This window comes from Rheinheimera sp. (assembly GCF_030690345.1).
GTDB lineage: Bacteria > Pseudomonadota > Gammaproteobacteria > Enterobacterales > Alteromonadaceae > Alishewanella.
Genome location: NZ_JAUYGV010000007.1, coordinates 115,343 through 228,725, shown reverse-complemented (window position 1 = coordinate 228,725; position 113,383 = coordinate 115,343). Strand labels below are relative to the sequence as shown.

The following is a 113,383-nucleotide window of genomic DNA, read 5'->3' as shown; positions in this document are numbered from 1 at the left end:
GCGCAGGGAAGAATTTTAGCTTCCTTGCGGTTTTATTCTTTTTTAAGCACACCTATACGATAAGCCTCTGTCATAGCCCAGGCCGCCGGGCTATGGTCGTTACCATAACCTTTGGTTTTCATACCTTGGGTTGCCTCTTTACCGCACCAGACGGCCAAAATGGCCGGTGGTGCCGGATGCTTAGGCATAAACCGGCTGAAATCATAAACCTGCCCGGCAATAGCCATCCAGCAATCATCTGTCCTGTTGTGCCGGGCGATATCCTGCAGTGTATAAGTCTTTTCACCAGCAGACACCGGACCACTGCCGGGCACCAGTAAGGACAGCGCAAACAATGTGCCTGCCACTGACCAAAACACAATAAAAGCGATAAAACTAAGTGATTTCATACCGCAAACTCCTGCAAGACATTACAACAGAGTGAACTCTTCAGTGACAATATCGCCGGAGGTTACGCCAGCCCCCAGAACTATGCCACGGCTAAGAAGAATAAGCGGCGGTGGACCACAGATCCAAACCTGTCTGGCGCGCAGATCTGAACAATGCTGCGTAATAAAATCCAGATCCAGCGCACCGTGTCGGGAAAAAAAGTGCGGCGTAAAATGATACCCCTCAATCACTGCCGTCAGTTGCTGTAGCTCAGGTGCAAACAACAGATGTTGTTCATCCTGCACGCAATAAATCAACTGCACATCTGCCGCCTGATGTTGGCTGGCGCAATGCCTGAGATAACTGAGAAAAGGCACTATCCCAATACCTCCTGCAATCCACAAGCCTTTAGTTTTCAATTCGGTTTGCCGGAAAAAACAACCGTACGGCCCCTCTACTGTAACATCTGAACCAGGCGTAATACTTTGTAGCGCCTTAGTCGCATCACCGAGTGTTTTAATAGCTAGCCGCAGTACCGGTTCAGACGGTGCAGAAGACAGTGTAAAAGGGTGCTCTTCGCCAGCGCCAGCTAAAAGCTCAGACGCAAAAGGCGTAAGGTAAATAAATTGCCCCGGCCGGTAACGCAAAGGCACCTGCAGCGGCTGTAAACTCAACTCAACAACATTATCTGACACCGCAGCCACATTACAAATGCGATAACGATAACGACCATAGTAACGGGAAAACAACCAGCGATAAGCCATCGCACTAAGCGCCAGCAATCCTAAACCGCCCCATAACAGTTTATTCCAGCTTGCCGGTAGCGTACGACCCAGCATCAGACTGTGGAGCAAGCCAAACATCAGCACCACTGCCGCAAGGCGGTGCAACCGCTTCCAACGCTGATAATCAGGCTCACCGAAAACATGGAAAGTTGGCGCTATAAACGCCATTAACGCTAATAGTGCCAGCCAGCCATACAGCACTGTGGGCTGCATGGAGAATAAGCTGTCTGCGGCAGCCGCCAGAGATACTTCTGCCGCAGCAAAAGCCAGCAACAGCGGATGAGCCAGCAGTAATATAAATGCGCTCAAGCCCAACTTATGATGTAGCTGCCATAACTTAGTCAGCCCACCAAAAGATTGATCAAAGCCCGGAATTCGGCAACTCAGCACAGCGGCAACCAGCAAACCTGCCAATCCCAATCCCCCGGACAGACGTCCCATTAAATTTAATACTGCGCCCGCAGATGAAAAGTCTGCGGGTGTCACAAACACAAACGCTGTTAAAGCCGGCAAAGAAACCAGCAACCAGATAGCCAGCCGAGTTAGATAGGGCTTTGCTGTCAACCGACTGTCCTTATAAAATATACCCTGCTGTACCGTGCTAACTATCGCCTGAATATGTTATATAGCTAATACAATGTAGTCGATTGGCAGACCGACAGCACTATCTCAGCAAGCTTTACTTCGTCCCCCTCTATATGGACTAAATAAACAACAGTGGCTTAAACCGCGCCAGGTAAAAAATACCCGCCAAATTTGTCAGCGCTATTAAGGCACAAGCCATGCGCGCCGACATGCTTAAGCGCTGCTTTAATGCGCCGATACCAAAGGCAATATAACCCAACAGCAGTAAAATTTTAAACCCGAGCCACTGGTGCACAAAGGGCTGCCAGGGCCCTATTGCCAGCAAAGTGAATGCCAGCGTCAATAACAGGCTGTCATTAATATGAGGTAAGTAACGCGCAGGGCTTTGCCGCCAGCCGGGTTTTCCGGCCATATCCAGCAGCAACCGGGCAACAAACAAGCCGGCGCTTAAATAAGCACAAAACATATGTAACTGTTTTACTTGTAAATAGTACTCCATAGCGCCCTGCCTCTAAGCTTTTTCTGCGCATTACCTTAAAGCAACTTTGCCGCTAAGCCTATATCGCCAAAGAGGTAGAAAACACCGCGCTGCAAGCGGCATGGGTGTTTAGTACCCAATGGGTAAATTTAACCCCGCCCTACTCAGGTCTAAAACACCCAACACCAAGCCAAAGAAAAAATATTTCAATACATAACAACAACTTAACCTTTGGCTTATTTCTTGTAATGGTTAAACCGGCGGGTAAAGCCCGTTTAATAAAAAACAGGAGTGAAGTATGACACTTAGGCGCAATAACAATGATGCAAGGGGGCTGTATGGCCGGATATCGTAAACTCTGGTGGCTGTTAATCGGTATTTTAGCCATTACCTTCTCAGTACTGGGCTATTTTGGCGCCGAAGTGTATCGCTCGGCGCCGCCCATTCCGGCACAGGTGGTTGATCAGCAAGGCCAGGTGCTAATGACTAACGAGACCATTTTAAACGGCCAGACCGCCTGGCAGTCCGTTGGCGGTATGCAACTGGGGTCCATCTGGGGCCACGGTGCTTATCAGGCGCCGGACTGGACGGCTGACTGGCTACACCGGGAGTTGATGGCCTGGCTGGAGCTGGCAGCACAGGATGAACATGGCCAAAGTTATGCGCAGCTAAACGCCAGCCAGCAACATGCGCTTAAGTTTGCCCTAAAGCAGGCCTATCGTACTAACAGCTACGACAAAGCCACTGATACCCTGCAGCTGAGTGATCGCCGGGTACAGGCCATTGCACAAACGGCTGAGCATTATATTTCCTTGTTTGGTGATGATATCGAACTTAGCCAGACCCGCTCTAACTATGCGATGAAAAACAATACCCTACCGTCCTTAAGCCGTCGCCAGGAAATGACACAGTTTTTCTTCTGGACCGCTTGGGCCGCCGGTACTGAACGGACTCCGGATAGCGCGACCTACACCAATAACTGGCCGCATGAGCCGTTAATTGACAACAGGCCTACCGCCGAGAACCTGATTTGGTCTTTAGTGAGTATTATTTTACTGATCGCCGGTGTCGGCGGCCTGATTTGGGGCTGGGCGTTTTTACGTAACCACGACGAAGAGGAGCCCGAAGTACCTAAGCAAGACCCTATTGCCCGGCTTAAACTTACGCCGTCACAAAAGTCACTGGGTAAGTATATTCTGGTGGTGGTGGCTTTGTTTACGCTGCAGGTTATGCTGGGCGGTTTTACTGCGCACTACACGGTAGAAGGCGATGGTTTTTATGGCCTGAACACCACCGAATGGCTGCCATACAGCCTGGCGCGTACCTGGCATATTCAGGCGGCGATGTTCTGGATCGCTACCGGCTTTTTAGCCGCCGGCTTGTTTTTAGCACCGATTATTAACGGCGGTAAAGACCCCAAATACCAGAAGCTTGGTGTCGATATCTTATTCTGGGCTTTAGTGGTGCTGGTGGCAGGCTCTTTTGCCGGTAACTACTTTGCCATTATGCAAATTATGCCCCAGCAATACAGCTTCTGGTTTGGCCATCAGGGCTATGAGTACATTGATATTGGCCGGTTCTGGCAAATTATTAAATACGTTGGTGTGCTGTTTTGGCTGTTGCTGATGCTGCGGGCTATAGTGCCGGCGTTTAAAGCGCCGGGCGATAAAAACCTGCTGGCACTGTTTGCCGCCTCGGTGATTTGTGTGGGGTTATTCTACGGTGCAGGGCTGTTTTACGGTGAGCGTACGCATTTATCGGTAATGGAATACTGGCGCTGGTGGGTAGTTCACCTGTGGGTAGAGGGCTTCTTTGAAGTGTTCGCTACCGTATCGCTGGCATTTATTTTCCACAGTATGGGGCTGGTATCACGTAGTGTGGCCACTAGTGCCAGCTTAGCGTCAGCCTCGCTATTTATGCTGGGCGGTATCCCCGGCACCTTCCACCATTTGTATTTCGCCGGTACCACCACGCCGGTAATGGCGGTTGGCGCCACCTTTAGTGCACTGGAAGTGGTGCCGCTGGTGGTGCTGGGTTATGAAGCCTGGGAAAATTGGCGTTTAAAAAGCAAAGCGCCGTGGATGGGCGATATTAAATGGCCACTGATGTTTTTTGTTGCGGTGGCATTTTGGAATATGCTCGGCGCCGGCGTGTTTGGTTTTATGATTAACCCACCTATTGCGCTGTATTACCTGCAAGGACTAAACACTACGCCAACCCATGCTCATGCTGCGCTGTTTGGCGTCTATGGTTTCCTGGCGCTGGGCTTTTGCTTATTGATCCTGCGCTATATCCGGCCACAGCTGGTGTTTGATGAGAAGCTGATGAAAACGGCGTTTTGGTGGATGAATGGCGGCCTGCTGCTGATGCTGTTTACCAGCCTGCTGCCGATTGGCTTTATTCAATTCTACGCCAGCGCCACCGAGGGCTTATGGTATGCCCGCAGTGAAGCCTTTATGCAAAGCAATATCCTGCAAACATTGCGTTGGGTGCGCACTGTCGGTGATGTGATCTTTATTATCGGCGCGCTGGCGGTAAGCTGGCAAGTGGTAAAAGGCGTGTTTGATAGCAAAGCGGCCCGGCAGCCGTTGCAACAGCTTAGTTAATATTTTTGTAGACTAAAGACACCGCAGCTTTGCTGCAGTGTCTTCTTCCTGAACGACTACTTAGCAGATTTTAGTGTAACCAGCGATCTTCAGCAGTCAGAAAGAGGCTCCCCCAATGATTTTCGGCAAAGACAAGCTAAAACTGCAACACCTTGAGCAGACTTGCCAGCAGCTTACAAATGAGAACCAACAGCTAAAAGCTCAGCTAGCCCAATACGCTGAGCATGAGTTAACCCGCCAACAACAAACTGCAAAAATGCATGCAGAGCTAACCACGATGCGCGGTGTTTCTGCAAACTTTGCTTTTTTCAGTAATTCACTCAATGATGTACAAGCATCATTCAACGAGCTGGCCGGTAACCTAACGCAACAAATTGCGACCGTAGCCGATGTGTCAGAGCGCTCGGCCCACAGTGGCACAGCCCTGCAGCAAATGGCGGCAAACTTACAGCAAATGTTTGAAACCATCACAACCTCTGCCAATAGTATTGAGAATCTGCATCATAGGGCTACAGAAATTAGCAGTATTGTTCAGCTTATTCGTGAAGTCGCTGAGCAAACCAATTTACTGGCATTAAATGCCGCCATTGAAGCTGCCCGCGCCGGGGATGCCGGCCGCGGATTTGCCGTAGTGGCCGACGAAGTGCGTAATTTAGCCCGGCGCACTGGGCAGGCAACCACTGATATAACCCATCTGGTGCAGACTATTCAAATCGAAACGGAAACAGCCCGCATGACCATGCGTGATGGCGCAAAAAAATCCGCCCTGTTTTCTCAGCAAAGCCAGGCCACTGTCAGCGATATGAAACACCTGCAGCAATCGGCGCAGCAAATGCAACAAAGAGTTACCGGGGCAGCACAGCTGGCTAACATTGAAATGGCCAATTTACAGGAGCTTGGCGTAAAAATGGCAGTGTATAAGGTATTTCTTGGTATCTCTGATATTACAGCCGATCAATTACCTGACGAAACCGAATGTTTGTTAGGGCAGTGGTATTACGATGGTGACGGCAAAGCGCGTTTTGCTAAACTGCCAGGCTACGATGAGCTGGAACAACCACACCAGGCAGTACACGTCTTTGCGAAAAAAGCCGTCAGCCTTTATCACAGTGGCGAAGTGGAGTCTGCATTGTCTGCGCTAACTGCGATGGAAGACGCTAACCGCAAGGTAATGCGCGGTATTTCGTCAATGCTTAGCAAAGCCAGTTAACTTCTTTACGCAGACCGCACCAAAACGTGACATAAACTTAAGGTACCGGTTTAAGTGAAACAGGATGAATAACGGATGATTACCTCAGTAAAAATTATCTCGATTAAAACCGGCGGTTTGCAACCACTCGGCACTGAGGGGGTTATGAGCGGCATTCATAAAGCGCCGGTAAAGCAAGCTTGGCTGGGTATTAACGGCTTAGAAGGCGATTTACAGGCTGACCGGCTACATCATGGCGGTGCAGAAAAAGCCTTGCATCATTACCCCGCCAGCCATTATGCCTACTGGCAGCAAATACTTGGTAAGCTGCCCGATTTTGGCGACAGCGCCGCCTTTGGCGAAAACCTGACTACAGATGCGCTAACCGAACAGGATGTCTGTGTTGGCGATATCTGGCAATTGGATCAGGCTATTGTAGAGGTATCGCAAGCAAGACAACCGTGCTGGAAATTAAACCTACGTTTTACCAAACAAAATATGGCCAGGTTAGTTCAGGACAGCCGCCGTACCGGCTGGTATTACCGGGTGTTGACACCCGGCATGGTGGCAACAGGTTACTGCATGACATTGCTTGAACGCCCTTATCCTAACTGGCCGCTATCACGTTTGTTAGACACCCTTTATGGCTCAGCCTGGAGCACAGAGGTGTTACAAGAAATCGCCATGCTTAGCCCACTAAGCGAGTCTTGGCGAAGCTTAGCAAAACAGCGTTTAAAAACAGGCATGGTAGAAGACTGGCACAAACGACTAGGTGAGCCATAAAATTAACTTACCCGTGTCTAACAAAACCCGCTTGTTTAATGTGTAATAGGCAAAAACGCGTCATCATTAAAATACTCGGGATAGCGCTGTAAGGTTCTTAACAATCTTACAGCGCCCTGGCGTTGGGTTGTCAACTCACTTGCCGCCATCGCTTGCTGGCTTTGCATCATTGCCGCCAGTACCAGATGAAATTGCGCATCCGCCTCTGGTGTTAACTTGCAATTGGCAACGATATGATTGGTTTCCTGCTGCAACACCTGAGAAAACTGTTGATATTGTGACGCGGTAAAACGCTTATGGTGAATATCATCCAGATGCGTTAGCAGCTGTGCCCTCAGCCGAAGCATCACTTCACTTAACACGGTATCTACCGGCCATTTTGCGCCATCATTAAGCACCAGCATCGAAAGTACGTCATCGTCAGCAGCATGGTGATGATGAGCCTGATCAGCCTGAAAGGGCGCGCCATGCAGTAAGCCGGTTAACAGCAATATCGATAGCGTTTTCATTCATTATTCTCCGTTTGATATGGAATTATTCCGTTAACGCACAGCCCTGTCCACCCTGTTACTGCAGCGAGCGACAAATCATATTAGGCACTAAGATGTACCCACTTTGTATAATAGCCAGACAATACGTCATACAGTAGAGTTGGCGCTCTTGCAGTAACCGGAGGCTGGTATTATGTCGACTAAACCTGATCTGAATACCGCAATGCAGCAATTGCTGGTTGAGGTTAAAACCACCCTCCCTTTATATGAACCCGCCACCTTTGTCTGTGGCATTACCAACACCGACTGCCAAGGTTGTCCGAAAAAACTGCTTGAGATGGTGGACGCCGAAGTATCTTTTTGGGAACATGCGTTAAAAAATGGCCGTACCCCCAAATTTGATGAAATTAGGCGCTTTGGCAAATTATGCCTAAGTGTGAAACGCAGCCTTATACGCAATAAGATCATAGCTGCCGACACGGCAACTTAATGCAGTGAAATGACCAGCGTTCACTTCTGACAACCTTTATAAGTAATCCAGCACCAGCGCGGCTGGGTGTCTTTTTTAAGGCTAACTGCTTATACTCGCCCTCCTTTGGTGCAAAAAACCGGATATTATCTTGCAACACCAAGCGAAAAACTTGCTTAGTACCGTACTGGCACAACTCGGCCTCATTAAACGCGACAGCCAGCAGTTATCGGCCATTCCACTAACTCAACGGTTAAAGGTAGCACTGTCGGCCTTTATCGCCTTATTTATTGTCACTTATATCAGCCTGCAATTGGCTGATACGGCCGGTAGTATTGTATTACTGGCCTCAATGGGCGCCTCGGCCGTGTTGTTGTTCGGCTTACCCAACAGCCCGCTGGCGAAGCCCTGGTCATTTGCTGCGGGCCATCTTATCTCCGCCACCGTTGGTCTTATCTGCTCGCATCTGTTTACCGATTTAGCCCTGATGGCCGCGGTTACTATCGGCATAGTGCTGTTTGTTATGTATATCTTTGAATGTATGCACCCGCCTGGCGGCGCCACTGCTCTGGTACCGGTTATTGCGTCTACCGATCAGGTACTGGGCTATGAGTTTTTACTGTACCCGGTGGCACTGAATGTGTTTGTGTTGCTGGCGGTGGCGCTGTTATTGCAAAAACTCTGGCTTAAACACGGCATGCAAAAACCGACACAGAAATATGATCCGGTACATTTACACCAGGATGCATCGCCACTAAAACGGCTGGGCTTGCAACCGGAAGACTTACTCAGTGCGTTAAACAGTTTTGATACCGTAGTGGATATCAGCGAGCAGGATTTAGAGCGGCTGTATCATCGTGCACAGCTTAATGCTTATCAACGTAAAAGCGGTGAGATACGCTGCAGTGCTATTATGTCCAGCGATCTTATTACCGTGGGGCCCAACAGCGCCGTAGCCTCTGCATGGCAGCTGCTGCGCAAGCATAAAATTAGCATCCTGCCGGTAATCGACACAGAGCAGCAACTGCTGGGTGTCGTGTCGACTGTGGATTTTCTGAAAAACTTGCAGGTGCCACATTACTGGGGGCTGCTACGTCATGTTAATCAGTTGCTGTTGAAAAACCGCCACAATAAGCAGTACAAGCGCAAGGTAGCGGAGATTATGGTCAGCAACCTTAGCGTGGCATATGAAGATGACCATATCGTCGCCTTGGTACCTATGCTATCAGATCAGGGCCTGCACCATATTCCGGTGCTAAATGCGCAGCAACAGCTGGTTGGTATAATTACCCAGTCCGACCTTATCGCGGCTTTATTTAGCGCTAAACTCAGCTAAGCCCTACCTCCCAGGGGGTAAGCCATTACCCCCTAATACCACAGCTGAACCCTGGCCAGGTTTGTTAAACTGCCACAAACCCTTACTGAGTTTTTAGCATGAATATTGAAACCTACCCTGACCTAATCCGGGCTGCAGCAATGCAAGATGAGCCACAGCGTTTATTGTTTGTATTCGCCAAAGCTGAGCTGCCAAACGGCTATACAGATACACAGAAAAACAACTTTGACCAGGGCCAGGGCGGCGCCTTAGAACCGGTGCTGTGTGTAGATAAACTACCAGACGAGGTTGCCGATTTCAGCGCTTTGGTAGCTGAATCAAAAAGTACCGGTGTCGACTGGGATATCGCTTTTGTATCAGCTATTGGCGGCAGGGGTGGCTTCGCCCCTAATAACGATGAAGCGGCGCAGCCACTAAAAATGATGACCGAGAAAATTCAGGGCGGCATGATTGCCGATTTTCTCACCTTTAATAAAGCCGGTGAGTTAGTGGCCTTGTATTAACGAATATTGGGGCGCCCATTTTCATTGGTGAACGGGCGCCCCTACAGCATTACACCACTTTCGAATACCGCTGCTGACCTTGGGCTAAATAGGCATCAAAGCAGGCGCAGATACTGCGCACCCATAGCCTGCCACTGTCAGTCACTTTTATCCGCCCGGCGTATACCTCAACCAGACCATCTTCCATAAAAGGCTGCAAACGCGCCAAAGCGTCAGCAAAATATAGCCAAAAGCTTTGGATATGCCATTGGCGGCTAAAAGTCTCTGTATCCAACGTAAAATGGCAAATTAACTGGCTTATCAACGCTGCCCGTAGTTTGTCATCGGCATTTAAGCTGAAGCCTCGCTCAGTGGGCCGCTGTGTTTTATTAATAGCTGCATAATACGCCGGTAAATCTTTGCTGTTTTGCCACAGTACTCCGTTTACCTGGCTGATACTGGAAACACCCAAGCCAATCAATGCATCCTGGCCTGCGGTGGTATAGCCCTGAAAATTGCGCTGCAACTTACCGGCCAGCTGTGCCTTGGCCAACGTATCATCTGGCCGGGCAAAGTGGTCCATGCCGATAAACTGATAACCTGCCGCGACAAAACGGTTGATGGCCAGTTGCATCAGCTCCAGCTTTAGCGGAGCATCCGGCAAGCTGCTGTTGTCAATTTTATGCTGAGCAGCAAAGCGATCGGGTAAATGCGCATAGCTGAACAGAGAAATACGGTGCGGATTAAGCCGGATAATTTCATCCACCGTTTCAGTAAAGCTTGCAGGCTGCTGAAATGGCAGGCCGTAGATAAGGTCGAGATTAATTGAGCTGAAACCCAGCTCACGGCTAAGCGCCACCTGATGCCGGATAAGCTCAGTATCCTGCACGCGGTTGATGGCAATTTGCACTTTTTCATCTAAATCCTGCACACCAAAGCTCACACGGTTAAAGCCAAGGCTGCGCAGATGGTGCAGCTTGTCGTCGCTGCAGCTGCGCGGGTCTATTTCAATACTGATTTCGGCATCACTGTTAATGGTAAAGTATTTGTGTAACAACGCCATTAAGCGGCTAAGTTGCACTTCAGTCAGAAAAGTGGGGGTACCACCGCCCAAATGCAGCTGATTAATACGTCTACTGTCCAGCAGTGGCGCATACAACGCCATCTCTTCTGCCAGCGCATCAAGATACGTATCGGCTTTATGCTGGTGTCGGGTAATCACCTTATTACAGCCACAGTAGTAACACAGCTTATGGCAGAACGGGATATGCAGATAAAGGCTCAGCTCATCGGGGCTTTTGCTTATTGCGCTCTGGATCAGCCCATGATCAAAGTCTGTACTCAGCGAAAGTGCCGTGGGATAAGAGGTATAGCGTGGGCCATTAATGTTGTACTTACTGATTAATGCCGGGTCCCATTTAATTGTTTGCATCTTTACCTCTGTTATTGCGCCACGCCACCGGCAGACTGGCTAAGTGCCGACCTAACGTTATTCCACCCAGGGCTTAGTATCTGCCAACGCGACTGTCTTTTGTTGCTGTGCCAGCCATTGCAGGCCGCGCGTTAAAGGTAGCGGTAAACGCTCCGGCCCTATGCTATCGAGCAGGTTTTTGCAGTACAGGCCAAGCTCTGTATCGCCAAGCATTTGCAGCCGGCGGCGGAAAAACAGGGTGTCCGGGTCGACCTGGTTACTGATCATGGCAGTAAAATCGGCCAGCTCAGCTTTTAACAACAAGTCCTGCTGTGCCGGTTGCAACTGCACTTGCAACTGCTTACCATTAAGGCTAATACCAAACTCCAGAGCAATATCTGTCACACTAACCACCACGCTCTTATCCTGTAAAAAACTCAGCTCGCCCGTGCTTAACTCAGTATGGAAAAACCGATTTAACGCCAACTGTAACACGCCGGCCTGCGCGGCTTTTGGCGCACAGCGGGTAAGTCGGCTTAGCATTGTAGGTAGCGCAGCTACCAATTTAGAGTTAACTCTTTTAATATCAAACATATATAAGCATTCCAATCGTCTCCGACCCTATAATAAAACCACAGCGTAACCGCATTGGCTATTCCCTGTCGTAGGTAGCTAACGTAACGAACTTAAGCAAGGAAAGTAAAAATGGAGCTGCTCTGCCCCGCCGGCAGCATGCCGGCGTTAAAGGCGGCCATAGAGCATGGCGCCGATGCCGTGTATATCGGCTTAAAAGATGATACCAATGCCCGCCATTTTGCCGGACTGAATTTTGACGAGGCCAAACTAAAAGAAGCCGCGCGCTATGTGCACCAGCACGGCAAAAAACTGCATGTGGCAATTAATACTTTTGCGCATCCGGATAACTATCAGCGCTGGCAACAGGCAGTCGATATCGCAGCCAATGCCGGTGCCGATGTGTTGATCCTGGCTGATATCGCTGTGTTGGCTTATGCCGCTGAGTGCTACCCTAAAGTAGAGCGGCATTTGTCGGTGCAGGCCTCTGCGACCAATGCTGCAGCGATTAATTTTTACCGCCAATTTGGCATCAGCCGCGTGGTACTACCGCGGGTGTTATCAATGCAACAAGTGCGGGCATTGGCAAAAAGCTGTGATATTGACCTGGAAGTATTTGCTTTTGGCAGCCTGTGCATTATGGCCGAAGGCCGCTGTTATCTAAGTTCCTACATGACCGGGCAATCCCCCAACACTGCAGGCGCCTGCTCACCGGCAGCTTTTGTGCAGTGGCAGGATAATAACGGCACCCTGGAGTCGCGCTTAAATGGTGTATTAATTGATCGCTTCGCGCCAAACGAAACTGCTGGTTATCCCACGCTGTGCAAAGGTCGCTTTAATGTCGGCGCAGACACTTACCATGCGCTGGAGGAGCCCACCAGTTTAAATACGCTGGATTTGCTGCCACAACTTTATGCCGAAGGCATTAAATCGTTAAAAATTGAAGGGCGCCAGCGCAGCCCTGCTTATGTCACGCAAATTACGCAGGTATGGCGCGCTGCCATTGATGCAGTAATGGCTGATCCACAGCGCTTTTGCGTGCAACAGCAGTGGCAACAGGTGTTGGCAGGTTTGGCAGAAGGCAGCCAAACCACGCTCGGTGCTTATCATCGTAAATGGAAATAATCTGATGAAATTTTCTCTGGGCCCTGTGCTGTACTTTTGGCCAAAAGCACAGATGCTACAGTTTTACCACGACGCCGCTGATTCAGCGGTAGATATTGTGTATCTGGGAGAAACGGTATGCAGCAAAAGACGTGAGCTGAAATTTGATGATTATATGGCGCTGGCACACATGCTACGCGAAGCCGGCAAACAAGTGTGCTTATCGTCGATGACCTTATATGAAGCACCCGGCGAACTGCGGGAGTTACGTAAGTATGTTGATAACGGTGAGTTTTTAGTAGAAGCCAATGATGTTGGCGCAATCAACATGCTACAGGAACATGGCTTAGCGTTTGTCGCCGGCGCTGCAATAAACTGCTACAACCAGCACAGTTTACGGCGCTTAGTTAGTATGGGACTAACACGTTGGGTAATGCCGGTAGAGTTATCACAGCACTGGCTGGATACACTGTTAAGTCAGAGTATTATCAGCGATATCCGCGATTGCTTTGAAACCGAGGTATTCGGCTTTGGCCATTTGCCGCTGGCATGGAGTGGCCGCTGTTTTACTGCCCGGTCAGAAGACCGCAGTAAAGATCAGTGTGAACTGTGCTGTATTAACTACCCACAGGGACGCGAGGTAACCAGCCAGGATGGCACTGCCGTTTTTGTACTAAACGGCATTCAAACGCAGTCTGGTAGCCGTTATAACCTGATTAATCAGTTACCGGCTATGCAAGGCATGGTGGATATAGTACGGTTAAGCCCACAACCACAAGGCACCTTTGACTGGCTGACAAAGTTTAAAGCCAATATCAACGGTGCAGCACCACAACCACTGACCACAACCGACAGCAACGGCTACTGGCTGAATCTGGCCGGTATGGCAACAGGATAAAACAATGACCCAGCAAACTGCCAAAATTGGCGTCGTCACGGTAAGCGATCGCGCCAGTGCCGGCGTCTACGAAGATTTATCCGGTAAAGCTATTATCGATACCTTAAACGACTATTTAACCAGCGATTGGCACAGCGAATATCGGCTTATTCCGGATGAGCAGCCGCTGATAGAACAGACGCTACGCGAGCTCTGTGATGCGCAAGGCTGCTGTTTAATTGTCACCACCGGCGGTACCGGTCCGGCCAAACGCGACGTTACGCCGGAGGCGACCGAAGCAGTATGTGACAGAATGATGCCCGGCTTTGGCGAGTTGATGCGCACTGAATCATTAAAATATGTACCAACGGCCATATTGTCACGTCAAACCGCCGGCCTGCGTGGCAGCAGTTTAATTATCAACCTGCCGGGTAAACCCAAAGCCATTCGCCAGTGTTTAGATGCGGTATTTCCGGCTGTGCCTTACTGTATCGATTTAATGGACGGGCCTTATTTGCAATGCAATGAGGCAGTGATTAAAGCGTTCAGGCCGAAAAGCTGACAGATGACTGGTCCGGACGATGGAGCCTGAACCGGTTTGCTCTAAGTCAACCGTTGAAGCCCCGGACGGGCTGAGACGAGCCCCCACGGATGGGTTCACGGCGTGTTGACGTGGGCAAACCGGTTCATGCCTACACTACACTTAACGCCGCAGCAAAAACAACCACACTACCAGCAATAAGGTAATAAACCAGAAGCCGGAAAGCAGTTGCCAGAATAACAGCGGATTGGTTCTATGCTCCTGCTTCACCTCCTCGTGCAAAAACTCAGGATTCGGTTGCTGTAAGTCTGTCAGTAATTGATTAATGCTTTGATAACGCTGCGATAAATCCAGGCTGACGCCCTTTTGCAAGGCACGATCAAACCAAGCTGGGATCACGCTGTTAAACTGATGGCTACTGCGATAGCGCAGTTTGTCGTAATCGGCTGCGGTACGGCACTCTTCTACTGCATTGCCATAGGGTAAATGGCCACCGCTGAACAGCTCGTAGGCTATGGTAGCCAGAGCGTAAATGTCGCCCTGCACGCCAGAGTTATGCCCAAGTAAATAATGTGGATCTGAATACGCTGCCGTACCCAGCGCCGCCTCATGCTGTAGCGGGCTGTATATTTCAGCCAGCCCTGCCACATACACCGAGCCAAAGTCGACAATTTTTAAGCAGCCGTCATCAAGGTAGATAATATTGCCGGGCTTTAAATCCTGGTGGATCGCGCCCATGCGATGAAACGCGGTTAAACCTTCGGCAATTTGCTTTACCAGCTTAATGGCCAGTGCCGGCTTTAACGGCTTAGGTTGGCGCTCAAACCACTGCTCTAAACTTTGGCCCGGCAGATATTCCATTAAGTAATACAAAAAGCTGCGTGGCCGGGTTTGCCTCACTACTTTGACCACGTAATCAGATTCAATGCGCAGGCCAATCCACTCTTCACGGATAAAGCGGTCGATATATAAGGCATCATCATCGTAATTCAGCGACGGGCATTTTAATACCAACTGCCGGCCGCTCGCCTCATCTTCTACCAGATACAAGTGGCTGCGGCTGCTGGCAAATAGCTCGCTTAGCACTTTATAGCCGTCCAGCTTCATGCCCACGCTTAACGCCGGCGGAAACGGCAACCGGGTAAGATGTTGATTTAAATCGTCCAGGCTTTGCTGCGGTAATGTTGCTACCTCTACCAGGATCAGGCTGAGGTTATCATCACTGCCCTGCGCCAAAGCCTGCTGCTTTAATTGTACGGCCGTCAGGCTTAAATCAGTCGCGGTTGATACCGCACGTTGCAGCTCATCGTCACTGATAAAATCGGATATGCCGTCAGAGCACAGCAGAAACCTGTCACCGGGGCGTAAACTCTGGCTACCCTGTTGCAGCGCAACCCGTGCATCCATGCCCAGCGCACGGCCAAGAAACTGGCGCTGCCCGGATAATACAGTGGTGTGATCCTGGCTAAGTTGCACCAACACACCGTCGCGCCAGTGGTACAAACGGCTATCGCCGATATGAAAAAAATGTGCTGTTTGCGATTTGATAATCAACGCGGTAAAAGTGGTGAGATAGCCTTTCTGGTTGTGGACAAACTGATGGCTCAGCTCATACAGCTCATTATTAATGGTGGCCAGCAACTGCGTTGCGCTGTAGGCCACCGACCAGCTGTCAGGTGTTTGGCTATACTCGCGGCAAAAGCGGCTGACCGCCCGCTCACTGGCCTGCTGGCCGGCCCCAGCAGTACTGACGCCATCGGCCAGCGCAAAGCAGGCGCCTTTGTAAGTTAACAAGTGCGGATCTTCTGGCACATTGACTGCAACCGCATCCTCGTTGGCTGGCTTAATGCCTGCCTCACAGAGATGGCTGTAGCGAAGTTGCAATTCAGATCCGCTCACTTGTGAGTCCTTTTTCTGGCAGTAGTCACATTAACCGACATTAATCCGGTGCACAGTACCGTCTTCTCCTACTTCGGTAATATGGCCTTTCGGGTCGTCCAAAAACATTACCGCAACCAGGCCCACCAAAGCAGAGGCCGCAATAACATAGAAGAACATACTGTAGCTGACATAGCTAAGAACAGTTAAATACACCACAGCACCCACATTACCATAGGCCCCCGCCATACCGGCAATCTGGCCGGTCATGCTGCGCTTTATCAGCGGCACTATGGCAAACACCGCACCTTCACCGGCCTGTACAAAGAAGCTACAGGCCATAGTGGCCAATACTGCCAACGGGATCCACCAGTGGCTGTCCATCAGCCCCATCAGGAAATAGCCGGCCGCTAAACCACCAATTAACATCAGCATGCTTTTACGCCGGCCAAATTTATCCGAGAACCAGCCGCCCATAGGCCGTGAAACCAGGTTCATAAAGGCAAAACCCGACGCCAGTACACCAGCTTTCACCGCACTTAAACCCTCGAAGGTTTCCAGAAAGTACAATGGCAGCATCGACACTACCGCCAGTTCAGAGCCAAAAGTAGCAAAGTAGGCAATATTTAAAATACCCACCTGCTTAAAACTGTATTTATCCGCCTCCGGCACACCGGCACGTAAATGCTCAACATTAATGCGTAAGGTTTGTTGCGTTTGCACCACAAACAACACCAGCAGTATGCCCCAGAATGCATACATCATATCAATAGAAAACAGGTTAACTCCGGCCGGTGACAAGCGCCAGGCCAGCATGCCCAGTGCCAGGTGCATAGGGATATTCATTAAGATTAAGCCCCACAAAGCGCCCCAACTAGATACCACCATAGCACCGGTTTTTTTCGGCTTAAAATACACCGAGCCTTTAGGGGTATTACGGGCATATTTGTAAAATACCAGCGCATATACAGCGCTGATTACACCCACAGTACCAATTGCATAACGCCAGCCATCAGCGCCGCCATAAGCCAGCGCCAATGCCGGTAGCGTCATTGCAGCTGCCGCTGAGCCAAAGTTACCCCAGCCGCCATAGATTCCTTCTGCAGTACCTACCTGATGATGCGGAAACCACTCGCCTACCAGGCGGATACCCACTACAAAACCGGCCCCAACAAAACCCAGTAAAAAACGAAACAACGCCAGTGCATCGTAAGTTTGCGCAAAGGCAAAACCAATACAAAGCAGCGCTGAGATAAACAACAGCAGGGAATACATAATACGCGGGCCATAACGATCAACCAGCATACCCACGACAATACGTGCCGGTATGGTTATAGCCACGTTTAGGATTAGCAGAGCTTTAACCTGCGCGTCGGTTAGTGTCAGTGCCTCTTTAATATGAATAAGTAACGGTGCATGGGCGAACCAGATAACGAAAGTTAAAAAGAAAGCAAACCAGGTAAGGTGCAGCATTTTTACTTTTTGCTCAGCGAAATTCAGCAGGTTTAACCTACTGCCGCTTGCAGTTGCTAAAGCAGGTCCAGCCATAACATTCTCCACAGGATTAACAGATAAACTGCGCCAAGTGTAGAGAGCTGAAGCGGTAAAATCATTGATATAGAACAAAGCGTAAACGGCGGTTTTTTATTAAAAAACAATTAGATATCACTTTATGAGTAGATCAGCCGTCGCTGCCACGGCGCAACATTTCAGTGCCTGCTACCCACTTTGGTGTAACTACCCACTTCCCTCCAACTTGACCAGCGCGTCAGAGGTACACCCTCTGCGCTGCAGCAGCGTTCAACTTTGACGTTACACTAAGCTGTAATACTGATTGGCGGATATTTTGCTATGGAGCATGCTACTCCCACCACACTGGCACAGGCCACGCTGCCGGGGGCTAACAGGGCGCTACTGCTGGCCACGTTTGCCTTTGCCGCCTGCTTTTCGGTCTGGACCTTATACGCCGTAATGGGCATAGCGTTACAACAGCAACTGGCGCTTAGTGCTACCGAATACGGCATACTGCTGGCGGCACCGATACTAACCGGCGCCTTACTGCGGGTACCTCTTGGCATACTGGCAGACCGCGTCAGTAGCCGGCGCTTATGGCTGTACCAGATGCTGGCAGTAATACCGGCGCTGTTACTGCTGCCGCTGGTAAACAGCTACAGCGGCTATTTATGGCTTGGGCTCTGGTTTGGTATCAGCGGTGTGTCTTTTACCTTTGGCGTGCGCTATGTCAGCGTCTGGTTTGCCTCAAGCCGCCAGGGCCGGGCGCTGGGTTTATTTGGCGTGGGCAATGCCGGTGTTGCCATTAACTTTGTGCTGGTGCCGCTGGCGGTAACTTACTTTGGCTGGCAGTGGGTGGGGCCGCTGTATGCTGCAGGTATGTTACTGATCACCCTGCTGTTTGCACTTTTGTCACCGGCAGAACCCGCTCAGGCATACACTACAGTCGCACCGCTTAGCCTGCGTACGCTGGTAACAGATGCGCGCATCTGGCGCTTTTCTTTATACTACTACTTTGTGTTTGGTAGTTTTCTGGCGCTGTTGTTGTGGCTGCCACAATACTATATGCAAGCCTATGCGATGAATGCACAACAAGCTATGGCGTTTACGCTGTTTTTTGTTGCCACCTCAAGCATGGTAAGGGCATTGGGTGGCTGGTTTGCCGATCGCTACGGTGGCCGCGCAGTAAACTGGAGCGTATTCTGGGTATGCCTTGTGTGTTTGTTCTTTCTCAGTTACCCACCTACTACCTTGATTGTGCATGGGCTTGAAAAAGATGTGCAATTGGAGATTGGCCTTAATGTCTGGTGGTTTACGCTGCTGATTTTTATTATCGGCGTGGCCCAGGGCTTTGGCCGCGCCAGTGTGTATAAAGTAATCCACGATTATTACCCGCACCATATGGGCAGCGCCGGTGGCTTTGTTGCTGCGGTAGGTGCCCTCGGTGGCTGCACACTACCGGTACTATTTGGTGTGGCGCAGGATGTACTTGGCATTGTCACCGGCTGTTTTATGATTTTATACGGCGTACTGGCGCTGTGTATGATCACCATGTTTTTTGCCAACCAGGCCGCGCAATACCGGCAAAAGCTGGCTCAGGCCCGCACAGAGAATTTTTTACGTGATGAGGATCAACCTCTTTAAGTTAAGGATAAACCATGCAAATTACTGATCTGGCAACCGAGCAAAAGCTGTTGCCGCTGTTGCGCCAGGCCTTTCGGCCAATGTTTTTATTTGGTGCCGCTTTTAGTGCTATCGCTATGCTGCTGTGGGGCCTGACGCTGGCCGGCCATATTCAGCTAAAGCCCTTTGCTAATGTGCTGTTCTGGCACAGCCATGAAATGCTGTTTGGTTTTGTTAGTGCTATTGTTATCGGTTTTTTACTGACAGCAGTGCAAAACTGGACCGGGCTGCGCGCTCCGCATGGTAAAAGTCTGCTGTTTATTAGTCTGTTATGGTTAAGCGCCCGCATGCTGCTGTTATTTGGCCAGAGCTTACCGCTATATCTGGTGGCCGCAGTGGATTTAAGCTTTCTGCCGGTGTGCGCGGTATTGTTAGCCATACCCCTTATTAAAACCGGCCAGCAGCGCAACCTGTTTTTTATACCGCTGCTGTTGCTGCTGAGCGCCTGTAATGCACTGATGTATATCGGTGTGGCCTACCATCGCTATGATTTAATGCAGTTAGGCAGCCAAAATGCCATATGGCTGATTACGCTGCTGATGGCGATAGTCGGAGGCCGCGTACTGCCGATGTTTACCGCCAATGGCACCCAAACCAAAAAGGTTGAGGCCATTGTCTGGCTGGATCGCGCCGCGCTGGGTTCTTTATGGCTGATTTTCGTGCTGCACTTTTTTGCGCTGACCGCATACCTGCCGCCCATGGCAATGAGCGGCTTATTTGCTGTAAGTGCCCTGCTCACAGGCCTACGCTGCCTGCGCTGGAAAATCTGGCTTACGGTTAAAGTGCCGCTGCTGTGGTCGCTGCATCTGGCGTACTGGTGTATCCCGCTGGGGTTAGCGCTTTACAGCGCACGCTACGCCGGGGTCAATATCAGCAATAGCATAGCACTGCATGCACTCACCGCCGGAGCAATGGGCAGCATGATTTTAAGCATGATGACAAGGGTGTCACTTGGCCACAGCGGCCGCATGCTTAAACCGCACACCATTATGTCGCTGGCGTTTTTGCTGGTACTGGCTGCAGCGGTCAGCCGTACCCTGCTGATCTGGCTGTGGCCAGCACAAACGATGCAGTGGCTGTGGCTGGGGGTCGGCGGCTGGGTGCTGGCTTATACACTTTATGTCCTGGTGTACTTCCCGGTGCTAACCACACCCAGGCCAGATGGCCGGCCGGGGTAAACTACCGTACCTCTGAAGGGGTAAGCGTACCGCGGCTTTGATTTATATCAAGCCGCACCCCGTCACGGCTTTTACACTGGGTGAATGCTCTTACCATGACGGAATTCAGAATGAACACCGATTACAATAACAAGCCACTGGTATACTCCTGCTCCGGCTGCTCCAGCGTTGCGCAGTTGGCCAATGATTTAGCCGTAATACTTGACCGTGAAGGCTCAGCACAAATGTCGTGTATTGCCGGTGTAGGCGGCCAGGTAAAACAGCTGGTAAAAGTAGCCCAATCCGGCCGGCCAATACTAGCAGTAGATGGCTGCCCGCTTAACTGCGTAAAGCAAACCCTCGCCACCGTAAACGTAGTGCCCACCTGGCATATAGAGCTAACCTCGCTGGGTTATAAAAAACGCGATCACGAAAACTGTGATTTAGGCGATGCCTATAAACTGCTGCAGATGGTGCATAGCGACATCTTGGTGAAATAGCCGTCATATAAACGGCCCAAGATTGAGGAACCGTAAGTTTCGCGCAACTCTCCGGATAAAAATTGTGTTAGTCGCTGGCCAACGCCCAGCGTAACAGACGGGCATATATCCATTGCCGCAGCCCGCGTGGCTCTGCCAGCCCCATGCGGGCTAACGCTTCAGGCGCATCAGGGCCACCGCGCAGCAACGCGCCCAACGCTTGTAATTTTGAGTGCTTCAGTCGCCGCAGGCGCTGCAAAGCCGCCACCAGCTGTTGCTCCAACACAGTAAAATCACTACCAAAAGGGTAAAGGGGTAAGTTGCCCGTTAATCGCAGCGCATCTAAACGGGCCTCGAGGCTTGCCGGGGAATTTGCCGCAGCAGCGGAGGGAATAGTCCAGTTCGCATCCAGTTTGCCGGCCTCTACAGCCTTACTTGTTAGTTGTTGCTGAAAACGGCTATCACTGATACAAATCAAGGCTTTTATACATTCCTCATCCGTCGCGCCACGTAAATCGGCAATACCGTATTCGGTAACGACGATATCCCTCAGGTGGCGCGGAATAGTGCAATGCGGATACTCCCAGACAATACCGGATGTTAGCTTACCACCACTGTCGCGGGTACTACGTAGCATCAGGATCGAGCGACCATCCCGCATAGCATGCGCCATGGCCACAAAGTTGTACTGCCCCCCTACACCGGAAACCAGCTGATGGTCTTTCAGGCCATCAGACGTTGCCGCGCCGGTTAAACTTACCATCATACAGGTATTGATAAAGCGGGCTTTTTGCCGCTGTAATTTCTCCAGTGTTGGGTTGCCACCGTATAACTGGTTGATCCGGCCAACCGAGCTCATCCTGAACCGGGGCCATTCTGCTTCAGTCAATTGGCGTAACCAGCGGTAAAAATCCTCAGAGCCGAGAAAAAATGCCGCGTCTAACAAAGCGCCTCTGCCTTCGATACCGGACTGTTCAGCAATGCGCCCGGCATTGGCCAGGCTCTGCAAGCGTTCATCGTCAAATACTTCGCGCTTGAGAATGCCGGCTTGATACAAATGCATAAAACCATCGAGAAACATTTCACTGGCGCCATACAGCCCGCTGTCAAAGCTGTCATGGCCGCCAATCGCATCTATTAGCGCCTGACCGGGTAGGGCCCGGTTAAAATAGCCGCGATAGGCCTCGTTGTTTTGCTGGCGTTGGATCAAGCTGTACACCAGAGCGTCGCTGAGTGAGCCAATACCGATTTGCAGCGTACCACCGTCAGCTACCAGCGCACTGGCGTTCATTCCGACACAGTAATCCTGAGTAGTGACAGGGCTGCGGGGCAGCGCAAACAGCGGTTGTTGTGGATCATCAGTGACTATCTGGTGAAAAAAATCCTCGCCCACCAACGCATCGCCGGCCATAAAGGGCAAGTCCGGGTGCACCTGCGCCAGTATCAGGCACTTTTTGTCAGGGCGATGCCGCAGCTCCTCCGCCAGATCCAGGGTAACATCCGGGTTGCAGCTCAAACTGTACTGCCAGCCTGAGTCTGTCGCTCGCTTGGCGACCAGTTGTAAAATCAGATTCACCCCGCGGTCGGCCAGATCCCGCGCCACATGGGTATAGTTACTTGCCACATAATGGCGCTGAGCATCAGCATTACCCAGCATACTGCCCGACTGAAAATAAAACTCGCTAACGGTAATATTGTCAGGTAGCTGCTGTGATGCCAGCGCATCGGCATAGGCCAGCCGTGGATAGTCTTCACCAAAATGACGTTTGACAAATGGCTGCAAAAAACGCTGTTCCAGCTCGCTGCCGGGTTCAGGCGGATTAAGCGACAGCGCAGTGAAGATATCCAGCCGGATACTGCTGTCCCGGCAGGCTCTATGGTAAAAAGCATTGATCAAGCGGTTAGGTTTGCCCAGGCCAAGCGGTAAGCCCAGCACCACATGCTTACCTATTTGCGCTAACACCCGATCAACGATATCGGCATAATCATTATTGCTCATTGCTGTAACTTATCTCCGTGTTCTGTACCACCGCATTGCTGCACTGTACTACATTGACCAAAAGATTGATTGAGCAAAAGATTGGTTGGCGCAAAGCGCAAATAACGAGGCAGTGCCAAACACTCATAAAACTATTTATCTTAAACACCCTTTAACCACAAACATTACACAGGGGATCTTTGTTTAAACTAAACTGCTGCCATTTACCGGTTAACGCATCAAACAGTTGTAATTTTCCGTATAGCGGCGTACCTGTGCCTGCAAGAATTTTTACCGCTTCCAGCGCCTGCATGCTGCCGATAATACCCACCACAGGGCTTAAAATGCCGGCTTCCATACAGGTTAACTGCTGCTCGCCAAACAATTGGCTTAAACAGTGATAACAAGCGCCGTCGCCCTGCATACTGAAACTGGCCAGCTGGCCTTCAAAGCGGATGGCGGCACCGGATACCAGCGGCACTTTGGCTTGCACGCAAGCGGCGTTAATCGCATTGCGGCTGCTTAGGTTGTCTGTGCAATCCAGTACCAGTGAGTACTGCCCCACCAATCCGGCTAAATCTTCCGCGCTTAAGCGCTGGCGCAGTGCCTGAATGGTTATTTCAGAGTTTAGCTGGCGTAAGCTTGCTGCGGCCTGCTCTGCTTTACTGTGGCCAATATCGGCTTCGCGGTACAGTATTTGCCGCTGTAAATTACTGCGGTCTATAGTGTCGTCATCTACCAGCATAAGGTTGCCCACGCCACTGGCGACTATATAGGGCGCCGCGGCACAGCCTAAACCGCCCATACCAATCAGCAGCACTGAGCTTGCCAGCAGGGCTTCCTGGCCACGAAAATCCAGCGCTGGCAGCATCAGCTGGCGACTATAGCGCAGCGCTTGTTGCGCGGTTAGCTCTACTGGCTCAATGGGTTTTGTCATCAATAAGATCCTGATTATGCTGCTCCGGCCGCCGCCACAGCCACACGGCCACCAACAGCAAAAAGCATGGCAGCAGCCATTTTAATAACACTGGCGCGGCCGACAACACCAGCAACGCCGCACTTAACAACATCATGGCGCTGGCCAGATATTTAGCGCGCCGCGGCACTATGCCATATTGGCGCCAGGCCACAATAGGCGGACCAAGCTTAGGGTGCGCCAATAAACGCTGCTCCAACGCCGGCCAACCTTTACCGGCCGACCAGGCGCTAAGCAAAATAAATGGCACTGTCGGCAATACCGGCAGCGGTATACCAATAATACCGAGTAGTAAACTCAGCAGCGCCAGCGTACGCCAGAACACAATTCGACTATAGCGCCACATCAGTTATCACTCTTCACACTATTTCAGCCCCAGCCTTATTGCCAGTTTATGCAAGTTGCTCGGATCCAGCTCCAATTGGCGTGCCGCCTGCGACCAACTACCGTCGCACTTTGCCAGCGCTTGTTGGATCATCTGCCGTTGCAGCTGGCTTACCGCCTGTTTTAGCGCTATACCGTTGTGCGTTGCCATACTGTGCTGCTCGGTATGCAAGATGGCCGCCGGCACGGTGTCTAAGTCCAGCAAAGCGGCTTCCAGGGTGACGATGTCGCTGCGCATCGCGCCCTGACTCAGCGCTTTTATGGCCGCACGGCTAATCACATGCTCCAGCTCGCGTACATTGCCCGGCCAGTCGTAACTCAGTAACGCCAGCTCAGCATCGTTTGACAGCCGCAAGGCACGCAGGCCTAAACGGCTGCGGTTTAGCTCGAGAAAATGGCCGGCCAGCAGCGGGATATCGTCCGGCCGTTCACGCAGCGGCGGTATCGGCAGCGGATACACCGATAAGCGGTGATATAAATCGGCGCGAAACTCACCACTTTTTACTTGTTGTTTTAAATCACGGTTAGTCGCCGCCACCAGGCGCACATTGACCTGCCGGCTTTTGTCCGAGCCCAGCCGCTGAATTTCACCGTTTTGCAGCACCCGTAGCAATTTGGCCTGCACTGACAGTGGCAACTCGCCGACTTCATCTAAAAACAACGTGCCTTCGTGCGCCGCCTCGAAGCGGCCGGCACGCTCGCTGTGGGCGCCGGAAAAGGCACCTTTGTTATGGCCAAACAGTTCACTTTCCGCCAGACTTTCCGGCAGTGCTGCGCAGTTGATATAAATCATTGGCTTGTTAGCCCGCGCTGAGCTGCGATGCAAATGGCGGGCAAACAGCTCCTTACCAACACCGGTTTCGCCCAGCAGTAACACCGGTAAATCCGAGTTGGCTACCACGGTTAGCTCCTGCAAAATTTGCTTTAGCGCACTGCTTTGGCCAATCAACTCATAACGTTGCTTGGCGGCGGGCTCAAACTGCTGTTCACTAGCCTGATGATTCAGCCTAAGCGCCCGGTTAGCCTGTTCCAGCTCGGTCATCCGCACGGCGGCCTCAACCAGTAAACTGTATCGCTGCAAGTCCAGCACCGCCGCGGCAGAAAAACGGCCGGCATCCAGCGCATCCAGTGTTAATGCGCCCCAGCAGCGGCCTTCGATATACAGCGCTATACCCATGCAATCGTGCACCGGCAGGGCCTGGCCCGGCTGATCGGCCAACAAGCCATCGTAGGGGTCGGGTAGCTCAGAGCCGGGTTCAAACCGCACCGGGTTGCGGCTGGCCAGAATAGCCGCTAAACGGGGGTGCTGTGCCACCACAAAGCGCCGGCCCTGGGCTTCGCGCACTAAACCATGCAGCGCCACCGGCTTTAATATGTCGTGCTCAATTTTAAGCAACCCTACAGCGCCACAGCCAAAATGATTACGTAAGGTACTGACTAAACGCTGTAACCGCACAGCTGCCGGCAGATCTGTTACCAGATCTGCAATTAAACTTTCTTCCAACATGGTAGTTATGACCCTTGGGTTATTTTAACCCTGATTTAGCTAGGTTCAATTTACCATAGCTGTAAATAAAGCCATATAAATCAAAGGTGGTAGTTTTGGCCTGACTCTTGCCATTTATAACCAGACGGGAGCTTTACCCGGCATATTAATTACTTAGTCAGGAGTACCTATGTCATTACTGGATCAATCTTTAGGCGAGATAGCCACCTCTGTAGCCGGTGCTACCGCCGTATTTCATCAGTACAAATTGGATTTTTGTTGTGGCGGCCAACTTAGCCTGCGCGAAGCCCTGGCCAAACGCCAGTTACCTGCAGATGCTGTGGTGAATGCACTACAAACATTGCAGCAGCAACCCGCTGAGCATACCGATTGGCGCACAGTACCGGTAAAACAGCTTATTGAGCATATTTTAACCCGCTTTCATCAGCGGCATCGCCAACAGTTGCCTGAACTGTGTCGGTTAGCACGCAGAGTTGAGCATGTTCATGCACTGGACCCGCAGTGCCCGGCAGGCCTGGCCGATCATCTGAGCGATATGTATCAGGAGCTGGAAAGCCATATGATGAAAGAAGAGCAAATTCTGTTTCCGATGCTGGCCGGCGGTATATATCCGGCCGGGCCTATCAGTGTGATGGAAGAAGAACACTTGCAACATGGTGATGCACTGGACAAGCTTGATCAACTGACCAATAGCATCACCTTGCCGGCAGAGGCTTGCAACACCTGGACCGCGCTTTATGTTGGCTTAAAAGAGCTGAAAGAAGATTTAATGCAGCATATTTTGCTGGAGAACCATATTTTGTTTGTGCAACCCACCCATGCAGCAAAGGATGATGATCGCCAGCTGTGTTGCGGTAGCTGCCAATAAACAACCTGGAGGCTATTTACCAAAGCACTGGGCGTGAAAGCCCGGCTGCGGCTATTCACTTTGGCATACCCGGCTGCGCCGGGTTAAACTTGATTTTCATGCTGTTCCTGTCCATTCTGGGTAAAACTCACAACTTAGCGGATACCACAGATGAGCATTGAAACAGATAAAACTGAACTGGAATGCAGCGTTAACCAGGGCTGTGACGCCATAGAGTTGATCATACAACCACGCGAAACCGACTTAGGCGAGTTTTCGGTTAAACGCAGTTTGCCTACCCGGGCCCGTAAAATGGTGGGGCCCTGGATATTTTTCGACCATATGGGGCCGGCTGAGTTTACTCCTGGTAAGGGCGTGAATGTGCGGCCGCACCCGCATATTAACCTGGCAACTGTTACTTATTTGTTTGACGGCGAGATACTGCACCGCGATTCGTTGGGCAGCTACCAAACCATTACACCGGGCGATATTAATTTAATGGTCGCAGGACACGGCATTGTGCATTCAGAGCGCGAGCGGCCGGAGGTGCGCAGCACAGCCCATAAGCTGCATGGCTTGCAATTGTGGCTGGCATTGCCACAGCAAGATGAAGAGATAGCTCCGGCGTTTTACCACTATCCCGCCAGGGAAATTCCGGCATTAACCGTTAATGAGGTGCCGCTGCGGGTATTAATTGGTCAGGCGTACGGCGTAACCTCGCCGGTAAAAACCTTTGCGCAAACCCTGTATGTTGAAGCGCATTTACAACCCGGACAGTCGCTGACGCTGCCGGACTGCGAAGAGCGGGCGGTGTATGTGGCCAAAGGTGAGCTGCAGGTTAAAGACACTATTGTGCCGGAATTTTCCATGGTGGTGTTTAAAGCAGCAACAGGCGTAAGCATTACAGCCACCACAGAGAGCAGGATTGCGCTTATCGGCGGTGAGAATGTCGGCCCGCGCTTTATTGACTGGAACTTTGTTTCCAGCCGCAAAGAGCGCCTTATCCAAGCCAGACAAGACTGGGCCGCTGGCCGCTTTGCAAAAGTAGTGGGCGATGAAGACGAGTTTATTCCGCTGCCGGAGTAAAACCGGCAACGGTATAACTTACATAGCCTGCCTTGCCAGTGGTGTTGCCAGCACAAATTGCGGTATATGAATTTGCCCGCCGGCAATAACAGTTTTGTTCAACAAATGCATCACTCTGGCGTTTACAACAATACCGGCATTATCCTGCAGCATTGTGCCGCTTAACACATAAGCGGCCTGTTGTTGCATATCCAGATAATCACCGCGGCTAAAGACAAAATCACCCCGTGGCGTAACGCGGATTTGCCGCGCCAGTTTGATGTCGGCAACTTTAACTCCCAACCGTTGCAATTGAACATACAGATGCTCTGCCAACTGATTACCCAAGGCATTGCTTTCATCCAGTTGCGAGTCAAACAGCACAAAAGAGCTGATGGCAATAGTGGGCTCTGCAGTTTCAAACTGCATAGACAGCATCAGCTGCAGCGCCAGATCAGCTGCGTAATCCGACAACGGTTTAACTGGCCTGGCGATAGCCGGCGGCAAATAATTGCCGCCAGGCAGGTATTGCAGGTGTTGCGGCAGTTGTTGTTCATCCGGCAATAAAGCCACGGTTGGTGTAGCCTCTGCCGCCGTGCACGTCGGGCAATGCGCCTGTTGCGCAGCAGGCGTTGTTAACTGACAACCGGCCAAACAACACAATCCCGCCACTACCGCATATACTTTCATTGCAACCTCTGTCATTACTGAATACCGTATTCAGTTAGCTATCGGCGGCAATGGCAGTTTTCTTTAGTAAAGAATGTGTCAGCCCTGCTTTAACTGCAACCGGTCTTCACCGCTTTTACTCAGAATGGCTCTCACTACCTGCTCCGGCATAAACGTTCGGGCGGCAGAAATAACCTGTTTGTTATCAATACGGATTAATCTGGCGTTGATCAGTACCCCTTGTTTGTGCGCTGTCATCGTGCCGGTAACCACAAAGCGGATGGGCTGCTCTGTGTTTAATTCGGAGAAATCGCGGCTCAGGGCAAAATCGCCACCTGGTGTAACGCGGATATAGTCTGTCACTTTATAATCCAGCACCGCTACACCAAACTTATGCAGGTCGTACATTATGGCTTCGCTTAAATGGTTACTGAGCACTGAGCCTTGATCCAACGCCGTATCAACGTAGGCGAAGTCTGTTACGCCAACCATGCCGGTTTCTTCTGCAGCACGATGGTTTGACATTAGCTCATGCACCAGGGCGCGCGAGTATTCGTTAGCCGTCAGTAGTGGTAAGGCATGGCTTGATGCATCTGCCGCCGTAAGCTGAAAATGCGACACCCCGGCCAGCCGTTGATCGCGCTCAGGCTGTTGCATAACCACCCCTTGCTCCGGGGTGTTACGGGCACAGGCGGCCAGCAGCAATATGCTTAGTACAGGTAATATCTGTTTCATCGTTGTTCTCCTGAATATCTCTGCCGGTACAGCTTGTCACCACGTTTGCCAACTTCTTGCCGGCTCCACAGCACATTGTGCGGTACATAGCCGCTGGCAGCGGCCAGTACTTGTTTATTACGGATACTAATCAGCCTGGCGTTTAACAGCATGCCGTCTTCCATCACGGTATAAGTGCCAACCAGCAGGGTGTCGGCATCGCTGAGATTACCGATATCTGCCAGTTGCCGCGACAGCGCCTGCTCGTGATCAGCCTGCAATAACAATTGGCCGCGCAAACGGTAATCGTACACCACAAAACCGCGCTGACGCGCATGGGTAAGCATACTTTCGCTAAGTTGATTCGCAAGCTGCTTCTGCACTTCGTCGGCCTCTGCTAACGATAAGCTGTTTACCGGCAAAAAACTGGCCACGGCTATTTCGGCAGCCGGACGTGCCAGCGTGCTTTGTGCCGGCACCTGAGCAAACAGGCTGTCTGCCAACTGCTGCGTATAATAATGCAAAGGATATTCGCTAAGCGCAGGCTGTTTTACCGCCTCACGCTGCGGCGTTGCACTGCTGCAAGCTGCCAAACTACAACCAGCAAGCCACACTGCCAGTACACGGTAAATTATTACTTTCATGAGCAACCTCTGCTTCTGACCTGCAATGCTTAAGCAAATAACGGGCCAGAAACAGCGGCGGGCTTTTGGCGTTAAATCGCCACCGGTGCTTTGATATGCGGATGGGCCTGATAATTCAGCAGGGTAAAATCAGCAGCGCTAAAGGCGAAGATGTCTTTAACATCGGGATTTAACTGCATTTGCGGCAACGGGAAAGGCTGCCGCGCCAGTTGGGTATTCACTTGCTCTAAATGGTTTAAATACAAATGTGCATCACCAAAGGTATGCACAAAGTCGCCCGGTTGTAAGTCACATACCTGAGCCACCATTAGGGTTAACAGGGCATAGCTGGCAATGTTAAACGGCACGCCGAGAAAAATATCGGCACTGCGCTGATACAGCTGGCACGACAATTTGCCGTCATTGACGTAAAACTGAAACAAGGTATGACACGGCGGCAGCGCCTGCTTACCCAGGGCGGCATTTTGTTTTGGTGACACAGAGGTATCGGGCAGCACCGCCGGGTTCCACGCGCTGACAATAAGCCGGCGTGAATCAGGTGTGCGTTTTATATCGCTGATCAGTTGGCTTATTTGGTCGATAACACTGCCGTCAGCAGCCTGCCAGCTGCGCCACTGTGCGCCGTATACCGGGCCCAGCTCGCCTTCTGCAGTAGCCCATTCATCCCAAATAGACACACCGTTGTCTTTCAGGTAGCCGATATTGGTTTCACCTTTTAAAAACCACAGCAGTTCATGAATAATGGAACGCAGATGACATTTTTTGGTGGTAACCAGCGGAAAGCCCTGCTGTAAATCAAAGCGCATCTGGTAGCCAAACACGCTGATGGTGCCGGTACCGGTGCGGTCGGTTTTCTTATGGCCATGCTCAAGCACATGGCGCATTAAGTCGAGATATTGCTTCATATTCAGGACACCTGCTTAGTCAATTTTGCCTTGTTAATATTGGCATAAATAATCAGCGCCACTCCGGCGATAATCATCGGCAGTGACAACCACTGCCCCATTGACATGCCCGCCGATAACACGCCCAAATGTGCATCCGGCTCACGATAAAACTCTACTGTAAACCGGGCCGCACCATAACCGGCTAAAAACAGGCCGCCCAAGCTGCCGGCCGGTGGGTTGAAGCGGCGATACAGCATGATCAAGATAAACAACAACACGCCTTCCAGGGCAAACTCATACAGTTGCGACGGGTGCCGCGGCAGCGGGCCGGCCCCCGGGAACAACACAGCCCAGGGCACGTCGGTTGGCCGGCCCCACAGCTCAGCGTTAATAAAGTTACCCAAGCGCCCTGCCGCCAGCCCCAGTGGAATTAACGGTGCAACAAAATCACCCAATTGCAGATAGCGCTTGTTATTGCGCCGGGCAAACCAGAGCATCGCCACCATTACGCCCAGCAAACCGCCGTGAAACGACATACCGCCGGTCCAGATTTTAAATAAATACAGCGGCTCGCTGATAAACAGCTCAAACTGATAAAACAGCACATAACCAATACGGCCACCGAGCACCACGCCCAAAAAGCCGATAAATAATAAATCGCTGACCTGCTGCTCTGTCCAGCCGGACCCCGGCTTTTTCGCCGCGCGGTTTGCCAGCCACCAGGCAATAGCAAAAGCAATAAGATACATTAAGCCATACCAGCGCAGGCTTACCGGACCGATGGAAAAAATCACCGGGTCTATTTGCGGAAATGTAATATAACCAGAAGCCATAACTACCCTTAACTAAACATCATTTTTGCTGAAACCAGCAGTAAAAAAACACCAAACACCCGCTTAATCGTCAATACCGGCAAAGTTTGGGTTAATCTGGCCCCCAGGGGCGCAGTAAATACCGACGTTGTCACTATCCCCAGTAATGCCGGTAAATAGATGTAACCGATAAACCCCTCCGCCAGCCGGTAGTGCTGCCAGCCGGCAATAACATAACCAAGAGTACCGAACAGCGCAATGGCAATACCACTGGCAGCGGCACAACCAATGGCACGGCGCATATCCACTGAAAAATAATTCAGCACCGGCACAAACAGCGCACCGCCACCAATGCCAAGCAAACTGGCAATGCCGCCCAGTACTGCTGAAATCATTACCAACACACCTTTACCCGGCAGCGGCTTTTTGCCCAGAGTAGAGCGCGACCCCAACATCCGCAGCGCCAACAGTAACACTGCTACACCGAAAATAAGCTGTAACACAGCACCACTGATATTGTGTGCCAAATAGCCAACGCTCCATGCACCAATAGCGGCTCCGGCCATAATGCCGCCGGCTATCGACCAGGGCACGCTGCCCCAGCGGTGATGCGCATACACGGACGAGGTGGCAGTAATGATAATAGACCCCAGCGAGGTGGCAACCGCAACCAGGATAGCTTGATCAGCCGGCACCACACCATAGGCCGGCAGCAGCATCACCAGCACCGGTACAATAACCAGGCCACCACCAATGCCGAGCAATCCGGCAAGAAACCCCACCAGGGCACCAAGTAACAAAGCAAGCAGAATAATGGTTAACACAGAGTTCCCGTAACCAGCCAGCGATATCCGTCGTGGCAGCCTTTAATAAGGGCTGAAACCGGATCAGGCACGTAGCTGGCTTAATAATTGTTTTTGCTCTAAAAAGCGTTGTATATGTGCGCGTACCTGTTTAGCCGACGGACAAGCCAGCACTTCAGGCAGCAATAAAGCCAACTCAGACATTTCTACCCGGCGTAACAGCCATTTTATTTTTGCCAGGTTACTGCTGTTCATACTGAAACTGTCATATCCCATTGCTGCCAGCAGCAATACACCAGCCGGTTCACCGGCAAGCTCGCCGCAAACACTGATGGGAAACTGCAAGCCGTTTGCCTGTTGTGCCAGTTGATGCAATGCGCGCAGCACAGCAGGATGCATGGCGTCATACAGGCCTGCCACCCTGGGGTTGTTGCGATCTACCGCTAATAAATACTGGGTTAAATCGTTAGTGCCGATAGAGCAAAAATCTACCTTGCGCGCTAACTCAGGCAATTGGTACATAATCGACGGCACTTCAATCATCACGCCGATTTTCGGTTTGGGTAAATCAATGGCTAACTCATCGCTGACTTCAAAACTGGCTTGCCTGATCAGCCGGATTGATTCATCTACTTCGGCTAAGTCGGTGATCATCGGCAGTAAAATATGCAGGTTATCCAACGCCAGATTAGCCTTTAGCATGGCACGGATTTGTACCAGAAAAATTTCCGGATGATCCAGGGTTAAACGAATACCGCGCCAGCCCAAAAACGGATTCTCTTCAACAATACTGAAGTACGGCAGCGCTTTATCACCGCCCACGTCCAGGGTGCGCATAATTACCGGTTTATCGGGGTAATTCTCCAGCACCTTACGGTACAACTCTATTTGCTCTTGCTCCGTCGGAAACCGGCTGCGCATAATAAAAGGGAACTCGGTACGGTACAAGCCCACTCCGCCGGTATATTGCGGTTCTGTGGTTTCCAGTTCAATGGCTAACCCGGAGTTCACCATTAAATTAAACCCGGCGCCGCACAAGGTTTGCGACGGCAATGCAATCTCGGCCAGATAACGGGCATTTAAGGCGGCATCTTCACTGATTAAGCGCTGATATTCAGCACATATGGCTTCTACCGGCGATAACAGAATATGGCCCTGGTAGCCATCAACAATCAGCCGTTGCCCCTGCCAGTGCAACAGTGGCAGCTCATCTACCCCCATTACTGCAGGAATGCCCAACGCCCGTGCCATAATAGCCGCGTGCGAGTTCACCGAACCTTTTAGCGACACTATCGCTACCAGTTGTTCCCGCGGCACTTCCGCCAGCATAGTGGCGGTAACGTTGTCAGCCACCAGCACCACTTTTTCCGGCAGTTTAATTTTACGCTGCTCGGTATCCAGCAAATTGTTTAATACCCGCTGGCCCAAATCGCGGATGTCGGTGCCACGTTCTCGCAGGTACGGATCGTCCATATCGTCAAATTGCCTGGCGAACTTCTCCACCACCCGCTTTAACGCGCTTTTGGCACACCAACCCTGGGCAATTTGTTGCTCTATTTCACGACCCAGACTGGCGGCATCCAGCAGCTGGTGGTACACATCAAAAATAGCCAGGGCATCGGGCGGCAAATGCCCGCTCATGCGCTCGGCCAGCCGGTTAAACTCGGCCTTAGTAATTTTTACGGCACGGTAAAAGTGCGCCAGCTCTTTTTCCGGCTCGTCCGAGCGTTTCAGCGAAATGGCGTTAAAGTCATTGGCCGGCTCTAACACAAAAGCTTCACCGATAGCGATGCCGGGCGCGCCGGGCAAGCCTTTTAACTGTCCGGTTTGGGTGTGGCCTGCAGTTGTTTCACTGGCCGCCTGGCGCATTTCGGCATTGGCCAGTACTGATGCCAACTGGGCGCCCAGGGTAACGAGGAAAGATTCTTCATCTTCATTAAACACACGATCGGCGCCTTGCTGGATGGTTAAGACCCCAAGCACTTTACGATGGTGAATAATAGGGCAGCCTAAAAAGGCGGAGAAACGGTCTTCACTGACTTCGGGGGTAACTTTAAAGCGCGGATGTAAGTGGGCTTTCGCCAGATTGATGGGCTCTTCACGCTGGCCTACCCAACCGATTAAGCCCTCCGAGAAACCAATAGCAATACTGCCTATAGCGTCAGGGTTCAGGCCGTCAGTGGCCATCAGCATAAAGTGCTGTTGTTCATAATCAGCCAGGTACACTGAGCAACATTCCGTTGCCAGTGCCTGTTTAACGCTTGTCACCAAGCCGGCTAATGCGTTTTGAAGCACCGGCTCTTGTGCTACGTCCTGAACTATTCGCCTTAACTGGCCTAACATAAGAGCCCCATCTTCAGTTCAGCGGTTAACCTGCTTTACTAACTCTTCTTTTTGCCTTCGCGGCGGATAAACGGCAAAGCGACCGGAGCAAACTCTTTCATGACTTTTCTGTAAACTTCGCGCTTAAACGCGACAACCTGACGTACCGGATACCAATAACTGACCCAACGCCAGCTATCAAATTCAGGATGCGTGGTTTTAAGTAAATTTACATCTTCGTCTGCGCAGGTCAGCCGTAGCAAAAACCACTTTTGCTTCTGGCCAATACACACCGGGTTGCTGTCTTTGCGAATTAACCGCTTCGGCAGTTTATACCTTAACCAATGCTTGGTTGTGGCAATGATCTCCACATCTTTTGCGGTCAGGCCTACCTCTTCATGTAATTCACGGAACATGGCTTGTTCCGGCGTTTCGCCATCATCAATGCCACCCTGTGGGTATTGCCAGGAATGCTGACCATACCGTTTTGCCCAAAACACCTGTCCCTGGTGATTACAAATCACTATGCCGACATTGGCCCGAAAACCTTCGGCATCGATCACACAAACCTCTGGCGGATCTTAAAACAATATGTAAAAGATTCTTTCATAAAGTCAGGGCTTGGGCAAACGGTATTTTCAGCACTGGTTTTACAGACTTATCCACAACAAGCACTTTACAACACCAGCCCATGTGCACTTTTTCACAGAGACTGTTGATAAAACTGTGCACACTATTAGTTTAACCACTGCATAACCCGGAAAGTCCTCAGCACGGCTGTCAGCTTTGCAGTTTTTTTTAAAATAGTTTCAATGCATTACAGCTTATACATCAATATTGATTATCAGCTTGGCTTGTGAGTAAGTCCGTTTGCTGCGTTTTTAAGCAGCAAACCGGGCGAAAAAATGCTAGCGTATTTCACCCCTTGTTTAAAATGACCTTTATGCCTGCTGCTCCTGCAACACTTGCCGAATTACTAAGCCGCAGCAATGCCCTCGCCGGGTTAACCCTGGGGCAACTTGCCGCTCAAATACAGCTGCCGGTGCCGCAGAATCTGCAAAAGGACAAAGGCTGGGTCGGCCAGTTACTGGAGCAAATACTTGGTGCCAGCGCCGGTTCAAAAGCCGAACCTGATTTTCCGCATTTAGGCGTAGAGCTAAAAACCCTGCCGATTGATCAACAAGGCAAACCGCTTGAGAGCACTTATGTCTGTGTTGCACCACTCACCGGCGTTGCCGGTCAGCAATGGCATGAGTCCTGGGTTTGTCAGAAGCTGCAACGGGTACTATGGGTACCCATTTTGGCGGAGCGCAGCATCCCTCTGGCCGAACGTATGGTAGGCACGGCATTTTTATGGCAACCCAGCCCGGAGCAGCAACGGGCGTTGCAACAAGATTGGGAAGAACTGATGGAGCAAATCACACTTGGCGGTATCGCTACTATTCGCGGGGCTCAGGGCAAAATTCTGCAATTGCGGCCCAAAGCCGCCAACAGCAAAGCACTTACAGCTGCTGTTGGCGCAAAGGGCGAACCTATCCGCACCCTGCCCAGAGGTTTTTACTTAAAAGCCGGTTTCACCGCGGCGTTGTTACACCAACAGTTTCAGCTGAGTTAGTTACGGTATTTATCCACAATACGGTTGTAACTGCCATCGTCACGCAGTTGCTGCAGGCCGCTGTTAAAACGCTGTACCTGCTGCTCTGTCACCGAACTTTTGCTAAACATAACGTACACGTCTGACGCGCCCAGGCTGATACTGTGTGGCTGAATATACTTGTCCAACCCTTTACGGCGTAAAATTGACGCTCCAACGAAGCTGTCTTCCAACAAACCGTCGATCTCTTCGTCTAACAAGCGGGCCATATTCAGCTCACTGATAATAGCGCCGACAAACTTATCTTTGTGGGCTTCATCAGCGTACAAAGCGGCTACCTCGTCGCCATAAAAATACTCGTTAACTATGCCAACTTTATGCCCGGCGCCGATAAAGGCTTTCAGGTCATCGAACGGTAAACCAGCTTGCTCTTTACGCACATACAGCTGAAAGCGCTCTTCACGGTATGGCTCTGAAAAGTAGGCAAATTCTTCTCTGTCGGGCGTTTTCGATGCACCGAGCACAAAATCTACCTCTCCGTCTTTTAACAGGGTTAATAACTCCAGCCAACTGCCCTGCACCACATCTAACTCGCACTGCATCCCTTCGGCAACCGCCTGCACCAGCTCTACATCAAGCCCGGTAACGGTATTACCGACAGAGATATACTGGTATGGCTCCCAGGCATCCATACCCATGGTCATATTGCAGGCCGGTTTTGCAACTTCAGTAGACGCCGGGGCATCTGTGGCAGGTGCCTGAGCTTGTGTCTGTGGTTGTTGCATGGCGGGTTCGCAACCAGCTAAGGTTATAGTGAGTACAACGACTAACAGCTTGTAAGTTTTCATATTACACCTCAAGGCGTTATCGGATTGCCTCAAGCTTAGTGCATAACAGCTGCTTTTGCCGGTTAAAGCCAAAAGATGCAGAAAAAAGTCTTAGTCAGGGGATGGTGCTTTGTGCTCTGTTGGCGCGGACTTTACCGGCGCACCGAATAAGGTCCGGCCAAGGCTACGCAGTGACGACTGTGTTAAACAGTCGCGCCACATGCGCCGCCATTCGTAGAAGGTGATGGTTAGCGGGTTGTCGGAGTGAAAATCATCGGTAATGCCGTAACGGCAGGGTTCGTCGTCACGCTCAGCGACAAAGCTGCCGAACAGCCGATCCCAGATAATCAGCACGCCGCCAAAGTTCTTATCGATATACACCGGATTACAGGCGTGATGCACCCGATGATGTGACGGCGTATTAAACAGCCATTCCAACGCGCCTAACGAGCGCACAGCTTGCGTATGGACAAAAAACTGAAAAGCCAGATTAAGCGCCACTACAGCAAACACTACTGAAGGCGTAAAACCAAGCAGAATCATTGGTGTCCAGAATAACCACATGCCGGATAAGGGGTAGGTCAGGCTTTGCCGGAATGCGGTACTGAAGTTCATCAACCTGGAGCTGTGGTGTGCCACATGCGAGGCCCATAACCAGCGGACATGGTGCGACGCACGATGGAACCAGTAGTAGAGAAAGTCCTGCAATAAAAATGCGATAGCAATAGTAGCGACACTCAGCTCAATATCAAACAACCGAAACTGATGCAGCCAGAGAAAAAACGGCATTAACAGCAGCAAAGCCAGCATATCACTGCCCTGATGCAGCAGTGCCAATACCGCGTTTGCCAGCGTATCCTGCCAGCGATACAACGCCGGAGCAGCATGCCTGGCGCGGTACCACTCCCAGCCGATAAAGCCGAGAAATACCGGGCTTAGCACTAACAAAATTAACTCAACAGGGATCATCTGCAGTTATCCGGACACTGTGTACGAAACGCTACCGGCTAACGTACCGGTAAATCGAACCTGGCAAACATACGGTCAATTTCTTCCTGATTGCGCAGCATATTGGCTTTCTCTACCACATCCCTCGTTAGATGCGGCGCAAAACGCTCAATGAAATCATACATATAAGTGCGTAAAAAAGCGCCTTTGCGAAAGCCGATTTTAGTGGTCGAGGCATCAAATAAATGGCTGGCATCGATAGCGACCAAATCTTTGTCCAGCTCTTTATCCATCGCCATCGACGCTATTACACCAACCCCCAGTCCGAGCCGGACATAGGTTTTAATAACGTCAGCGTCGGTGGCAGTAAACACGATCTTCGGCTCCAACCCTTTAGCCGCAAAGGCTCTGTCCAGTTCAGAACGTCCGGTGAAACCAAATACATAAGTTACGATAGGGTGCTGTGCCACATCTTCCACCGCGATTTTACGGCCCAGTTGCAGCAACGGATGATCATGGCGCACTATCACGCTGCGATTCCAGTGATAACAGGGCAACATGACCAAATCGTTATATAAGTGCAGGGCTTCAGTGGCAATAGCAAAATCCGCATCGCCGCGTGACGCCGCTTCGGAAATTTGCTGCGGTGTCCCCTGGTGCATATGCAATGACACTTTCGGGTATTTTTGCATAAAACCGCTGATCACCGGCGGTAATGCATAACGCGCCTGAGTATGGGTGGTAGCAATATTCAGTTTGCCCTGATCAGGTAAGGTATGCTCTTTCGCTACCGCTTTAATGCTTTCTACTTTAGCCAGAATTTGCTGAGCTATATCAATAACATCGCGACCGGCCGGCGTAACATGGGTTAAATGCTTACCGCTACGGCCAAACACCTGAATGCCCAGCTCATCTTCGAGCATGCGTACCTGTTTACTGATACCCGGCTGCGAGGTATAAAGGCTTTCAGCAGTTGAAGAAACATTCAGGTTGTGGTTCAACACTTCAACTATATAACGCAGCTGCTGCAATTTCATGTGTCACAGATCCGGTAATGGCATATCATTGCTCAATATACCTATCTGGCAAGATATTCCAACTTATTTTTAATTTCCTTGCCGCTATAACTAATGGTAGCTAAAACTATAGTGGCTGCCAGCCGCTTTTGTGGCCGTAGCGTGGTTATCCTAAGGAGCACTTATGAGTAAAACTGTACCGGCTATTGATTTTGCTTCTGTGCTGGCATCTACTGTTCACGATATGAAAAACTCATTGTGTATGCTGATCCAATCTACAGAGCTTATTCAGCAGGAAAGTGCGCAGTTATCCGGCAACGCCCGCGATGAGTTGGCGCGGCTGAATTATGAAGCCAACCGGCTCAACTCTAATCTGCTGCAACTGCTGTCATTATACCGTTTGGAGCGAAACCAGTTGCCGGTACAAATTGATCAACACTATATGGCTGATATAGCTGAAGAATTGGTGCTGAAAAATCAATTTTATACCGAACAGCGTAAGTTGCAGCTACAGACTGAACTGCCGGATAACCTGCACTGGTTTTTTGACTATGACCTGGTTATGAATCTGCTTAATGACGCCGTTGCAAATGCGCTGCGCTATTGTGACCGGCGTATTTTGCTTACCGTTAGCCAACAGCAGCAACTGCTGGTACTGGAAGTGCACGACGATGGTCAGGGCTTTCCGGAATTTATGCTGAATAGCGACGCTATTGATATGAATACACCGGATTTAGCCAACAATCACACCGGACTTGGAATATTTTTTGCTAAGCTTATTGCACGTGCGCACAACAATAAGGGCGTGCGGGGTACTGTTGAACTGCGTAACGGCGGCAGATATGGCGGTGGCGTGTTCCGGCTGACTTTGCCCTGAAGCATACAGTTCGCTGTTATTTCAGCTGTTTTGTGATTAATATGACAGTCAGGTTCTGTCCTTGACGAGGTTTTAATGCTGTTAACCTTAATAATAACGCTGGTAGTGGCTCTGGTTGTTATAGCAGTAATAGTTAATGCTATTCAACAACATAAAGAACGCTTAGCCACGTTAAAACGTGCTGAGTTCAGCAAGTTGCGCGCTATGCTGGAGGACACCGAAGAGTTGATGGTGAATGCCGCTAATGTGCCGCTGTCTGTGCCGCTGCAACAAATGTTGCTGAAACGAACCGCAACAACGCTCAAAGCTATGGTTGAACTGGAACCCGGCGCGCGTGATATTAAACAGCGCTTGCAAGATACTGAGAGCCGGCTGGCAGACAATAGCGCCGATAGCAGCGCGGTGGCAGAAACTGTGACCTTACCGGACAATGACCAACAACTTATTGCCATGATCAAAGGCATTAAGCGGCTGCGTACTGTGCTGCGCGGTGAGCACGCCAGAGGTAATATTGATACGCAGATGGTAATCCAGGAAGATAAACGGCTTGAAGTGCTGCAATTGCGTATTAATGTTGAAAGCCAGGTTAAACGCGGTAATCAGGCCAGAGCCAACAATATGCTTGGCTCTGCCAGGCAGTATTTTGAAAAAGCCCTGACGGCGCTCAGCAGCACTCCGCATCAGGATGACTATGTATTGATGCGCAAATCAGAAATTATGCAGGGATTGGAAGATATTGCCAGCCAGTTGAAAGAAGGCAATGTAAGAGACCGCGAGAAAAAAGAAGAAAAAGAAAACAAAGATTTAGACGAGCTGTTTGCACCAAAACGCAAATGGTAGCACTTCCAACATAAAAACGGGCCGCAATAGCGGCCCGTTTTACTTACAACATGCACAGCATCAGGCTTTAGTTACCACCCACTTGCCGGCTTCATACCATGCCGACCAACCGGTGGCTTTGCCGTCTTTTTCTGACATCACATATTGCTGCTTGGTCTTGCGGCTCCAGCGCACTATTGCCGGATTACCTTCTGGATCTTTTACCGGTGCATCGGCCAGGTAATAGAACTTTGGTGATAACTGCGCACGGTATTTGGCCAGCTCTGCTACCAACGGCGCCCGTGTCTCACGTGATTTCGGGAAGGTAGCTGCTGCCAGAAACAAACCGGCGGCTCCATCACGCAGCACAAAGTAGGTATCCGACTTTTCACACTTCAGCTCCGGCAAATGCACCGGATCTTCTTTTGGTGGTGCAGCTTCGCCACTACGCAGCAGCTTACGGGTATTTTTACACTCCGTATTAGTACAGCCAAAATACTTACCGAAGCGGCCGGATTTTAACTGCATATCACTGCCACACTTATCACATTCGATTAGCGGGCCGTCGTAGCCTTTAATTTTAAAGCTGCCCTGCTCTACCTGATAGCCATCACACGCCGGGTTATTGCCGCAAACATGCAGTTTACGCTGCTCGTCTATCAGATAACTGTCCATCGCCGTACCGCATTTGGCACAGCGTTTTTTCTGCCGCAGGGCTTCGGTTTCCATTTCATCGTCGTCACTGACATTTACTGCCACATCACCGGACACCAGGTTCATGGTGGTGGTGCAACGTTCTTTCGGCGGCAGGTTATAACCGGAGCAACCTAAAAACACCCCGGTAGAAGCAGTACGAATGCCCATAGGCCGGCCGCAAGTAGGGCAGACAATATCTGTCAGGACAAACTGATTTACCCGCATGCCGCCCTGCTCAGGGTCGTTTTCTGCGGTTTTCAGCTTTTGATAAAAATCGCCGTAGAAGCTGTCCAGCTCTTTACGCCATTGCGCCTGGCCATTGGCAATGTCATCCAGCTTCAGTTCCATATTGGCAGTAAAGTCGTAGTTCATCAGATCATTGAAGTTTTCTACCAGGCGGTCGGTCACTATTTCGCCCATCTTTTCCGCGTAAAAGCGTTTATTCTCTACCCGCACATAGCCGCGGTCCTGAATGGTCGAAATAATAGACGCGTAGGTAGAGGGCCGGCCGATACCGCGCTTCTCCAGCTCTTTTACCAAGCTGGCTTCACTAAAACGCGCCGCAGGCTTGGTAAAGTGCTGCGCACTGTTCAATTGCTGCAGTTGCAACATTTCCCCCGGTTTCACATCGGGTAACAGACTGTCTTCTTCGTCTTTGCGCTTAACTGCCGGCTGTACCTTAGTCCAACCATCAAAACGCAACACGCGGCCTTTGGCTTTTAATTCAAAATCACCGGCCTGCACAATAATATTCGTCACATCGTATAACGCCGGCGGCATCTGACACGCCACAAACTGGCGCCAAATTAGCTCGTACAGCTTGCGGGCATCGGCTTCCATATCGCCCAGACTACCGGCCAACACATTCACATCTGACGGCCGTATCGCTTCGTGCGCTTCCTGGGCGTTGGCTTTGCTGCCGTAGCTCAGCGGCTGCTCCGGCAGATATTTTTTACCAAACTGTGCAGCAATATAGTCACGGCAAGCGCTTACCGCATCCGCACTTAAATTAGTTGAATCGGTACGCATATAGGTAATGTGGCCGGCTTCATACAAACGCTGCGCCAGCATCATGGTTTTTTTGACACCATAGCCCAGCCTGGTGCTGGCTGCTTGTTGCAATGTCGAGGTAATAAAAGGCGCCTGCGGTTTACTGCTGCTGGGTTTATCTTCCCGCTCCAGCACCTTGTAGCCGGCGTTATTTAATAAGGCTAAGGCGGCGTCAGCTTCGGCTTTATTCACCGGTTTAAAAGCTTTACCCTGCTGTTTGGTCACATCCAACTGCAACGCCTGTTTTGCCGCGGTTAAGGTATCTGCGGCAACTGTCCAGTATTCTTCCGGCACAAAGGCTTTGATTTCGCGCTCACGCTCTACTACTAAACGCACAGCGACTGATTGCACGCGGCCGGCAGACAACCCCCTGGCAACTTTTTTCCATAACAGCGGCGATACCATAAAGCCCACCACGCGGTCGAGAAACCGTCTGGCTTGTTGTGCATTAACGCGGTCTACATTCACTTCACCGGGTTCTTCAAAAGCATTTTGAATAGCGTTTTTGGTAATTTCGTTAAACACCACCCGTTTAAAACGCTGCTCATCACCACCGATAATTTGCTGCAAATGCCAGGCAATAGCTTCCCCTTCACGGTCTAAGTCCGTTGCCAGGTAAACGGTTTCCGCCTTTTCAGCCAGAGCTTTGAGCTCTTTAACCACCTTTTCCTTACCGGGCAAAATTTCATAACGCGCCTTCCAACCATGTGCCGGGTCTATACCCATGCGGTCGACCAGGGCCTGATATTCTTTTTCTTCTTTGCTCAGCGTTTTGTTCGCGGCGGCTTTTTCTTTACTGCTGCTGGTGGGCAAATCGCGAATATGGCCAACACTGGATTTGACGATAAAGTCTTTGCCAAGGTATTTGTTGATTGTTTTCGCTTTTGCCGGTGATTCGACTATAACCAGTGATTTCGCCATCTTAATCCCGAGATCCCTAACATTTTATGCATGTCAATTATGCTGCTTTTTTAACGTATATCCGTAAACCGCAGTTGTGACAAGTGAATAAACTCATTATTATGCAAACCAGCTCAATTTAAGAGCTGTCTGGCGAAACGTTCGCCAAACCGAATGAAGCATCCTCAGCGGCCGCAAAAATAATAAAAACAGTGCCCATTCCAAATAAAGGATATAAAGCAAAAATGAAATTCTTTGAAGCAAACTTCGATGGCCTGGTAGGGCCAACTCATAACTATGCCGGTTTATCTATCGGCAATGTTGCCTCGTTATCTAACGCTAAAAACAGCTCCAGCCCGCGTCAGGCAGCAAAACAAGGCTTAAGTAAAATGAAAGCCCTGCATGACTTAGGCATGGTGCAAGGTGTACTGGCACCTCAGGAACGTCCTGATGTCTATACCTTACGCCGCCTTGGTTTTACCGGTTCAGATGCTCAGGTAATAGAGAAAGCCGCTAAACAGGCGCCTGCGGTATTCAGAGCGGTATGCTCAGCTTCCAGCATGTGGACAGCTAATGCCGCGACTATATCGCCTTCTGCCGACACTGCAGATGGCAAAGTGCACTTTACCCCGGCCAACCTGACCAACAAATTTCACCGTTCGCTGGAACCTGTTACCACCGGCAATATATTGCAGGCGATGTTCCGCAACCCTGAGCATTTTGCGCATCATACACATTTACCCGACAATGATCACTTCGGTGATGAGGGCGCGGCGAATCATACCAGACTTTGCAGCGCTTATGGTAAGCGCGGTGTAGAACTGTTTGTGTTTGGCCGTTATGCGTTCGACAGCAGCAAGCCGGCACCGCAGCGTTTTCCGGCTCGCCATACATTGGAAGCCTGCGAGGCCGTAGCGCGCTTGCACGGATTAAGTGATGAGCATGTGGTGTATATGCAGCAAAACCCTGACGTTATCGACCAGGGCGTATTCCATAACGATGTTATTGCAGTAGGTAATCAAAACGTACTGTTTTACCACCAGCAAGCCTTTGTTGACTCACAAGCTAAACTAAGTGAGTTACAACGCAAATTCGGCAATGACAGCGAACTGCACCTGATAGAAGTACTAAACAGCGAAGTCTCCGTGGCAGAAGCCATTAAAACTTACTTGTTTAATACCCAGGTTATTACATTGGCCAACGGCGAAATGGCCATTATTGCCCCGACAGAATGCCAGGATAGCGCGGCCGTATCGTCTTATCTGGCGGCATTAACACAGCGTAATACACCGATAAAACAAATCCACTATTACGATGTTAAGCAAAGTATGCGTAACGGTGGCGGCCCGGCGTGTTTGCGCCTGCGCGTAGCAATGAGCGAGCAGGAAAAACAAGCCGTTAACCAAAATGTGCTGATGAATGACAAGCTGTTTGCCACGTTGAATCAGTGGGTAGATAAGCATTATCGTGATCAAATCAGCGAAGCTGACTTAGCCGATCCTCAGTTATTGCTTGAATCGCGCACAGCATTGGATGAGTTGACACAAATCCTGGATCTGGGTTCGGTTTATCAGTTCCAACAAGTATAAATTACATAATTTTGGCGTAAAAAAAGGGAGCTGAATCAGCTCCCTTTATTTTTGTATCCACAACTCATCAGCGGGTGGTTGTGCAATCTAACTCAACACCAAAAGCATTGGTAACAGGTGCATTAGCTTCATCGTCAGCATCATCCTGTGAATAAGCAAGCCGGTAATCCCTGTATGACACGTTTTCAGTTCCTGCTGAAGAGCCGCTCACCTGAAGACGAACAGTCATCCAAGCACCTACATCTTGAGGATAGGTAAGAAGAAATACAGCTATACCATTTTCATCAGCCGTAATTGTCTTAAGTGAAGTAGCACGGTTGCCGGGGGTCAACTCACCGTTATTATTGCCAAGACCGGTGTCATCCTCTCCATCATCCTTAATACCATTTAAATTTGCATCTTCATTCGGACACTCAATTGCATTAGCAGCCGGAACCCACGATAGAAAAGTACCAACCGCTGGATTTTTTACCCAGTCGCCCTTAAAGTAATTTATTGGCGTAACACTGAGATTCAAAGTTTGGCCTTCGACAGGATTACCTGAACTATCAGTCACAATTACTGAAAATTCCTTTTGATATGTGCTTTCGCTTGGCTTCTGAATAGTGTTACCTGTACCAAAGCGGAAAAATAATGTGCGCTCCCCCACTGCAATATCTGTGGCATCTACAATAGCGTTATTGCTTTGTAATGCCGCTTGAATTTTCAAGTTCAGGCCGTCAACACCAGCCCCACTTGTTGCATCAGCGGTAAATACCGTAGTTGCAATGCCTTGAGAATTGGTAATTGCAGTTCCGCTGCTAATCGTTCCACCAGCGGCGTTGTCCAGTGAAAACACTATTGTCTGGTTTTTAACCGGGTTATTGTTAGCATCACGTAGCACAGCACGGATGGTACTGATCTCACCCGGACCAACTTGTGAAGGAGTAGCCTGAGTTTCGATTTTTGTGGGTACAGTGGCAATAAACTCAATTACTTTTTTTGCACTTACGGCGCTATTACCTGAACCGCCAGCCGCGCTGAGCGTCACCAAACCAGCATAAGCCGAACGCACATATGCCTCTGCTACACCTGCTCCATCTGTATCATTGGTTGCTGACACCGCATTCGCCAAATTAGCAGCCTCATCCGCAACAACTCCCCGCGTTGTGCTGAAAGTGACTTCTGCTGCCGGATTAGCCGCGTTATTAACCAACCACTCAACTTCGACTTTTTGTGCTGTATTAAGTGCGACTTCTTGCACCGGATCGCCAGGAAGAGCGTCATCAGCGATATCTGTCAGCGTTAAAAAGGCGAAGGCATCGGCACTAACATTAATACTGGCAATAGCCGTTACACCTGCGGCTGTAACGGTAAGAGAATCTGTTCCACTGTTAACAGCGTTATATGAAAAGCTGGCCTTACCGGATGTCCCGGCTGTGGCCGGGCTGTCGTCACTCAGTGAATTTTCTAATGCCGACACCACCTGAACTTCAGTACCCTGAATACCTGCGCCGCTCGAGTCTGTTAAAAACACATCTATCGTAACAGTGTCACCTAAAACAATTGAATCAGGTGCGGCTATTTCTAACTGATTGCCAACTACAGATACTGTTAATTCGGCTGTTTGCTGCTGAACCCCGGCTGTTACTACTATATTACGGTTGCTCTTAGCTGATTGCGTTGCCAACGTCGCCCGTGCAACACCATTAGCGCCTGTCACACTGTCAAGTTGAGTCAATTCACCGGAGTCGGCAGCAAAGGTTACCGGCACCCCCTCGACAACAACATTATTTGAATCCCGCACTAATGCCGTCAGTTCGATTTTATCTGCAATGGCGGTGCCCAGTTGCAGGGTATCAGCAATCAACACCACTGAACCAACTGTCACATCGACTTGATCACCACCATCACCAACTGACGTAAATGCCGCATCGGCAGAGGCGTCTTCATAGCTGGCTGTTACACTACCGGCTCCGCTGCTGCTACCTGCCAACAAGGAAATCGTCGCTACGCCGTCAGCGTTAGTCACTGCGGTTCCTGCGGTATTGCTCAAAGTCGCCAAGGCTGTATTGCTCAGTTCAAACTCAACCAAACGACCGGCGACAACACCATTGTTTGTCGCAGTTAACGTGGCTGTTGCTGTTAAAGGCGTTGCCTGAGCTAATGCCGAGGATGGTTCACCCGCTGCATCAGTCAAAGCAATCGTGACAGTATATACAGGTGTGTTTCCATCACCAGGCCCACCAGTATCTCCATCTGAATCAAGCGTACCACCGCCGCCACAGGCGGCCAGTGTTGTAATGATTAACGCAACAAAAAGTTGCCGGATGTTTCGCATGAAAACTCTCCCTAGCTGTTTTTATTATATAGTTTTGTTAATTCTGTATCTTAAACCATTAATCCGGCAAACGTCACAGCTATTTTGAAAAAAAAATTGACCTTGTCTGCCTTTCGCCTGTCCAACCTGTTAGGCTTAAGCTTATTATAAACTTACAATTAGTTTGATGTTATGACAGCACCTAAGAAGCTGGGCTTAACAGCCCGCATTGTTATTGGTATGGCCGCAGGTATCGCCGTGGGCTTTTTCTTTAAATGGCTGCTGGCCGGGCAGGATGAACGCGTGTTGCACCTGTTTGGCCTGGATTTGCAGTTAAAGGCTCTGTTTGTAGATGGCTTATTTCATATTGGCGGGGAAATCTTTATTGCCAGCTTAAAAATGCTGGTAGTGCCGCTGGTGTTTGTCTCTCTGGTTTGTGGTACCTGTTCACTATCCGATACCTCCAGCCTGGGCCGTTTGGGTGGAAAAACTATTGGTTTGTATCTGGTGACTACGGCAATTGCCATTAGCCTGGCTATCTTTGCTGCGTTACTGATTGCGCCTGGCGAAGGTGTGCAAATGCAATCTGACGCCACTTTCAACCCCAGCGAAGCCCCCGCACTGTCGCAGGTATTTATTAATATTTTCCCCAGTAACCCCATTGAATCAATGGCCAAAGGCAACATGCTGCAGATTATCGTCTTTGCTGTGCTGTTTGGTTTGGCTATGGCAATGAGCGGCAAAGCCGGTGAACGGCTGTCTGCCGTGTTCACTGATCTTAGCGAAGTGATTATGAAGCTAGTTACTTTGCTGATGAATCTGGCGCCCTATGGTGTGTTCTTCCTGATGGCTAAGTTGTTCACTACGCTGGGTTTTGAAACCATTGCCAGTTTGGCGAAATACTTTGGCGTTGTAATGTTTGTTTTAGTGCTGCATGGTTTTGTCAGTTACAGCATTATCCTCAAGCTGTTATCCGGGCTTAATCCGTTAATATTTTTCCGGAAAATGCAGGATGCGGCGCTATTTGGTTTCAGCACATCCAGCAGCAACGCAACCATGCCGGTGACGATGGAGGCCGTAACAAACAAACTGGGAGTAAAAAACAGCATTGCCTCTTTTACCGTGCCGCTGGGCGCCACCATTAATATGGACGGCACTGCTATTATGCAGGGTGTCGCAACGGTATTTATTGCTCAGGTGTTTGGCATCGACCTGACGCTGGGTGATTACCTTATGGTAATTCTGACCGCCACTTTAGCCTCTGTGGGCACAGCCGGTGTGCCGGGAGTTGGCCTGATTATGCTGGCCATGGTATTACAACAAGTAGGGCTGCCGGTGGAAGGCATAGCACTGATTATTGGTGTAGACCGCTTATTGGATATGACCCGTACCGCGGTTAATGTTACCGGCGATGCTATGGTTTCCTGTATTGTAGGTAAAAGTGAAAAAGCTTTTGATCAAGCCGTCTTTGATGATGTAAACGCCGGCAGCAAAGAGGAAAATATCGATTTTCATCACTTGCGTTAACTGCATCGCTAAAGCTAAAAAAGCCTGCTATTGCAGGCTTTTTTATGCAGTGCGCTGCTAGCGTAACCAACTGTTTTGCATCAGTTTTTGCCACCACTGTGACACTATATTAGCGGAGCCCATGCCTACTTTCTCGGCAATACCTTTCTTCAGCTGATACCGGACCTGGAACAATCTGCGCTGTGACAACTGTTGCTGCATGTAATCATCGCTGGTTTGAATGACATCAACCAGCTGCAGCGGCAACGCCTGATAACCAAACCAATGCTCGCCGGTGGCTACAGCGTCAATATCCAACTGCGGCCGGTGATCGCGGACAAACTGCTTAAACAGCTGATGTGTTTGCTCCAGCTCCTGTTGAAATTTCTGCCGGCCTTTCTCGGTATTCTCACCAAATAAAGTGACAGTACGCTTATACTCACCAGCGGTAAATTGCTCAAAATCGACATGACTTTTTTTCAGCAACTTATTGAAGTTCGGCAATTGCGCTATAACGCCTATAGAACCGACAATAGCAAAAGGCGCGGCTATAATTTGGTTACCGATACAGGCCATCATATAACCACCGCTGGCAGCTACCTTATCTACCGCAACGGTTAGGCTGATACCACCTTTACGCAGTCGATCCAGCTGCGACGCGGCCAGGCCATAACCATGCACCACCCCCCCACCGCTTTCTAACCGCAACAGTACCTCATCAGTTTTATCTGCTACCGCCAGAATAGCAGTAACTTCTTCGCGCAGTGCTTCGGCTTCTCTGGCATCCATACTGCCGTTAAAATCGACTACAAATAACCGCGGCTTTTGCTGCTCAGCAGTTTCAGCTTGCTCCTTGCGCCATTTTTTAAACTGCTTTTTCTCCATCAAATGCTGTTGCAGCTCCGCAGTCTGCCGGCGGTACTGCGCGGAAATATCGGTAAATTGCAGTTGGCCTTTTTTCGGCCGGGGTTTACTTAACGCCGCACCGGCTATCAAGCCGATAACTACTGCGACCGCAACCACAAAAGTAGCCACCTTTGCCAAAAATAAACCGTATTCGTATAAAAATTCCAATATTGTATCCTCAACACGCTTTTATGCATTGTAACCGCTTATTGCAAAAGAAAAAGCCCGGCAAGCCGGGCTTTTGAATCGCTTAGTGCGGCTTAGTTAGCTGGTGCCAACACTGCCGGATTTGCAACAACCAGTGCAGCGCCCTGATTCGCCAGGAAAGTAGCAACATGCGTTTGCATTTCCTGAGTAGCCGCGCCACTGCTTGTTGGATCCAGTAAAGAACCGTGCGCACCTGCTGTAAAGCGCGCAATCACATTACTTGCCAACGCCTGTGGACCAGCTACTGCATCAACTGCTGTTGCGCCTAACAAACGGGCGAATGGCTCAGTGCCACCCAACGGCATGCCAACCGTTTGGTTCGGAATTACACGGTCAGATGTTGCTGAGTTCACACCAGTGCCGATTACCTCAGCGATATAGACCGGTGTTTCGGTACCAGCCAACAGTTGCAGGTAGTTGTTTGGATCACCCGCATCAGTAATGGTTTGTGCTGCAAAAGCAAATTGCGCCAAAGTACCACTGATGGCAGCAGCTACCGGCGCTGTTGCGCTGGCTATGTAGGCATCTATCTGACCGGCAGCACAGTTAGTAAAGGCTGCGGCATTTTCTGCCAAAGGCAGGCACTCTGAATTTGCTCCCAAATACTCCACAAAGCCAGGCTTCAATGCATCAGCACCCAGCACAATGCTGGCACGGATCAGCGCACCGAAACTGGCCGACTCCAGCAGGAAGTTAGCCACAGCGCCACCAGGTACCGATAAGGCCGCTGATTGCATACGGTAAGCAGCATCCATATTTGTATTGCCACTTGGCATATTGGCTAAGGCTACCGCAGAAGCACCGGTAATAGAGCCCAGCGACATACCCAACAATTGTACGTTGGCCATATTCAGGTCAAGACCGGTAACATTATTCAGTGCCAACCGTAGTGCTAACGTATCGGCAATGCTTTGACGCAGGTTATCGCGGGTGACCAATAAATTAGACAGGTTCATGTACACAGTTGCGTTGCCATTCTCAACACCACAACTGCTACCGGATGCATTGATACCATTAAAACCACGTGAGCCGTGTAATGGCTGATCAATAGCAGCCGTAGCAAAACCAGCTTGGGTCAGCGCAGCCGTTACTGCCAGCATGTTCTCTTTACAGGAGGTAATACCATGCGACAGAATGACGACCGGCCAGCCTTCTGCCGGTGCAGCCGCATTAGGTGCTGTCATAATCAATTCAGCTGTTTGATATGAATTGATTTTAGGAATGGTATTGAATTTGGTCAGGTGGTGCTGTGGATCTTTATCCAGGTCACGCAGTTGCCCTTGTGACAAAGCCAGACATGTACCATCAGCAACTGACTGTGCACCTTCGGGTTTTTCACTGGCAGGCAGTTGCGCTAAAATAGCTCCGCTGTCACACAATGCACTCCAGCGCGTATTTAACGGCGCTGTTGGCGCTTCTGCAGTTTGAGCACCAAGATAATACGGCAGGTCAACCGAGCCGCTATACAACATCACGTTGTCAAAAGCCGTATTGCCGGTTAACGGCGTATCCGGAATCATTGATACCGGCGCTACTGCATTTACCGTGATTGCGCCTGGGTTATAAGGTGAGCCCGGTGCGGCCATCAATGACTTTACAGTTGCCAACACATTCAGCGTCGATTGCGTTGTCATCGCTGCGGTATAAACAACGGTGTCTTTATCAACACCTTCGCCAGCCAGTACATTCTCAAAGCTGTTGATTAAACGCTGTAACCCTAACTGTGCCGGTGTGTTCAGCGGTAATGTCTCAACATCTTGCTTAACTAATTCATAAGAGGTAGAGGGTGCAAGTGAATTACCGTTATCGTCCTCAATTAAGCTCGTCAGGGCGGTGATATAAGTCGTTGCGGCTTTTAATGGCTTTAATGGCACTACTACTACATTTTTACCACTAACCGTAGTTACAAAATCGACGCCAAAAGTAAGCTCGGCCACCACTTTACAAGCAAAACCACGGTTCGCTGTAACACAGTCTTCATCCGTAGCTCTTGGATCCTGCATTACCATCTCAAACACGCGTACAGCACCTGGCTGCTGAACGGATGCCAAAACCAACTCTGCTTCACCGATTAAGTCTACTTCTATCGGGTAAGGATGCTGGGTTGACCAACCATCTAAAGCACCAATAGCAGTAGAAGGGTCGCTACCATATTCCGGTGCGTCTAAAGGTAAACCAGCAGCATTGCGCTCAGATGGCATATACAAGGTACCGTCTGAATACAGCGGCGTGCCATCAGCAGTCGCTGCAGGAAACTGGAATAATAAATCGTTTGGAACAGATAAGCGTGGTGTTGCGGCGGCAGGGTCAAACACCACACGGGATAATGGCTTAACGCTACCTTGCTCTTCTTGTTTAATCTCGTCCAGCGTTTCGCCACCACACCCGGTTAACCCCAACGCGAGTGCAACAGCTAAGCTTAGTGCCAGCTTGTTCATAGTTTCTCCCCTATCCTGACTTTATTTTTTATTGCAAAGCAAATACTTACCTTGCTTATTGGAAATCTGTTGTGCTTATAGCCTGTAACAGCTACGACCAGTTAAAGTTAACTCAAACTAAAAGAAATCGCTAGCTGAAAAATACAGATCAGACGAAGAAAGGTGCAAATTCCGGCATTTACGCGTATGCTGACGCCGTTTTTGCGGCAACAAGTGAGATTTTATGCAAAGTTATCAAGCAACTACTGACGCACTGCAAGATAAAGTGATACTGGTAACCGGTGCCGGCGACGGCATAGGTAAAGAAGCAGCCTTAACCTATGCCCGTTATGGTGCCAGCGTTATTTTGCTGGGCAAAACAGTTAATAAGCTTACTGCTGTATATGACGAAATAGTCGCAAGCGGCGCGAAAGAGCCTGCCATTATCCCGCTGGATCTAAAAGGTGCTACCGCTAAACACTATCGTGATATGGCCGCTACCATTAAGGCCGAATTCGGTAAGCTTGATGGCGTATTGCACAACGCCGGCATTTTAGGCGTGCTTAGCCCGTTTGAACATATTGATCTGCCTACCTGGCAAGATATTATGCAGGTTAATGTCACGGCACCTATGTTGATGACCCAGGCATTGCTACCGGTGTTAAAACTGGCCCCTGCCGCCTCTGTAGTATTTACTTCTTCTGGTGTCGGGCGTAAAGGCCGGGCATTTTGGGGCCCTTACGCGGTATCCAAATTTGCAACTGAAGGCTTAATGCAGGTAATTGCCGATGAATATGATACCAGCACTATTCGGGTCAATTGTATTAACCCCGGTGCTACCCGCACTAAGATGCGCAGCCGGGCCTACCCTGGCGAAGATGTTAATTTATTAAAAACACCAGCCGATTTAATGTGGCTTTATCTGTATCTGATGAGCGACGACAGCATGGCGGTTAACGGCCAGTCGTTAGATGCACAACCTAAATAAAAAAACCCGGCTGAAGCCGGGTTTTTCTTAGCACAGAACGCTTATTTTTTGGTCAAAATCTCTTCAGCGTTAGCGGCCGCCCATTCATTCCAGGCATCCACTTTGGCATTAAAGTTTTCTACTGCCTGAGCTGTTGCATCAACAATTAAGCTGTCTATTTGCTTAGCGTACTTTTTGTCTACTTTCGTTACCGGCACCACGTCAATACCGCGGTCCTGTAAACCCTTTTTCATAGTATGGGTACGTAATAATTGCAACTGGCCATTTTCTACATAAAAATACTGGCTGTCTTTATTAATTGTTTTGAATTTTGGTTTGGTAGGTCTTTTATCTGACCGTGCCGCAGGATCTGCTGACTCAAGCACCATTTCATTGTTCAATTTGTAGCCTAATTGCTCCAGCGTAAAGCCCTGAGATTTAGCAAGCTGCTCCAGTTGAGTAATTAACTCGACTTCTTTCTGCCGCTCAGCCAGTACGCTGTTCAGGGTATCAATTACATCGGTCAGCTTACCTAAGGTCAGCTCTTTTGCTGCTTTCTTCAATTCGCGTTTATCTAATAAAATCGACATTGCCATCTCCTTTAATAATTCGTTGCAACAGGATAAGCAATTAAACGCATAAAAGAAAGATTTAATAAAGAATGATTACACTAAAATAATATCATTCATTCAGCTTCGGTTAAGATTGATATTATTTCGGCTGTTTTTTGTTCCATTATTAGTACATCACCTTTTGATTCCACGTTCAATCTTAGCACATTCTCTGTATTTGAGCTGCGGATATTAAAGCGCCAACCTGCCATTTCGATACTCAAACCATCGGTGTAGTCAACAGATACAGCGCCAGGAAGATAGCGTGCTCTGACCAGGTCAATCGCCTCTTGCGGCTTGGCAATCTGGAAATTCAACTCACCAGAGGAGGGAAAAGCCGTAATCATATCCTGCACCAGTACCGACAGCGGCTTTGCTGTTACTGACATTAACTCAGCAACTAACAGCCAGGGGATCATGCCGCTGTCGCAATAGGCAAAGTCCCGGAAATAATGGTGTGCACTCATTTCACCGCCATAAACCGCATCTTCCAGCCGCATGCGCTCTTTGATAAAAGCATGGCCGGTTTTACTCATTATCGCGACGCCACCGTGCTGCTGCGCTACTGCAAGAGTATTCCAGAATAATCTGGGGTCATGAATAATTTTTTGCCCCGGGAATTTTTGTAAAAATGCCGCTGCTAACAGGCCGACAATATAATAACCTTCAATAAAGTTGCCGCGTTGATCAAACAGAAAACAGCGGTCAAAGTCGCCATCCCATGCAATACCGAAATCAGCTTTATGTTTGATAACAGCTTCAGCGGTTGCCGCACGATTTTGGCTTAACAGCGGATTAGGAATGCCGTTGGGGAACGTTGCATCCGGCTGATGGTGCAGTTTAATAAAGCGCAGCGGAACTTGTTGCAGCTTAAAAGCTGCTTCAATGGCGTCAATAACGTGGCCGGCCGCGCCATTACCTGCGTTGACTACCAATGTCATTGGTTTGAGTTTGTTAACATCGATATAGCTCAGCATATGGGCAATATACGCCGGCAAGATGCACTGCTTACGATAAGGCACGCCGTTGCACATCAGGCTGTCTTGCTGCGCCAACGATGTCGCACGCTGACAAAATTGCTGATAAGCCTGCTGAGGAAAAGGTTGCGCCAGCAACTGTGCAGTAAGAACTTTAATATCCGCCAGCCCGGTGTCACCACTGATGGGCCGCGCATTGTGCCGCACTAATTTCATACCGTTATAGTCAATCGGGTTGTGGCTGGCCGTTACTTCAATAGCGCCATCCACAGCCAGGTACTGAGCGGCAAAATACACTTCTTCTGTACCTGTCATGCCAAGGTCAATCACCGCAACACCTTCATCAGACAACCCCAGTGCCAGCGCCAGCTTTAACGACTCTGACGTGGCCCGCACATCGGCACCTAAGGCGACGGTTTTTGGTTGCACCACCTGTGCATAAGCGCGGCCGATACACCAGGCAATATGTTCATTCAGCTCTTCGCCCAGCTTGCCACGAATATCATAGGCTTTAAAACAGCGCAGCGGATCCTCAGTTGCGGCCATACTTATCCTCAAAGCGCACTATATCGTCTTCACCAAGATAACTGCCGGATTGCACTTCAATCAGCTCTAACGGAATTTTGCCGGGGTTTTCCAGGGAGTGGATCACACCGACCGGAATATAGGTCGACTCATTCTCGGTGACCATAAACTCTTTATCACCATTTCTGACCAATGCCGAGCCGCTCACCACTACCCAGTGCTCCGCACGATGATGATGCATTTGTACCGACAGCTTGGCGCCGGGTTTAACCGTAATGTGTTTTACCTGGTAACGGTTACCGCTATCGATAGCATCATATTTGCCCCAGGGCCGGAATACTTCGCGGTGTAAATCAACCTCGGTGCGGCCATAACTTTGCAGTTTGGCGACGATATTTTTTACGCCCTGTATATGGGCTTTGCCGGCAACCAATACCGCATCTTTGGTCTCAACCACCACCACATCATCCAGGCCAATCACGGCCACCAGTCGCTCTTCGGCATTTACATAGCTATTCTTACATTGCTCCAGCAATACATCACCGCGACAGGCGTTACCCTGCTCGTCTTTGGCCATCACATCCCACAACGCATCCCAACTGCCAACGTCACTCCAGCCGGCGTCCAGCGCGACCATAGCCGCGTTAGCCGATTTTTCCATCACGGCATAGTCAATCGAATCCGACGGGCTGGTAGAAAAGCCGGCTTTATCCAGCCGGATAAAATCCAAATCATTAGCCGCTTTGGCCAACGCTTGCTCTGCCGCACTGACAATAGCCGGCGCAAACTGCTGCAACTCCGCCAAAAAACGGCTGGCTTTAAATAAAAACATGCCGCTGTTCCAAAAATAATCACCCGAATCAACAAACTGTTTGGCCGTTGCAAAATCGGGCTTTTCATAAAACTGCGCCACTGCCGCTACTTCAGGCGGCAATGTTTCATCGCTGCCCTCAGCACGGCGAATATAACCATAGCCGGTGTGGGCACTGGTAGGTACTATGCCAAAGGTAACCAATTTACCTTGCTCTGCCGCAGGAATGGCCAATTCAATGGCACGATGAAAAGCCGGAATATCTTTAATAACATGATCAGCAGCGAGGATCAGCAGCAGTGGATCTTCGCCGCCGGCCATTGCCTGTATTGCTGCTACAGCAATCGCCGGCGCCGTATTGCGACCCACCGGCTCCAGCATAATGGTGGCTTGCGCTGTTGCCAGCTCGCGTATTTGCTCTGCCACCATAAAGCGATGATCTTCATTACAAATAATCAGCGGCGGCTGTAAATCTGCCAAGCCTTTTAGTCGCAGCAACGTATTTTGCAACATGCTTTTTTCGTTTAACAACGGCAGAAACTGCTTGGGTTTTTTCGCGCGGGACAAAGGCCACAGCCTGGTGCCTGAACCACCCGATAAGATGACGGGGATCATTTTGACTCCTTTCAAGGTAAAATTCCGTTTTGAAACAATGCTTGCCACAGTATAGTCAGATTGTCAGCCAGCCGTCAGCTGTTTGTGTTAACTTAAAACACGTGAGGCAAATTTGTTTAATTGAGCTGATTTTAGCTGGTCGGTGCTCTAAAAGTGGTTAAAATCGGCTATCTTGGCGCAATTTTTCTGATCAGGGTGGACTATGCCGGATTTTAAACAACTGTTTATCAATAATAAAAATTGGGCTGACCGGATTGAAAAAGAACAACCCGGTTTTTTCAAACAACTGTCTGAGCAACAGGCACCGGAGTATTTGTGGATTGGCTGCTCCGACAGCCGTGTACCGGCCAATGAAATTGTCGGCTTATTGCCGGGCGAATTATTTGTGCACCGCAATGTAGCTAATCTGGTATTGCATTCCGATATGAACTGCTTGTCGGTGCTGCAGTACGCTATCGATATTCTCAAAGTAAAACATATATTGGTGGTAGGCCATTACGGCTGCGGTGGCGTAAAAGCTGCGATGACCAAGCAGCGGGTTGGCTTTGTCGATAACTGGCTACGTAATGTTAAAGATGTGTATTCCATGCACCGCGACGAGCTGGACCAGGTTGCCGATGAAAGCGAGCGCTTAAACCGGCTGATTGAGTTAAACGTTATGGAGCAGGTGCGTAATTTATGCCATACCAGCTTTGTGCAGGAAGCCTGGGAGCGCGGCCAGCCATTAACCATTCATGGCTGGGTGTACAGTTTGCGCAACGGCCGCGTAAAAGACTTACGTGTCAGCCATTCCTGTACCGATAAAATCGATGACATTTATACCCTGGATTTGGCGGAAATCACTGAAAAATAATCACTTAAAGATTATTTGCTGTTGCGCTACCGGTTTGTAGGTGGCGCTGTGGCCCTCAACCCAGTTGCCGTTTTGCAAATAGCTGGATTTAGTCTGCAAGCTACCATCGGGCATGATACGGCTGAACGATTTCACCTGCGTAATGCCGTTCTGATTGTTCTCTACTTGTTCCAGCGCAATAATCTCGCCGCTTTGTGTATCAAAGGTCATGCTGCCGTGGGTATAGAAGCCCGCGGTAGTAAAATAGTAATAGGCCAGGCTCTGCTGGTTTTCATCCCAGAAGATAAATGACTCACCACCATATTGGCCATCATTAATCGAATGCACTGTCTTGATGGCCTGGCCATTTAAGGCCCGGCTCCACAGCGAACGGTCAATCACTGTTGTCTGGGCCCCGGGCTGCGTTAAATCTCCCTGCCAATGCTGATTAAGGTAAGGCCGCAGTGGTTCCAGCTTCGGATGCAGCTCACCCTGCTCAGTTGCAAAAACGGCTGTAGTTAGCAGCACACTAAGCCACAACAATACTGTTTTCATGCTAGCACTCTCTCAATGACGTTGTGTCAAGTATCAGAGAAAAGCCACGCAATGTAAAACCCGCCGTTACAGGATCACCGTTTTATTGCCATGCACAAATACGCGATCTTCTACTACCAGCTGCAGCGCCTTACTCAGTGCCGACTTTTCCACATCACGACCGGCGCGGGCCATATCGTCTGCACTGAAGTTATGATCTACCGGCGCCACCATCTGTTGAATGATTGGCCCTTCGTCTAAATCATCATTTACAAAGTGTGCAGTGGCACCAATAATCTTCACACCGCGCTCAAACGCCTGCTGATAAGGATTAGCGCCGATAAAGGCCGGTAAAAAACTGTGGTGAATATTGATAATTTTATTCGGGAACTGCGCCACAAACGCCGGCGTTAAAATACGCATAAACTTGGCCAGCACCAGATACTCCGGCTGATAGGGTTTAATCACCTCCAACAGCGCGGCTTCGTGTTCAGTGCGGCTCAACCCCTGCTGGCTGACATAATGGTAAGGTAAGTCAAACCTGGCGGCCAGTTGCTTAAGCTCCGGGTAGTTGCCCACTACAGCGGCAATGTCCAGTGCCAGTGAGCCGTCAAATACTTTGATCAGAATATCACCCAGGCAATGCGCTTCTTTGGTTACCAACACTACAACGCGCTTGGCGCGCCGGCTGACTAAGCTGCGCTCTGAGCCCGGCGGTAAGGCGCGGTCCAAATCAAACAACAGCGTGGCGTCGTTAAATATGCCTTCAAGCTCAGTACGCATATAAAATTGGCCGCTAACCGGGTCGACGTATTCCGTATTACGGATGATGTTTAGCTGGTGCTTGTAACAAATATTAGTGATCTGCGCGATCAGCCCTTTAGAATCAGGACATTCCGTTAATAAAATCTTGCGTTCCATGATGTTGGTATACCTTGTTCAAATCAGCCTATGTTTTACCGCATCTTAGGCTATAGCGTCAAAGACATTCAGACGTCTTCGACTTAACTTGTTGTTTCGACAAAAAACCGCATAATACCGCTCAATGTACTTTGTTGCGGCACAAGGAGCCTATGGCGTCGTATCAGTTTAACGTGGTGGGTTATATTCAATCACCCTACAAACAAAAGTTTGCTATACCGCGCCAGCCGGGGCTGATCCCGGAGGCGACCGGTTATCTGGTACTGGAAGATGACTACAGCGACGACACCATTTTGCGCGGCATCGACTGCTTCAGCCATTTGTGGTTGTTGTTTGTATTCCATGAAACGGCTGATAAAGGCTGGTCACCCATGGTGCGGCCACCGCGTTTGGGCGGTAATACGCGTAAAGGTGTGTTTGCCACCCGCGCTACCTTCCGGCCTAACCCTATAGGGTTGTCCGTGGTAAAGCTGGAGGGCGTAGAGCGTAGCAACGGCAAATTAATGCTGAAATTGAGCGGTATCGATTTACTTGACGGCACACCGGTTGTAGATATTAAGCCTTATTTGCCATACTCCGACGCGCTGCCGCATGCCGCCGGCGGTTTTGCCGATGCAGCACCGCAAACCGCGATGACGGTAAGTTTTAGCGACGCGGCCAGCACATTTTGCCGGCAGCAAAGCCAATACCCTGATTTACAAGTATTTATAGAAAAGGTGTTAAAACAAGACCCGCGGCCGTCTTATAAAAAACAACGCGAAGGTGAACAAAGTTACGGCATGACGCTGTATAACTACAATATTAAATGGACCGTGAACGGAGAACATAACCATGTTACTGAAATCCATCAGCTACCTGAGTAGTTTGGCAGCTGCAGCAACCTGTGTTGCCGTATCCGCCACTACGTTACCGGATTTACCCGAGCCGGTAAGCAATAACGCTGTAGCCAGCACCACAGTGCGCGGCAAAACCTACATTGCCAGTTTTATGGGAATAGCGCCCGGCAAGCAACACAGCGATATTCACAATAAGGTTTGGATGCACACAGTTGGCGAATTTAATTGGCAAAGCCTGCCGGCTGTGCCCAGCACCCAAAAAGTGAATGGCCGCATTGCCGCCAGCGCGGTGGCGTTAAACAATAACTTTTTTGTTTTTGGCGGCTTTAGCGTTAATGCGGATGGCAGTGAGCAAACCGCCGTTGACAGTTATCGCATTGATCCGATAACCAAGCGTTACACCAAACTGAACGACATACCGGTGCCGGTGGACGACGCTGTGGCGTTAACCTATCAGAACCGTTATATCTATCTGGTTAGCGGCTGGAGTGACCATGGCAATGTGAATCTGGTGCAGGTATTTGATAACTTTACCCAGCGCTGGTCACAGGCCACGCCGTTTCCGGGCAAGCCGGTATTTGGTTTAGCCGGCGCAATGACAGACAATACCATGCTGGTTTGTGACGGTGTGGCGCTACAGTACTATGCCGATAAAAAGCGTGAGTATAAAAGTGAACCAGCCTGTTACCTCGGCACAGTGGGCAGCAATGCCAACCAGATTGACTGGCGGCTGATACCCCATCCTACCGGCACAGCACGTTATCGAATGGCAGCCATCAATACCAAGATCGATGGCAAAGATATGCTGGTGTTTATCGGCGGCAGTACCAACCCGTACAACTATGACGGTATTGGCTATAATGGCGAGGCTTCCGCGCCGGACAGCAAAGTCTGGTTGTTTTCAGTGGCGGATAAACGCTGGCTAAAAGCGGCTGACACCACGCCGGTGATGGACTTACGTTCTCTGGTAGAGATAGACGGTGACATCTACTCCGTTGGTGGTATGCAACAGCGCCAGCAAGTCAGCGCTAAACTGATTAAACACCCGATAAAACTCCAATAGAATTGCCCCTGCCGCCTTGCTAGAATGGCAGCAATTTTTTCAGCACGACATATGAGAATACGATGCGCAGCAGTCAGTACTTACTATCTACCGTAAAAGAAACCCCGGCTGATGCCGAAGTCATCAGCCACAAATTAATGCTGCGCGCCGGTATGATCCGTCGCGTCGCCTCCGGCATGTACACCTACCTGCCCACAGGTGTGCGGGTATTGCGGAAAGTTGAGCAAATAGTGCGCGAAGAGATGAACAAAGCCGGCGCCATTGAAGTGTTAATGCCGATGGTGCAACCGGCTGAGCTGTGGCAGGAATCCGGCCGCTGGGACAAGATGGATGCCGAGCTGCTGCGCTTTAAAGACCGCCACACGCGCGACTTTGTGCTGGGCCCAACCCACGAAGAAGTCATTACCGACCTGGTACGGCGCGAAATTACCAGCTATAAGCAGCTGCCACTGAACCTGTACCAAATTCAGACCAAATTCCGTGACGAGCGCCGGCCACGCTTTGGTGTTATGCGCGCGCGTGAATTCTTAATGAAAGACGCCTACTCATTTCATTTAGGCCAGGATAGCCTGCAGCAAACCTACAATGCGATGTACCAGGCCTATTGCAATATCTTTAACCGACTCGGTTTGGATTTCCGTCCGGTACTGGCCGACACCGGCGCTATCGGCGGCAGTATGTCACATGAATTCCATGTGTTGGCAGCCTCTGGCGAAGATGCTATCGCGTTTTCAGATGAAAGTGATTACGCCGCTAATATTGAAATGGCCGAAGCCCTGGCACCTGCAGGTGAGCGCGCCGCTGCGACAAAAACACTGGCGGAAGTTGCCACACCTGACGCAAAAACCGTTGCCGATGTCGCTGCATTGTTGCAACAAGATATGGCACTGGTAAGCAAAACCCTGATTGTCTATGCAGCAAAAACCGATGACAAAGCAGCGCAAACTCTGGTGGCGTTGGTGCTGCGTGGCGACCACGAGCTAAACGAAATTAAAGCCGAAAAACTGCCGCAGGTACAAAGCCCGCTGGTATTTGCCTCAGAGGAAGAAATTCGCGCGGCTATTGGTGCAGGCCCGGGCTCACTGGGGCCGGTTGGCATGCCTCTGCCGGTTATCGTTGATCGTAGCGCAGCGCATTTAGCTGATTTTATCTGTGGTGCCAATAAAGATGGCTATCACTTAACCGGCGTAAACTGGGACCGTGATATTAAAGATTACAGCGTAGCCGATTTACGTAATATCGTAGAAGGCGATGCCAGCCCGTGCGGCCAGGGCAAGCTGGTTATTAAACGCGGTATTGAAGTGGGCCATATCTTCCAATTAGGCGACAGGTATTCTCAGGCGTTAAAAGCCGGGGTGCTGAACGAAGAAGGCAAACACCAGATCATGACCATGGGCTGCTATGGTGTCGGTGTATCACGCATTATCGCCGCGGCTATTGAGCAAAACCACGACGATTACGGCATTATCTGGCCTGATGCAATAGCACCGTTTCAAATTGCATTAATACCGATGAATATGCATAAATCGGTGCGAATTGAAGAAGCCACAATACGCTTATACAACGAGCTGACAGCTGCCGGCTTTGAAGTGCTGTTCGATGACCGTAAAGAGCGGCCGGGGGTAATGTTCGCGGATATGGAGTTGATGGGCATTCCGCACAGCATCGTCGTTGGCGAGCGTAACCTCGACAACCAGCAAGTGGAATACAAAAACCGTCGCAGCGGTGAGAAAGAAATGCTGGATATCGCAGGCGTTGTAGCCGCCATACAGCAGAAACTGGCAAAGTAAGCCGGTTTTCAGCAATAAAAAAGGCAGCGAATTCGCTGCCTTTTGTTTTAGATATTGGCCGACTTTACATCCATGCGCTGATGAATAATCGCTACTACATCAATGCCCCGGACATCCTGTAAATAAAATACCCGATGCTGCAACACACTAAAACTAAAATACCCGGCCCGGACATCGTCCCGCTTAATGCCAAGCGCGGGGTTTTGCGCCAATTGATTAAGACTGCGGAATAACTGCGATAAATAACGAGCCGCTTGCGCCTTACCCCATTGCTCTGCGCTATACAACCAAATTTGCTCTAAATCATCTTTGGCATGTTGCCTAAGCTTGTAACGCTGGCTCATTTCCCGTATTTCTGCTGTAGCTCAGCAACAAAACGCAGCTCATCAAAGTTTTCCACTACAGGGCTTTGCTCAGCGGCCTCCAGTTTCTGCCGCAGCTCAGCCAGCTTTATTTCATCTTCTTCCAACAAGCGTAGCCCGGCGCGCACTACTTCGCTTACCGATTGATAACGCCCCTGCTGCACCCGCTCAGCAACAAAGTGCTCAAAGTGCTCGCCAAGGGTTACTGATGTATTACGTGCCATAAAGCCTCCTTATAGCTGTATTAGATATTAATACATATTCATATCCTGGCAAACTTAGTGATGAAAAAAGGCAGCCGAAGCTGCCTTTTTTCGTACTTTTTTGCTTAAAACAGCAGGTTTTTGCCAAAGAAAATAGTCGATACGGTATTGACGAATATCACCGCCAGGATCAGCGGAATAAAGGTACCTAACGAGAAGTTAACGTATTTTTGCAGCAGCGAGCCGGCAAAGGTGCTGTTACCCTGGCTGATTTCAGCGTCCAGATTATGCTTCTTCCAGCGGTAAATCACGAACAGGCACAACAGCAGGCCGTTAAGCGGCAGTATAGTTTCGTAGAAGATGTCATACACCAGGTCAAAGAAGGATTTATTTAAACCACCGTAGCTGAGCAGGTTGCTGAATAACTCTACCCGACCGAAAGACAACGCACAAATCACCGCCAGTGCAATCATGGCTGCGCCGAGTGAAAACAGCGCGGTACGGCGGCTTACGCCTTTTTGGTCCATTAAACTGCATACCGGCACTTCGATAATAGATACCAGGGAGGTTAACGCCGCAAAAAACACCAGCAGGAAAAAGAAACCGGCAACAAAACTGGCGCCGAAATAACCAATATCCGCCTGCATGGCTAAGAAGATTTTTGGCAGAAAAGTGAAAATCATACTGATGCTGGATTCAGACAAGGTGCTCAGCTGTATATCCGGATTAAACGAGAATACCGCCGGCAGTATTAGTAAGCCGGAGCAACAGGCTACCAGTACCGACAAGCCTGCCACCATTTTACCGGCATGCACAATATTATTGTTTTTCTGAATATAAGAGCCGTAAGTAATTAAAATACCCATTGCCAGCGACAGCGAGAAAAAGGCCTGCGCCAGCGCGCCGTTTAATACCTTACCGGTGAGTTTATCAAACTCAGGGATCAGGAAAAACCTTACTCCTAGCATGGCGTTATCCAACGTCATCACATAAATAACCAGAGCTATTAACATAATAAACAGCATAGGCATTAATACCCGTGCGGCTTTCTCAATACCCTGCTTTACCCCGCCTTGCAGGATAAAAAAGGTTAAGCCAATTACCACGGCCATATAGACAAACAGCTCGTTGCTGTTAATAAAGTTGCCGAAACTGTCCGGCGCGGCCAGTTCATTGAGCTGCCCCAGCACCGATTTCCCCAGATAGCCAAAAATCCATACCGTGATCACCAGATAAAACACGCCAATCATAAAAGGCGTAATTACCGACATCCAACCCACAGTGCGCCAGGCACGGTTCTGACCTATCTCGGTATAAGCACCCAGCGGGTTTTGCCGCGTATGGCGGCCCAAACTCATCTCGGCCAGCATGACCGGCAAACAGATAAAAAACACAAAAAAGGCATACATGATTAAAAAGGCGGCGCCGCCGTTTTTACTGGCCATTACCGGAAAGGCGACCAGATTACCGATACCTACAGCTGAACCGGCTGCCGCCAGTACAAAGCCGAGGCTGGAACTGAATTGTTCACGTTTCATTGCTACGCGGACTCCCTGAATTTCTCTTATTAGAATGCCGGTACTGTGCCCGGTTATTGTTATAGCGCTCTGCATGCTAACAGGCTGTTGCAGCAAATCCTAGCCTGTACTGCTCCGATGCGTTCAATGTCGTTGGAACAAGGCTGAGGATCTGCTATCGTGCGCCGGTGAAAACAGGCTCTGCAGAAGGACAGCCCACTATGTTCTACATGATTTACTCCGAAGATGTCGCTGACAGTTTGGAAAAACGCCTGGCGACGCGGCCGGCACATATCGCCAGGTTAGAGCAACTGAAAAACCAGGGCCGCCTGTTACTGGCCGGGCCAACGCCGGCAATAGATAGCGCAGACCCGGGCGCCGCCGGTTTTAGCGGCTCTTTGGTCGTAGCAGAATTTGCTTCTTTAACCGAGGCCCAGAGCTGGGCTGATGCCGACCCATATCTGGCTGCCGGCGTGTATGCCCGCTCAACGGTGAAGCCGTTTAAAAAAGTGCTGCCGTAAGGCAACCGTAGCAAGGACAGTGGCATGAGTTACATTTTACTTACCGGTGGTGCCGGTTATATCGGCAGCCATACTGCGTTGGAGCTGCTAAACGCCGGCTTTAAGGTGCTGAGCTTTGATAACTTCAGCAACAGCTCAGACGCCGCGCTAAAACGCGTTGAGCAGCTTAGCGGAGAGCCAGTCGTTAGCATTAAAGGCGATATCCGCGATGAAGCGGCACTGCGCCAACTGTTTAGCGACTACAACATCAGTGCCGTAGTGCATTTTGCCGGACTTAAAGCCGTGGGCGAATCGACACAAATTCCGCTGCACTATTACGATAACAATGTTGCCGGCACCGTCACGCTGTGCCGTATCATGCGGGAATCTGGTGTTAAAAAGCTGGTGTTCAGCTCATCGGCCACCGTGTACGGTGATGCCAAACAAGTCCCTATCCCGGAAACTTCGCCCCGCTCTGCTACTAACCCTTATGGCCAGAGCAAACTGATGATAGAGCATATTCTTGAGGATTTAGTGCAGGCTGAACCCGATTGGGGTATTACCCTGCTGCGCTACTTTAACCCGGTAGGTGCGCACGACAGCGGCCGGATTGGCGAAGATCCCAACGGCATCCCCAATAATCTGATGCCATTTATTTCCCAGGTGGCAGTGGGTAAGCGCGAAAAACTCAGCGTATTTGGTGCTGACTACCCAACTCATGACGGCACCGGTGTGCGCGATTATATTCATGTGGTTGATTTAGCCCGCGGCCATGTTAAAGCGCTGCAGTATCTGCAACAGCATAACGGCATCGAGGCGATAAACCTCGGCACTGGCACAGGTTACAGCGTATTGGATATGGTTAATGCTTTTAGCCGCGTAAATAACATTGCTGTACCCTACCAGATAGCACCACGCCGGCCGGGCGATATTGCCACTTGCTATGCGGAGCCGGGTAAAGCCGAAAAACTACTGGGCTGGCAGGCAGAGAAAACACTGGATGATATGGTGCGCGACAGTTGGCGTTGGCAGTCGGCTAACCCTAATGGCTATAAAAGCTAGCTGATAAGACCCAGCTCTAAGGCCAGTAACACTGCACGGGTGCGATCACGCACCCCCAGTTTAGACAATATTGCTGAGCACTGGTTTTTTACCGTCCCTTCAGATTTATACAAGGCCGCAGCTATTTCTTTATTGCTGTACCCCGCCGCCATCAGCTGTAAAATTTCCAACTCTTTATCACTTAGTGGTTCAAGCTGCGCCGGCATGGTAAAGCCGGTGCTGCCAGTGCGCACGCTGCCAAGCAGGCGTTCGGTAATATTCGGCGCAAACCAGCTGCCACCACCGGCAAGTGTGCCAATGGCCTCAACCAGGGTGTCTAACGACACATCTTTTAATAAAAAGCCGCGCGCGCCAAGGCTGATACTCTTTAATACCAATTCATGCTCATCAAAGGTGGTTAGAATCAGCACCGGTATATTGATCCCCGCCTGTTTTAACGCCGCCAACGTTTGTACGCCATTCATCAGTGGCATGGATAAATCCAGCAGTATCACATCTGGTACAAACTCACTACATGCCGCTATCACGCCGGTGCCATCCGCGCATTCGCCCACGACGTCAACTTTACCCGACAGGCCAAGCAAGCTTTTAATACCATCGCGGATCAGCTTCTGATCGTCTACCAACAACACCTTATGCATTGTCGCTCTCCATGTAAGGCAGCGTTAGCATAAGCTGCATTGCCTGTTGTGCTTTATCTAACTGCAGACTACCACCGCACTCGGCCAGTCGCTCCTGCATGCCTTTAATCCCATTGCCCGGCTGCCAGTTCGCTGCCAGCTTACCGTTATCGTTAATATGCAACTGCAGCTGCCCCTGCTTCACACTGGCATTAATACTTAACTCAGTGGCGCCACTGTGTTTTAAACTGTTGCTAATCGCCTCCTGCACAATACACAACAGATGTTGCGCTTGCTGTAAGTCATTTAGCATAATGTCGGCAGGGATCTGCAGTTTTACCTCAAGTTGCTCCGGCAGCAATCGTGTTAACGAGCTTATCGCATCAAATAGCGAGACATCCGCATACTGCCGCATAGTGCTAACCGCTTCGCGTACATCCGCCAACAGCAGTTTCGCCAGCTGATGACATTTATCTACCTGCACTTTGGCTTCACCGTCCGTTAAATGGCCGGCTACCTGCAACTGTATCGTCAACGCGGTTAAATGATGCCCCACCAGATCGTGTAAATTGCGGGCAATGCGGGTGCGCTCCCCCTGTCGTGAGGCGGCTTGCAGCAATTGCTGCGTGGCCAGCAGCTGCTGGTGTTTATTTGCCAACGCCTCTTTGGCTTTTTGTTCGGCTTGGGTCGCGCTTTGCACCATTACTGCAAATAAATGAAAACAGCCATATAACAACGCACTGATCCACATCGGCCGCTGCTCCAGCTCTGCTATCAGACTGAACCAAACCGCCACCACCGCTATAGCAACCAGCACAGCGCTGCGGTTTGACATAATAGACGGCAGCAACGACACCCAGATAATGGTCAAAATGGCCAGATAATCGAAATACTTCGACGGCAACAGCAACAACAGCGCAAAAGCACTGAGCAACTGCAGCAGCAATAGCAGCTTGCCGGCACGGTTATGCAGTGCCGCAGGCTCTACTTCCAGCGTCAGAACAATAAAGGCAATGCCGTATAGCATAAACAGCGCAGACACCAGCAACCAAGGCTGGGGTGGTGTCAGTAACTGCATAATATGCAGCGTAATGGCAAACACCAACGCCCAGGTCATTATCCCGGCGAAGGTGGCTAATGGGTATTTTAAGTTCATCAGCGCATTATGCGCGACGGTGGAATAACTGCAATAGGCCAGAAGTCATACTGAAAAGTCCTGACTTTCGGCACCTGTGTCATTACAGCCCCTGGCGTAAGCTGCGGTTATCAATCAAGGAGATTTACCATGCTAACGCTTCATACCACGCTGTTGTATCTGCATATTGCGCTGGGCGCTGTTGCTCTGCTGCTTTACTGGCTGCCGGTTATTGCCCGCAAAGGCAGTAAGCTGCATATTAACGCCGGCAAAGTGTTTTATTACCTTATGCTTATTGTTTCCGGCTCTGGCATCGTGCTGAGCTTACTGGGTTTATACGATCCGGTTGGTATTTACACAGCCGGCAAACACATGACTACTGAGCAAATTCAGCGCATGTTGATATGGCGTATTCCGGTGTCGCAGTTTTTACTGCTGCTAAGCTTACTTACCTGGGTTACCGTGCGCCATGCCATGGGTGTACTGCGGGCCAAAAGCGACAGGCGTATGCTACGGCGTTGGTTTTATCAGGGGCCGGTGTTATTGCTGTTCCCAACGGCACTGTATGTCGCCTATCAGGGCATAACATTAGGCATGCCGCTGCTGATCATTTTCGCTGTAGTCAGCTTCATCACCGCCAGCACTATCAGCTTTTATGTGTACAAAGCGGAAATACAACCACGCGGCTGGATTATTGAACACTTCAGCTCCATGGTAGGCAGCGGCATTGCGGTTTACACCGCCTTCTTTGCCGCCGGTGGCCGGCGTATGCTGGCAGAAATTTTACCTGGACAATGGCAACTGGTCAGTTGGCTGGCTGCGCCGGTGATTGGTATTACTGCAATGATTCTTCTGACTGGCTATTACAAGCGCCGATACAAGGCTTTGTAATTACTGACGATATAATTGTTGGTTTAGATAAAAGCACGCTTCCCTTAATGTAATAAATTAACTATGTTTATCACAGTTAAATAACATAAAAGGCTGGCTCTTTGCGTACAGTGCTTGCGATACGATGTATAAACCGGCTATTGATGTCAGCACTTTTGCTGGCATCAACTGCACAGGCAAAAACAGTAATTTTTGCATTACCCTATGACAATAGGGACGTGATGCAAGACTACCACGTACTATTGCTACAAAAAGCACTTAGTTACTCCGCCACTCCTTACACCTTGCTGCCAGCAAAAGAAACCATGGCGCAAAGCCGTGTGCTGCGTGAAATAAGCCAGCAAACCGGCATTGTAGATGTGTTTTGGAGCATGACCAGCGTTGAGCGGGAAAAACTGTTAAAGCCTGTTCGTGTGCCATTAAGCAGAGGCCTGTTGGGCTGGCGCCTGCTACTGGTAAACCAAAATACACCATTTTTATCCACGCCGCGTACCAAGCAAAACACCTTGTTTGTGCAAGGTTATGACTGGCCGGACAGCCAGATTTTAAAAGCAAATGGCTATAAAATTCATACCGCCAATGACTATCATTCCATGTTCACCATGGTTGAAAAAGGCCGTGTCAATGCGCTGCCGCGCTCAGTTATCGAGATTGCTGATGAACACAAAAATATCGCTGCAAAACTGTTTATTGCGCCGGACTTAATGCTGTATTACCCCACTGCAGAATACTTTTTTGTATCCAATAAAGACTCAAATTTAGCTGCAGCCATAGAGCATGGCCTGATTGAAATGTATAAAGACGGCAGTTTCAATGCCTTGTTTGAACAGCAATATGGCACCATTCTCACGCAATTAGCGCAACAAAAACGTAAAGTACTTAAGCTGCAGAACCCATTGTTACCAACTGCTACACCGCTGGATAAGCCAGAATACTGGCAGCCATTACCCAGCCACTTCGAACAAATCAATTGGTAACTCAGCATTGCCCTCAAGCTTTTTCAGCTTTACAACACAGCGGTTATTTCTTAAGGTCGTGCAAAAGTAAAACTGAGCATAACGTCTTATGATAGCTGTAAAAAATAAAGTAATTTGGATAACCGGCGCTTCCGGCGGCATTGGCGAAGCGCTGGCCCGCGAGCTGGCAGCAGATGGTGCCAGGTTGATATTAAGCGCCAGGCGCCACAGCGAGCTGCAGCGGGTGCGCGACAGCCTGGCCAATAGTACTGCGCATTTATTGTTACCGCTGGATATTACTGACAGCAGTGCCGTTACCTCAGCCGTTGCAACGATACAACAGCAAATTGGCGGCCTGGATTGGCTTATCAACAACGCCGGTATCAGCCAGCGCGCGCTGATCCTTGACACCACGGCAGACACTGATCGCAAACTATTTGAAGTGGATTACTTTGCTCAGGTGAATTTAACCCGTCAGGCCCTGCCGCTGCTATTGGCAGACGGCGGCGGCAAAGTGGTATTTGTTTCTTCCGTCGCCGGTTTAGTTGGCACCCAATATCGCGGCAGTTATTCTGCCGCCAAAGCCGCACTGCATTTATGGGCAAATAGCCTGCGCGCCGAAATGTTCGAACAAGGCTTAACTGTGGTAACTATCTTCCCCGGCTTTGTTAAAACCGAGGTGTCGCGCAATGCGCTAACCGGCGATGGCAGTGCCCTTGGCACTATGGATGATGCCCAGGCCAATGCCATGACTGCAGACGCCTTTGCGGAAAAAGCAGTAAAAGCATTGCTAAAGGGGAAAAATTATATTGTTATCGGTGGCTTAAAAGAGCGCTTAGCCGCGCTGGTGTCCAGGCTATCGCCGGAGCTGCTGTATAAAATGATACGTAAAAGCAAAGTACGTTAACTGACCACAGCCAGTGTACAACTTAACCGGGTAACTCAACCGGTTTTATTACCTGCATAAGTCAGCAGATACTCACCACTATTAATATTAACAATTAATTAATTTACAGTTATCAGCTAACACCGTAAAATGCGCCAATTTATTTCAAAAGGAATTGATATGGCTCTTGCTGCATTAAGGTTCGCCGGCAACTATCAAGAACAAAAAATTAACCAACTTTTCCCCGATACTAAGCTAGAAAAAATGTACGCGCAGTTAGATAGCGATCCTGAATTCTACGGCGCTGGTGTAACTTTCATCGGTTACAACTCTGAGCTATCAAGTTACGTTATTACCGGTATTGAGCGTGAGTCTCTGTTTTTTGCCAGAGTACTGCGCAATAGCTGTAGGGCAGATGGCAAAACCATTTATATTCGGGAAATTAAACTACCTAAGCACCAATCGGCTGAAAAAGCACTGCGGACTGCAAAATCAAGTATTGGCTCTGAATTAAAAGGTGCTGGTGTTAGCTGCGCCGGTGCCGCTATCGGCTGGGTTTTATTAGTGGTTGAGGCTGGTGGCGGCACAGTGACAGTAGGTGCCGCCTGGGCTGCAATGCCGTTAACACTAACGGCTACTGCTGCCGCAACCTTTCAATGTGGTACCGGAATCGGCCGCTCTTATAATGCAGTCTCCGGCAATGCGCACTACAACGACTATCTGGATGAATCACCATTATTTAATGCGTTGATAATCGCAACTGACGTTGCCCAATTAGCTGATGTAACTAAAACACTGGGTAATCAAGCTATTCTTGTCACTGCGCTACGCAAGCGAGGCATTGGCAAAGCCGGACTACTCAAAATGTACAAAGCGTTGTCCAGAGCAGAGCGCAAACAATTAGCTGAAGAAATATTAAAACTGGAATACCGTCAGTTAGAAAAATCAAAAAAAGCGCTTAAAGCCGTTATGTTGCACGGTAAACTGCTGGATGACGGCACCAAGGCGACTAAAGTCTTTTCTCAAAAGCAGGTGCAGGCCCTGCTTGGTACTAAGTTTCTGGAGTTAGTTGGCGCCAGCGTCACCACTTACGGCAGTGGCACCAGCCTGGCAGGTAAAGCCGGGAGTGCCCGTAGCTTTATTATCGGTTACAGCGTTAATGAATAGGAAGAATATGTCTTTGCTAAAAAACGTATTAGCAGTATTCACTGTACCAGTGTTGATTATTTCATGTGGTAAAAACATCCCTTATACCGCTGAATTCTTTTCCGATAAGCTCAGCGATGGCAGCGAAGGGCCGCAGTTAAGTGTTATCCCGGCGGGGAAAGGTATTGCCGGTGAAGAATATACTACTTCTATCGGTTATCTTGGCCCGCAGCGCTCAATAAAAAACAGCACGGCTTTTGCTATCAGTCGTACTGAAGTTACCTTTGCGCAGTACGATAAGTTTGCTAAAGCGACTAATCGTGCCTTACCGGATGACAGAGGCTGGGGCCGGGGCGATATGCCGGTGATTAATGTCAGTTGGATGGACGCTACAGCCTACGCCAAATGGTTAACGGAACAAACCAACCAATATTATCGCTTACCCTCTGAAACCGAGTGGGAATATGCCGCCAGAGCGGGCAGCAAAACAGTGTACTGGTGGGGCGATAACTATATTCAGAGTAAAGAACACTGTGACCGCGATATTGCTGATTGCACAGCCGGCACCGAAGCTGCACAGCCATGGATATCCGGCCGCTATGGCGCAAACCCTTATGGGTTGTATGACGTAACATCCAACGTCGCAGAATGGGTGTTAGATTGCGATGACGAAAAGAATCGCTCAAATGATACAACACCGGTGAAAACTGGCGATTGTGAGAATCGTATTGTCAAAGGCGGTAGTTACTCAGACCGGGCACACAACACCAGATTATCTGCCCGCAGCGGAGTGTCTATTGATGGCAAATATCCCTCTGTCGGCTTCAGGTTGGTAAGGGAAATGCACTGATGAAAATGTTGGAATGCCCTGCCTGCAACCACAAAGTGAATTTAAAACAGGCTGCAGCAACAAAGAAATTGAACGGTATTTTTATACTGCAATGCGCTGATTGTCAGCAATGGAGCCATGAAAACCGCAAGGCGGCGGTAGTAAAAAACCTTGGTTTAATACTAATGATAACCGGCTCAGTGATAGGCTATTTTCAGCTTGGCGGCATTATCACCGGCCCGTTGATTACATTTACCGGTGGATTAGTAGCTGTGGCTACTATGTTCACAGTACCCAGAACAATTTACACAAACGCTTAGCTGCGGCTGTAATACTCTTTAAATACAACAAAGGCGCTTTATGCGCCTTTGTTGTATTTCACTTAACCTCTGCCTTCACGGCTTGGTTTTTTACCGTTGGGCTGGCGTTGTGGTTTGCCTTTAGGCTTGGCCGGGCCTCTGCGCCCTGCCGGCTTGGCGCTATCCGATTTGGCGGGCCGGGCTTCTGTTGGCTTGCGCTCTTTTGGTGCGCGCTCCGGTGTTTTGGCCGCAATATCATGCTTACGCACCGCGCGTTTCATGCTGGCCATGCGACGACGGCGCTCATCGCGGTCTTCCGGTTTTACTAAAGTCGCTACTTCCGGCGCTAAGCTGACTAACTTACGCAGATAGTTCACATCTTCCAGCGGGTATTCGGCATAGCCGCCTGCCGGTAAATGTTTTGGCAGCAGTAAATCGCCATAGCGCACGCGAATAAGCCGGCTGACTACCGCGCCCTGTGATTCCCACATCCGGCGTACTTCACGGTTACGCCCTTCAGTTAATACCACATGGAACCAGCGGTTAATGCCTTCGCCCGGCAGGGCTTTAATTTTTTTGAAGTTAGCTTTGCCATCTTCCAATTCAACACCGGTGCGCAGACGCTGGATCATCGCATCGTTCACATCACCAAATACCCGCACGGCGTATTCACGCTCTACTTCAAACTTGGGATGCATCAGGCGGTTGGCCAGCTCACCGTCGGTGGTAAACAGCAATAAACCTGAGGTGTTAATATCGAGACGACCAATAGCTATCCAGCGCGCGCCTTTGATGTTTGGCAGACGCGAAAATACCGTAGGCCGGCCTTCCGGATCGGTACGCGAGCAAATTTCACCTTCCGGTTTGTGGTACGCCAGTACGCGGCATATTTGCTCGGCTTCGCTGGCAATTTGTACCGGGTGGCCGTCTACCCGTACTTGCTGAGTGGGGCTGATGCGGTCGCCTAAGGTTGCCGGTTTACCATCTACGGTAACCCTGCCGCCGCTTATCCACTCTTCCATTTCGCGGCGTGAACCTACGCCGGCGCGGGCCAATACTTTTTGTAGCTTTTCACTTGCGACTTTTTCACTCATTAGTGCAATTCTCCTGTCGTCACGACGGTGTCGGCCAGATCCAGGCTAATGGCCTGAAATTCCGGCAAAGGGGGTAATTGGTTTAAATGTTTCAAACCAAAGTAATCTAAAAACTCTTTTGTAGTGGCGTATAACCCCGGCCTGCCGGGTACTTCTTTATGACCAACTACCTTAACCCAGTTGCGGTCAAGCAAGGTACGCATAATCTGGCTGCTTACCGACACGCCACGGATATCTTCTATTTCACCGCGGGTAATGGGTTGGCGATAGGCTATCAGCGCCAGGGTTTCAAGCACGGCGCGCGAATAACGCGGCGAGCGCTCCGGCCACAACCGGGCTAAATAGTCACTCAGCTCCGGCCTGGTCATAAAGCGATAGCCCGATGCCGTCTCAGTTAAGGTGATGCCGCGACCGGCATAATCCTGCGTTAATCGTAGCAGCGTGTCGCTCAGGCGCTTTTTACTGACATTTAAGCCATCCAGCACTGTGCTTTGTAAATCATCACTGCTAAGTGGCTTGTCGGCGGCAAAAATCGCCGCTTCCACCAGTTGCATCAGCTGCACATCATTAATTTTATCCGCCATTATGCCTCACCTGCTTTGAGTTTGACATGAATTTGGCCATAGGCTTCTACCTGAATAATCTCAACCAGCTTTTCTTTGGTCAGCTCCAGCATAGCTAAAAAGGTCACCACTACCCCTTCACGGCCTTCTGTTACATCAAAACAGCCGGAAAACGCCAGATAGCCATTATGTTGGCTGAGCAAGTCCAGAATACGGCTCATACGTTCACGGGTAGATAAATGCTCGCGCTTAATATGATGGTGCTGAAAGTCTTTTGCGCGCTTTACAATGTCTTTCAGTGCCAGGCTAAGTTCGGCCAGTTCAACATCGGGTAAAATCAGCAGCGGTGCAAAGTTATCTGCCAACACTGCATTGGCGTTAAAGTGATCGCGCTCATCGCGCGGCAGGCTGTCGAGCTCAGTGGCGGCCTGTTTAAATACCTCGTATTCCTGCAGGCGGCGGATCAGCTCGGCCCGCGGATCAGCCTCTTCGTCTTCCACTTCGCTGTGCCGCGGCAACAATAAGCGCGATTTAATCTCGGCCAGCATCGCCGCCATCACCAGATACTCTGCCGCCAGCTCAAAATTCAGCCCCTGCATCAGGTCAATATATTCCATATATTGCAGCGTAATTTCGTTTACCGGTAAGTCGACAATATCAAACTTATGTTTGCGGATTAAATACAGCAGAAAATCCAGCGGGCCTTCAAAAGCATCAAGCAGAATTTCCAATGCATCCGGAGGAATATACAAATCTTCCGGCCGATCCAGCACCGCTTCGCCACGCACAAAGGCCAGCGGCAGCGGTTGCTGTATGGTCAGGCTATCGGGCAGGTTATCAGGTAAATTGTCGCTCAATGTCAGCTCTTGGCGTCAGCGTTTAACGAAACGGCGTCGGGTCGCCACGGCCTTCACGCAGCAGCACCGGTTCATCGTCCGATAAATCAATCACGGTGGTTGGCGCTTCACCAATAATGCCGCCATGCATAATTAAATCGACCTGCTTCTCCAACCTGGCGCGCATTTCTTCCGGGTCGCTTTCGGCAAACTCTTCGCCAGGCAATATCAGACTGGTACTGAGCAGCGGTTCACCCAACTCTGCCAGCAATGCCAACGCCACTTTGTTTTCCGGAATGCGCAGGCCGATGGTTTTCTTTTTCTCATTTAACAAGCGCTTCGGCACTTCTTTGGTACCGCGCAAAATAAAGGTATAAGCGCCTGGGGTATTATTTTTGATCAACCGAAAGGCGCTGTTTTCTACTTTGGCATATACCGACAGCTCGGATAAATCACGGCACAGCAGGGTAAAATGGTGATCACCACTGACTTGACGGATTTGTAAAATGCGCTCCATGGCGTTTTTGTCACCAACATGGCAACCCAAAGCATAGCCGCTGTCGGTCGGATAAATAACCACACCGCCCTGCTGAATAATCTGCACCGCTTGTTTAAGCAAACGCTGCTGCGGTGTTTCCGGGTGAATATGAAAAAATTGGCTCATCGTTATTCTTCTTTAAATAGTATTTTCTATAGTGCTGTTAGCGGCTTAAACACTTTGTGGCTGTAATCCGCTTAGCGGCCAGTTGGCCCACACCGGTATTACATCGTCGGTTAAATATAGGTTTTTTCCGATATCATTCCAAGTTGTTACCTGATGAAAATCAGAGCCGACCGACGCCGTTAAGCCATGTAACTGACACAGTGCCCACAGCTCACGTTTTTGCACCGGCGTTTGCTGCGGTGAAATCACTTCTATGGCATCGCCACCGGCGGCGGCAAACTGCTCAGCCAGCCGTTTTACCCATTTCGTCGTCAGCTTATATTTCAGCGGGTGCGCCAGCACGGCCACACCGCCGGCATCGTGGATCCATGCAATGGCCTCTGCCATCTCAACCCAGTTATTCGGCACATAACCAATTTTGCCGCGGCCTAAATACTTTTTAAACACGCCATCCATCGTACCGGCTTTGCCGATACTGACCAGGTGACGGGCAAAATGGGTGCGGGTTAAGGCCGCGCCGTTAGCCAGCTTAAGCACCGCCGGCAATACATCCGGGATCTGGCTTTTCTCTAAACGTCGCGCCATCTCTTCTGCGCGCACTAACCTTGCTTGCTGCTGCGTGCCTAAGCGCTGTAAAAATTGTGGGCAATCCGGGTTGATATTTAAGCCCACAATATGAATTTCCAATTGCTGCCAGGCAGTTGAAATTTCCACACCGTTAATCAGTTGCAACGGCAATTGCTGCTCAGTAATAGCCTGCCGCGCCGCAGCTAAACCGGCCACGGTGTCATGGTCGGTAATGGCCAGCGCATCCACGCCCTTCTCTACCGCACGCGCCACCAAATCGGCAGGCGATAATACGCCGTCAGAGCACAGGGTATGGCTGTGTAAATCAATTTTCATCAGTACCTCAACATAAGACGGCTATTGTCGCACAGCACCGGCCTATAACAAAGTAAACTGAACTCTTTGCGCCTTCGCCACGTATGCTGACACCACTATCTCAATGCAGAGAAATACTATGTTTGGCTGGTTAAAATCTGACCCGGTAAAAAAACTGCGCAAAGCTTATGATCACAAGCTGGAGCAGGCAATGCACGCCCAGCGTAACGGCGATATGCGCCTGTATGCTGACTTAACCGCCGAAAGCGAGGAAATTTGGCAGAAAATTCAACAACTGGAAAAAACGGTTAACTAACATAGCGCCAAAAATAGCGGCCATCCGGCCGCTTATACGCTTTTATTTCTGAGTTATAACAAATAAGCACTTGACGCCTGCTACCGTTTTGCGGTTTTATGTCTGGCATAACAAATAAGGTTACTAAAGCTAATGCAATTTATCACAACCCTTAACCTGACTAACTGGTGGTGGCACATTCCCAACGGGCGTGTGTAGGCGTTGTATTAGCTTTAATTACCGAAGCCCGTTTCCACAAGAAGCGGGCTTTTTTTATGTGCCTGCAACACTGTGCGAACCGGCTTAATAAAAGATTGTTTGACTAAATTTATGCATCATAAGGAAAAAGTAAAACATGATTTTTAGCCATATCACCGATACGCTGGGCGAAGTCGCCAGTATCGCCATGCAGCTGCCGTACCACAGCGATGCGCTGTCGTGCTACCGGCAGCTTACGGCACAAAGCCCCTATTCGTTGTTGTTAGAATCCGCCGAGATAGACAGCAAAGATAACTTAAAAAGCCTGTTGCTGATTGATGCGGCGCTACGGATAGAATGCAACGATCAAACGGTAGTGGTTAAAGCCGTTAGTAACAATGGCGCCGTTTTATTACCTTATCTGGCGGATAAACTCAGTGGCAATGCGGCGGTTGAGCAAAGTAAAGACCAACTGCGCATTACGTATCAGCGGCCGGAATTATTGCTCGAAGAAAGCGAGCGCCTGCTTTGCACCAACCCCTTTAGTGTGCTGCGCACCTTACAATCTGAGCTTAAATGCCAAAGTGACGAGCCATTCGCGGTATTTTTAGGCGGCGTAATCGGCTATGACATGGTCGCAACGGTTGAGCAGCTGCCTGAAGTGCCCACCGCGGAAAACCAGTGCCCGGACTATGTGTTTTATCTGGCAGAAACGCTGTTAGTGCTGGATCACCAAAGCGGCCATAGCCGGCTGGTGGGCAACGTATTTTGTGGTGAGCAAGCGCCAGCCAACTGTTTTGTCATTGGTAAACGGCTGGAACAACTAAAGCAGTTGCTGCAAACTCCCGCTCCAGCTACCACGGCAGCAACAGCAATAAAGGCTGAGGTGCAAGTCGATATCAGCGATGCCGATTTTGTCGCCCGGGTGGAAAAGCTGAAACAACATATTGTCGCCGGTGATATTTTTCAGGTAGTGCCCTCACGCTGTTTTCGCCTGCCCTGCCCGGATCCGTTGGCTGCCTACGCCCGGTTAAAGCAGCAAAACCCCAGCCCTTATATGTTTTACTTAACAGACACCGCCTTTACCTTGTTTGGCGCTTCGCCCGAGTCGGCGCTGAAGTTTGATGCTAAAAGCCGTCAGGTGGAAATTTACCCTATCGCCGGTACGCGGCGGCGTGGCTTTAAAAGCGATGGCAGCATAGACCGCGACCTGGATAGCCGCATTGAGCTGGAGCTGCGCCAGGATGAAAAAGAAAAAGCCGAGCATTTAATGTTGGTCGATTTAGCCCGCAACGATGTGGCGCGTATCAGTGTGCCCGGCAGCCGCTACGTGAAAGAGCTGCTAAAAGTTGACCGTTACTCCTACGTAATGCACCTGGTGTCCCGCGTGGTCGGTACCTTAAAGCCCCAACTGGATGCCCTGCACGCCTACCAGGCTTGTATGAATATGGGCACTTTGGTTGGCGCGCCCAAAGTCAAAGCCGCTGAGCTTATTCGTGGCGTCGAGGGCAAACGCCGCGGCAGCTACGGCGGGGCGGTCGGTTATTTAGCCGGCAACGGTGATTTTGACAGCTGCATTGTGATCCGCTCGGCTTATGTCGCCGATAACACGGCTTATATTCAGGCCGGCGCCGGTGTAGTGTTTGATTCCATTGCCCAGGCTGAAGCCGATGAAACCCGCAGCAAAGCCCAGGCGGTAATCAACGCCATAGTGTCTGCGCATAGCAGCACCATAGTTTCAGCGCATAGCAGCGCCGTGAGGAGTAACTGATGGCCGTTATTTATTTACTCGATAATATCGACTCCTTTACCTACAACCTGGTCGATGAGTTTGCCCAACTGGGCTATGCGGTAAAGCTGTATCGCAACACCGTACCGGCGGATTACATTTACCGGCAAATGCAAAGCGAAGCAGAACCGGTATTACTGGTCCTTTCGCCAGGCCCCGGCAACCCGGCGCAGGCCGGCTCAATGCCAGCACTCCTTAAGCTGTGTGAAGCACAATTTCCGGTACTGGGTATATGCCTGGGCCATCAGGCGATAGTAGAGCACTTTGGCGGTGTGGTCGGTCGCGCCGGTGAAACCGTACATGGCAAAACTGCCGCGATAACGCTGCATGACCATCCGTTATTTGCCGGACTACCTAATCCGTTTCTGGTGGCACGCTATCACTCGTTAATGGCCACCGAAATGCCCAACGCTTTAACCTTGCTGGCCAATGACCGGCATATCCCGATGGCGGTCATTAACGAGGATAAACGCATGCTGGGCTTTCAGTTTCATCCCGAGTCTATCTTAACCACGCTGGGTAAACCCTTGTTAAAGCACAGCATTGATTATTTATTGCGAGACTGAAGATGACAGATCCGATATTAGCAACAGTACAGCACAGCCTGAGCGGCCAGCCACTGAGCTTTGCCCAGGCCGAGCAGTTTTTTAGCGCAGTAGTAAAAGGCGAAGTAGAACCGGTTCACCTGACGGCGCTGTTGGTCGCGCTGAAAATGCGCGGCGAAACTGCCGACGAAATTGCCGGTGCGGCCAGTGCATTGCGCGCTGCTGCCACCGCCTTTCCACAGCAGCTTGCCGGCAGTATCGACTGCTGCGGCACCGGTGGCGATGGCAGCAACACCATTAATATATCTACTACCGCCGCCATTGTTGGCGCCGCCATGGGCTTAAAAGTGGTAAAACACGGTAACCGCAGTGTGTCATCACGCTCCGGCTCAGCTGATCTGTTAGAGCAGTTGGGTGTCAATATTCAAATGCTGCCACAGCAAGCCGCTCAGACATTGGCAGAATCAAACTGTAGTTTCTTATTTGCTCCGCAATACCATGCAGGTATTAAACATGCGATGCCGGTGCGCAATGCGCTCAAATGCCGCACCCTGTTTAATCTGTTGGGTCCGTTGGTTAACCCGGCTGCTCCGGATTATCAGCTGCTGGGCGTGTACGATGCTAAACTGTGCCGCATCATGGCGCAGGCACTTAAGCAACTGGGCGTAAAGCGCGCCTGGGTGGTGCATGGCAGTGGCTGTGACGAGGTGGCGCTGCACGGCACAACCTACGTGTGTGAACTAAAAGACGGCGAGCTAAATGAGTTTAGCCTGACACCGGATGATTTTGGCGTTGCGCTTACCCCGCTGTCAGCACTGGCAGGTGGCGAGCCAGCCGAAAACGCTGCCGCTACACTGGCCATTTTGCAAGGCGAAGGCCAAAGCGCGCACAAGGCAGCCGTGGCGATAAATGTGGCGGCAATGCTGAAAATTGCCGGCCTGGGTGATGACTTAAAAATAAATACCCTGGCGGTGCTGGAACTATTAAGCAGCAATAAAGCTTTTACTACGCTGAGTAACTTTAAACAGCTAAGTCAGCAGCAGGAGGTCAGCCATGGCTGAAGCGATGCCAAATGTATTGGCAAAGATTGTGGCGCATAAACGCGGCGAAGTCGCGGCATTAAAACAGCAGCAACCGCTGGCGGCTTTTATCAACGAAGTAATACCCACTGAACGCGACTTTCTGGCGGCACTTAAACAACAGGGCCCGCGCTTTATTTTGGAGTGTAAAAAAGCCTCGCCGTCCAAAGGCCTGATCCGCAGTAATTTTAACTTGCAGGAATTAGCACAGGTATATGGCCAATATGCCGATTGTATTTCGGTATTAACCGACGAAAAGTTCTTTCAGGGCAGCTACGATTATTTGCGCACCATGCGCACTTTAGTAGATAAGCCGCTGCTGCATAAAGACTTTATTATCGACAGTTACCAGATCTATTTAGGCCGCCACTGCGGTGCCGATGCCGTGTTGTTAATGCTGTCGGTATTGGACGACGAAGAGTATAGGGAACTTGCCGCCACGGCGGCAGAGCTTAATATGACAGTGCTGACCGAAGTAAGCAACGAGGCAGAAACCCTGCGCGCTGTCGCGCTTAATGCTGAGCTTATCGGTATTAATAACCGCGATTTACGTGACTTAAGCACTAACTTAGATACCAGCTTTAATCTGGCCAAACTGATCCCGCAGGGCAGAACTGTAGTATCAGAGTCCGGTATTTACACTAACCAGCAGGTGCGGCATTTAGCCAGGGTGGCCGATGCGTTTTTAGTGGGCAGCTCATTAATGGCGCAAGCTGATTTAGCTGCGGCCACGCGCAAACTGGTGATGGGTGAGCATAAAGTCTGTGGCTTAACCCGGCCGGAAGATGCCGCCGCCGCTTATGCGGCCGGTGCCTGTTATGGCGGCTTAATTTTTTATCCGCCATCAGCGCGCAACGTTACACCAGAGCAAGCCGCTTTAGTGCAACAAGGGGCGGCGCTTAAGTATGTCGGTGTCTTTGTTAATGCAGCCGTATCTGATGTCGCAGAGCTGGCACACAGCTTAGCGCTTAGCGCCGTGCAGCTGCATGGTGAAGAAAGCGATGCTTATCTGCAGCAGTTAAAGCAGTTGCTACCGCCACAGTGCCAGATCTGGAAAGCCTACCGGGTAAAAGAGGCGCTGCCTGTATTTACCGCTCTTGCTGATCGTATTTTGCTCGATGCTTATCATCCTACACAGCATGGCGGCAGCGGTATCAGCTTTAACTGGGCTTTATTAAATGAACAAAAAGCCGCTCAGCCCATAATGCTGGCCGGCGGCTTAAACAGCGATAACTGCCTTGCTGCCGCCAGATTGCCGGTAGCCGGGCTCGATTTTAATTCAGGGCTGGAAACTGCGCCAGGCATCAAAGATGCGGCAAAAATCCGCTCAGCCTTTACACTATTACGGGAGTTTCACTATGAGTGAGCTAAAGCTTAATCCTTATTTTGGCCAGTATGGCGGCATGTTTGTGCCACAGCTGCTGGTGCCGGCATTAAAGCAGCTGGAACAAGCCTATGTTGATGCGTTAGAAGACCCGGCCTTTCATGCCGAGTTTCAGCAGCTGTTAACCGAATACGCCGGCCGGCCGACGCCGTTAACGCTGTGTCGCAATATTTCGCCCAATCCGTTGGTAAAAATTTACTTAAAACGCGAAGACTTGCTGCACGGCGGCGCACACAAAACCAATCAGGTATTGGGCCAGGCGCTGTTAACCAAACGCATGGGTAAAAAAGAAGTTATCGCCGAAACCGGTGCCGGCCAGCATGGTGTCGCCACGGCCTTAGCTTGTGCACTGCTGGGGCTGAAGTGCCGCATTTATATGGGTGCCAAGGATATTGAACGCCAGCAACCGAACGTGTTTCGCATGAAACTGATGGGCGCTACCGTGATTCCGGTTACCAGCGGCAGCGGTACCTTAAAAGATGCGGTAAACGAAGCGATGCGCGACTGGTCGGCAACCTATGATACCACCCACTATATGCTGGGTACCGCCGCCGGCCCGCACCCGTTTCCGACCATAGTACGTGATTTTCAGAAGATGATTGGCGAAGAAGCCAAGCAGCAGATACTTAAAGCCGAAGGCAAATTGCCCGATGCGGTTATTGCCTGTGTTGGCGGTGGCTCTAATGCCATTGGCATGTTCGCCGACTTTATTGCCGAGGAAGGCGTAAAACTGATTGGCGTGGAACCCGGTGGTAAAGGCATTAACACCCACCAGCACGGCGCAGCGCTGTCTACCGGCAGCTACGGTATTTTGCACGGCGCCTACACCGCCATCATGCAAACCAGCGATGGTCAGATTGAAGAGTCCTATTCTATCTCGGCAGGCCTCGACTACCCGGCCGTTGGCCCGCAGCATACGCATTTACAACAAATTGGCCGCGCCGAATATGTGGCAATAAATGACGATGAAGCCTTAGCGGCGTTTCAGCAACTGGCCAAAAGTGAAGGTATAATTCCGGCTTTGGAAAGCTCGCACGCGCTTGCTTATGCACTGAAACTGGCGGCACAGGCAACAGAGCCAACGGTGCTGCTGGTAAATTTATCCGGCCGTGGCGATAAAGACTTAGCCCACGTACACAGTGTATTAGCAGGAGCCAGCCTATGAAACGCTATCAACAGATGTTTAACCGCTTAACCAGCGAAGGTCGCGGTGCTTTTGTGCCTTTTGTGACTGTCGGCGACCCCAGCGCAGAGTTGTCGTTTGAGATAATTAAAACCCTGATAGATGCCGGCGCCGATGCGCTTGAGCTGGGCATTCCGTTTTCCGACCCGATAGCCGATGGGCCGACGATTCAGGGCGCCAATATCCGCGCCCTGGCTGCCGGCGTAACCCCGGCCATCAGCTTTGATATTATCCATAAAATTCGTGCCTATAACGCCACTATCCCCATTGGCTTATTGCTGTATTCCAATTTAGTTATGGCGCGTGGCATTGATGATTTTTATGCCAAAGCTGCAGCTGCCGGCGTGGATTCCGTGTTAATTGCCGATGTGCCGCTGCACGAGAGCAAGCTGTTCCGCCAAAGTGCCGTTAAGCATGATATAGCGCCGATTTTTATTGTGCCGCCAAATGTCGATGATGATGACCTGCGCCAGATTGCCTCTTATGGCCGCGGCTACACCTACCTGCTAAGCCGCGCCGGTGTAACCGGTGCTGAAACCGTGGCCACCATGCCAACCAGCGAACTGATTGCCCGTATTCGCAGCTATAACCCGGCACCACCATTACTGGGTTTTGGCATTTTCACCCCGGCGCATGTCAAAGACGCGATTCAAAGCGGTGCCGCCGGCGCTATCTCCGGCTCGGCCATTGTTAAGCTAATTGAGCAGCATCAGAACGAACCTGCCACCTTACTGGCGCAGTTAAAACAATTTGTCAGTAGCATGAAAGCCGCTACCTAATACAATGTTCAGCAGGGATCGGCTTGCTCTAAGTCAACCGTTGAAGGCATGGATGCCTGACAAATTCGTCCGGAACGAATTTGAACAGCTCAGCTGGTCCGAAGGATAAACTTCAGGGATGAAGTTTATAGTCGAGCCCCCAGGGACCGGGTTTACGGCGCGTTGACGTGAGCAAACCGATTCTGGCGTTTGTAACATTTATTGCGGCAGGCGGTCTGTAAGTTGATACTTGTGCTTTAAGGCACTGATTTGCTCCTGATGGCTGAGCAAAAAGCGGTTAAATTGTTGCAACACTTGTGGATGACGTGTAGTGGACAAATGAAAACTGACCCGCGTCACCGGCAGTTGTTGCGCCACCACTAAAGCCCCTTCCTGCTGTTGCTCACGTAAGATATGCTGCGCCACATTATATTCAACATCAGCGCCATCCAACTGGCCGCGTAGCACCAGATTTATCGCTGATACGGCATTGGGCACTTCATATAATTTAAACCGGTACTTGTCGCGCAAACTCAGCCATGCGGTTGGTGTAAAACCGTGGATCACCGCCAGGGTACGAAACTGCGTTAAGTGAATGTGTTGATTCTCCGGCAACACCATAGTGCTGCCCAGGTTATAAATTACCGGGTCACTGAATAAGCGGCTGGCCTGCGAGTTCTGATATTTTGCCCAGTTCGGGTTGTCCGGATAGATAAAATCGACCAGATTATCTAACTCGTGATACAGACGTTTAACCGGCAACGGCTGAAAGCTGAACTGATAGCCATGCGTTGCTGCAAACAACCGCAGTACCTCATTGGCAAAACCGTGACGGTCTGTTGCAGTGAAATCGTAATGCGGATAAAAATTCAGATCCTCTGTACCCACAGTAAACTGCTTTTGCGCCGCCGCATTCGGTGTTAACAGCAACCAAAGTGTGACAAAAACGGCTGTCACATTTATACGCATTAATACCTGCCTTGAAAAAGCCACGCCTTCAAGCAGTGTAGTGAGCAAATGCCGCTACGCCAACCTGGAGTTTGGGAACAGGCGCAAAAAAGCAGTCGATTTTTCTGTTGCCGCACCGGATAATAGCGGCTTTATGCTAAGCGGACTCATTTTATGCAAATCAGCGACAACAGCGTAGTACAGTTTCACTATACCCTAACCGACGTAAGCAATGGCGCCAGTATTGAACTTGAAAGCTCTAACGGCAGCCACCCGCTGCTGTATCTGCACGGCCACGAGCAAATGCTGCCGGCTCTGGAGCAAGCATTAAGCGGCAAAGCGGCCGGTGATAAGCTGGAAGTAACGCTGACACCAACCGAAGCCTATGGCGAGCGTGACGAAAATGCCATTCAAAGCATGCAGGTAAAACACCTGATGGGCGCAAAAAAATGGCAGCCGGGTATGACAGCAGTAGTCCAAACCGAGCACGGCCAGCGTCAGGTGACTATTGTTAAGGTAGGCATGTTTAAAGCCGACGTGGATACCAACCACCCACTGGCCGGTAAAACACTGAAATTTGCCGTTGAGATAGTATCAGTGCGCGAAGCTACCGGTGAAGAAATTGCCCATGGCCATGCCCATGGTGAAGGTGGCCATCACCACCACTAAGCTTGATACCTGCTGCACAACCGGCAGCTAAGCTTTTGTCGCTTAGTTTGCCGGAGTTGCTTTAAGGAGTTACTTTAATCAGTTGACCTTTGTCACTGTCGGTCAGTAAATACAACGCCCCATCCGGCCCGCTGCGTACATCACGAATGCGTTGCTGCAACTCACTAAACAACACCTGCTCATGCACTACCTGATGGTTTTCTATTTGCAGCCGGTACACGCTTTTCGCTGCCAGTGCGGCAACAAAAATATTGCCCTGCCACTGCGGGAATAACTCACCACGATATAACGTCATGCCCGCCGGAGCGATAGACGGTGTCCAGCCCCACACAGCTGCCTGCATGCCACTGAAAGTGGTATAAGGTGATACTTTTGCACCGGTATAATCGATGCCTTTGGTGGCTACCGGCCAGCCATAATTTGCCCCGGCGCTAATAATATTTAACTCATCACCACCGCGCGGGCCATGCTCATGGCTATACAGTGTTTGGCTTGGTGCATCATAAAAAATGCCCTGCACATTACGGTGCCCGAGGCTGAATATTTCAGCAGCGTAGCCTGCTTTATTAATGAAAGGGTTGTCTTGCGGCACTGAACCATCGGCATTTAACCGCACAATTTTGCCCAAATGATTAGCCGGGTTTTGCGCCTGCTCACGATAGTCAAAACCGTCCCCCAGGGTTAACACCAGGCTGTTGTCCGGCAAAAAAGCGATGCGGCCGCCAAAGTGTGCAGCACCGCTTTTTAGTGGCTGAGCCTGAAAAATACGCTTAATGTTGTTAAGGCCACTCGCCGTCAGTTCAGCACTGGCAAGGCAGGTATTGTTAGCTTTTAATGTGCCACAAGCATAGCTGAGCAGGAGCTGATTATTAGCGGCAAAATGCGGCATCAGTATTACATCTTGCAAACCAGCCTGCGACGCCCGCATCAGGTCGGGCAATTGCGGTTTAACGCTGAAACGTTCACTGCCATCCGCCGCAAGGCGTTTTAGTGCACCGCTACGTTCAGTCAGCAACATATCACCATCGGGTAAAAACACCAGCGCCCAGGGGTAGTTCAGGTTATCAGCTAACACTTTCAGCTGATAAGGCTGAGCAGCATTTAGCGCAGGTACGGCAAAAAGTAACGCCAGTAAAACAGCAAACTTAAGCATAAAGTTTTCTCCGTTTTAATAACCACAAATAGCACAAGCTACCGGCACTGCTGCACAGCAACATGCTGAAAATACCAACGTTGTTGCGGGTTGCGGCAATTAGCGTAGGCATAGGCGCTATGGCATTGATAACCAGTAACATAACAAACAGTAACAGCGCGGCGAGCCCTGCCGCCAGCCAGTAACGACGCAGTAACGGAGAAAAATGCAGTAAAACAGCCGCCGCCAGCAGGTTAACCAAAGCTATAGGTGCGTAAGTTAAGCTAAAGTGAGTTAGGTCAAACCACACTGTGGCCGCAATATCACCGGCCGCTACACCACCGGTAAGCGCAGCTATAGCCGCCAGGTTAAAACCACTTTGTGTAATGCAAGCCAGCACAGTTGTCAGCAAAACAGCCAGCAACAGAGAGCCCGGCAGGTACCAACGCACAGATCTCATTATATTTCCTCTTCTGAACATCAGTTTGAGGCTACCTTGTCAACACTAATGTAACAAGATTAATTTTGCCCCCGGCTTACTTATCCTTATCAGAAGCTGCTAAGATCGGCTCAGGCTTTAAATCAGGTAAACTGTCTGCGCCACGCCAGCGTAATGTCAGTTCCTCCAGCAAGAAGAGCAGCCATTCTGTTATGCGTTATATCAACACCCCCAACTTCGACCATCAGCAAAGCGATAAAATCGGCATACTGTTAACCAACTTGGGTACCCCGGATGAGCCCACCCCCAAGGCGTTAAAACGCTATTTAAAGCAGTTTTTATCCGACCCTCGCGTAGTAGAAGTGCCGCGCTTGTTGTGGTGGCTGATTTTAAACGGCGTAATTTTACAGTTCCGGCCACGTCGTTCGGCCAAAGCTTATGCCAGCGTATTTACCGAACAGGGCTCGCCGCTGTTGTTCCATACTCAGGCGCAGCGTGATGCCGTTGCGGCACAACTTAAACAAGATGGCCTGACTGATGTGGTGGTCGAATTTGCCATGCGCTACGGCAACCCTTCTTTTGATTCGGTATTAGATAAAATGTTTGCCCAAGGCGTGCGCAAACTAATTGTGCTGCCGCTGTATCCGCAGTATTCAGCGTCTACCTCAGCATCCACCTTTGATGAGCTGGCACGTAATTTTATGCGCCGTCGCTGGTTACCCGATTTACGCTTTGTGTCACATTATCCGGACTACGTGCCCTTTATTGCCGCCGCTGCCGACAAAATTCGCCGCCACTGGCAGCAACACGGCCAGGCCGACAAACTGATATTGTCTTATCATGGTATTCCAAAACGCTACCTGCTAAATGGCGACCCCTACCACTGCGAATGCTATAAAACCTCGCGTTTAATTGCTGAGCGACTGGGTTTGAACAAAGATCAGTATATGACCACCTTTCAATCGCGTTTTGGCCGCGAAGAATGGCTAAAGCCTTACACTGATGAAACATTAAAAGCACTACCGGCACAAGGCGTAAACAGCGTACAAATTTTTTGCCCTGGCTTTGCCGCGGATTGCCTGGAAACCATTGAAGAGATTGGCGAAGAAAACAAAGAGTACTTTTTGCATGCCGGCGGCAAACGCTATGAGTACATCAGTGCGCTCAACGCCGAACCACAGCACATAAATGCGCTGTGCCAGCTGATTAAAGATAATTTACACGGCTGGTCTGTTACTAAAGATAGCCAGCGCGCCCAACGGGCCGGTGAACTTAACACAGTCAAATACGGAGACTAACGCTTTTGTATGAGTGCAGAGCGCGGCAGCAACTTCAGAACTGAGCCGACATTAAACGCCGAACCGCTGCTAAAGCGCATGCGGTTTGATAATGTGCGTGAGACGCCCTACGTTGCGCCACCACAACCGCAGGTGCGCTATCTGCGCTGGCTATTGCTGTTACTGATAATACTGCTGATGCTGGCGGTGTATCAGGAAAGCCGTAACCATTTTTATCAATCGACATTTTGGCATTGGTATGCCGGCAAACTGAGCTATGAAGTCAAACCCGGGGCAGCCGCTCAGATCACCTTTCCGGGCGCAGGCCCGTTTGACCAACGCTTTGGCTACAGTGCCCTGCCGCAGTGGAGCACCAGCCTGCAGCAACAAGGCTTTGTGCTAAGCGCGCAAAGCCATTTTTCCGCCGCGTTACAGCGTTACAGCCAATATGGCTTTTACCCGCCTTACCGCGAAAAAAACCAACCGGGATTAACCGTGCTGGGCTGTCAGCAAGATACCCTGTATCAGGCGACCTACCCGGGCTATCAATTTGCCACGCCACACCAGGTAGCACCGGACATAATTGCTGCTTTATTGTTTGTCGAAGATCGCAACCTGCTTGCCCCGGCGCACCCCAGAGCGAATCCGGTACTGAATTTACCGCGGTTAGGTGCAGCTATGTGGTCACAGCTGCAACGGGCAGCAGGCATTCCGGCGGCGGCAGCCGGAGGTAGCACCCTGGCCACCCAACTGGAAAAATACCGCCACAGCCCGCACGGTTTTACCTCAGGTGCCAGGGACAAATTTCATCAGTTGGTATCGGCCAGTGTGCGCTCTTATGCGGAATCTACCTATACCCTTGCCAACCGGCAACGGATAGTACTGGATTACCTGAACTCTGTGCCACTGGCGGCCACGGCGGGCCATGGCGAGGTGCATGGTCTGGGGGATGGCTTACAAGCCTGGTTCGGTGCTGATCCTGCAGCAGTAAATGCCTTGTTATGGCAAGGCGCCCCTTATAACGCAGAGCAAGCGTTAGCGCTGCGCCAGGTGTTAGCGCTGATCATCGCTCAGCGCCGGCCATCGTATTATTTAGTGCAGGGACGGCGGGATCTGGAGCAACTAATCTCTGCACATCTGGCACTGATGCAACAACAAGGCATTATTGCTCAAGAATTAGCTGAGCTGGCAACACAACAACAGCTGACATTTCAAACGCAGCATATTGTATCTGCCGCCACAGATCATGATTTTAAAGCCAGCACCATGGTCCGCAGCCGGCTGGCGTATTTACTGCAACAAAGTTTATATCAGCTGGACCGGCTGGATTTAACAGCGCACACTACTATCGACTCCAAATTACAGCAAACCGTTAGCCGGCATTTGCGGCAACTTAGTCAATATGATGCTGCAGCCGCCGCCGGCTTGTTTGCCGAACGCTTACTCAGGCCGGGCCAGCAAGACAAAGTACGTTACAGCTTTACCTTGTACCAAAGCAGTGACAGCGGTAATAAGGTTCGGCTGCAAACTGACAATACCGACTTACCCTTTGATTTAAATGACGCCAGCAAACTGGAGCTGGGCTCCACCGCTAAATTGCGGGTACTGGTCAGTTATCTGGAGATTATTGCTGAATTGCACCGGCTGTATGCTGATGAGCCTGCCGACACGCTGCAATTTCTCGACATAGCACCGCAGGACCATCTGACCGGCTGGGCGGTACAATACCTGACACAGCAGCCCGGCAGCAGCTTAAGTACCATGTTGCAGGCGGCACTGCAGCGACGCTACAGTGCCGACCCGAAAGAAAGCTTTTTTACCGGCGGCGGGCTGCATACGTTCAGCAACTTCAACAAAGACGAAGACAAACTCAACCCTACGATAGCTGAAGCGCTGCAGCTATCGATCAACCTGCCTTTTGTGCGTCTGCTGCAGGACATGGTGAACTACAGCATTTATCACGGCGAAAACAGCAGCTATCAATTACTGAAAGATGACGACAACCCGCAACGGGAGCAGTATTTACGCCGTTTTGCTGACCGGGAAGGCACTACCTATTTACGTCGTTTCTGGCAAAAATATCAGGCTAAAACACCGGCACAGCGGCTGGACACTTTTATCCAGAGTAGCCGGCAAACACCGGAGCGGTTAGCTGCAGCGTATCTTTACATTCACCCCGACAGTACACCGGCGCAATTTAGCGCGCTGATGCAACAACAGTTTGGCAGCAACAGTGATTGGCAACAGCTGTATCTTAAATACCAGCCCGACGCATTCAGCTTGCCAGACAGGGCTTACTTATCGCGCAGCCACCCGCTCGAATTGTGGCTATTGGCCTATATGCAACAGCAGCCGGATGCCACTTTAGCTGAAACTGTGGTTGCCAGCGCGCAACAACGGCAGGAGATTTATCAGTGGCTGTTTAAAACCCGGTTTCGCAGCGCACGCGATAACCGCATTCGCAGCATGCTGGAAATTGAAGCCTTCTGGGACTTACATCAACGCTGGCAACGGCTGGGTTATCCGTTTGAGTATTTAGTGCCCTCACTGGCAACGGCGCTGGGCAGCTCCGGTGACAGACCGGCTGCGCTAGCTGAACTGGTCGGTATTATTCTCAATCAGGGTAAACAGCTACCAACAGTGCGCATTGATCAGTTAGATTTTGCGGTAGATACACCTTACGAAAGCCGTTTCAGCCGGCCGCCGGCGCGGGCAATACAGGTGATGGATACAGAGGTAGCCCTCACAGTGCGCCAGCTGTTGCAGCAAGTGGTCAGCTCCGGCACGGCGCGCAGGTTACAGCAAGGTTTTAACAGCACACTGCTGCAGGGTGGGAAAACCGGCACCGGCGACAACCGGCTGGTACAACTTAACAGCCGCGGCCAGCAAATCAGTTCTAAAGCACTGAACCGCACCGCAACCTATGTATTTTATCTGGGTGCATCCCATTTTGGTGTATTAACGGCTTATGTTGCTGATGAAACTGCTGAACAATTCAGCTTTACCTCTGCTTTGCCGTTACAGGTATTGAACAGCATGGCGCCAATACTGGTGCCTTATATTGAGCAAACAGCTGCCGGGGATTGCCGTTAGCCGGCCACAACCCTGTTGCGACCGTCATGCTTAGCCTGATATAGCGCCATATCAGCGCGATGCAACCAGGCCTCCCAATCCTCCCCCTGCTGCAACATCGCCAGACCAATAGAGGTCGTCATATGCGAGCCGTCCGGAGCGGTCAGAAACTGTGCAATGCCGGCACGGATTTTCTCTGCCAGCTTAGCCAAATCGGCCGGTTTAACATCGGCCAGTAACACAACAAATTCTTCGCCACCAAAACGAAATACCCGGTCACTTTGACGCAGCATAGATTGCAGCAACGGAATAAGCCCTGTCAGCACCTCGTCACCGGCTTTATGGCCATGGTTATCGTTAATCAGCTTAAAATGATCCAGGTCAAGCAACAAAATGCCATAGGGCCGGCCGAAACGCTGGTGTTCGTTAATCGCCAGCGCCAGCTGATCATTTAAGGTGCGCCGGTTAGCTGCGCCGGTAAGGCTGTCGGTAGTCGCCAAACGCTGTAATTCACGTCGTTGCAGCTGAGCACGGTAGGCAAAAATAAACGCAAAAATACTGGTGATAGTGGTCGTCACCATAAAAGACAGCATTTGAAACTGACTGGCAAACACCTGGCCTGGCCGCCAACTTGCGAACAGCAGCAAACAGGCCAACATTGCAATAAGCAAAATAAAGGCTTTAAGCGGCGATACCAAAAAGAAAATAAACACTAAAAACGGATACACCCAAAACAGGCCATCCACCCCCAGATTAATGCAGACCAACACGGCGCCAAAACAAAATACCAGCGCCATAAACAGTCCGGGCTTTACCGTATCTCCGGTGCGCCAGGCCATACGGGTTGCGAAAATAGCGCAGGTTACCATCACAAGATCGGCAATGCCGACAATATAATTTCCGCTATACAGCCGGTAAATGCCGTAGGGCGTCACACAAAACACTATCATTGCGCCCACCAGAGTGAGCATCGCCAGATAAAAATCGTCTTGCAACCGCTTTAACACCAACAGCCTCCGGAACTTTGCATTGCGTCGCGCCATATTAATATAGAGGCTGCGTTGCTGAACACCTAATCAGATTAAGTATTCTTTTTAACCTTGCAACGCTTGTGACAATTGATCAAAATGACTGAATGCCCAATCTGCCTGCGGCGCAAAATGCTGATTATGTGCATTCAGATATAAACAGGACGCCATGCCAGCGTTAGCCGCTGTTTCAATATCATAAATATAGTCACCAACATAGATCATCTGCTTAACTGACAATTGCAGCTTCTCTGCCAGTAACAATAATCCTGCCGGATCCGGCTTGGCGGCGCAATCTTCCCTGGTCAGTACATGTTCTATCGGCATCTGCAGTCGCTGCATGGTCAATGCTGTGGCTTCACGCATATTGCGGGTTAACAAGGCTAAAGGCATGTTGTTGGCACGCAGTGTTTGCAGGCATTGTTGTGCTCCCGGCATCCAGGTCGCGTTAACGGCACCCTGCAACTCGTGGCGGCGGATAATCTGATCGGCCCGGCTAAACAGCTTTGGATCATCCAACAGCGCTAATTGCTCTAACAACGGCGTACCCGCCGGCCAGCCGATATCACGACAGATGGCGGCAAAATCCAGCGCTGAATCTACTAAAGTGCCGTCCATATCAAATACCACGGCTTTAATATGCTGTAACTGCAAGGGCAAACTCCTGTTTCGGGTAGTCATTTTTGCCATAAATTAGCTAATTTACCATCAACCATTTACGCAAAAATCCTAATTTATTGTTTTTATTAAATATAATTTTGGCGTAATTTCTGCTTACTACTTAGTGTCTTTAACATAGGGGGCAAAAAATGACGCTGTTCAGATTAATATTTAATATACTGTGGTTCGTGCTGGGCGGTTTTGTTATGGGGTTGCTGTGGTGGCTGGTGGGTCTGCTGTGTTTTATCAGTATTGTCGGTATTCCATTTGGCCGCAGCTGTTTTGTTATTGGTGAAATGGCATTTTGGCCCTTTGGTCAGGATGCGGTAAGCCGGCGCTATATTAACCGCTATGATGATATCGGCACCGGCACCTTAGGTACTTTGGGTAATATCATCTGGTTTTTGCTGTTTGGCATTTGGCTGGCACTGGGGCATTTGGCTCATGCTATAGTATGTTTTATCAGTATCATCGGCATTCCGTTTGGTATACAGCACCTTAAGTTGGCGGTGTTAAGCCTGGCGCCGATTGGCAAAACCGTTGTTGCCCGCCATGCTATTTAAGATGAATGCACTGATCTTTGAATACGGAGAAAGTTGTGTCTGCAGATAACTATCAGCGTATCTGGCAAACTGTACTATTAATCCCTTACGGTAAAGTAGCCAGCTACGGCCAGATTGCAGATTTAGCCGGCTTACCCGGCAGAGCCAGGTTAGTGGGCAAAGCTTTAGGTTATGCACCCGCTGAGCTGGCGGTACCCTGGTATAGGGTATTGCGTAGCGACAGAAGCCTGGCGTTCCCGCCAGGCAGCCCTACCGCACTGGAGCAACGGCAATTATTGCTGGCTGAGGGCGTAATGCTGAAAAAAAACAGAGTAGACAACACAGCACTGTGGCAACCCGACTTGGCTGAACTACTGTTTAAGTTGCAATATTAAATTCGGGTTAAGCGCTGCTTAGCCCTTAATAACGCTTCCTGTTCAAACTCTTCCATATATTCAGCCAAATCACCTTTCCACTGTTCATCCGCTTGTTCTGATGCTTCTTTTACCAAGCCAACTTCCAACTGATCACGCCGCACCAATAACTGATGGGCGCGGCTTTGCATTTCCAGTTCAACTTCAGCTTGAATTTGACTTAGAGAGCGCATTAATGACAGCTTTCTGTATGCATAAAACGCAAGCATATTTATCAACAAAAGTATTAAGAAAAATAGCCAACTCATCCTGGTGCCGCCTGTACATTCTTGTTTGCGCTTTTTAAATTAACCGCCCAGAAAATCGCTATCAGTGGCACCAGCATAATGTTAATCATGGGAACCCCATACTGATAAACTAACTGGAATACTTCGGTATTACTGACAAAGCGGTCAAAAAATCTGAGCGTCTGAATCGATGCTAAAGCAAGAAACGCAACAGCTATAATACTGGCGATACTACTAACGCTTTGCCTCAATAAGTTATGAAACTTGTATAGCAGAAAAATGGCAATACAATCGATGAAAACAAAGACGCCGTACCATAAAAATTTGTAGAACAATCCCGGCATACTTGCCAACTCATATAGCAGAGGTGTCAGAGCGGTCATAGCCCCATTAGCAACAGCTAACACCATAAGCGAAATAACCAAAGACGATACTTTTCGTTCAACAAAAACAGACAGCACAAATAATAGAAAATATGCTACAAATACCAGTTTGCCTAAATCAAATAGCAGCGCTTCAATGGTATCCCATCCCATAATACCTCCTAAGCTGGGTTAACTGAATGAATTACGTTTTAGGTGGTTCAATACCTTCACCATTACCTGAAATTGTTTTAGGCGGCTCAATTCCCTCTCCATTTCCCGAAACTGTTTTAGGTGGCTCTATACCTTCTCCATTGCCTGAAATTGTTTTAGGCGGCTCAATACCCTCCCCGTTACCAAAAGTTGCTACGGCAGTTTCTTTTGCCAATAACGCTTTTGCACGTTCGCTGATTTGCACAGAATCTGTTGTTGGCGCAGCGGCTGTTGCTGCAGCCTGATTGCTTTGCTGTTTTAGTGATGCTGTGGCGGGTTTTTCCTGAGTATATAGCTGAGCAGTATTATTATTTATATTAGTAATCGACATATATTCCTCTTCAAACAAAATAACAAAGGTTTAACGATACTAGATCTAAAATGGCATTAGTACCAGCGAATCTGCCGCTGCAAACCTGACAAAAAACTGATATTTTCAACCTGATAGCAAAAGGTAAAATAAAAATAAGCGAATAATGCGACCTGGTGTTGCAGGAGGAATGTTGAATTATTTAGCCCATGCGGTGCTGGCACAACCCAATCAATATTCGTTGACCGGTAATTTGCTCGGCGATTTTTGTAAGGGTGTTACAACTGCGCAGTTGCATCCGCTTATTTTAGCCGGGCTGTATAATCATCGCGCCGTCGACCGTTTTACTGATCAGCATCATGCAGTGCGCCAGGCTAAACTGCTGTTTTCACATCAGCGCCGCCGCTTTGCCGGTATTGCGTTGGATGTATTGTTTGACCACTTTTTAATTAAACACTGGACACAGTTTTACCCGCAACCTTTTGCGGACTATAAACAACAGCTGTACCTGCGACTGGCCGCAGCAGAACACCTGATGCCGGCACAAATGGCAGCAACTATGCATAGTGTACGCCGTCATGATTGGTTCAGCAGTTATCAACAACTACCGCAGTTAGGTGTGGCACTGGACCGCATTGCACAGCGGATCCGGTTTGCCAACCAGTTCGCCGGCATGATAGATGAAATTCAGCCGCACTATGCGGTGCTGGAGCAAGGCTTTTTACAGCTTTACCCTGAACTGCGCCAACATGTCGCAGAACTGGCGCTGGAAAAATAACCGTCTGTTGTTGCCCGTGCAGGCTAACTGCAGTTAGTCACTGATCTTTGCATTCAACGCCAGATTTATGCTGGCTTTTGTTGCGTTAAAAGCCTGCTATTGGCTAGACTAGCGCCCTGTTCGTTTTGATAGCCAAAAATACAGGAGCGCAATAATGGGCGCACAATGGAAAGCCAAACATAAAATGGATGCGGCCAACGCCAAAGGCCGTATTTTTACCAAGCTGGCAAAAGAGATTGCCGTCGCCGCCCGCAATGGCGCCGACCCGGATATGAACGCCAAGTTACGTTCTGCCATTGACGCAGCCAAAAAAGCCTCGATGCCTAAAGATACCCTGGAGCGTGCCATTAAGAAAGGCGCCGGTTTGCTGGATGGCCCGGCAAACTATGAAAACGTAGTATACGAAGGCTTTGCACCACATCAGGTACCGGTGATCGTAGAATGTTTGACCGACAACAAAAACCGCAGTGCTATGAGTATCCGCCAGTTGTTCCGTAAAGGGCAGTTGGCCACCTCCGGTGCTGTATCCTGGGATTTCAAACACCTGGGCCAGATTGAAGCCGAGCCAATCAATGCCGATGCCGATGCGGAACTGGCAGCCATTGAAGCCGGAGCACAGGATTTTGAAGCCGGCGATGATAACGAAGTGGTATTTTTAACTGAAGCGACAGATCTAGATTTGGTGGCCAAAGCCCTGCCGGAATTTGGCTTTAATGTACTGACCGCTAAACTGGTATACCGTGCCAATAACCCGGTAGCACTGGACGATACACAGCGTGCTGAAGTCGAAGCCTTTTTAGATGCCATTGATGCCGATGATGACGTGCAAAACGTCTACGTTGGCTTAGCCGGCTAAGGCATGTTTTAAGTTGTATGTTTGAAGCTATTTGCTAAGCTGACACAGCCATCCTGCGGGGTGGCTGTGTTGTTTCTGCGCCGGGCTTTAACCAAACAATAAACGCCAGATACTGACCTTGCGTTGTTGATGGTACTCTTTACGTAATGCATCTACCTGCTGTAGATGCAATCTGGCTTGGGCGACATCATCCTGTTCTGCCGCTTGTTTGGCTAACTGCAACTCAGCCAAAACCTGTTGCAAGCCTTGCTTAAACTGCTCTGCTTTATCCGCTGCAAAGTCAGCGCCGGCAGATTGTTGTGTCAAAGTGATCAGCTCATCCAGCAGCGGCAAAAGTTGCTCAGCGCTTTGCGCGTCATAGGCCTGCTTATACTGAAAGGCCATATTTTTCATGGTTTTTTCAAGATCAACCGACGCTGTCGCCGATACAGAGTAAAACAAGCAACACAGGCTGAAACAAAGAACGCGCATAACAACACCTCAACATACAACACGATGGCCATTGTAGCGCAAAGCGCCGGGCAGGCATATCATAATGCCGCCCGGCTTAAGTGGTAACAGGCTTAATAGCGACTAAAGAAGTCTTCTACCTGCGCCATGGCATCATCCCTGTCCAGGCCATAACGCTCCTGAATAATATCGGCCAGCTCATCAAAGTTACCTTTGGTTTGCTCCAACTCATCGTAGCTAACCTTATCCCATTGTAATTTTGCTCTGGCGCGCATTTCGCCCCAGTTGCCTTCATAGTATTTGTAGCCCATGCGATTACTCCTTTGCCTCTAAGTAACACGCTAAAGCCGGTGCCATTTGCTCAGCGTTACAGCCCGGCCACCTGACAAGCTTTGATCTGCCACGCAACGCTGTATTTGTCGCGCTTGCGCCTGTCGGGCTAAGTGTAGCTGTTGCATGCACCAGGCGTGAAAATTATCCTACTGGTCCGACAGCACTTGTCGTTACCGGTTAAACCTGTTGAGATAGTCACGGGAACCCGGATCACAATAAGAGAGAAAAACAATGAAGCAAACATTCGCCCCTTTCGCCTTTTTCTGCAGCGCGGCGCTGCTAAGCGGCTGTGCTGCCACAGGCGATAATACCGCCGCTTCACAGGCCGGCACCGCGCAGCAACTGGCGCAGCAATACATTATTATCGACACCCACATTGATGTGCCTTACCGGCTGCATAAAGACTGGGAAGACGTTACTGTGGCGACACAGCGCGGTGAGTTTGATTACCCGCGAGCGCAAGCCGGCGGCTTAAATGCACCCTTTATGTCGATTTATATTCCGGCCTCTTACGAGCGTAGCGGCGGTGGGTATCAGCTGGCGAATCAGCTGATTGACAGCATGGAAGCGCTGGTAGGCCGTGCACCGGATAAATTTGCCATGGCCTACAGCAGCCAGGATGTGCTCGACCAGTTTGGCAGCGCTAAAGTATCGCTGGCTCTTGGCATGGAAAACGGTACACCGATAGATGGCAAGCTGGAAAACCTGCAACATTTTTATCAGCGCGGTATTCGCTATATTACGCTGTCGCACTCTGAGAGTAACCATATTGCCGACTCCAGCTACGACTTACGCCGCAGATGGCATGGTTTAAGCCCGTTTGGTAAAGAGCTGGTGGTGGCAATGAATAATATCGGCATGATGATTGATATCTCGCATGTATCAGATGACGCCTTTTACCAGACAGTAGCAATCAGTAAGGTGCCGGTTATCGCCTCACACTCCTCACTACGCAGTTATACTCCGGGTTTTGAGCGCAATATGGATGATGACATGATCAAAGCGCTGGCAAAAAACGGCGGCGTGGTACAAATTAACTTTGGCTCGTCTTTTGTTACCATGATGGCAAACCAGTACGGCGCCCTGCGTAAAGCCGCAGCAAAACAGGCCGGTGTGGCCGACGATGAAGCTTTTGAGTTGGCGTTTCGCAAAAAACACCCCTACCCGTTTGCTACGTTAGATACGGTATTGGACCATATAGACCATGTGGTAAAGCTGGTAGGTATTGATTACGTGGGTATCGGTTCAGACTACGACGGCGTGGGCGATTCACTGCCGGTAGGGTTAAAGGACGTATCCAGCTATCCGAATTTAATCGACGGCTTACTGAAACGTGGTTATAGCGAAGCCGATATTGAGAAAATATTATCAGGCAATTTATTGCGTGTATGGCGCCAGGTAGAAGAGTACGCTGCGGCGCATTCAGCCGGGTAAACATAAGCAGAATAAGTAACAAAACAGCGCGGCCCGGGCCGCGCTGTTTATTGGTAAATCATTGGATAAATGCTGCCAACAGGCCGATAAGGCCACCAAACACACCGCCCCACACCACCAACCAGCCTAAATGCTGACGGATCATCTGCTGAATAATGTCTTTTACCAGCTCTGGCGTCAGCTCGGTTAAGCGCTGCTGCACTATGGTGTCTACCTGATTACGGATGCCTTCGAGCTGTTCGGGTTTATCTAACTGCGCCAACACCAACTGATTAAACTCATCTGTCTGTGATACCTCTATCAGGGCACTTTTCAGTTTACCGATAAACGGCTCTTTTAACGGCAATAAGGCTGCGCTACCGCCAAACATACCCAACATAGTGCTAAAAGAGGATTGCTCTACCACTTTTAATAACGAATCAAACGCCGGTGACAAATCGCTTTGTGCAATTACCGGAGCAAAATCGAATGCCCGGCTATGGCTTTGTTGCTTGTCAGCCAGGAAACGGTCGATATTGTCGCTGCTGAAAAACTGCGTCATCACCAACTGATAAATACCGGCCTTAAACTGCTCAAACCGCGCCGGTATTACGCCGGAGCCATATAACAGCGGCACTTTCTCAAACAGCATATGCACTGCCAGCCAGTTGGTTAATGCACCGGACAAAGCAAATAAGCCCACACTCAACAGCATTGGTTGCTGTAAATACCAGCCGGCCAGCGTAACTACTGCGGCAACTCCATTCGTAACAACATTTTTATTCATGCCTGCCTCACACTGTTAAAACATAAGCCCTGTTGAACCAAAGCCTTGTTGAACCTAAACATAGTGGCGCCGATTCTAATCAGCTAAACGCCTGCGGGCAAGCTCCGGCTTCAGCCAACGGCCAATTCAGGTTATGCTGGGCAGCTAGAAGTGAATAAAGAGAATACAGATGAAAATAGCAGTTGCCTCGGCCAACCCGGCAAAAATTCGCGCAGTACAGGACGCTTTAATGCAGGTATTTAGCGGAGAAACACTGCAGTGCAGCGGACAAAGCACCGCATCCGGCGTGTCAGCCCAGCCGATGACCAGCGAAGAAACCTTACAGGGGGCACTGAACCGGCTGCAGGCAGTTGCAGCTGCCGCGCCGGGTGCAGACTATTATGTTGCGCTGGAAGCCGGCCTGGACGGCGACTGCAGCTTTGCCTGGATCGCTATTTCACATCAGGGCCGTATCAGTAAAACCCGGTCGGCCAGTTTACCGCTGCCGCCTGCTGCACTCATGGCAATACAGCAGGGCGAAGAGCTGGGCGATGTGATGGATCGCATGTTCGCGCAACATAACGTAAAACAACAAGGTGGAGCCATTGCCATGCTAACCAATCATGTGCTGACGCGCGCCGGCGTATATCAGCAAGCGATTATCCTGGCAATGATCCCGTTTATACAGCCGCAGCTGTTCACACAACAGGCTTAGTTGTAACCCAGTACCGCACAGTATGAAGTATCGCTATCACGACGGCTGGCTTTTGCCTCTGTAGCGTCGCTGTTGTCCGTCCACACTAAGCTCAGTGCCTGACGCTCCTGCTGAGTTAAATCAACGGTTTTCTGTTGTTGAAAGAAAAAACGTTGCTGTTGTACATGGCTTTGCTTAACGGCACTCATAACAGACTCCTGCATTAAAAATGGCTGCGGGTCAGTACATGCTTACAGTACAAGAACCGCGAATACAGGTGAAGCTTAAAGCAGGTAAACTGAGCAGTAGCTGAACCCGGCACTAATATCAGCATATTTTGTTAAAAATGTTGTCCGGAGCGTTCGGGTTAAGCGGCGCAGACAATGAGTCTGCCGGCGACTGCAAATAACCCGGCACCGGCAAGCCCCCGGCGTCTGTGCAAGCTGCATTAATACTGTGAAAAATACTGTATCATCAGGCTTCTAAGACGTTATCCAACCCTACAGATGAGTTGTTCCCATGTGGCTGAATAAAGAGCTGGTTACTGATTCTGCGCTACACAGCTACCGCAAGACATTATCGAATTCCGGCCCCAGGCATGTGGTGATTGATAATTTATTTGATAACGCCACACTGGATGCCATCGTCAACGTTTTGCAGCAAGATAGTGGCTGGCAAACGCAGAAACACACTTACTCAGCTTTATATGTCGATAACGCTAAATGGCAAAAAACCCGCAAAAAAAACCGTTTTGTGCAGCGGGATACCTGGCTACGCCCTGCGCCGGGTGCCGGCAGCAATATTGCGCTGGAGTTTTTGGCGTTTTTACGCGGCGAAGAATTTATGTCCTTGTTATCACGTATCTTTAAGGTGCAATTAACCGATATCAACGTGGCTAAGCCCGATATTAACAGCAATTATTTTCGCTTAGGTGCCACCGACTTTGTTAACCAACATGCTGATGACTCCCCGGGAAGAGAGGTATGCATGCTGTTGTATTTAAATAAAGACTGGCACCAGGGCAGCGGTGGTGAACTGGTTTTTACGGGAGTGGATGATAAACCGGTTAATATCGCGCCGTTATACAACCGTTGTGTACTGTTCGATCCCTCATCACCAGGCTCTGAACACCTTGTAAAACCAGTGACCAACGAGAATACACAGCGATATCGTTATAACGTCACCAGTTGGTATTGGTCTGAGTAGAGAGGGATGCATTCGACGCATAAATGACAAAGGCCCACGCTTTTGGCCGAGAGAGGGATTCACTCATGCCATCCATGGCATTCGCCCTAAGGGTGGCAAAGCCATGCAAAACGGCTATCCTGCCGTTTTGTCGAACCGAAGGGTTCGAACCAAATCCTCTGTCTCGACGCATAAATGAAAAAGGCCCACGCTTTTGGCGTGGGCCTTTTTCATTTATCTGGCGGAGAGAGAGGGATTCGAACCCTCGTTAGGGGTTAACCTAAACACACTTTCCAGGCGTGCGCCTTCAGCCACTCAGCCATCTCTCCGGAACTTGCGTTGCAAGCGCGGCTATACTAGGGAAATTCGTGCCGTGCTGCAACTGTTATATGTGATTGTGCTTTGCTTCCGGCTGATTTTTATACATATCAGCCAAAAAGCAGATTAGGCATTGCCTTTTACCTGCGTTTTCAGCTCTTTTGCAAAGTTCAGCATGCGGTTAAGTGGTACTAAGGCTTTTTCACGCTGCTGTGCATCGACAAAGATCTCATGGCCGTTAGTGTCTGTTAATGCCGCCTCAATCGCTTTTAAGCCGTTCATCGCCATCCAGGGACAATGGGCACAGCTGCGGCATGTGGCGCCGTTACCGCCGGTTGGAGCTTCAATAAAGCTCTTATGCGGCATCTGCTGCTGCATCTTGTAAAAGATGCCCTTGTCGGTGGCGACAATAAAGGTGCTATTAGGCAGCGTTTGGCTGGCTTTAATCAGCTGGCTGGTAGAGCCTACGGCATCGGCCAACTGTACTACGCTGTCCGGTGATTCCGGATGCACCAACACTGCGGCGTCGGGGTACTGCTTTTTCAGCTCAACTAAAGCATTAGCTTTAAACTCATCGTGTACGATACAGGCGGCGTTCCACAGCAACATATCAGCGCCGGTTTGCTTTTGCACCCAGGCGCCCAGGTGTTTATCCGGACCCCAGAGAATTTTTTTGCCCTGGCTGTCTAAATAATCCACCACATCCAGCGCAATAGATGAAGTAACCACCCAGTCGGCGCGGGCTTTTACTGCCGCAGAAGTATTGGCATACACCACCACTACACGATCAGGGTGGGCATCACAAAACGCCGAGAACGGCTCTGCCGGGCAGCCTAAATCCAGTGAACAGGTAGCATCCAGCGTGGGCATTAATACGGTTTTATTCGGCGTAAGAATTTTGGCGGTCTCGCCCATAAACTTTACCCCGGCGACAATCAGTGTTTTTGCCGGGTGTTCATTACCAAAACGGGCCATTTCTAACGAGTCTGACACGCAGCCACCGGTTTCTTCGGCCAGCGCCTGGATTTCCGGATCGGTATAGTAATGCGCTACCAGCACAGCGTCTTTTTGCTGTAACAGCACTTTGATACGGTTTTTGTAGGCTTGCTTTTCGTCACTGCTAAGTGGCAGTGGCTTTTTCGGAAAGGCAAAGTCTTGCTCTGTGAAATACAACGGCTGTTCCATAGGGCTTACCTGCTGGCATTAAAGGGCGGCTATTATAGCGCTGACGCTGATGAAAATACAGTATGGCGGCATGGTGGGTCGTGCTGGATTCGAACCAGCGACCAATTGATTAAAAGTCAACTGCTCTACCAACTGAGCTAACGACCCATGCAGGAAAAATGAAGAAAGTGGTGGGTCATGATGGATTCGAACCATCGACCAACGGATTAAAAGTCCGCTGCTCTACCAGCTGAGCTAATGACCCAAACAGGGCTATCGAAATGGTGGGTCATGATGAATTCGAATCATCGACCAACGGATTAAAAGTCCGCTGCTCTACCAGCTGAGCTAATGACCCATTTCGATATCAAAGTTTGCGCGATTGGTGGGTCGTGCTGGATTCGAACCAGCGACCAATTGATTAAAAGTCAACTGCTCTACCAACTGAGCTAACGACCCTAACCGCGGACGCATATCTTACTGATTTACGGCTTTTGTGCAACCAAAAAGTGTTAAAAAGCACGCGGATGTGGTCTGATTGCTCAAAATGCCAGCGTTATACGGCGTTATACAGGAAGAAAAAACCCGGCCTGAGCCGGGTGGGATTATTTCAGCGCATTAATTCTGTCTTGTGCCAGTTTAGCTGATGTCGCTGTTGAGTGCTTATCAACTAACTGTCGGTAAAACCGCAGTGCTGCGTCTTTGTTGTTCTCGCGCTCGGCCACCTGGCCTAATTTCAGCAAGGCGTCGGCAACTTTATTGGACTGAGGAAAATTATTCACTACCCGCTCAAAATGCGTTTTTGCTTTAGCCAGTTCGTTGTTGTTAAACAACAACTGCCCCAGCCAATAATGCGCATTAGGTGCATAGCCTGAGTTAGGGTAAGTGCGGATAAAATTCTCGAACTCCGGTATTGCTGCATCATAGCGCCGATCTTTCAGCACCATATTGACCGCTTTATCGTAGGCATCATTTTCTGACAAATCAGAAGAATAGGCCGCTGTGCTACTGCTGTCAGGTTGAACCTCAGGTACAGTAACAGGCGCTGCCTGTATTGCACTTACCCTACGGTCAATTTCCTGGTACAAATCGCGCTGACGCTGCAGAATTTCGCTCAACTGGTAAGCATGGGTTTCGGTAACGCCACGCAATTCGCTGACTTCGTCCAACAGCAGCTGTAATTGCTGCGCCATCCGCATTTGTGCTTCAGAACGGGCTTCTACAATGCGTTCCAGCGTTGCCAAACGCTGCTCTATTGAGCCGGTAGGCTGGCTTTGTACTGCAGTAGTAGCTTGCCGGTTACGATTTACATCGGTAACCGGTGCCGGATTAGCCATAACACCGGTATGTACCAGTGTCATAGCTGCTAACAGAGTGTATTTAACTGTCATGCGTATCAATATAGTAATGAATCAGGATTAATAGACTAACACCGCACGACGGTTTTTAGCAAAGCCTGCTTCAGAACGTGACATATCTACCGGCTTTTCTTCACCGTAGCTTACAGTAGAAATTTGACCGGCAGACACACCCAGGTTTTGTAAGTATTGTACTACGGCCTGAGCACGACGCTCGCCCAGCGCGATGTTGTATTCCGGCGTGCCGCGCTCATCTGAGTGGCCTTCAACGGTTACACGTACGCTTGGGTTAGCAGTTAAAAATGCACCGTGAGCTTGCAGAGTTTCTACAAACTCAGGGCGAACTGTGGCTTTGTCGAAGTCGAAGTAAATAGTGTTTTCCTGACGCAGTGCATCCAGCTTCTGACGCATTTGCTCAGCAGGGCTTACTACTTGCTCAACCGTTTCAACCTGTACCGTTTCTACCGGCTGAGTTGTTTGGCTGGTGTCTGCATCAGACTGGCCGGTAGATGAAGTAGAGCTACAAGCAGCCATGGTCAGCACTGGTAATGCGATCAGTAAACCTTTTAACACTTTATTTAATTTCATGATGTTGTCCTTAGTATTTAAATGTAATAACTCTTTTGCTTTTTTATAAAAAAGGCGACCAGGCCGGCGACTTTACTTGTCCTTCCACCGCCGGCAGCCGTGCTTTAAAACGACCATCCATAGAAACCAGTGCTAACACCTGCGAAGAACCGTGCATGGTGCTGTATATAATCATTGAACCGTTTGGCGCCACACTGGGTGACTCATCCAAATTGGTTTTGGTCAGTACTTGCAAAAACCGGGTTTGGCGATCCATTTTTGCAATGTGGTACTGGCCACGGGTGCGATTCACCATCACTACCGAACTACCGTCCGGAGTATAGGAACCGGCCAAATTCATTTCACCTTCAAAGGTTAAGCGTCTGGTCGTACCCGTTAACAAATTTACGCTATAAAGTTGTGGATTGCCACCTCGCTCCGAACTAAATAACAGCTCTTTGCCATCAGGAGACCACGAAGGCTCGGTATCTATAGCTCTGTGGTTAGTAACCCTTGTCAGCGCTTTAGTAGCAATATCCATGGTATAAATTTCAGTGTTACCATCTTTAGATAACACCATAGCCATACGTCTGCCGTCCGGAGACCAGACCGGTGCACCATTAATACCGGGGGTGCTACTTAACATAGTGCGACGTCCGGTATAGATATCCTGAATATAAATTTGTGACTGGCGCTTCTCAAAGGTGACATACGCCAGCTTAGTACCGTCCGGTGACCAGTTAGGTGACATTAACGGCTCTTTCGAGCGCAGCAGCACCTGCTCGTTTGCACCGTCATAATCGGCTACCACCAGCTGAAACGGAAATTCAACCTGGCGGTTTACCAACACGTAGGCAATTTTGGTTAAAAAAGCCCCGCGCTCACCGGTTAGCTTTTCATACACAATATCGCTGATGCGATGCGCATACTGGCGAAACTGGCTGCCATTAATGGTAGTTTCACGGCTGTCGAGTATATGCTCTGCACTGCCGGTTAAACGCCCGGCATTCAATGACTGACGGTCAGCAGCATTACTACCTTTTAATACATCAATTAACTCGAAACTTACGGTATAACGGTCAATGCCCACTTCAGTGATCTGGCCGATAACGATCGCTTCTACACCCTCGCGTGACCAGGCGGCGTAATCAATTTGCGCAGCACTTTGCGGCCGTTGTGGCATTTTAATGCTGGCCAACGGGCTGAATTTACCGCTACGCATTAAATCAGCAGCAATAATTTCATCCAGGCGTTGATTAGGTAAAGTGGCGCCTTTAAACGTAAACGGCAGGATGGCTATCGGCCTGGCCGAGTCAATACCTTCAGTAATGACAATCTCCAATGACGCCTTTGCCTGAGCACTTAGCATCATTACGGTAACCAACACAGCATTTCGGATAAATTTATACATAATTAAAGTTCTGGACTCACCGTTAAGTTAATATCTTTCAACTGGTTATACACATCCGGGTCTTGTGACACCGGTAAGGTTCCGGCACGGTTTACGGCACGGACTGTCGCATCACATACGGCTTTATCGCCGTTAATCACACTAACGCTGGTAACAAAGCCACTACTGGCCAACCGCACATTAATGCGGCACGATTTACCGCGCATGCCTTCATCTACCAACAAATTGCGTTGAATAGCATCTCTGATCAATGCCGTATAACGCTGTACTTCTGTTGCCGCCTGGCGGGCTCTGGCGGCTGAACGCGCCTGCGCCTCTTTTGCCAGTTGCTCCTGCATCGCCCGCTCCTGCTCGGCTTTTTGCTTTGCTTCGGCAGCTTGCCGTGCGCGCTCAGCTGCAGCCTTTTCGGCGGCTTCCTGTTCTGCTTTGCGTTTTTGTTCTGCCGCTTTAGCAGCGTCTTCCGCTTTTTTCCGTTCCTGCTCTTTTACAATCCGGGCTTGCTCAGCTTCACGCGCTTTGGCATTTTCCTGCTCTTGCTGCTTCTTCGCATCAGCAGCTGCAGCTCTGGCTTTAGCCGCCTCGGCATCAGCCTGACGCTTTTGTTCTGCCACCCGTTTTAACCGAGCCTCTTCAGCGGTGCGGTTATTCTCAGCCTGCTGCGCACGCCGCTCTAAATCACGAATGCGTTTTTCTTCCGCGGCTTTGGCCGCATCACGCTCTTGTTGCATCTGCTGTACACGGGCATTCAGCTGCTGCTGATCCACTGCAACGGCTTCAACCGGTGCCTTACCTTCAGACTCCAACGTAACCGAGACCATTTCCGGCTTACTGGAAAAGTCGGCACTAAACAGCAGCGCGACGACTATTGCCAAATGTAAACCCAGCGATTTTGCCAGTGGCGGATCAATCGCAACAGCCATACTAATTTGCATCCACGTTATCGGTCATCAACCCTACAGCCGGCGCGCCTGCTGTCTTTAATACATTAATTAACCGGATCACGGCGTCATAACTTACTTTACGGTCACCTTTTACAATGACTTGGGTACCGGGTTCAATAGTCAACCAACCGGCGACTTCAACCGTTAGCTCAGCCGCAGTAAAAGGCCCCTGCTGCTTGCCGTCTTTCTCAAAATAATACAGGCCGTCTTGATCCACCGTTGCTACCAAAGGTGTTTTACCGTCCTGCATTTGTTTAATCGGTTCAGCGGCTGATTTTGGCAACTCAACCTTTACGCCCTGGGTAATCAGCGGTGTAGTTACCATAAAAATTACCAACAGCACCAACATAACATCGATATAAGGCACCACATTAATTTCGGCCTTTAAACGACGTTTCTTTCTAACGTACATCAGGCTGCCTCTCCACCATTTGATACGGCCTGACGATGCAGAATATTGGCGAACTCTTCGACAAAGTTAGCGTAACTGCTTTCAAGCATTTCTACCTGGTGCGAAAACTTGTTGTAGGCAATAACTGCCGGAATCGCGGCAAACAAGCCGATAGCTGTCGCAATCAGCGCCTCTGCAATACCGGGCGCAACCATCGCCAGCGACGCCTGCTCTACCGCACCTAAGGCGATAAAAGAATTCATAATGCCCCACACGGTGCCAAATAAACCGATATAAGGGCTGATAGAGCCTACAGTGGCTAAAAACGGCAAGTGCATTTCCAGCCGCTCCACTTCACGCGACAAGCCAACGCGCATCGCACGTTGAGTGCCTTCCATTACCGCAGCCGGCTGACGGCTGTTGGTCTTGTGTAAACGGGCAAACTCTTTAAAACCGGCTTTGAACAAAGCTTCCAGGCCGTTGTTAGCGGCACGGGCACTCACTTCGTTATACAGCTTGGATAAATCAACGCCGGACCAAAAGCGGTCTTCAAACTTCTTTGCATCGACGACCGCTTCGCTTAATGCCTTGCGGCGGCGAAAAATCATGGTCCAGGACATTACTGACATACCCAGTAAAATCAGCATTACTAACTGCACCACAAAGCTTGCTTCAATTAACAAGCCTAAAATAGAAATTTCACCTGCCACGCGTTAATACCTCTGTCACTTCTGCCGGAATTGCCCGGGCTTTCATTTGCTGTAGTGAAATACAGGCGACTTTAATCCGGGCTGAACAAACCAGTTGCTCAGCACTATTGTAAATTTTTTGCTCAAAAACCATACTAGCTTGCTTTAAGGTACTGATTTGACTATGGACCGTCAATAATTCATTAAATTTCGCCGGCTTTTTGTTATCCATTAAAACCTGAGCAACAACAAAAGCGATATTTTTTGACAAAAATAAATCTTGCTCAATACCCAGGGCGCGCAACCATTCGGTGCGCGCGCGCTCAAAAAATTTTAAATAATTTGCGTAGTATACTATTCCGCCGGCATCGGTATCTTCGTAGTACACGCGCACCGGGAATATAAAGACTGTATCAGACATGTGTTTCGCTTTAATTGGTGTGTATGATAAGTAAGCTGACTGACGAACTCAATTGCCTGAGCTCAATAAAGACAACTATATTTTTCTTTGCCAGCTACTTGTATTTTTTTATTGTTTCTGTTGACTCAACTTTGCCGTAAAAGTTCCGCTAACGGCGATTTTGCGACCAATGGCCATTACAGCAAGGTAAATGCATTTAAGATTATCAATAGTAATAAAAAAGTAATGCTACCTATGATGCACATTCTAGCTTAACACTGCATGAACATTGGCTATTACTGCCATCACACTACAGCATTGCTTATAGTTTAAGCAAACTCACAGCCCCAACGCATTAGTTTTTTTTATGCTTAAGCTGCAATTTTTCTCGTTTGAAGTAATTACTCAGTATCTCTATTATACGCAGGTGTTCTGAGCTAGCGCAAAAGTGCGGTAAGAGGGTTACCAAACTTTAGTGAAGATCATCTGGTAATAAGATTTGTGTGTTTTGCCAAGTTTTATTGCTGTTTCAACATGTTCCCTGGATTTTTTTGAAGCACTCCTTCAACTTGTAGCCCGCTCCCTGAGCGGGCTTTTTTTTATTCTGTTTTTGGTAAGTCAAAGCCAAAGTGCTGGTAGGCCCGTGGCGAGGCAATACGGCCGCGCGGTGTGCGCTGAATAAAACCCTGCTGAATTAAAAACGGTTCTATTACATCTTCAATGGTATCTTTTTCTTCGCCAATGGCGGCGGCTAAGTTATCTAAGCCCACCGGGCCGCCCATAAATTTTTCAATAATGGCCAAAATAAGTTTGCGGTCCATATAGTCAAAGCCTTCGGCATCGACATCCACCATCAGCAGTGCTTGCGATGCAATCTCAACCGTTACCTCGCCATTGGCTTTAACCTGAGCATAATCGCGTACACGACGCAGCAAACGATTAGCAATACGTGGGGTGCCGCGCGAGCGCCTGGCAATTTCTGCCGCGCCGGCTTCATCCAGCACTAAATTAAGAAAATGCGCCGAGCGCAGAATGATCTGCGTTAACTCTGACACTTTATAAAACTCCAGCCGCTGCACTATGCCAAAGCGATCACGCAGCGGTGAGGTTAAGGCACCGGCACGGGTGGTAGCACCCACTAAGGTAAACGGTGGTAAATCCAACTTAATGGAACGCGCCGCAGGGCCCTCGCCTATCATAATGTCCAGCTGATAGTCTTCCATCGCTGGGTAGAGAATTTCTTCCACTACCGGGCTTAAGCGGTGGATCTCGTCAATAAACAGTACATCGTTTGGCTCAAGGTTGGTAAGTAGCGCCGCCAGATCACCGGCTTTTTCCAGCACCGGGCCCGAAGTGGTTTTAATATTCACGCCCATTTCGTTGGCAACTATCATCGCCAGCGTGGTTTTACCTAAACCCGGCGGGCCGAAGATCAGCAGGTGATCCAACGGATCGCCCCTGCCGCGGGCGGCTTCGATAAAAATAGCCATCTGCTGGCAGACATGCTCTTGCCCGGTGTAATCGGCCAGAGTTTTTGGCCTTATCGCACGGTCAATCACCTCGTCTTCACGGGTGGCACTGGTTTGAATTAAACGATCAGCTTCTATCATGGTTTACATCATGCTCCGCAGTGCCGCTTTAATCAGCTGTTCACTGCTCATGCCGCTTTGTTTTACCTTTTGTACGGCTTTATCCGCCTGCAGCTGGCTGTAACCCAGCGATACCAGCGCGCTGGCAGCATCTTGCTCAGCACTTTGCTCCGGGCTGAAAATCGCTTCATCGTCCTGCAGTACTAAGCCATCGGTAACCGGTGTATTCGGCGCTATGCCCCAATCTTTCAGGCGGTCACGCATTTCTACCACTAAACGCTCTGCCGTTTTCTTACCCACGCCCGGCAACTTAACCAAAGTGCTGACATCATCCAGCTGCACGCAGCGCACGAATTGCTGTGCTGTCATGCCGGATAAAATAGTCAGCGCCAGCTTGGGGCCCACACCGTTGGCTTTAATCAGTTGGCGAAACAACGCGCGCTCGGCCTGATTAACAAAACCGTACAGTAGTTGCGCATCTTCGCGCACAACAAAATGGGTATAAATAGTGGCCTCAACCCCGGTAGCCGGCAGCTGATAAAAACTGGTCAGCGGTAGCTGTACTTCATAGCCGACACCGGCCACTTCGATTAATAAATCCGGCGCCTGCTTTTCCAGCAAAATACCGCGTAAACGTCCAATCATAAGGTCTGCTTATAGAATAAGGTGATAAATCCGCTTAGCGTAAGCGGCCACGCACGGTTTTGCGCGCCTGACCGGCTAAACTGATTAAACTCTGCTGAGTATGCCCATGACACAGCGCCACTGCAAGCGCATCGGCGGCGTCGGCCTGGGGGTTGGCCGGTAACTTTAATAAGGTGCGCACCATATGCTGTACCTGCGCTTTATCGGCCGCGCCGGTGCCCACTACCGACTGTTTAACCTGCCGTGCCGAGTATTCATACACCTCAAGCCCGGCATGTTTGGCGGCAACTATAGCGGCACCACGTGCCTGGCCCAGCTTTAACGCCGAGTCAGCATTGCGCGCCATAAACACCTGCTCAATGGCAAAAATAGTCGGTTGGGTTTGGCTGATAATTTCACTGACGCCGTTAAAAATATCCAGCAGGCGCTCGGGCAGTAAATCAGTGGTGGTCAGGCGGATACAGCCACTGGCGACATACTCAAACTTCATGCCCACCTGGCGTACAACACCATAACCGGTTAAACGGCTGCCCGGGTCAATACCCAGAATAATATTCACTGTTGCGCCACGCTTAACCGTGCTCTGCCATCAGCTCGTCACTGATATCAGCATTGTGATACACGTTTTGCACGTCGTCTGAGTCTTCTAACTGATCCAGCAGTTTAAAAAAGGCTGCAACATGATCTGCATCGACTTCAGCCCGGGTAGAGGGTATTAAGGTGACTTCGCTGCTATCCGGCATAAAACCGGCGGCTACCAGGGCGTCTTTCACATCATTAAACTGCTCAGCAGCAGTCAGCACTTCAAAGCTGCCATCATCATGAGCCACAATATCCTCGGCACCGGCGTTTAGCGCGGCTTCCATCAGGCTATCTTCATCCACGCCCGGGGCAAAAATCAGTACACCGCGGCGGCTGAATAAATAGGCTACCGAGCCACTGGTACCCAGACTGCCACCGGCTTTGGTGAAAGCATGGCGTACATCGGCCACGGTGCGCTTGTGGTTGTCGGTCATGGTTTCTACGATCACCGCTACGCCATTCGGGCCGTAGCCTTCATATACCAGCTCTTCGTAGTTTTCACCCTCGCTGGCACCGGCACCGCGTTTAATGGCGCGATCGATGGTATCGCGGGTCATATTTTCTGACAGCGCTTTATCTACCGCCAAACGCAGCCGCGGGTTAGCGGTAATGTCAGGGTTTAAGCGGGCAGCAACGGTTAGCTCGCGGATAATTTTGGTGAAAATTTTATTCTTTTTCGCATCCTGACGGGCTTTGCGATGCTTCATGTTCGCCCATTTACTATGGCCGGCCATCAGTTACTCCTTAGTTGTGGCAGCAAGATTGCTGCCACGGTATTGCAGGTAAAAATAGTAAAACTTATTCTGCTTTAGCTACCACGGCTATGCCTAGCTCAGCCAGTTGTGCCGGGTTAGCGGCGCCCGGGGCATCGGTTAACGGGCAAGCAGCAGTGGCGGTTTTCGGGAACGCCATCACATCGCGGATAGAGGTGGCGCCGGTCATTAACATTACCAGCCGGTCAAGGCCGAAAGCTAAACCGGCGTGCGGAGGTGTGCCGTATTTTAACGCTTCCAGTAAGAAACCAAACTTTTCACCGGCTTCTTCATCGCTGATACCCAACAGGGTAAATACCTTAGCCTGGACGTCGGCGCTGTGAATACGCACCGAACCACCGCCTAACTCAGTGCCGTTTAACACCATATCGTAGGCGTTGGACAATAGCTCACCCAGTTTCAGCTCATTGTTGGCGGTGTTTAAAAACGCCGCCGTATCCAGTGGCGAGGTAAAGGGGTGATGCACAGCAGAAAAACTGCCATCGTCGTTTTCTTCAAACATCGGGAAGTCCACAACCCACAGCGGTTTCCAGCCAGGTTGAGTAATGCCTAAGTCTTCACC

Annotated in this window: 116 protein-coding genes and 5 tRNA genes (1 of these 121 only partly in view); 49 read left to right on the top strand and 72 right to left on the bottom strand. The window is 50.0% G+C overall.

Annotation, left to right across the window (positions count from 1 at the left end; genetic code table 11):
• Window positions 1–32 precede the first annotated feature (32 nt).
• The 3 genes from Q8O77_RS11750 to Q8O77_RS11740 form a co-directional block, all read right to left on the bottom strand.
• Window positions 33–389: a cytochrome b5-like heme/steroid binding domain-containing protein gene (locus Q8O77_RS11750; protein ID WP_305553098.1), complete on the bottom strand. Its 357-nt coding sequence runs from the start codon at window positions 387–389 to the stop codon at window positions 33–35.
• Window positions 390–410: 21 nt separating this feature from the next.
• The gene (locus tag Q8O77_RS11745; protein WP_305553096.1) at window positions 411–1,595 is read right to left on the bottom strand and encodes a ferric reductase-like transmembrane domain-containing protein; all 1,185 of its coding nucleotides are present in this window, start codon (window positions 1,593–1,595) and stop codon (window positions 411–413) included.
• Between the two features lie 262 nt (window positions 1,596–1,857).
• Window positions 1,858–2,238, bottom strand: coding sequence for a SirB2 family protein (locus tag Q8O77_RS11740; protein WP_305553094.1), 381 nt, complete (start codon window positions 2,236–2,238; stop codon window positions 1,858–1,860).
• A gap of 317 nt (window positions 2,239–2,555) precedes the next feature.
• On the opposite strand from Q8O77_RS11740, the gene Q8O77_RS11735 reads away from it, so the two are divergent.
• The 3 genes from Q8O77_RS11735 to Q8O77_RS11725 all read left to right on the top strand — a co-directional run bounded on the left by Q8O77_RS11735 (window position 2,556) and on the right by Q8O77_RS11725 (window position 6,795).
• Window positions 2,556–4,823 carry a nitric-oxide reductase large subunit gene (locus Q8O77_RS11735; protein WP_305553092.1) on the top strand — a complete coding sequence of 756 codons (2,268 nt, stop codon included), beginning with the start codon at window positions 2,556–2,558 and terminating at the stop codon, window positions 4,821–4,823.
• A gap of 115 nt (window positions 4,824–4,938) precedes the next feature.
• Window positions 4,939–6,033 carry a methyl-accepting chemotaxis protein gene (locus Q8O77_RS11730; RefSeq protein WP_305553090.1) on the top strand — a complete coding sequence of 365 codons (1,095 nt, stop codon included), beginning with the start codon at window positions 4,939–4,941 and terminating at the stop codon, window positions 6,031–6,033.
• 75 nt (window positions 6,034–6,108) lie between these two features.
• Window positions 6,109–6,795: an MOSC domain-containing protein gene (locus Q8O77_RS11725; RefSeq protein WP_305553088.1), complete on the top strand. Its 687-nt coding sequence runs from the start codon at window positions 6,109–6,111 to the stop codon at window positions 6,793–6,795.
• Window positions 6,796–6,830: 35 nt separating this feature from the next.
• Here the strand turns inward: Q8O77_RS11725 and Q8O77_RS11720 are convergent, their stop codons facing one another.
• A complete protein-coding gene (locus Q8O77_RS11720; RefSeq protein WP_305553086.1) occupies window positions 6,831–7,304 on the bottom strand; it encodes a hypothetical protein in 474 nt (157 codons plus the stop codon).
• 175 nt (window positions 7,305–7,479) lie between these two features.
• Here Q8O77_RS11720 and Q8O77_RS11715 point away from each other — a divergent pair, with 175 nt between their 5' ends.
• The 3 genes from Q8O77_RS11715 (at window position 7,480) to Q8O77_RS11705 (ending at window position 9,594) form a co-directional block, all read left to right on the top strand.
• Window positions 7,480–7,776, top strand: a complete 297-nt coding sequence (locus tag Q8O77_RS11715) for a hypothetical protein (RefSeq protein ID WP_305553084.1) — start codon at window positions 7,480–7,482, stop codon at window positions 7,774–7,776.
• 130 nt (window positions 7,777–7,906) lie between these two features.
• Entirely contained in the window at window positions 7,907–9,091 is a 1,185-nt protein-coding gene (locus tag Q8O77_RS11710; protein ID WP_305553082.1) for an HPP family protein, read from the top strand.
• A 98-nt stretch (window positions 9,092–9,189) separates the two neighbouring features.
• On the top strand, window positions 9,190–9,594 hold the full coding sequence (locus Q8O77_RS11705; RefSeq protein WP_305553080.1) for a ribonucleotide reductase subunit alpha: 405 nt from the start codon (window positions 9,190–9,192) through the stop codon (window positions 9,592–9,594).
• A 49-nt stretch (window positions 9,595–9,643) separates the two neighbouring features.
• Here the strand turns inward: Q8O77_RS11705 and hemN are convergent, their stop codons facing one another.
• Together hemN and Q8O77_RS11695 are read right to left on the bottom strand one after the other, a co-directional pair.
• The gene (gene hemN / locus Q8O77_RS11700) at window positions 9,644–11,005 is read right to left on the bottom strand and encodes an oxygen-independent coproporphyrinogen III oxidase (protein WP_305553078.1); all 1,362 of its coding nucleotides are present in this window, start codon (window positions 11,003–11,005) and stop codon (window positions 9,644–9,646) included.
• 57 nt (window positions 11,006–11,062) lie between these two features.
• Window positions 11,063–11,527, bottom strand: coding sequence for an SCP2 domain-containing protein (locus tag Q8O77_RS11695; RefSeq protein ID WP_371133479.1), 465 nt, complete (start codon window positions 11,525–11,527; stop codon window positions 11,063–11,065).
• 162 nt (window positions 11,528–11,689) lie between these two features.
• Between Q8O77_RS11695 and Q8O77_RS11690 the strand changes: the two genes are divergently transcribed.
• The 3 genes from Q8O77_RS11690 to mog are packed head-to-tail and all read left to right on the top strand — an operon-like array spanning window position 11,690 to window position 14,100.
• Window positions 11,690–12,682, top strand: a complete 993-nt coding sequence (locus Q8O77_RS11690; RefSeq protein WP_305553074.1) for a peptidase U32 family protein — start codon at window positions 11,690–11,692, stop codon at window positions 12,680–12,682.
• A gap of 4 nt (window positions 12,683–12,686) precedes the next feature.
• Window positions 12,687–13,559 carry a U32 family peptidase gene (locus tag Q8O77_RS11685; protein ID WP_305553072.1) on the top strand — a complete coding sequence of 291 codons (873 nt, stop codon included), beginning with the start codon at window positions 12,687–12,689 and terminating at the stop codon, window positions 13,557–13,559.
• 4 nt (window positions 13,560–13,563) lie between these two features.
• Window positions 13,564–14,100 carry a molybdopterin adenylyltransferase gene (gene mog, locus Q8O77_RS11680; RefSeq protein ID WP_305553070.1) on the top strand — a complete coding sequence of 179 codons (537 nt, stop codon included), beginning with the start codon at window positions 13,564–13,566 and terminating at the stop codon, window positions 14,098–14,100.
• Window positions 14,101–14,241: 141 nt separating this feature from the next.
• Here mog and Q8O77_RS11675 read toward each other — a convergent pair whose 3' ends face one another.
• Both Q8O77_RS11675 and Q8O77_RS11670 read right to left on the bottom strand, forming a co-directional pair.
• Window positions 14,242–15,978: a bifunctional protein-serine/threonine kinase/phosphatase gene (locus Q8O77_RS11675; protein WP_305553068.1), complete on the bottom strand. Its 1,737-nt coding sequence runs from the start codon at window positions 15,976–15,978 to the stop codon at window positions 14,242–14,244.
• Window positions 15,979–16,008: 30 nt separating this feature from the next.
• On the bottom strand, window positions 16,009–17,505 hold the full coding sequence (locus Q8O77_RS11670; RefSeq protein WP_305553066.1) for a NarK family nitrate/nitrite MFS transporter: 1,497 nt from the start codon (window positions 17,503–17,505) through the stop codon (window positions 16,009–16,011).
• 303 nt (window positions 17,506–17,808) lie between these two features.
• On the opposite strand from Q8O77_RS11670, the gene Q8O77_RS11665 reads away from it, so the two are divergent.
• The 3 genes from Q8O77_RS11665 (at window position 17,809) to Q8O77_RS11655 (ending at window position 20,809) form a co-directional block, all read left to right on the top strand.
• The gene (locus tag Q8O77_RS11665) at window positions 17,809–19,113 is read left to right on the top strand and encodes a nitrate/nitrite transporter (RefSeq protein WP_305553064.1); all 1,305 of its coding nucleotides are present in this window, start codon (window positions 17,809–17,811) and stop codon (window positions 19,111–19,113) included.
• Between the two features lie 14 nt (window positions 19,114–19,127).
• On the top strand, window positions 19,128–20,330 hold the full coding sequence (locus tag Q8O77_RS11660) for an NnrS family protein (protein WP_305553062.1): 1,203 nt from the start codon (window positions 19,128–19,130) through the stop codon (window positions 20,328–20,330).
• 110 nt (window positions 20,331–20,440) lie between these two features.
• Window positions 20,441–20,809, top strand: coding sequence for a putative zinc-binding protein (locus Q8O77_RS11655; RefSeq protein ID WP_305553060.1), 369 nt, complete (start codon window positions 20,441–20,443; stop codon window positions 20,807–20,809).
• A 67-nt stretch (window positions 20,810–20,876) separates the two neighbouring features.
• Here the strand turns inward: Q8O77_RS11655 and Q8O77_RS11650 are convergent, their stop codons facing one another.
• From Q8O77_RS11650 to norR, 4 genes are all read right to left on the bottom strand, one after another.
• Window positions 20,877–22,787 (bottom strand): acetyl-CoA hydrolase/transferase C-terminal domain-containing protein, encoded by a 1,911-nt coding sequence (locus Q8O77_RS11650; RefSeq protein WP_305553058.1) that lies wholly within the window; start codon window positions 22,785–22,787, stop codon window positions 20,877–20,879.
• A gap of 151 nt (window positions 22,788–22,938) precedes the next feature.
• Complete coding sequence (locus Q8O77_RS11645) at window positions 22,939–23,703, bottom strand: molybdopterin-synthase adenylyltransferase MoeB (protein WP_305553056.1); 765 nt, start codon at window positions 23,701–23,703, stop codon at window positions 22,939–22,941.
• Window positions 23,687–24,088 (bottom strand): YbaN family protein, encoded by a 402-nt coding sequence (locus Q8O77_RS11640; protein WP_305553054.1) that lies wholly within the window; start codon window positions 24,086–24,088, stop codon window positions 23,687–23,689. The genes Q8O77_RS11645 and Q8O77_RS11640 overlap by 17 nt, the downstream gene beginning before the upstream one ends.
• Before the next feature lie 18 nt (window positions 24,089–24,106).
• Entirely contained in the window at window positions 24,107–25,633 is a 1,527-nt protein-coding gene (gene norR, locus Q8O77_RS11635; protein ID WP_305553052.1) for a nitric oxide reductase transcriptional regulator NorR, read from the bottom strand.
• A 169-nt stretch (window positions 25,634–25,802) separates the two neighbouring features.
• Here norR and ytfE point away from each other — a divergent pair, with 169 nt between their 5' ends.
• Together ytfE and Q8O77_RS11625 are read left to right on the top strand one after the other, a co-directional pair.
• On the top strand, window positions 25,803–26,501 hold the full coding sequence (ytfE, locus tag Q8O77_RS11630) for an iron-sulfur cluster repair protein YtfE (RefSeq protein WP_305553050.1): 699 nt from the start codon (window positions 25,803–25,805) through the stop codon (window positions 26,499–26,501).
• Between the two features lie 150 nt (window positions 26,502–26,651).
• The gene (locus Q8O77_RS11625; protein WP_305553048.1) at window positions 26,652–27,566 is read left to right on the top strand and encodes a pirin family protein; all 915 of its coding nucleotides are present in this window, start codon (window positions 26,652–26,654) and stop codon (window positions 27,564–27,566) included.
• An 18-nt stretch (window positions 27,567–27,584) separates the two neighbouring features.
• On the opposite strand, the gene Q8O77_RS11620 is transcribed toward Q8O77_RS11625, so the two are convergent.
• The 8 genes from Q8O77_RS11620 to rppH form a co-directional block, all read right to left on the bottom strand.
• Window positions 27,585–28,250 carry a FlgO family outer membrane protein gene (locus Q8O77_RS11620; RefSeq protein WP_305553046.1) on the bottom strand — a complete coding sequence of 222 codons (666 nt, stop codon included), beginning with the start codon at window positions 28,248–28,250 and terminating at the stop codon, window positions 27,585–27,587.
• Window positions 28,251–28,313: 63 nt separating this feature from the next.
• Window positions 28,314–28,949: a FlgO family outer membrane protein gene (locus tag Q8O77_RS11615; RefSeq protein WP_305553044.1), complete on the bottom strand. Its 636-nt coding sequence runs from the start codon at window positions 28,947–28,949 to the stop codon at window positions 28,314–28,316.
• On the bottom strand, window positions 28,946–29,572 hold the full coding sequence (locus Q8O77_RS11610) for a FlgO family outer membrane protein (RefSeq protein WP_305553042.1): 627 nt from the start codon (window positions 29,570–29,572) through the stop codon (window positions 28,946–28,948). Before Q8O77_RS11610 ends, Q8O77_RS11615 begins: the two co-directional genes overlap by 4 nt.
• A 71-nt stretch (window positions 29,573–29,643) precedes the next feature.
• Complete coding sequence (locus Q8O77_RS11605; protein ID WP_305553040.1) at window positions 29,644–30,477, bottom strand: thymidylate synthase; 834 nt, start codon at window positions 30,475–30,477, stop codon at window positions 29,644–29,646.
• A 2-nt stretch (window positions 30,478–30,479) separates the two neighbouring features.
• Window positions 30,480–31,292, bottom strand: a complete 813-nt coding sequence (gene lgt / locus Q8O77_RS11600; protein ID WP_305553038.1) for a prolipoprotein diacylglyceryl transferase — start codon at window positions 31,290–31,292, stop codon at window positions 30,480–30,482.
• A gap of 8 nt (window positions 31,293–31,300) precedes the next feature.
• Window positions 31,301–32,095: a sulfite exporter TauE/SafE family protein gene (locus tag Q8O77_RS11595; RefSeq protein ID WP_305553036.1), complete on the bottom strand. Its 795-nt coding sequence runs from the start codon at window positions 32,093–32,095 to the stop codon at window positions 31,301–31,303.
• A 63-nt stretch (window positions 32,096–32,158) separates the two neighbouring features.
• Window positions 32,159–34,417, bottom strand: coding sequence for a phosphoenolpyruvate--protein phosphotransferase (gene ptsP, locus Q8O77_RS11590; RefSeq protein ID WP_305553034.1), 2,259 nt, complete (start codon window positions 34,415–34,417; stop codon window positions 32,159–32,161).
• 38 nt (window positions 34,418–34,455) lie between these two features.
• A complete protein-coding gene (gene rppH / locus Q8O77_RS11585; protein WP_305553032.1) occupies window positions 34,456–34,959 on the bottom strand; it encodes an RNA pyrophosphohydrolase in 504 nt (167 codons plus the stop codon).
• Between the two features lie 380 nt (window positions 34,960–35,339).
• Here rppH and mutH point away from each other — a divergent pair, with 380 nt between their 5' ends.
• Window positions 35,340–36,011: a DNA mismatch repair endonuclease MutH gene (gene mutH, locus Q8O77_RS11580; RefSeq protein WP_305553030.1), complete on the top strand. Its 672-nt coding sequence runs from the start codon at window positions 35,340–35,342 to the stop codon at window positions 36,009–36,011.
• On the opposite strand, the gene Q8O77_RS11575 is transcribed toward mutH, so the two are convergent.
• The 3 genes from Q8O77_RS11575 to cysB form a co-directional block, all read right to left on the bottom strand.
• Window positions 36,008–36,838, bottom strand: a complete 831-nt coding sequence (locus tag Q8O77_RS11575) for an ABC transporter substrate-binding protein (protein ID WP_305553028.1) — start codon at window positions 36,836–36,838, stop codon at window positions 36,008–36,010. The two genes, mutH and Q8O77_RS11575, sit on opposite strands and share 4 nt — an antisense overlap.
• 90 nt (window positions 36,839–36,928) lie before the next feature.
• Window positions 36,929–37,786, bottom strand: coding sequence for a sterol desaturase family protein (locus tag Q8O77_RS11570; protein ID WP_305553026.1), 858 nt, complete (start codon window positions 37,784–37,786; stop codon window positions 36,929–36,931).
• Between the two features lie 38 nt (window positions 37,787–37,824).
• Window positions 37,825–38,802 (bottom strand): HTH-type transcriptional regulator CysB, encoded by a 978-nt coding sequence (cysB, locus tag Q8O77_RS11565; RefSeq protein ID WP_305553024.1) that lies wholly within the window; start codon window positions 38,800–38,802, stop codon window positions 37,825–37,827.
• Between the two features lie 163 nt (window positions 38,803–38,965).
• Between cysB and Q8O77_RS11560 the strand changes: the two genes are divergently transcribed.
• Together Q8O77_RS11560 and Q8O77_RS11555 are read left to right on the top strand one after the other, a co-directional pair.
• Window positions 38,966–39,658 carry a sensor histidine kinase KdpD gene (locus Q8O77_RS11560; protein WP_305553022.1) on the top strand — a complete coding sequence of 231 codons (693 nt, stop codon included), beginning with the start codon at window positions 38,966–38,968 and terminating at the stop codon, window positions 39,656–39,658.
• A gap of 75 nt (window positions 39,659–39,733) precedes the next feature.
• The gene (locus tag Q8O77_RS11555) at window positions 39,734–40,498 is read left to right on the top strand and encodes a hypothetical protein (protein WP_305553020.1); all 765 of its coding nucleotides are present in this window, start codon (window positions 39,734–39,736) and stop codon (window positions 40,496–40,498) included.
• 60 nt (window positions 40,499–40,558) lie between these two features.
• On the opposite strand, the gene topA is transcribed toward Q8O77_RS11555, so the two are convergent.
• Window positions 40,559–43,144, bottom strand: coding sequence for a type I DNA topoisomerase (gene topA, locus Q8O77_RS11550; protein ID WP_305553018.1), 2,586 nt, complete (start codon window positions 43,142–43,144; stop codon window positions 40,559–40,561).
• Between the two features lie 224 nt (window positions 43,145–43,368).
• On the opposite strand from topA, the gene astB reads away from it, so the two are divergent.
• Complete coding sequence (gene astB / locus Q8O77_RS11545) at window positions 43,369–44,712, top strand: N-succinylarginine dihydrolase (RefSeq protein ID WP_305553017.1); 1,344 nt, start codon at window positions 43,369–43,371, stop codon at window positions 44,710–44,712.
• Window positions 44,713–44,779: 67 nt separating this feature from the next.
• On the opposite strand, the gene Q8O77_RS11540 is transcribed toward astB, so the two are convergent.
• Entirely contained in the window at window positions 44,780–47,032 is a 2,253-nt protein-coding gene (locus tag Q8O77_RS11540) for an Ig-like domain-containing protein (protein WP_305553016.1), read from the bottom strand.
• 171 nt (window positions 47,033–47,203) lie between these two features.
• On the opposite strand from Q8O77_RS11540, the gene Q8O77_RS11535 reads away from it, so the two are divergent.
• The gene (locus Q8O77_RS11535) at window positions 47,204–48,538 is read left to right on the top strand and encodes a dicarboxylate/amino acid:cation symporter (protein WP_305553015.1); all 1,335 of its coding nucleotides are present in this window, start codon (window positions 47,204–47,206) and stop codon (window positions 48,536–48,538) included.
• A 57-nt stretch (window positions 48,539–48,595) separates the two neighbouring features.
• On the opposite strand, the gene sohB is transcribed toward Q8O77_RS11535, so the two are convergent.
• Window positions 48,596–49,591, bottom strand: coding sequence for a protease SohB (sohB, locus tag Q8O77_RS11530; RefSeq protein WP_305553014.1), 996 nt, complete (start codon window positions 49,589–49,591; stop codon window positions 48,596–48,598).
• 92 nt (window positions 49,592–49,683) lie between these two features.
• Window positions 49,684–52,068 carry a VolA/Pla-1 family phospholipase gene (locus Q8O77_RS11525; RefSeq protein ID WP_305553013.1) on the bottom strand — a complete coding sequence of 795 codons (2,385 nt, stop codon included), beginning with the start codon at window positions 52,066–52,068 and terminating at the stop codon, window positions 49,684–49,686.
• 223 nt (window positions 52,069–52,291) lie between these two features.
• On the opposite strand from Q8O77_RS11525, the gene Q8O77_RS11520 reads away from it, so the two are divergent.
• On the top strand, window positions 52,292–53,035 hold the full coding sequence (locus Q8O77_RS11520; RefSeq protein ID WP_305553012.1) for a YciK family oxidoreductase: 744 nt from the start codon (window positions 52,292–52,294) through the stop codon (window positions 53,033–53,035).
• Between the two features lie 41 nt (window positions 53,036–53,076).
• On the opposite strand, the gene Q8O77_RS11515 is transcribed toward Q8O77_RS11520, so the two are convergent.
• The 3 genes from Q8O77_RS11515 to Q8O77_RS11505 form a co-directional block, all read right to left on the bottom strand.
• The gene (locus Q8O77_RS11515) at window positions 53,077–53,604 is read right to left on the bottom strand and encodes an H-NS histone family protein (protein WP_305553011.1); all 528 of its coding nucleotides are present in this window, start codon (window positions 53,602–53,604) and stop codon (window positions 53,077–53,079) included.
• Between the two features lie 95 nt (window positions 53,605–53,699).
• Entirely contained in the window at window positions 53,700–55,148 is a 1,449-nt protein-coding gene (locus Q8O77_RS11510) for a phosphomannomutase CpsG (protein ID WP_305553010.1), read from the bottom strand.
• A complete protein-coding gene (locus Q8O77_RS11505) occupies window positions 55,135–56,553 on the bottom strand; it encodes a mannose-1-phosphate guanylyltransferase/mannose-6-phosphate isomerase (protein WP_305553009.1) in 1,419 nt (472 codons plus the stop codon). Before Q8O77_RS11505 ends, Q8O77_RS11510 begins: the two co-directional genes overlap by 14 nt.
• 202 nt (window positions 56,554–56,755) lie before the next feature.
• Between Q8O77_RS11505 and can the strand changes: the two genes are divergently transcribed.
• The gene (gene can / locus Q8O77_RS11500) at window positions 56,756–57,406 is read left to right on the top strand and encodes a carbonate dehydratase (protein ID WP_305553008.1); all 651 of its coding nucleotides are present in this window, start codon (window positions 56,756–56,758) and stop codon (window positions 57,404–57,406) included.
• Here the strand turns inward: can and Q8O77_RS11495 are convergent, their stop codons facing one another.
• Both Q8O77_RS11495 and purU read right to left on the bottom strand, forming a co-directional pair.
• Window positions 57,407–57,940 (bottom strand): hypothetical protein, encoded by a 534-nt coding sequence (locus Q8O77_RS11495; protein ID WP_305553007.1) that lies wholly within the window; start codon window positions 57,938–57,940, stop codon window positions 57,407–57,409.
• A 66-nt stretch (window positions 57,941–58,006) separates the two neighbouring features.
• Entirely contained in the window at window positions 58,007–58,840 is an 834-nt protein-coding gene (purU, locus tag Q8O77_RS11490; protein WP_305553006.1) for a formyltetrahydrofolate deformylase, read from the bottom strand.
• 152 nt (window positions 58,841–58,992) lie between these two features.
• On the opposite strand from purU, the gene tsaA reads away from it, so the two are divergent.
• The 3 genes from tsaA to Q8O77_RS11475 all read left to right on the top strand — a co-directional run bounded on the left by tsaA (window position 58,993) and on the right by Q8O77_RS11475 (window position 62,529).
• Window positions 58,993–59,703 carry a tRNA (N6-threonylcarbamoyladenosine(37)-N6)-methyltransferase TrmO gene (tsaA, locus tag Q8O77_RS11485; protein WP_305553005.1) on the top strand — a complete coding sequence of 237 codons (711 nt, stop codon included), beginning with the start codon at window positions 58,993–58,995 and terminating at the stop codon, window positions 59,701–59,703.
• Window positions 59,672–60,739 (top strand): galactose oxidase, encoded by a 1,068-nt coding sequence (locus Q8O77_RS11480; RefSeq protein ID WP_305553004.1) that lies wholly within the window; start codon window positions 59,672–59,674, stop codon window positions 60,737–60,739. Before tsaA ends, Q8O77_RS11480 begins: the two co-directional genes overlap by 32 nt.
• 62 nt (window positions 60,740–60,801) lie before the next feature.
• Window positions 60,802–62,529, top strand: a complete 1,728-nt coding sequence (locus Q8O77_RS11475; protein ID WP_305553003.1) for a proline--tRNA ligase — start codon at window positions 60,802–60,804, stop codon at window positions 62,527–62,529.
• 47 nt (window positions 62,530–62,576) lie between these two features.
• On the opposite strand, the gene Q8O77_RS11470 is transcribed toward Q8O77_RS11475, so the two are convergent.
• From Q8O77_RS11470 to Q8O77_RS11460, 3 genes are all read right to left on the bottom strand, one after another.
• Window positions 62,577–62,873 carry a type II toxin-antitoxin system RelE/ParE family toxin gene (locus tag Q8O77_RS11470; protein WP_305553002.1) on the bottom strand — a complete coding sequence of 99 codons (297 nt, stop codon included), beginning with the start codon at window positions 62,871–62,873 and terminating at the stop codon, window positions 62,577–62,579.
• Window positions 62,870–63,115 (bottom strand): type II toxin-antitoxin system ParD family antitoxin, encoded by a 246-nt coding sequence (locus Q8O77_RS11465; protein WP_305553001.1) that lies wholly within the window; start codon window positions 63,113–63,115, stop codon window positions 62,870–62,872. The genes Q8O77_RS11470 and Q8O77_RS11465 overlap by 4 nt, the downstream gene beginning before the upstream one ends.
• A 104-nt stretch (window positions 63,116–63,219) precedes the next feature.
• The gene (locus Q8O77_RS11460) at window positions 63,220–64,632 is read right to left on the bottom strand and encodes a sodium-dependent transporter (RefSeq protein ID WP_305553000.1); all 1,413 of its coding nucleotides are present in this window, start codon (window positions 64,630–64,632) and stop codon (window positions 63,220–63,222) included.
• A gap of 200 nt (window positions 64,633–64,832) precedes the next feature.
• Between Q8O77_RS11460 and Q8O77_RS11455 the strand changes: the two genes are divergently transcribed.
• Window positions 64,833–65,132 (top strand): YciI family protein, encoded by a 300-nt coding sequence (locus Q8O77_RS11455; RefSeq protein ID WP_305552999.1) that lies wholly within the window; start codon window positions 64,833–64,835, stop codon window positions 65,130–65,132.
• A 24-nt stretch (window positions 65,133–65,156) separates the two neighbouring features.
• Entirely contained in the window at window positions 65,157–66,173 is a 1,017-nt protein-coding gene (gene galE / locus Q8O77_RS11450; protein WP_305552998.1) for a UDP-glucose 4-epimerase GalE, read from the top strand.
• On the opposite strand, the gene Q8O77_RS11445 is transcribed toward galE, so the two are convergent.
• Together Q8O77_RS11445 and Q8O77_RS11440 are read right to left on the bottom strand one after the other, a co-directional pair.
• Entirely contained in the window at window positions 66,170–66,814 is a 645-nt protein-coding gene (locus Q8O77_RS11445; protein ID WP_305552997.1) for a response regulator transcription factor, read from the bottom strand. The genes galE and Q8O77_RS11445 overlap by 4 nt on opposite strands.
• A complete protein-coding gene (locus Q8O77_RS11440) occupies window positions 66,807–67,949 on the bottom strand; it encodes a sensor histidine kinase (protein WP_305552996.1) in 1,143 nt (380 codons plus the stop codon). Before Q8O77_RS11440 ends, Q8O77_RS11445 begins: the two co-directional genes overlap by 8 nt.
• Window positions 67,950–68,078: 129 nt before the next feature.
• Between Q8O77_RS11440 and Q8O77_RS11435 the strand changes: the two genes are divergently transcribed.
• From Q8O77_RS11435 to Q8O77_RS11410, 6 genes are all read left to right on the top strand, one after another.
• Window positions 68,079–68,819: a hypothetical protein gene (locus tag Q8O77_RS11435; RefSeq protein ID WP_305552995.1), complete on the top strand. Its 741-nt coding sequence runs from the start codon at window positions 68,079–68,081 to the stop codon at window positions 68,817–68,819.
• A gap of 143 nt (window positions 68,820–68,962) precedes the next feature.
• Complete coding sequence (locus tag Q8O77_RS11430; protein ID WP_305552994.1) at window positions 68,963–69,796, top strand: transporter substrate-binding domain-containing protein; 834 nt, start codon at window positions 68,963–68,965, stop codon at window positions 69,794–69,796.
• Between the two features lie 88 nt (window positions 69,797–69,884).
• Window positions 69,885–70,682 (top strand): SDR family oxidoreductase, encoded by a 798-nt coding sequence (locus Q8O77_RS11425; protein WP_305552993.1) that lies wholly within the window; start codon window positions 69,885–69,887, stop codon window positions 70,680–70,682.
• A gap of 243 nt (window positions 70,683–70,925) precedes the next feature.
• Window positions 70,926–71,828, top strand: a complete 903-nt coding sequence (locus Q8O77_RS11420; RefSeq protein ID WP_305552992.1) for a hypothetical protein — start codon at window positions 70,926–70,928, stop codon at window positions 71,826–71,828.
• 7 nt (window positions 71,829–71,835) lie between these two features.
• Window positions 71,836–72,657, top strand: a complete 822-nt coding sequence (locus Q8O77_RS11415) for an SUMF1/EgtB/PvdO family nonheme iron enzyme (RefSeq protein ID WP_305552991.1) — start codon at window positions 71,836–71,838, stop codon at window positions 72,655–72,657.
• Entirely contained in the window at window positions 72,657–72,956 is a 300-nt protein-coding gene (locus Q8O77_RS11410) for a hypothetical protein (protein WP_305552990.1), read from the top strand. The genes Q8O77_RS11415 and Q8O77_RS11410 overlap by 1 nt, the downstream gene beginning before the upstream one ends.
• A gap of 62 nt (window positions 72,957–73,018) precedes the next feature.
• On the opposite strand, the gene rluB is transcribed toward Q8O77_RS11410, so the two are convergent.
• From rluB to Q8O77_RS11385, 5 genes are read right to left on the bottom strand one after another with little or no spacing between them, the layout of a single operon-like run.
• Window positions 73,019–74,029, bottom strand: a complete 1,011-nt coding sequence (gene rluB / locus Q8O77_RS11405) for a 23S rRNA pseudouridine(2605) synthase RluB (RefSeq protein ID WP_305552989.1) — start codon at window positions 74,027–74,029, stop codon at window positions 73,019–73,021.
• Window positions 74,029–74,613 carry an SMC-Scp complex subunit ScpB gene (gene scpB, locus Q8O77_RS11400; protein ID WP_305552988.1) on the bottom strand — a complete coding sequence of 195 codons (585 nt, stop codon included), beginning with the start codon at window positions 74,611–74,613 and terminating at the stop codon, window positions 74,029–74,031. The genes rluB and scpB overlap by 1 nt, the downstream gene beginning before the upstream one ends.
• Window positions 74,613–75,449, bottom strand: coding sequence for a ScpA family protein (locus Q8O77_RS11395; protein WP_305552987.1), 837 nt, complete (start codon window positions 75,447–75,449; stop codon window positions 74,613–74,615). Before Q8O77_RS11395 ends, scpB begins: the two co-directional genes overlap by 1 nt.
• Window positions 75,450–75,471: 22 nt before the next feature.
• Entirely contained in the window at window positions 75,472–76,092 is a 621-nt protein-coding gene (locus Q8O77_RS11390; RefSeq protein ID WP_305552986.1) for an L-threonylcarbamoyladenylate synthase, read from the bottom strand.
• A 45-nt stretch (window positions 76,093–76,137) separates the two neighbouring features.
• Window positions 76,138–76,995, bottom strand: coding sequence for a PHP domain-containing protein (locus Q8O77_RS11385; RefSeq protein ID WP_305552985.1), 858 nt, complete (start codon window positions 76,993–76,995; stop codon window positions 76,138–76,140).
• 118 nt (window positions 76,996–77,113) lie between these two features.
• On the opposite strand from Q8O77_RS11385, the gene Q8O77_RS11380 reads away from it, so the two are divergent.
• The 7 genes from Q8O77_RS11380 (at window position 77,114) to trpA (ending at window position 84,226) form a co-directional block, all read left to right on the top strand.
• Window positions 77,114–77,290 (top strand): DUF6435 family protein, encoded by a 177-nt coding sequence (locus Q8O77_RS11380; protein WP_305552984.1) that lies wholly within the window; start codon window positions 77,114–77,116, stop codon window positions 77,288–77,290.
• A gap of 334 nt (window positions 77,291–77,624) precedes the next feature.
• Window positions 77,625–79,238: an anthranilate synthase component 1 gene (locus Q8O77_RS11375; RefSeq protein ID WP_305552983.1), complete on the top strand. Its 1,614-nt coding sequence runs from the start codon at window positions 77,625–77,627 to the stop codon at window positions 79,236–79,238.
• Window positions 79,238–79,822 carry an aminodeoxychorismate/anthranilate synthase component II gene (locus tag Q8O77_RS11370; RefSeq protein WP_305552982.1) on the top strand — a complete coding sequence of 195 codons (585 nt, stop codon included), beginning with the start codon at window positions 79,238–79,240 and terminating at the stop codon, window positions 79,820–79,822. The genes Q8O77_RS11375 and Q8O77_RS11370 overlap by 1 nt, the downstream gene beginning before the upstream one ends.
• Window positions 79,823–79,824: 2 nt before the next feature.
• The gene (gene trpD, locus Q8O77_RS11365) at window positions 79,825–80,862 is read left to right on the top strand and encodes an anthranilate phosphoribosyltransferase (RefSeq protein WP_305552981.1); all 1,038 of its coding nucleotides are present in this window, start codon (window positions 79,825–79,827) and stop codon (window positions 80,860–80,862) included.
• A complete protein-coding gene (trpCF, locus tag Q8O77_RS11360; protein ID WP_305552980.1) occupies window positions 80,855–82,246 on the top strand; it encodes a bifunctional indole-3-glycerol-phosphate synthase TrpC/phosphoribosylanthranilate isomerase TrpF in 1,392 nt (463 codons plus the stop codon). Before trpD ends, trpCF begins: the two co-directional genes overlap by 8 nt.
• The gene (gene trpB, locus Q8O77_RS11355) at window positions 82,239–83,429 is read left to right on the top strand and encodes a tryptophan synthase subunit beta (RefSeq protein WP_305552979.1); all 1,191 of its coding nucleotides are present in this window, start codon (window positions 82,239–82,241) and stop codon (window positions 83,427–83,429) included. Before trpCF ends, trpB begins: the two co-directional genes overlap by 8 nt.
• Entirely contained in the window at window positions 83,426–84,226 is an 801-nt protein-coding gene (gene trpA / locus Q8O77_RS11350; RefSeq protein ID WP_305552978.1) for a tryptophan synthase subunit alpha, read from the top strand. Before trpB ends, trpA begins: the two co-directional genes overlap by 4 nt.
• Window positions 84,227–84,424: 198 nt before the next feature.
• Here the strand turns inward: trpA and Q8O77_RS11345 are convergent, their stop codons facing one another.
• Window positions 84,425–85,174 carry an ABC transporter substrate-binding protein gene (locus Q8O77_RS11345; RefSeq protein WP_305552977.1) on the bottom strand — a complete coding sequence of 250 codons (750 nt, stop codon included), beginning with the start codon at window positions 85,172–85,174 and terminating at the stop codon, window positions 84,425–84,427.
• 153 nt (window positions 85,175–85,327) lie between these two features.
• Here Q8O77_RS11345 and Q8O77_RS11340 point away from each other — a divergent pair, with 153 nt between their 5' ends.
• Complete coding sequence (locus tag Q8O77_RS11340) at window positions 85,328–85,822, top strand: peptidylprolyl isomerase (RefSeq protein ID WP_305552976.1); 495 nt, start codon at window positions 85,328–85,330, stop codon at window positions 85,820–85,822.
• A gap of 61 nt (window positions 85,823–85,883) precedes the next feature.
• On the opposite strand, the gene Q8O77_RS11335 is transcribed toward Q8O77_RS11340, so the two are convergent.
• Window positions 85,884–86,975, bottom strand: a complete 1,092-nt coding sequence (locus tag Q8O77_RS11335) for a PQQ-dependent sugar dehydrogenase (protein WP_305552975.1) — start codon at window positions 86,973–86,975, stop codon at window positions 85,884–85,886.
• Window positions 86,968–87,414, bottom strand: coding sequence for a hypothetical protein (locus Q8O77_RS11330; protein WP_305552974.1), 447 nt, complete (start codon window positions 87,412–87,414; stop codon window positions 86,968–86,970). Before Q8O77_RS11330 ends, Q8O77_RS11335 begins: the two co-directional genes overlap by 8 nt.
• Before the next feature lie 191 nt (window positions 87,415–87,605).
• Between Q8O77_RS11330 and hemH the strand changes: the two genes are divergently transcribed.
• Complete coding sequence (hemH, locus tag Q8O77_RS11325; RefSeq protein ID WP_305552973.1) at window positions 87,606–88,691, top strand: ferrochelatase; 1,086 nt, start codon at window positions 87,606–87,608, stop codon at window positions 88,689–88,691.
• A 9-nt stretch (window positions 88,692–88,700) separates the two neighbouring features.
• A complete protein-coding gene (locus Q8O77_RS11320; RefSeq protein WP_305552972.1) occupies window positions 88,701–91,763 on the top strand; it encodes a transglycosylase domain-containing protein in 3,063 nt (1,020 codons plus the stop codon).
• On the opposite strand, the gene Q8O77_RS11315 is transcribed toward Q8O77_RS11320, so the two are convergent.
• Both Q8O77_RS11315 and Q8O77_RS11310 read right to left on the bottom strand, forming a co-directional pair.
• Window positions 91,760–92,749: a GGDEF domain-containing protein gene (locus tag Q8O77_RS11315; RefSeq protein ID WP_305552971.1), complete on the bottom strand. Its 990-nt coding sequence runs from the start codon at window positions 92,747–92,749 to the stop codon at window positions 91,760–91,762. The two genes, Q8O77_RS11320 and Q8O77_RS11315, sit on opposite strands and share 4 nt — an antisense overlap.
• A gap of 87 nt (window positions 92,750–92,836) precedes the next feature.
• Window positions 92,837–93,424 (bottom strand): HAD family hydrolase, encoded by a 588-nt coding sequence (locus Q8O77_RS11310; RefSeq protein WP_305552970.1) that lies wholly within the window; start codon window positions 93,422–93,424, stop codon window positions 92,837–92,839.
• A gap of 155 nt (window positions 93,425–93,579) precedes the next feature.
• Between Q8O77_RS11310 and Q8O77_RS11305 the strand changes: the two genes are divergently transcribed.
• Together Q8O77_RS11305 and Q8O77_RS11300 are read left to right on the top strand one after the other, a co-directional pair.
• A complete protein-coding gene (locus tag Q8O77_RS11305) occupies window positions 93,580–93,993 on the top strand; it encodes a YccF domain-containing protein (protein ID WP_305552969.1) in 414 nt (137 codons plus the stop codon).
• Between the two features lie 35 nt (window positions 93,994–94,028).
• Window positions 94,029–94,367, top strand: coding sequence for an MGMT family protein (locus tag Q8O77_RS11300; RefSeq protein WP_305552968.1), 339 nt, complete (start codon window positions 94,029–94,031; stop codon window positions 94,365–94,367).
• On the opposite strand, the gene Q8O77_RS11295 is transcribed toward Q8O77_RS11300, so the two are convergent.
• The 3 genes from Q8O77_RS11295 to Q8O77_RS11285 form a co-directional block, all read right to left on the bottom strand.
• Window positions 94,364–94,579 (bottom strand): hypothetical protein, encoded by a 216-nt coding sequence (locus tag Q8O77_RS11295; RefSeq protein WP_305552967.1) that lies wholly within the window; start codon window positions 94,577–94,579, stop codon window positions 94,364–94,366. The two genes, Q8O77_RS11300 and Q8O77_RS11295, sit on opposite strands and share 4 nt — an antisense overlap.
• Window positions 94,580–94,650: 71 nt before the next feature.
• Window positions 94,651–95,169, bottom strand: a complete 519-nt coding sequence (locus tag Q8O77_RS11290) for a hypothetical protein (protein WP_305552966.1) — start codon at window positions 95,167–95,169, stop codon at window positions 94,651–94,653.
• Window positions 95,170–95,200: 31 nt separating this feature from the next.
• On the bottom strand, window positions 95,201–95,539 hold the full coding sequence (locus Q8O77_RS11285; protein WP_305552965.1) for a hypothetical protein: 339 nt from the start codon (window positions 95,537–95,539) through the stop codon (window positions 95,201–95,203).
• Window positions 95,540–95,708: 169 nt separating this feature from the next.
• Here Q8O77_RS11285 and Q8O77_RS11280 point away from each other — a divergent pair, with 169 nt between their 5' ends.
• Window positions 95,709–96,296, top strand: coding sequence for an ACP phosphodiesterase (locus Q8O77_RS11280; protein WP_305552964.1), 588 nt, complete (start codon window positions 95,709–95,711; stop codon window positions 96,294–96,296).
• A gap of 154 nt (window positions 96,297–96,450) precedes the next feature.
• Complete coding sequence (locus Q8O77_RS11275; RefSeq protein ID WP_305552963.1) at window positions 96,451–97,152, top strand: YebC/PmpR family DNA-binding transcriptional regulator; 702 nt, start codon at window positions 96,451–96,453, stop codon at window positions 97,150–97,152.
• A gap of 87 nt (window positions 97,153–97,239) precedes the next feature.
• On the opposite strand, the gene Q8O77_RS11270 is transcribed toward Q8O77_RS11275, so the two are convergent.
• Both Q8O77_RS11270 and Q8O77_RS11265 read right to left on the bottom strand, forming a co-directional pair.
• Window positions 97,240–97,623 (bottom strand): cytochrome b562, encoded by a 384-nt coding sequence (locus Q8O77_RS11270; protein WP_305552962.1) that lies wholly within the window; start codon window positions 97,621–97,623, stop codon window positions 97,240–97,242.
• A gap of 92 nt (window positions 97,624–97,715) precedes the next feature.
• Window positions 97,716–97,913, bottom strand: a complete 198-nt coding sequence (locus Q8O77_RS11265; RefSeq protein ID WP_092794992.1) for a general stress protein CsbD — start codon at window positions 97,911–97,913, stop codon at window positions 97,716–97,718.
• Window positions 97,914–98,166: 253 nt separating this feature from the next.
• On the opposite strand from Q8O77_RS11265, the gene Q8O77_RS11260 reads away from it, so the two are divergent.
• Complete coding sequence (locus Q8O77_RS11260) at window positions 98,167–99,369, top strand: dipeptidase (protein ID WP_305552961.1); 1,203 nt, start codon at window positions 98,167–98,169, stop codon at window positions 99,367–99,369.
• 58 nt (window positions 99,370–99,427) lie between these two features.
• On the opposite strand, the gene Q8O77_RS11255 is transcribed toward Q8O77_RS11260, so the two are convergent.
• Window positions 99,428–100,135, bottom strand: a complete 708-nt coding sequence (locus Q8O77_RS11255) for a DUF445 family protein (RefSeq protein WP_305552960.1) — start codon at window positions 100,133–100,135, stop codon at window positions 99,428–99,430.
• Between the two features lie 169 nt (window positions 100,136–100,304).
• Here Q8O77_RS11255 and yjjX point away from each other — a divergent pair, with 169 nt between their 5' ends.
• A complete protein-coding gene (gene yjjX, locus Q8O77_RS11250; protein WP_305552959.1) occupies window positions 100,305–100,829 on the top strand; it encodes an inosine/xanthosine triphosphatase in 525 nt (174 codons plus the stop codon).
• Here yjjX and Q8O77_RS11245 read toward each other — a convergent pair.
• Window positions 100,826–101,017, bottom strand: a complete 192-nt coding sequence (locus tag Q8O77_RS11245; RefSeq protein ID WP_305552958.1) for a hypothetical protein — start codon at window positions 101,015–101,017, stop codon at window positions 100,826–100,828. The genes yjjX and Q8O77_RS11245 overlap by 4 nt on opposite strands.
• 310 nt (window positions 101,018–101,327) lie before the next feature.
• Here Q8O77_RS11245 and Q8O77_RS11240 point away from each other — a divergent pair, with 310 nt between their 5' ends.
• Complete coding sequence (locus Q8O77_RS11240) at window positions 101,328–102,014, top strand: 2OG-Fe(II) oxygenase (protein WP_305552957.1); 687 nt, start codon at window positions 101,328–101,330, stop codon at window positions 102,012–102,014.
• A gap of 218 nt (window positions 102,015–102,232) precedes the next feature.
• Here Q8O77_RS11240 and Q8O77_RS11235 read toward each other — a convergent pair.
• From Q8O77_RS11235 to aspS, 18 genes are all read right to left on the bottom strand, one after another.
• Window positions 102,233–102,322: transfer RNA gene (locus tag Q8O77_RS11235), tRNA-Ser, on the bottom strand.
• Between the two features lie 115 nt (window positions 102,323–102,437).
• A complete protein-coding gene (nadA, locus tag Q8O77_RS11230) occupies window positions 102,438–103,496 on the bottom strand; it encodes a quinolinate synthase NadA (protein ID WP_305552956.1) in 1,059 nt (352 codons plus the stop codon).
• A gap of 71 nt (window positions 103,497–103,567) precedes the next feature.
• Window positions 103,568–103,643: transfer RNA gene (locus Q8O77_RS11225), tRNA-Lys, on the bottom strand.
• 21 nt (window positions 103,644–103,664) lie between these two features.
• Window positions 103,665–103,740 (bottom strand) — tRNA-Lys (locus Q8O77_RS11220).
• A gap of 17 nt (window positions 103,741–103,757) precedes the next feature.
• Window positions 103,758–103,833: transfer RNA gene (locus Q8O77_RS11215), tRNA-Lys, on the bottom strand.
• A gap of 25 nt (window positions 103,834–103,858) precedes the next feature.
• A tRNA-Lys gene (locus tag Q8O77_RS11210) sits at window positions 103,859–103,934 on the bottom strand.
• A gap of 146 nt (window positions 103,935–104,080) precedes the next feature.
• Window positions 104,081–104,836 carry a tol-pal system protein YbgF gene (gene ybgF, locus Q8O77_RS11205; protein ID WP_305552955.1) on the bottom strand — a complete coding sequence of 252 codons (756 nt, stop codon included), beginning with the start codon at window positions 104,834–104,836 and terminating at the stop codon, window positions 104,081–104,083.
• Window positions 104,837–104,893: 57 nt separating this feature from the next.
• Window positions 104,894–105,421, bottom strand: a complete 528-nt coding sequence (gene pal / locus Q8O77_RS11200) for a peptidoglycan-associated lipoprotein Pal (RefSeq protein WP_305552954.1) — start codon at window positions 105,419–105,421, stop codon at window positions 104,894–104,896.
• A gap of 43 nt (window positions 105,422–105,464) precedes the next feature.
• Window positions 105,465–106,811: a Tol-Pal system beta propeller repeat protein TolB gene (gene tolB / locus Q8O77_RS11195; protein WP_305552953.1), complete on the bottom strand. Its 1,347-nt coding sequence runs from the start codon at window positions 106,809–106,811 to the stop codon at window positions 105,465–105,467.
• Window positions 106,812–106,813: 2 nt separating this feature from the next.
• Window positions 106,814–107,731, bottom strand: a complete 918-nt coding sequence (tolA, locus tag Q8O77_RS11190) for a cell envelope integrity protein TolA (RefSeq protein ID WP_305552952.1) — start codon at window positions 107,729–107,731, stop codon at window positions 106,814–106,816.
• A 1-nt stretch (window position 107,732) separates the two neighbouring features.
• Complete coding sequence (gene tolR / locus Q8O77_RS11185) at window positions 107,733–108,164, bottom strand: protein TolR (protein ID WP_305552951.1); 432 nt, start codon at window positions 108,162–108,164, stop codon at window positions 107,733–107,735.
• Window positions 108,164–108,841, bottom strand: a complete 678-nt coding sequence (tolQ, locus tag Q8O77_RS11180; RefSeq protein ID WP_305554837.1) for a protein TolQ — start codon at window positions 108,839–108,841, stop codon at window positions 108,164–108,166. Before tolQ ends, tolR begins: the two co-directional genes overlap by 1 nt.
• A 1-nt stretch (window position 108,842) precedes the next feature.
• On the bottom strand, window positions 108,843–109,253 hold the full coding sequence (ybgC, locus tag Q8O77_RS11175; protein ID WP_305552950.1) for a tol-pal system-associated acyl-CoA thioesterase: 411 nt from the start codon (window positions 109,251–109,253) through the stop codon (window positions 108,843–108,845).
• A 578-nt stretch (window positions 109,254–109,831) separates the two neighbouring features.
• Window positions 109,832–110,842, bottom strand: coding sequence for a Holliday junction branch migration DNA helicase RuvB (ruvB, locus tag Q8O77_RS11170; RefSeq protein WP_305552949.1), 1,011 nt, complete (start codon window positions 110,840–110,842; stop codon window positions 109,832–109,834).
• Between the two features lie 3 nt (window positions 110,843–110,845).
• A complete protein-coding gene (gene ruvA / locus Q8O77_RS11165; protein WP_305552948.1) occupies window positions 110,846–111,466 on the bottom strand; it encodes a Holliday junction branch migration protein RuvA in 621 nt (206 codons plus the stop codon).
• A gap of 34 nt (window positions 111,467–111,500) precedes the next feature.
• Complete coding sequence (ruvC, locus tag Q8O77_RS11160) at window positions 111,501–112,025, bottom strand: crossover junction endodeoxyribonuclease RuvC (RefSeq protein WP_068229624.1); 525 nt, start codon at window positions 112,023–112,025, stop codon at window positions 111,501–111,503.
• Between the two features lie 13 nt (window positions 112,026–112,038).
• On the bottom strand, window positions 112,039–112,782 hold the full coding sequence (locus Q8O77_RS11155; RefSeq protein WP_305552947.1) for a YebC/PmpR family DNA-binding transcriptional regulator: 744 nt from the start codon (window positions 112,780–112,782) through the stop codon (window positions 112,039–112,041).
• A 64-nt stretch (window positions 112,783–112,846) separates the two neighbouring features.
• A protein-coding gene (aspS, locus tag Q8O77_RS11150) for an aspartate--tRNA ligase (protein WP_305552946.1) crosses the window boundary here: on the bottom strand, window positions 112,847–113,383 show its 3' end. The gene runs 1,242 nt beyond the window's last position; 537 of the gene's 1,779 nt are visible here — the last part of the coding sequence; its start codon lies off the right edge, out of view — the gene reads right to left on this strand; the stop codon is at window positions 112,847–112,849.

Bases quoted from the DNA above. Each gene is read 5' to 3' on its own strand.
- Q8O77_RS11735 (WP_305553092.1), top strand. From the start codon at position 2,556: ATGGCCGGATATCGTAAACTCTGGTGGCTGTTAATCGGTATTTTAGCC.
- Q8O77_RS11370 (WP_305552982.1), top strand. From the start codon at position 79,238: ATGGCCGTTATTTATTTACTCGATAATATCGACTCCTTTACCTACAAC.
- Q8O77_RS11155 (WP_305552947.1), bottom strand. From the start codon at position 112,782: ATGGCCGGCCATAGTAAATGGGCGAACATGAAGCATCGCAAAGCCCGT.
- Q8O77_RS11750 (WP_305553098.1), bottom strand. From the start codon at position 389: ATGAAATCACTTAGTTTTATCGCTTTTATTGTGTTTTGGTCAGTGGCA.
- Q8O77_RS11290 (WP_305552966.1), bottom strand. From the start codon at position 95,169: ATGGGATGGGATACCATTGAAGCGCTGCTATTTGATTTAGGCAAACTG.
- Q8O77_RS11690 (WP_305553074.1), top strand. From the start codon at position 11,690: ATGGAGCTGCTCTGCCCCGCCGGCAGCATGCCGGCGTTAAAGGCGGCC.
- Q8O77_RS11515 (WP_305553011.1), bottom strand. From the start codon at position 53,604: ATGTCGATTTTATTAGATAAACGCGAATTGAAGAAAGCAGCAAAAGAG.
- Q8O77_RS11240 (WP_305552957.1), top strand. From the start codon at position 101,328: ATGTGGCTGAATAAAGAGCTGGTTACTGATTCTGCGCTACACAGCTAC.
- Q8O77_RS11615 (WP_305553044.1), bottom strand. From the start codon at position 28,949: ATGAAACAGATATTACCTGTACTAAGCATATTGCTGCTGGCCGCCTGT.
- Q8O77_RS11715 (WP_305553084.1), top strand. From the start codon at position 7,480: ATGTCGACTAAACCTGATCTGAATACCGCAATGCAGCAATTGCTGGTT.
- nadA (WP_305552956.1), bottom strand. From the start codon at position 103,496: ATGGAACAGCCGTTGTATTTCACAGAGCAAGACTTTGCCTTTCCGAAA.
- Q8O77_RS11380 (WP_305552984.1), top strand. From the start codon at position 77,114: ATGTTTGGCTGGTTAAAATCTGACCCGGTAAAAAAACTGCGCAAAGCT.
- scpB (WP_305552988.1), bottom strand. From the start codon at position 74,613: ATGGCGGATAAAATTAATGATGTGCAGCTGATGCAACTGGTGGAAGCG.
- Q8O77_RS11455 (WP_305552999.1), top strand. From the start codon at position 64,833: ATGTTCTACATGATTTACTCCGAAGATGTCGCTGACAGTTTGGAAAAA.
- Q8O77_RS11655 (WP_305553060.1), top strand. From the start codon at position 20,441: ATGAACACCGATTACAATAACAAGCCACTGGTATACTCCTGCTCCGGC.
- Q8O77_RS11460 (WP_305553000.1), bottom strand. From the start codon at position 64,632: ATGAAACGTGAACAATTCAGTTCCAGCCTCGGCTTTGTACTGGCGGCA.
- tolR (WP_305552951.1), bottom strand. From the start codon at position 108,164: ATGTACGTTAGAAAGAAACGTCGTTTAAAGGCCGAAATTAATGTGGTG.
- Q8O77_RS11435 (WP_305552995.1), top strand. From the start codon at position 68,079: ATGCTAACGCTTCATACCACGCTGTTGTATCTGCATATTGCGCTGGGC.
- Q8O77_RS11480 (WP_305553004.1), top strand. From the start codon at position 59,672: ATGTTACTGAAATCCATCAGCTACCTGAGTAGTTTGGCAGCTGCAGCA.
- Q8O77_RS11625 (WP_305553048.1), top strand. From the start codon at position 26,652: ATGAGCATTGAAACAGATAAAACTGAACTGGAATGCAGCGTTAACCAG.
- trpB (WP_305552979.1), top strand. From the start codon at position 82,239: ATGAGTGAGCTAAAGCTTAATCCTTATTTTGGCCAGTATGGCGGCATG.
- Q8O77_RS11320 (WP_305552972.1), top strand. From the start codon at position 88,701: ATGAGTGCAGAGCGCGGCAGCAACTTCAGAACTGAGCCGACATTAAAC.
- tolA (WP_305552952.1), bottom strand. From the start codon at position 107,731: ATGGCTGTTGCGATTGATCCGCCACTGGCAAAATCGCTGGGTTTACAT.
- Q8O77_RS11295 (WP_305552967.1), bottom strand. From the start codon at position 94,579: ATGCGCTCTCTAAGTCAAATTCAAGCTGAAGTTGAACTGGAAATGCAA.
- Q8O77_RS11345 (WP_305552977.1), bottom strand. From the start codon at position 85,174: ATGCGTATAAATGTGACAGCCGTTTTTGTCACACTTTGGTTGCTGTTA.
- Q8O77_RS11695 (WP_371133479.1), bottom strand. From the start codon at position 11,527: ATGCTAAGCCGACTTACCCGCTGTGCGCCAAAAGCCGCGCAGGCCGGC.
- Q8O77_RS11725 (WP_305553088.1), top strand. From the start codon at position 6,109: ATGATTACCTCAGTAAAAATTATCTCGATTAAAACCGGCGGTTTGCAA.
- Q8O77_RS11610 (WP_305553042.1), bottom strand. From the start codon at position 29,572: ATGAAAGTAATAATTTACCGTGTACTGGCAGTGTGGCTTGCTGGTTGT.
- Q8O77_RS11330 (WP_305552974.1), bottom strand. From the start codon at position 87,414: ATGAGATCTGTGCGTTGGTACCTGCCGGGCTCTCTGTTGCTGGCTGTT.
- Q8O77_RS11335 (WP_305552975.1), bottom strand. From the start codon at position 86,975: ATGCTTAAGTTTGCTGTTTTACTGGCGTTACTTTTTGCCGTACCTGCG.
- trpCF (WP_305552980.1), top strand. From the start codon at position 80,855: ATGGCTGAAGCGATGCCAAATGTATTGGCAAAGATTGTGGCGCATAAA.
- Q8O77_RS11705 (WP_305553080.1), top strand. From the start codon at position 9,190: ATGAATATTGAAACCTACCCTGACCTAATCCGGGCTGCAGCAATGCAA.
- trpD (WP_305552981.1), top strand. From the start codon at position 79,825: ATGACAGATCCGATATTAGCAACAGTACAGCACAGCCTGAGCGGCCAG.
- Q8O77_RS11280 (WP_305552964.1), top strand. From the start codon at position 95,709: ATGTTGAATTATTTAGCCCATGCGGTGCTGGCACAACCCAATCAATAT.
- astB (WP_305553017.1), top strand. From the start codon at position 43,369: ATGAAATTCTTTGAAGCAAACTTCGATGGCCTGGTAGGGCCAACTCAT.
- ytfE (WP_305553050.1), top strand. From the start codon at position 25,803: ATGTCATTACTGGATCAATCTTTAGGCGAGATAGCCACCTCTGTAGCC.
- Q8O77_RS11535 (WP_305553015.1), top strand. From the start codon at position 47,204: ATGACAGCACCTAAGAAGCTGGGCTTAACAGCCCGCATTGTTATTGGT.
- Q8O77_RS11575 (WP_305553028.1), bottom strand. From the start codon at position 36,838: ATGAAAACTTACAAGCTGTTAGTCGTTGTACTCACTATAACCTTAGCT.
- galE (WP_305552998.1), top strand. From the start codon at position 65,157: ATGAGTTACATTTTACTTACCGGTGGTGCCGGTTATATCGGCAGCCAT.
- Q8O77_RS11440 (WP_305552996.1), bottom strand. From the start codon at position 67,949: ATGAACTTAAAATACCCATTAGCCACCTTCGCCGGGATAATGACCTGG.
- rluB (WP_305552989.1), bottom strand. From the start codon at position 74,029: ATGAGTGAAAAAGTCGCAAGTGAAAAGCTACAAAAAGTATTGGCCCGC.
- Q8O77_RS11340 (WP_305552976.1), top strand. From the start codon at position 85,328: ATGCAAATCAGCGACAACAGCGTAGTACAGTTTCACTATACCCTAACC.
- Q8O77_RS11640 (WP_305553054.1), bottom strand. From the start codon at position 24,088: ATGTGGCGCTATAGTCGAATTGTGTTCTGGCGTACGCTGGCGCTGCTG.
- Q8O77_RS11425 (WP_305552993.1), top strand. From the start codon at position 69,885: ATGATAGCTGTAAAAAATAAAGTAATTTGGATAACCGGCGCTTCCGGC.
- Q8O77_RS11385 (WP_305552985.1), bottom strand. From the start codon at position 76,995: ATGAAAATTGATTTACACAGCCATACCCTGTGCTCTGACGGCGTATTA.
- Q8O77_RS11660 (WP_305553062.1), top strand. From the start codon at position 19,128: ATGCAAATTACTGATCTGGCAACCGAGCAAAAGCTGTTGCCGCTGTTG.
- tolB (WP_305552953.1), bottom strand. From the start codon at position 106,811: ATGTATAAATTTATCCGAAATGCTGTGTTGGTTACCGTAATGATGCTA.
- ruvA (WP_305552948.1), bottom strand. From the start codon at position 111,466: ATGATTGGACGTTTACGCGGTATTTTGCTGGAAAAGCAGGCGCCGGAT.
- Q8O77_RS11510 (WP_305553010.1), bottom strand. From the start codon at position 55,148: ATGGCCGCAACTGAGGATCCGCTGCGCTGTTTTAAAGCCTATGATATT.
- Q8O77_RS11520 (WP_305553012.1), top strand. From the start codon at position 52,292: ATGCAAAGTTATCAAGCAACTACTGACGCACTGCAAGATAAAGTGATA.
- mutH (WP_305553030.1), top strand. From the start codon at position 35,340: ATGCCTGCTGCTCCTGCAACACTTGCCGAATTACTAAGCCGCAGCAAT.
- Q8O77_RS11270 (WP_305552962.1), bottom strand. From the start codon at position 97,623: ATGCGCGTTCTTTGTTTCAGCCTGTGTTGCTTGTTTTACTCTGTATCG.
- Q8O77_RS11540 (WP_305553016.1), bottom strand. From the start codon at position 47,032: ATGCGAAACATCCGGCAACTTTTTGTTGCGTTAATCATTACAACACTG.
- Q8O77_RS11525 (WP_305553013.1), bottom strand. From the start codon at position 52,068: ATGAACAAGCTGGCACTAAGCTTAGCTGTTGCACTCGCGTTGGGGTTA.
- lgt (WP_305553038.1), bottom strand. From the start codon at position 31,292: ATGGCTTCTGGTTATATTACATTTCCGCAAATAGACCCGGTGATTTTT.
- Q8O77_RS11410 (WP_305552990.1), top strand. From the start codon at position 72,657: ATGAAAATGTTGGAATGCCCTGCCTGCAACCACAAAGTGAATTTAAAA.
- Q8O77_RS11470 (WP_305553002.1), bottom strand. From the start codon at position 62,873: ATGAGCCAGCGTTACAAGCTTAGGCAACATGCCAAAGATGATTTAGAG.
- pal (WP_305552954.1), bottom strand. From the start codon at position 105,421: ATGAAATTAAATAAAGTGTTAAAAGGTTTACTGATCGCATTACCAGTG.
- Q8O77_RS11740 (WP_305553094.1), bottom strand. From the start codon at position 2,238: ATGGAGTACTATTTACAAGTAAAACAGTTACATATGTTTTGTGCTTAT.
- Q8O77_RS11495 (WP_305553007.1), bottom strand. From the start codon at position 57,940: ATGAAAACAGTATTGTTGTGGCTTAGTGTGCTGCTAACTACAGCCGTT.
- yjjX (WP_305552959.1), top strand. From the start codon at position 100,305: ATGAAAATAGCAGTTGCCTCGGCCAACCCGGCAAAAATTCGCGCAGTA.
- hemH (WP_305552973.1), top strand. From the start codon at position 87,606: ATGCGTTATATCAACACCCCCAACTTCGACCATCAGCAAAGCGATAAA.
- Q8O77_RS11430 (WP_305552994.1), top strand. From the start codon at position 68,963: ATGTCAGCACTTTTGCTGGCATCAACTGCACAGGCAAAAACAGTAATT.
- Q8O77_RS11685 (WP_305553072.1), top strand. From the start codon at position 12,687: ATGAAATTTTCTCTGGGCCCTGTGCTGTACTTTTGGCCAAAAGCACAG.
- Q8O77_RS11665 (WP_305553064.1), top strand. From the start codon at position 17,809: ATGGAGCATGCTACTCCCACCACACTGGCACAGGCCACGCTGCCGGGG.
- Q8O77_RS11570 (WP_305553026.1), bottom strand. From the start codon at position 37,786: ATGATCCCTGTTGAGTTAATTTTGTTAGTGCTAAGCCCGGTATTTCTC.
- ruvB (WP_305552949.1), bottom strand. From the start codon at position 110,842: ATGATAGAAGCTGATCGTTTAATTCAAACCAGTGCCACCCGTGAAGAC.
- hemN (WP_305553078.1), bottom strand. From the start codon at position 11,005: ATGCAAACAATTAAATGGGACCCGGCATTAATCAGTAAGTACAACATT.
- Q8O77_RS11245 (WP_305552958.1), bottom strand. From the start codon at position 101,017: ATGAGTGCCGTTAAGCAAAGCCATGTACAACAGCAACGTTTTTTCTTT.
- tsaA (WP_305553005.1), top strand. From the start codon at position 58,993: ATGGCGTCGTATCAGTTTAACGTGGTGGGTTATATTCAATCACCCTAC.
- Q8O77_RS11560 (WP_305553022.1), top strand. From the start codon at position 38,966: ATGAGTAAAACTGTACCGGCTATTGATTTTGCTTCTGTGCTGGCATCT.
- Q8O77_RS11420 (WP_305552992.1), top strand. From the start codon at position 70,926: ATGTACGCGCAGTTAGATAGCGATCCTGAATTCTACGGCGCTGGTGTA.
- Q8O77_RS11390 (WP_305552986.1), bottom strand. From the start codon at position 76,092: ATGAGCCAATTTTTTCATATTCACCCGGAAACACCGCAGCAGCGTTTG.
- Q8O77_RS11265 (WP_092794992.1), bottom strand. From the start codon at position 97,913: ATGGGCTACAAATACTATGAAGGCAACTGGGGCGAAATGCGCGCCAGA.
- Q8O77_RS11645 (WP_305553056.1), bottom strand. From the start codon at position 23,703: ATGACAAAACCCATTGAGCCAGTAGAGCTAACCGCGCAACAAGCGCTG.
- Q8O77_RS11275 (WP_305552963.1), top strand. From the start codon at position 96,451: ATGGGCGCACAATGGAAAGCCAAACATAAAATGGATGCGGCCAACGCC.
- trpA (WP_305552978.1), top strand. From the start codon at position 83,426: ATGAAACGCTATCAACAGATGTTTAACCGCTTAACCAGCGAAGGTCGC.
- cysB (WP_305553024.1), bottom strand. From the start codon at position 38,802: ATGAAATTGCAGCAGCTGCGTTATATAGTTGAAGTGTTGAACCACAAC.
- ptsP (WP_305553034.1), bottom strand. From the start codon at position 34,417: ATGTTAGGCCAGTTAAGGCGAATAGTTCAGGACGTAGCACAAGAGCCG.
- Q8O77_RS11720 (WP_305553086.1), bottom strand. From the start codon at position 7,304: ATGAAAACGCTATCGATATTGCTGTTAACCGGCTTACTGCATGGCGCG.
- Q8O77_RS11555 (WP_305553020.1), top strand. From the start codon at position 39,734: ATGCTGTTAACCTTAATAATAACGCTGGTAGTGGCTCTGGTTGTTATA.
- ybgC (WP_305552950.1), bottom strand. From the start codon at position 109,253: ATGTCTGATACAGTCTTTATATTCCCGGTGCGCGTGTACTACGAAGAT.
- Q8O77_RS11730 (WP_305553090.1), top strand. From the start codon at position 4,939: ATGATTTTCGGCAAAGACAAGCTAAAACTGCAACACCTTGAGCAGACT.
- norR (WP_305553052.1), bottom strand. From the start codon at position 25,633: ATGTTGGAAGAAAGTTTAATTGCAGATCTGGTAACAGATCTGCCGGCA.
- Q8O77_RS11285 (WP_305552965.1), bottom strand. From the start codon at position 95,539: ATGTCGATTACTAATATAAATAATAATACTGCTCAGCTATATACTCAG.
- Q8O77_RS11745 (WP_305553096.1), bottom strand. From the start codon at position 1,595: ATGGGACGTCTGTCCGGGGGATTGGGATTGGCAGGTTTGCTGGTTGCC.
- Q8O77_RS11475 (WP_305553003.1), top strand. From the start codon at position 60,802: ATGCGCAGCAGTCAGTACTTACTATCTACCGTAAAAGAAACCCCGGCT.
- Q8O77_RS11605 (WP_305553040.1), bottom strand. From the start codon at position 30,477: ATGAAGCAATATCTCGACTTAATGCGCCATGTGCTTGAGCATGGCCAT.
- mog (WP_305553070.1), top strand. From the start codon at position 13,564: ATGACCCAGCAAACTGCCAAAATTGGCGTCGTCACGGTAAGCGATCGC.
- Q8O77_RS11255 (WP_305552960.1), bottom strand. From the start codon at position 100,135: ATGAATAAAAATGTTGTTACGAATGGAGTTGCCGCAGTAGTTACGCTG.
- topA (WP_305553018.1), bottom strand. From the start codon at position 43,144: ATGGCGAAATCACTGGTTATAGTCGAATCACCGGCAAAAGCGAAAACA.
- Q8O77_RS11375 (WP_305552983.1), top strand. From the start codon at position 77,625: ATGATTTTTAGCCATATCACCGATACGCTGGGCGAAGTCGCCAGTATC.
- Q8O77_RS11505 (WP_305553009.1), bottom strand. From the start codon at position 56,553: ATGATCCCCGTCATCTTATCGGGTGGTTCAGGCACCAGGCTGTGGCCT.
- Q8O77_RS11445 (WP_305552997.1), bottom strand. From the start codon at position 66,814: ATGCATAAGGTGTTGTTGGTAGACGATCAGAAGCTGATCCGCGATGGT.
- Q8O77_RS11620 (WP_305553046.1), bottom strand. From the start codon at position 28,250: ATGACAGAGGTTGCAATGAAAGTATATGCGGTAGTGGCGGGATTGTGT.
- purU (WP_305553006.1), bottom strand. From the start codon at position 58,840: ATGGAACGCAAGATTTTATTAACGGAATGTCCTGATTCTAAAGGGCTG.
- Q8O77_RS11415 (WP_305552991.1), top strand. From the start codon at position 71,836: ATGTCTTTGCTAAAAAACGTATTAGCAGTATTCACTGTACCAGTGTTG.
- Q8O77_RS11650 (WP_305553058.1), bottom strand. From the start codon at position 22,787: ATGAGCAATAATGATTATGCCGATATCGTTGATCGGGTGTTAGCGCAA.
- Q8O77_RS11465 (WP_305553001.1), bottom strand. From the start codon at position 63,115: ATGGCACGTAATACATCAGTAACCCTTGGCGAGCACTTTGAGCACTTT.
- Q8O77_RS11260 (WP_305552961.1), top strand. From the start codon at position 98,167: ATGAAGCAAACATTCGCCCCTTTCGCCTTTTTCTGCAGCGCGGCGCTG.
- ybgF (WP_305552955.1), bottom strand. From the start codon at position 104,836: ATGACACTGGTACATACCGGTGTTATGGCTAATCCGGCACCGGTTACC.
- Q8O77_RS11305 (WP_305552969.1), top strand. From the start codon at position 93,580: ATGACGCTGTTCAGATTAATATTTAATATACTGTGGTTCGTGCTGGGC.
- Q8O77_RS11670 (WP_305553066.1), bottom strand. From the start codon at position 17,505: ATGGCTGGACCTGCTTTAGCAACTGCAAGCGGCAGTAGGTTAAACCTG.
- can (WP_305553008.1), top strand. From the start codon at position 56,756: ATGCCGGATTTTAAACAACTGTTTATCAATAATAAAAATTGGGCTGAC.